Annotated in this window: 69 protein-coding genes, 3 pseudogenes and 1 riboswitch (1 of these 73 running past the window's edge); of the genes and pseudogenes, 60 read left to right on the forward strand and 12 right to left on the reverse strand. The window is 66.8% G+C overall.

Annotated features, from left to right (window positions below; translation table 11 throughout):
* The 9 genes and pseudogenes from RIV14_RS03075 to RIV14_RS03115 form a co-directional block, all read left to right on the forward strand.
* Positions 1 to 246: the 3' portion of a YggT family protein gene (locus tag RIV14_RS03075; protein ID WP_075372743.1), read on the forward strand. Its footprint begins 51 nt before the window's first position; 246 of the gene's 297 nt are visible here — the last part of the coding sequence; its start codon lies off the left edge, out of view; the stop codon is at positions 244 to 246.
* 165 nt (positions 247 to 411) lie between these two features.
* Positions 412 to 1,020 carry a DivIVA domain-containing protein gene (locus RIV14_RS03080; protein WP_075372742.1) on the forward strand — a complete coding sequence of 203 codons (609 nt, stop codon included), beginning with the start codon at positions 412 to 414 and terminating at the stop codon, positions 1,018 to 1,020.
* 244 nt (positions 1,021 to 1,264) lie between these two features.
* Positions 1,265 to 2,059, forward strand: a complete 795-nt coding sequence (gene lspA, locus RIV14_RS03085; RefSeq protein ID WP_075372741.1) for a signal peptidase II — start codon at positions 1,265 to 1,267, stop codon at positions 2,057 to 2,059.
* Positions 2,056 to 2,976, forward strand: a complete 921-nt coding sequence (locus RIV14_RS03090) for an RluA family pseudouridine synthase (RefSeq protein WP_075372740.1) — start codon at positions 2,056 to 2,058, stop codon at positions 2,974 to 2,976. The genes lspA and RIV14_RS03090 overlap by 4 nt, the downstream gene beginning before the upstream one ends.
* A 57-nt stretch (positions 2,977 to 3,033) precedes the next feature.
* A complete protein-coding gene (locus tag RIV14_RS03095; protein ID WP_075372807.1) occupies positions 3,034 to 3,636 on the forward strand; it encodes a GNAT family N-acetyltransferase in 603 nt (200 codons plus the stop codon).
* Between the two features lie 66 nt (positions 3,637 to 3,702).
* Entirely contained in the window at positions 3,703 to 4,671 is a 969-nt protein-coding gene (locus RIV14_RS03100) for a ketopantoate reductase family protein (protein WP_075372739.1), read from the forward strand.
* 177 nt (positions 4,672 to 4,848) lie between these two features.
* The gene (dnaE, locus tag RIV14_RS03105) at positions 4,849 to 8,442 is read left to right on the forward strand and encodes a DNA polymerase III subunit alpha (RefSeq protein ID WP_075372738.1); all 3,594 of its coding nucleotides are present in this window, start codon (positions 4,849 to 4,851) and stop codon (positions 8,440 to 8,442) included.
* 65 nt (positions 8,443 to 8,507) lie between these two features.
* A pseudogene (locus RIV14_RS03110) lies at positions 8,508 to 8,720 on the forward strand (BCCT family transporter); the annotation flags it as partial.
* Between the two features lie 103 nt (positions 8,721 to 8,823).
* On the forward strand, positions 8,824 to 9,255 hold the full coding sequence (locus tag RIV14_RS03115; RefSeq protein WP_256699306.1) for a BCCT family transporter: 432 nt from the start codon (positions 8,824 to 8,826) through the stop codon (positions 9,253 to 9,255).
* Positions 9,256 to 9,283: 28 nt separating this feature from the next.
* Here RIV14_RS03115 and RIV14_RS03120 read toward each other — a convergent pair whose 3' ends face one another.
* Positions 9,284 to 9,550 (reverse strand): RNA-binding S4 domain-containing protein, encoded by a 267-nt coding sequence (locus tag RIV14_RS03120; RefSeq protein WP_075372736.1) that lies wholly within the window; start codon positions 9,548 to 9,550, stop codon positions 9,284 to 9,286.
* Between the two features lie 186 nt (positions 9,551 to 9,736).
* Between RIV14_RS03120 and RIV14_RS03125 the strand changes: the two genes are divergently transcribed.
* The 11 genes from RIV14_RS03125 (at position 9,737) to RIV14_RS03175 (ending at position 25,517) form a co-directional block, all read left to right on the forward strand.
* Positions 9,737 to 12,154, forward strand: a complete 2,418-nt coding sequence (locus RIV14_RS03125) for a right-handed parallel beta-helix repeat-containing protein (protein ID WP_075372735.1) — start codon at positions 9,737 to 9,739, stop codon at positions 12,152 to 12,154.
* A 75-nt stretch (positions 12,155 to 12,229) separates the two neighbouring features.
* Positions 12,230 to 12,598 carry a hypothetical protein gene (locus RIV14_RS03130; RefSeq protein WP_075372806.1) on the forward strand — a complete coding sequence of 123 codons (369 nt, stop codon included), beginning with the start codon at positions 12,230 to 12,232 and terminating at the stop codon, positions 12,596 to 12,598.
* Positions 12,599 to 12,662: 64 nt separating this feature from the next.
* Positions 12,663 to 12,747, forward strand: a riboswitch (SAM riboswitch).
* 4 nt (positions 12,748 to 12,751) lie between these two features.
* Positions 12,752 to 13,963, forward strand: a complete 1,212-nt coding sequence (locus RIV14_RS03135) for a methylenetetrahydrofolate reductase (RefSeq protein WP_075372734.1) — start codon at positions 12,752 to 12,754, stop codon at positions 13,961 to 13,963.
* Positions 13,960 to 16,353 (forward strand): 5-methyltetrahydropteroyltriglutamate--homocysteine S-methyltransferase, encoded by a 2,394-nt coding sequence (metE, locus tag RIV14_RS03140; RefSeq protein WP_081381853.1) that lies wholly within the window; start codon positions 13,960 to 13,962, stop codon positions 16,351 to 16,353. Before RIV14_RS03135 ends, metE begins: the two co-directional genes overlap by 4 nt.
* Positions 16,354 to 16,433: 80 nt before the next feature.
* Entirely contained in the window at positions 16,434 to 17,801 is a 1,368-nt protein-coding gene (gene hisD / locus RIV14_RS03145) for a histidinol dehydrogenase (protein WP_075372733.1), read from the forward strand.
* A 353-nt stretch (positions 17,802 to 18,154) separates the two neighbouring features.
* Positions 18,155 to 18,403: a hypothetical protein gene (locus tag RIV14_RS03150; protein WP_256694926.1), complete on the forward strand. Its 249-nt coding sequence runs from the start codon at positions 18,155 to 18,157 to the stop codon at positions 18,401 to 18,403.
* Positions 18,403 to 19,974, forward strand: a complete 1,572-nt coding sequence (locus tag RIV14_RS03155) for a glycosyltransferase family 2 protein (protein WP_075372731.1) — start codon at positions 18,403 to 18,405, stop codon at positions 19,972 to 19,974. The genes RIV14_RS03150 and RIV14_RS03155 overlap by 1 nt, the downstream gene beginning before the upstream one ends.
* On the forward strand, positions 19,971 to 20,690 hold the full coding sequence (locus tag RIV14_RS03160) for a hypothetical protein (RefSeq protein WP_081379470.1): 720 nt from the start codon (positions 19,971 to 19,973) through the stop codon (positions 20,688 to 20,690). Before RIV14_RS03155 ends, RIV14_RS03160 begins: the two co-directional genes overlap by 4 nt.
* 84 nt (positions 20,691 to 20,774) lie before the next feature.
* Positions 20,775 to 21,977, forward strand: coding sequence for a non-hydrolyzing UDP-N-acetylglucosamine 2-epimerase (gene wecB, locus RIV14_RS03165; RefSeq protein ID WP_075372730.1), 1,203 nt, complete (start codon positions 20,775 to 20,777; stop codon positions 21,975 to 21,977).
* Entirely contained in the window at positions 21,974 to 23,929 is a 1,956-nt protein-coding gene (locus RIV14_RS03170) for a DUF2334 domain-containing protein (protein WP_075372729.1), read from the forward strand. The genes wecB and RIV14_RS03170 overlap by 4 nt, the downstream gene beginning before the upstream one ends.
* A gap of 94 nt (positions 23,930 to 24,023) precedes the next feature.
* A complete protein-coding gene (locus tag RIV14_RS03175) occupies positions 24,024 to 25,517 on the forward strand; it encodes a Tat pathway signal sequence (RefSeq protein WP_075372728.1) in 1,494 nt (497 codons plus the stop codon).
* A gap of 65 nt (positions 25,518 to 25,582) precedes the next feature.
* On the opposite strand, the gene RIV14_RS03180 is transcribed toward RIV14_RS03175, so the two are convergent.
* Positions 25,583 to 27,889, reverse strand: a complete 2,307-nt coding sequence (locus RIV14_RS03180) for a RecQ family ATP-dependent DNA helicase (protein ID WP_075372727.1) — start codon at positions 27,887 to 27,889, stop codon at positions 25,583 to 25,585.
* A gap of 328 nt (positions 27,890 to 28,217) precedes the next feature.
* Here RIV14_RS03180 and RIV14_RS03185 point away from each other — a divergent pair, with 328 nt between their 5' ends.
* The 5 genes from RIV14_RS03185 to RIV14_RS03205 all read left to right on the forward strand — a co-directional run bounded on the left by RIV14_RS03185 (position 28,218) and on the right by RIV14_RS03205 (position 34,314).
* Entirely contained in the window at positions 28,218 to 29,168 is a 951-nt protein-coding gene (locus tag RIV14_RS03185) for a MarR family winged helix-turn-helix transcriptional regulator (RefSeq protein WP_075372726.1), read from the forward strand.
* A gap of 42 nt (positions 29,169 to 29,210) precedes the next feature.
* Complete coding sequence (locus RIV14_RS03190; protein ID WP_075372725.1) at positions 29,211 to 31,124, forward strand: cation:proton antiporter; 1,914 nt, start codon at positions 29,211 to 29,213, stop codon at positions 31,122 to 31,124.
* 422 nt (positions 31,125 to 31,546) lie between these two features.
* Complete coding sequence (locus RIV14_RS03195) at positions 31,547 to 32,689, forward strand: histidinol-phosphate transaminase (RefSeq protein WP_075372724.1); 1,143 nt, start codon at positions 31,547 to 31,549, stop codon at positions 32,687 to 32,689.
* Positions 32,690 to 32,800: 111 nt separating this feature from the next.
* Positions 32,801 to 33,400, forward strand: a complete 600-nt coding sequence (gene hisB / locus RIV14_RS03200; protein WP_070662245.1) for an imidazoleglycerol-phosphate dehydratase HisB — start codon at positions 32,801 to 32,803, stop codon at positions 33,398 to 33,400.
* Positions 33,400 to 34,314, forward strand: coding sequence for a hypothetical protein (locus RIV14_RS03205; protein ID WP_178387880.1), 915 nt, complete (start codon positions 33,400 to 33,402; stop codon positions 34,312 to 34,314). The genes hisB and RIV14_RS03205 overlap by 1 nt, the downstream gene beginning before the upstream one ends.
* A gap of 46 nt (positions 34,315 to 34,360) precedes the next feature.
* Here RIV14_RS03205 and RIV14_RS03210 read toward each other — a convergent pair whose 3' ends face one another.
* Positions 34,361 to 35,956: a serine/threonine-protein kinase gene (locus tag RIV14_RS03210; protein ID WP_075372722.1), complete on the reverse strand. Its 1,596-nt coding sequence runs from the start codon at positions 35,954 to 35,956 to the stop codon at positions 34,361 to 34,363.
* A gap of 428 nt (positions 35,957 to 36,384) precedes the next feature.
* Here RIV14_RS03210 and hisH point away from each other — a divergent pair, with 428 nt between their 5' ends.
* The 3 genes from hisH (at position 36,385) to RIV14_RS03225 (ending at position 38,805) form a co-directional block, all read left to right on the forward strand.
* On the forward strand, positions 36,385 to 37,023 hold the full coding sequence (hisH, locus tag RIV14_RS03215) for an imidazole glycerol phosphate synthase subunit HisH (RefSeq protein ID WP_070662254.1): 639 nt from the start codon (positions 36,385 to 36,387) through the stop codon (positions 37,021 to 37,023).
* Between the two features lie 40 nt (positions 37,024 to 37,063).
* Entirely contained in the window at positions 37,064 to 37,816 is a 753-nt protein-coding gene (gene priA, locus RIV14_RS03220) for a bifunctional 1-(5-phosphoribosyl)-5-((5-phosphoribosylamino)methylideneamino)imidazole-4-carboxamide isomerase/phosphoribosylanthranilate isomerase PriA (protein WP_075372721.1), read from the forward strand.
* An 86-nt stretch (positions 37,817 to 37,902) separates the two neighbouring features.
* Positions 37,903 to 38,805 (forward strand): SseB family protein, encoded by a 903-nt coding sequence (locus RIV14_RS03225; protein ID WP_178387879.1) that lies wholly within the window; start codon positions 37,903 to 37,905, stop codon positions 38,803 to 38,805.
* A 22-nt stretch (positions 38,806 to 38,827) separates the two neighbouring features.
* Here RIV14_RS03225 and RIV14_RS03230 read toward each other — a convergent pair whose 3' ends face one another.
* Positions 38,828 to 39,145 carry a hypothetical protein gene (locus tag RIV14_RS03230; protein ID WP_075372720.1) on the reverse strand — a complete coding sequence of 106 codons (318 nt, stop codon included), beginning with the start codon at positions 39,143 to 39,145 and terminating at the stop codon, positions 38,828 to 38,830.
* A gap of 66 nt (positions 39,146 to 39,211) precedes the next feature.
* Here RIV14_RS03230 and RIV14_RS03235 point away from each other — a divergent pair, with 66 nt between their 5' ends.
* The 9 genes and pseudogenes from RIV14_RS03235 to RIV14_RS13710 all read left to right on the forward strand — a co-directional run.
* Positions 39,212 to 40,000, forward strand: coding sequence for an ABC transporter ATP-binding protein (locus RIV14_RS03235; protein WP_143224219.1), 789 nt, complete (start codon positions 39,212 to 39,214; stop codon positions 39,998 to 40,000).
* Entirely contained in the window at positions 39,997 to 41,607 is a 1,611-nt protein-coding gene (locus RIV14_RS03240; protein ID WP_075372718.1) for a DUF6297 family protein, read from the forward strand. The genes RIV14_RS03235 and RIV14_RS03240 overlap by 4 nt, the downstream gene beginning before the upstream one ends.
* A 363-nt stretch (positions 41,608 to 41,970) precedes the next feature.
* Entirely contained in the window at positions 41,971 to 42,570 is a 600-nt protein-coding gene (gene infC / locus RIV14_RS03245; protein ID WP_428978859.1) for a translation initiation factor IF-3, read from the forward strand.
* A 123-nt stretch (positions 42,571 to 42,693) separates the two neighbouring features.
* Complete coding sequence (rpmI, locus tag RIV14_RS03250; RefSeq protein ID WP_075372716.1) at positions 42,694 to 42,888, forward strand: 50S ribosomal protein L35; 195 nt, start codon at positions 42,694 to 42,696, stop codon at positions 42,886 to 42,888.
* A 27-nt stretch (positions 42,889 to 42,915) separates the two neighbouring features.
* Positions 42,916 to 43,296, forward strand: a complete 381-nt coding sequence (gene rplT, locus RIV14_RS03255) for a 50S ribosomal protein L20 (protein WP_003780489.1) — start codon at positions 42,916 to 42,918, stop codon at positions 43,294 to 43,296.
* Between the two features lie 1,347 nt (positions 43,297 to 44,643).
* A complete protein-coding gene (locus RIV14_RS03260) occupies positions 44,644 to 46,911 on the forward strand; it encodes a hypothetical protein (RefSeq protein ID WP_143224218.1) in 2,268 nt (755 codons plus the stop codon).
* 55 nt (positions 46,912 to 46,966) lie between these two features.
* Positions 46,967 to 47,119, forward strand: coding sequence for a transposase (locus RIV14_RS03265; RefSeq protein WP_075372715.1), 153 nt, complete (start codon positions 46,967 to 46,969; stop codon positions 47,117 to 47,119).
* Positions 47,120 to 47,627: 508 nt separating this feature from the next.
* A pseudogene (locus RIV14_RS03270) lies at positions 47,628 to 48,615 on the forward strand (IS481 family transposase).
* A 5-nt stretch (positions 48,616 to 48,620) separates the two neighbouring features.
* A pseudogene (locus tag RIV14_RS13710) lies at positions 48,621 to 48,946 on the forward strand (IS1634 family transposase); the annotation flags it as partial.
* A 904-nt stretch (positions 48,947 to 49,850) separates the two neighbouring features.
* Here RIV14_RS13710 and RIV14_RS03280 read toward each other — a convergent pair.
* On the reverse strand, positions 49,851 to 52,208 hold the full coding sequence (locus tag RIV14_RS03280; RefSeq protein WP_143224217.1) for a hypothetical protein: 2,358 nt from the start codon (positions 52,206 to 52,208) through the stop codon (positions 49,851 to 49,853).
* A gap of 132 nt (positions 52,209 to 52,340) precedes the next feature.
* On the opposite strand from RIV14_RS03280, the gene RIV14_RS03285 reads away from it, so the two are divergent.
* Positions 52,341 to 53,273, forward strand: a complete 933-nt coding sequence (locus RIV14_RS03285; protein WP_075372714.1) for a TrmH family RNA methyltransferase — start codon at positions 52,341 to 52,343, stop codon at positions 53,271 to 53,273.
* A 1-nt stretch (position 53,274) separates the two neighbouring features.
* Here RIV14_RS03285 and RIV14_RS03290 read toward each other — a convergent pair whose 3' ends face one another.
* Together RIV14_RS03290 and RIV14_RS03295 are read right to left on the reverse strand one after the other, a co-directional pair.
* The gene (locus RIV14_RS03290) at positions 53,275 to 54,555 is read right to left on the reverse strand and encodes a glycosyltransferase (protein WP_075372713.1); all 1,281 of its coding nucleotides are present in this window, start codon (positions 54,553 to 54,555) and stop codon (positions 53,275 to 53,277) included.
* Between the two features lie 209 nt (positions 54,556 to 54,764).
* On the reverse strand, positions 54,765 to 55,415 hold the full coding sequence (locus RIV14_RS03295) for a TetR/AcrR family transcriptional regulator (protein ID WP_143224216.1): 651 nt from the start codon (positions 55,413 to 55,415) through the stop codon (positions 54,765 to 54,767).
* A gap of 264 nt (positions 55,416 to 55,679) precedes the next feature.
* On the opposite strand from RIV14_RS03295, the gene RIV14_RS03300 reads away from it, so the two are divergent.
* The 7 genes from RIV14_RS03300 to RIV14_RS03330 all read left to right on the forward strand — a co-directional run bounded on the left by RIV14_RS03300 (position 55,680) and on the right by RIV14_RS03330 (position 61,061).
* Positions 55,680 to 56,465 (forward strand): amino acid ABC transporter ATP-binding protein, encoded by a 786-nt coding sequence (locus tag RIV14_RS03300; protein WP_075372711.1) that lies wholly within the window; start codon positions 55,680 to 55,682, stop codon positions 56,463 to 56,465.
* A gap of 89 nt (positions 56,466 to 56,554) precedes the next feature.
* Positions 56,555 to 57,535, forward strand: coding sequence for a glutamate ABC transporter substrate-binding protein (locus tag RIV14_RS03305; protein ID WP_075372710.1), 981 nt, complete (start codon positions 56,555 to 56,557; stop codon positions 57,533 to 57,535).
* A 125-nt stretch (positions 57,536 to 57,660) separates the two neighbouring features.
* Positions 57,661 to 58,317, forward strand: a complete 657-nt coding sequence (locus RIV14_RS03310; protein WP_075372709.1) for an amino acid ABC transporter permease — start codon at positions 57,661 to 57,663, stop codon at positions 58,315 to 58,317.
* The gene (locus RIV14_RS03315) at positions 58,314 to 59,189 is read left to right on the forward strand and encodes an amino acid ABC transporter permease (RefSeq protein ID WP_075372708.1); all 876 of its coding nucleotides are present in this window, start codon (positions 58,314 to 58,316) and stop codon (positions 59,187 to 59,189) included. Before RIV14_RS03310 ends, RIV14_RS03315 begins: the two co-directional genes overlap by 4 nt.
* Positions 59,190 to 59,223: 34 nt before the next feature.
* Complete coding sequence (locus tag RIV14_RS03320; RefSeq protein WP_218638393.1) at positions 59,224 to 59,358, forward strand: WYL domain-containing protein; 135 nt, start codon at positions 59,224 to 59,226, stop codon at positions 59,356 to 59,358.
* 63 nt (positions 59,359 to 59,421) lie between these two features.
* Complete coding sequence (locus RIV14_RS03325) at positions 59,422 to 60,024, forward strand: TetR/AcrR family transcriptional regulator (RefSeq protein WP_075372707.1); 603 nt, start codon at positions 59,422 to 59,424, stop codon at positions 60,022 to 60,024.
* An 80-nt stretch (positions 60,025 to 60,104) separates the two neighbouring features.
* On the forward strand, positions 60,105 to 61,061 hold the full coding sequence (locus RIV14_RS03330) for a zinc-binding dehydrogenase (protein WP_075372802.1): 957 nt from the start codon (positions 60,105 to 60,107) through the stop codon (positions 61,059 to 61,061).
* Positions 61,062 to 61,082: 21 nt separating this feature from the next.
* Here RIV14_RS03330 and RIV14_RS03335 read toward each other — a convergent pair whose 3' ends face one another.
* A complete protein-coding gene (locus RIV14_RS03335; protein ID WP_075372706.1) occupies positions 61,083 to 61,541 on the reverse strand; it encodes a MarR family winged helix-turn-helix transcriptional regulator in 459 nt (152 codons plus the stop codon).
* A 47-nt stretch (positions 61,542 to 61,588) separates the two neighbouring features.
* Here RIV14_RS03335 and RIV14_RS03340 point away from each other — a divergent pair, with 47 nt between their 5' ends.
* Positions 61,589 to 61,948, forward strand: coding sequence for a hypothetical protein (locus tag RIV14_RS03340; RefSeq protein WP_178387877.1), 360 nt, complete (start codon positions 61,589 to 61,591; stop codon positions 61,946 to 61,948).
* Positions 61,949 to 61,990: 42 nt separating this feature from the next.
* Here the strand turns inward: RIV14_RS03340 and RIV14_RS03345 are convergent, their stop codons facing one another.
* The 3 genes from RIV14_RS03345 to RIV14_RS03355 form a co-directional block, all read right to left on the reverse strand.
* Positions 61,991 to 63,661: an ABC transporter permease gene (locus tag RIV14_RS03345; RefSeq protein WP_075372705.1), complete on the reverse strand. Its 1,671-nt coding sequence runs from the start codon at positions 63,659 to 63,661 to the stop codon at positions 61,991 to 61,993.
* Positions 63,661 to 64,542, reverse strand: a complete 882-nt coding sequence (locus RIV14_RS03350; RefSeq protein ID WP_428978861.1) for an ABC transporter ATP-binding protein — start codon at positions 64,540 to 64,542, stop codon at positions 63,661 to 63,663. Before RIV14_RS03350 ends, RIV14_RS03345 begins: the two co-directional genes overlap by 1 nt.
* A gap of 131 nt (positions 64,543 to 64,673) precedes the next feature.
* Complete coding sequence (locus RIV14_RS03355) at positions 64,674 to 65,537, reverse strand: MerR family transcriptional regulator (protein ID WP_075372704.1); 864 nt, start codon at positions 65,535 to 65,537, stop codon at positions 64,674 to 64,676.
* A gap of 200 nt (positions 65,538 to 65,737) precedes the next feature.
* On the opposite strand from RIV14_RS03355, the gene pheS reads away from it, so the two are divergent.
* From pheS to RIV14_RS03400, 9 genes are all read left to right on the forward strand, one after another.
* Entirely contained in the window at positions 65,738 to 66,823 is a 1,086-nt protein-coding gene (gene pheS, locus RIV14_RS03360) for a phenylalanine--tRNA ligase subunit alpha (protein ID WP_075372703.1), read from the forward strand.
* Between the two features lies 1 nt (position 66,824).
* Positions 66,825 to 69,482 (forward strand): phenylalanine--tRNA ligase subunit beta, encoded by a 2,658-nt coding sequence (gene pheT, locus RIV14_RS03365; protein ID WP_075372702.1) that lies wholly within the window; start codon positions 66,825 to 66,827, stop codon positions 69,480 to 69,482.
* Between the two features lie 126 nt (positions 69,483 to 69,608).
* Entirely contained in the window at positions 69,609 to 70,127 is a 519-nt protein-coding gene (locus RIV14_RS03370; protein ID WP_070660810.1) for a flavodoxin domain-containing protein, read from the forward strand.
* A gap of 87 nt (positions 70,128 to 70,214) precedes the next feature.
* Complete coding sequence (gene argC, locus RIV14_RS03375) at positions 70,215 to 71,321, forward strand: N-acetyl-gamma-glutamyl-phosphate reductase (protein ID WP_075372701.1); 1,107 nt, start codon at positions 70,215 to 70,217, stop codon at positions 71,319 to 71,321.
* Entirely contained in the window at positions 71,318 to 72,514 is a 1,197-nt protein-coding gene (gene argJ, locus RIV14_RS03380; RefSeq protein WP_075372700.1) for a bifunctional glutamate N-acetyltransferase/amino-acid acetyltransferase ArgJ, read from the forward strand. The genes argC and argJ overlap by 4 nt, the downstream gene beginning before the upstream one ends.
* Positions 72,511 to 73,437 carry an acetylglutamate kinase gene (gene argB / locus RIV14_RS03385; protein ID WP_070660819.1) on the forward strand — a complete coding sequence of 309 codons (927 nt, stop codon included), beginning with the start codon at positions 72,511 to 72,513 and terminating at the stop codon, positions 73,435 to 73,437. Before argJ ends, argB begins: the two co-directional genes overlap by 4 nt.
* Complete coding sequence (locus tag RIV14_RS03390) at positions 73,434 to 74,708, forward strand: acetylornithine transaminase (protein WP_075372699.1); 1,275 nt, start codon at positions 73,434 to 73,436, stop codon at positions 74,706 to 74,708. Before argB ends, RIV14_RS03390 begins: the two co-directional genes overlap by 4 nt.
* On the forward strand, positions 74,705 to 75,292 hold the full coding sequence (locus RIV14_RS03395) for an arginine repressor (RefSeq protein WP_075372698.1): 588 nt from the start codon (positions 74,705 to 74,707) through the stop codon (positions 75,290 to 75,292). The genes RIV14_RS03390 and RIV14_RS03395 overlap by 4 nt, the downstream gene beginning before the upstream one ends.
* A gap of 81 nt (positions 75,293 to 75,373) precedes the next feature.
* Entirely contained in the window at positions 75,374 to 76,597 is a 1,224-nt protein-coding gene (locus tag RIV14_RS03400; protein ID WP_075372697.1) for an argininosuccinate synthase, read from the forward strand.
* A gap of 41 nt (positions 76,598 to 76,638) precedes the next feature.
* Here the strand turns inward: RIV14_RS03400 and RIV14_RS03405 are convergent, their stop codons facing one another.
* Positions 76,639 to 77,511: a formate/nitrite transporter family protein gene (locus RIV14_RS03405; protein ID WP_075372696.1), complete on the reverse strand. Its 873-nt coding sequence runs from the start codon at positions 77,509 to 77,511 to the stop codon at positions 76,639 to 76,641.
* A gap of 166 nt (positions 77,512 to 77,677) precedes the next feature.
* On the opposite strand from RIV14_RS03405, the gene argH reads away from it, so the two are divergent.
* From argH to tyrS, 5 genes are all read left to right on the forward strand, one after another.
* Positions 77,678 to 79,264, forward strand: coding sequence for an argininosuccinate lyase (gene argH, locus RIV14_RS03410; RefSeq protein WP_178387876.1), 1,587 nt, complete (start codon positions 77,678 to 77,680; stop codon positions 79,262 to 79,264).
* A gap of 32 nt (positions 79,265 to 79,296) precedes the next feature.
* Positions 79,297 to 79,959: a DNA-3-methyladenine glycosylase gene (locus RIV14_RS03415; RefSeq protein WP_178387875.1), complete on the forward strand. Its 663-nt coding sequence runs from the start codon at positions 79,297 to 79,299 to the stop codon at positions 79,957 to 79,959.
* A 134-nt stretch (positions 79,960 to 80,093) separates the two neighbouring features.
* Positions 80,094 to 80,519, forward strand: coding sequence for an SRPBCC family protein (locus tag RIV14_RS03420; protein ID WP_075372693.1), 426 nt, complete (start codon positions 80,094 to 80,096; stop codon positions 80,517 to 80,519).
* A complete protein-coding gene (locus tag RIV14_RS03425; RefSeq protein ID WP_075372692.1) occupies positions 80,516 to 81,076 on the forward strand; it encodes a MarR family winged helix-turn-helix transcriptional regulator in 561 nt (186 codons plus the stop codon). Before RIV14_RS03420 ends, RIV14_RS03425 begins: the two co-directional genes overlap by 4 nt.
* 220 nt (positions 81,077 to 81,296) lie before the next feature.
* On the forward strand, positions 81,297 to 82,571 hold the full coding sequence (gene tyrS / locus RIV14_RS03430) for a tyrosine--tRNA ligase (RefSeq protein ID WP_075372691.1): 1,275 nt from the start codon (positions 81,297 to 81,299) through the stop codon (positions 82,569 to 82,571).
* The last annotated feature ends 359 nt before the right edge of the window (positions 82,572 to 82,930 follow it).

The raw sequence follows: 82,930 nt of genomic DNA on the forward strand, positions 1-82,930 counted from the left end.
TACTTCCTCATCCTCCTGGTCAGGGTCGTGCTCGACTGGATTCAGGTCTTCGCCCGCCAGTGGCGCCCCCGGGGGGTCGTCCTGGTGCTGGCCAACCTTGTCTACGCTCTGACGGATCCGCCTCTGCGAGTGATCCGTCAGAGGGTTCCCATGGCACGCCTGGGAGGGGTCGGTATCGACCTGAGCTTCCTGGTCCTGGTCTTCGGGATCTGGATGATCCAGTGGTTGCTCGGACTTCTCATCTGAACAGGTGTGAAGTTGTGAGCGAACCGCTAGAGTGCTGTTCTCACGTCAGCGTGAGATAGCGCGCTTGATGTGGCCTGAACCTCGAGTTCAGGTACTCTGTCCGCATGAGTGACCGGATGCCCGGTGCTCGTGACCTTATCCGTAACGACACCGAGGTGACGACCCATGACGCTGCTGACAGCAGACGACGTCCTCAACAAGAAGTTCCAGGCGACCAAGTTCCGTGAGGGCTACGAGCAGGACGAGGTCGACGAGTTCCTCGACGAGGTAGTCGAGGCGATGCGTCAGCTGGAGGCCGAGAACGCCGACCTCAAGGCCAAGCTCGAGGCCGCTAACCGCCGAGTGGCCCAGCTCGGCGAGGGAGCTGCCCTGCCCTCTGCCCCCGCTTCCCCCGTATCTCCGGTCCAGGCAGAGCCTGCCATGTCCATGCCGGCCGTCTCCGCCGGCGAGTCCGGCGGCCAGGGCCCGGCTGCTGCCTCCGGAATGCTCGAGCTGGCCCAGCGCCTTCACGATGAGCACGTCGCCAACGGCAAGGCCGAGGGCGAGCGCATCGTCACCGAGGCCCGCTCCACCGGTGAGCAGATCGTGCGCGAGGCTGAGGACCAGCGCAACCGCACCCTCGCCCAGCTGGAGAAGGAGCGTGCCAACCTCGAGCACAAGATCGACGAGCTGCGGCGCTTCGAGTCCGACTACCGCACTCGCCTCAAGAGCTACCTGCAGAACCTGCTGGCCAACGTCGAGGACGGCGGCGAGAGCTCCATCTCCAGCCTGTGATCCTTCAGGGGTCGTGATCCTCCAGGCCGTGATCGTCCCCGGCTCATTCCCGTGAACGTCTCCGGGACTGACCAACGGAGTTCCATCATGATGCTCCCCGTCCGATCAGGATGGTCCAGCTCCTCCAGTCGTCAATGACACGGCCTCCTACGAAGGGCGGCGACCCGTGCGGGTCGCCGCCCTTCGCTGGGTACACAGCCCATTCATCACCCGTTCTCCTCTGAGTGCAATGCGAGAAAGCCCCATGCCTGACCATGTCGATCCCGCCTCCTGTGTGGAGGAGGCCGCTGGCAACGTCGGTGACGCCGTCAACTCCGACAACGTTGTCCCACTGTCCACAGACAATCCCTTCAGCGCCATGGAGAAGGCCGTGACGACGCAGGCGGTGAGCGGGAGGCGATCCGAACGCCTCCCGGTGATCGTGCTGTGGCTGGTGGCGGTCATCGTCATCGTCGTGGACCAGGTTTCCAAGCAGTGGGCGCTCTCCGTGCTGTCCGACGGTCGGCACACGGCGCTGCTCGGCCGCGCGCTGGGGCTGGTCCTGGTGCGCAACCCGGGCGCCGCGTTCTCCTTCGCCACCGGGCAGACGTGGATTTTCGCACTCATTGCCTCGTTCGTCGTGGCCGTCATCATTCGTGTCTCCCGGAACCTGGCGTCCCGCTCCTGGGCGGTGGCCCTCGGCCTGGTCCTTGGTGGGGCGGTCGGCAACCTCATCGACCGCCTCCTGCGGGAGCCCGGATTCCTACGCGGTCACGTCATCGACTTCATCGACTACGGCGGCTACTTCGTGGGCAATGTCGCCGACATCGCGATCGTGCTGGCCGCCGTGGGCATCATCATCCTGTCCCTGGGAGGCTGGGAGATCGACGGCACACGGGCCGGCGCCCCGGACAACCTGGAGGCGGAAGTCACCGGCGGATCGACCTCCTCAGCCCGCCGAGGAGCCCGAGCCCGCCGGAAGGACCGTGCCGAGGCGTCCTCCGAGCCGGCGGGGTCCTCCGGGGCTTCAGAGCGGGCGGCCTCCGCGGAGCCGCAATGAGCGTGCGCCTACTGCCCGTGCCCGACGGCTTCGACGGCGAACGCGTCGATGCCGCACTTGCCCGGATGACAGGCCTGTCCCGCAGCCGGGTCGGGGACCTGTGCGAGGCCGGAGGCGTGCGTCGCAGCGGCGAGGCGCTGGCCAAGTCCGCTCGTCTGCGCGCGGGCGAGCTCCTCGAAGTCGACCTGCCCGACCCGCGTCCCGCCGAACCGGTCGCCACTGCTGTGGAGGGGATGGAGCTGCTTTACGAGGACGAGGACATCGTCGTCGTCGACAAGCCCGCAGGTGTGGCCGCACACCCCTCTATGGGCTGGGACGGCCCCGACGTCCTCGGCGCCCTGAAAGCCATGCACGTGCGAGTGGCCACCTCCGGCGCCGCCGAGCGCCAGGGCATCGTCTCGCGCCTTGACGTGGGCACCTCGGGCGTCATGATCGTGGCCAAGGGGGAGCGGGCCTACTCGGTGCTCAAACGCACTTTCCGGGAGCACACGGTGGACAAGGTCTACCACGCCCTGGTGCAGGGCCACCTCGATCCCTCCAGCGGCACGATCGACGCCCCCATCGGCCGTCACCCCAGCCGGGAGTGGAAGATGGCCATCATCGAGGGCGGGCGCGAGTCCATCACCCACTACGACGTCATCGAGGCGATGCCCGGGGCCTGCCTGGCCGAGATCCACCTCGAGACCGGACGCACCCACCAGATCCGCGTCCACATGGCCGCCGTCGGCCACCCCTGCGTCGGAGACGCCACCTACGGCGCCGATCCGGCCATGAGCGCGCGCACCGGTCTGATCCGCCAGTGGCTCCACGCCCGCGAGCTCGGCATCGTCCACCCCATCACCGGTGAGCACATGGTCTTCACCTCCGACTACCCCGACGACCTCGTCCACGCCCTCGATGTCCTGCGCCTGCCGTGAACAGGCTCTCGGTGGAGGTGAATGAGGACAGTGACTGATCGCCTGCGTCGCTCGACCATGGCCCCGACGACGAGGCCGAGCGCTGACGAGGCGGTCTCGGAGACTTCCACCCTCGAGATCCGCCCGGCCACCGTCGTCCACGAACCCATTGGCTTCGCAACCGCCTGTGGCGATGAGACGGGCCCCGAGGCCGACCGGCTCCGCAGGTCCGTTGCCGACGTTCGTCTTGAGGTCTTCGTTGTTGAGCAGGCGGTTCCCCTCGCCCAGGAGATCGACGCCCGCGACGATGAGCCGACCACGATCCATCTCCTGGCCAGTGGAGTTGACGGAACACCCCTGGGCGCCGGACGGCTCCTGATGGAGCCCGAACACCCCGGTCGGGTCCATCTGGGCCGCTTGGCTGTACGGAGCATCGCGCGCGGTACGGGGCTTGGTGCCCGCATCGTCGCTGCCCTCGAGCAGACTGCACTGAGCCACTCCGGCCGGCCCCGCGTGGAGATGGTTCTCTCAGCTCAGGAGCAGGCCATGGGCTTCTACAAGCGCTGCGGATACTGGGTTCTGGACGGACACCGCTACCTCGACGCCGGTATCTGGCACCAGGACATGGCCCGCATCGTCAACAGCGTCAGCGTCGAGGACAGTTCCGGCCGTACCGCCTAGGACCGGTCACTGACATCTGGGCGTACGTGCTCGCGGGGACAACAGCAGGACTGACAGGAGACACTTGTGCGGATCGTCGTCATCGGCGCCGGGGGAATCGGAGGATGGCTCGGCGCCCGCCTGGCCGCGAGCGGCCAGCAGGTCGGGTTCCTCGTTCACGGCCGCACCCTGGCGGCCCTGCGCTCGGGCGGGCTGACGCTGCGCGACTGCTCCGGTAGCGAGCCCGGTACCGTGACCGCCCGCATCGAGACTGCGCTGGCCAGTGATGACCCGCAGGCTCTCACCGACGCCCTGGGAGGTCAGCCGGACCTGGTCCTGGTGACCACGAAGGTCGATGCGCTGGCCCAGCTGGCTCCTGCGCTCAGGCGCCTGACCGGCCCCGCCACCGGTGTCGTCTCCACCCAGAACGGGATCAGCGCGCCCGGACTGCTCGCCGACGCCGTCGGCAAGGAGCACGTCCTGCCCGGGGTCGCCCGCGTCTACTCCGCCATTGTCTCGCCGGGAGATGTCCGCACCATCGGCAGCGCCGGCTCCCTGGCCCTGGGGGAGTGGGACGGCTGCGCCACCGCCCGCAGCCGCGCCGCCCTCCAGGCCCTCGAAGCGGCCGGAATCCGAGCCTGGGTCCCAGGCTCCATCTGGGCCGAGCTGTGGCGCAAGGCCTCCTTCGTCGTCGTCCAGGGTTCCCTCGGCGCCTCCACGAACGCGCCCATCGGCGTGCTGCGCACGGACCTGCGGGACGCCTTCACCCAGGCCGTGAGCGAGGTCGTCGCCGTCGCCACGGCACTGGGGCACGACCTGGCCACCGACGACGCCCCCGACCCGGTCGCCGCAGCCCTGCGCATGGCCGACGCCCAGCCGGCCGGCGCCACCACCTCGATGCAGCGGGACATCGCCTCAGGCCTGCCCAGTGAGCTCGACGCCCAGCTCGGTGCGCTGTGCCGCGCCGGCGACGAGGCTGGCGTGCCCACCCCCGTGCTCGACCTCGCGCACAGCCTCCTGGCTCCGCGAGAGGCCGCTGCCCGGGCGCGCGCCTGAGCTCGAAGCACCTCTCGGAGGCGGCGGGGAGGACGCCGCCCCGCCGAGGATTTCTCCCCCGGCTTAGCCGCCACCTCGGCCGCGTCCCGTCATGTCCGGCGAAGGTCCCGCCTTCCGGCAGGAGGGTGCGCGAACCTTCCAGGAGACAGGGAGCCGGGCGGGCCTAGGATGAGGCCCATGGCGGAGATGAGCAGTCAGGAAGATGCAGCCCCCACGGACGACTTCGTCCACCTCCACGTCCACACCGACTACTCCATGCTGGACGGCGCCGGGAAGATCAAGGACTACGTGGCCGAGGCCAAGCGGCTGGGCCAGCCCGCCCTGGCGATCACCGACCACGGCTACATGTTCGGAGCCTACGAGTTCTACGCGGCCGCCAAGGCCGCCGGCATCAAGCCGATCATCGGGGTCGAGGCGTACATGACTCCGGGCACCTCCCGCTTCGACAAGACCCGTGTGTTCTGGGGCGATGAGTCCCAGAGGAGCGACGACGTCTCCGCCCGCGGCTCCTACACGCACATGACGCTGCTCTCACGCAACAACGAGGGTCTGCACAACCTCATGCGCATGGACTCCTTCGCCTCTCTGGAAGGCCAGTGGGGCAAGGCGCCGCGCATCGACCGCGAGCTGCTCTCGCGCTACTCGGGCGGCCTCATTGGCTCCACCGGCTGCCCCTCCTCGGAGGTCCAGACCCGCTTGCGCCTGGGCCAGTGGGACGAGGCCCTGCGCGCTGCCGGCGAGCTGCAGGACATCTTCGGCAAGGAGTTCTTCTACGTCGAGCTCATGGACCACGGCCTGGAGATCGAGCAGCGCGTCACCAAGGACCTGCTGCGCATCGCCCAGGAGCTCGGGGCCCCGCTGCTGGCCACCAACGACTCCCACTACGTGCGCCCCGAGGACCGCACCATCCAGGACGCGATGCTGTGCATCAACTCCGGCTCCGTGCTCTCCGATCCGGACCGCTTCAAGTTCGATGGCGACACCTACTACCTGCGCCCCGGCGCCGAGATGCGCCGCCTCTTCTCCGAGATGCCCCAGGCCTGCGACAACACCCTGCTCGTGGCCGAGCAGTGCGACGTGCACTTCCGCACCGTGGATGAGGGGGCCTCCTACATGCCGGCCTTCCCCGTCCCCGAGGGGGAGACCGACGAGTCCTGGTTCATCAAGGAGTGCTGGCGCGGCATGGAGCGCCGGTTCAACGGCGACATCCCCGAGGACTGCCGTAAGCAGGCCGAGTACGAGATCAGCGTCATCACCCAGATGGGCTTCCCCGGCTACTTCCTCGTCGTGGCCGACTACATCAACTGGGCCAAGTCCCACGGCATCCGGGTCGGGCCGGGGCGTGGATCGGGAGCAGGCTCCATGGTCGCCTACGCCATGGGCATCACCGAGCTCAACCCGCTGCGTCACGGACTCATCTTCGAGCGCTTCCTCAACCCCGAGCGCATCTCCATGCCCGATATCGACGTCGACTTCGACGAGCGCCGGCGCGACGAGGTCATCGAGTACGTGCGTGAGAAGTACGGCGCCGACCGCATCAGCCAGGTGGTCACCTACGGTGTCATCAAGGCCAAGCAGTCCCTGAAGGACTCCAGTCGCGTCATGGGCTACCCCTACGCCGTCGGTGACCGGCTCACCAAGGCCATGCCCCCTTCCGTCCAGGGCAAGGACATCTCCATCAAGGGCATCTTCAACCCCGACGACGAGCGCTACGGGGAGGCCGAGGAGTTCCGCAGGCTGCACGCCGAGGACCCCGACGCCCAGAAGATCGTCGAGCTGGCCAAGGGTCTGGAGGGCATGACCCGGCAGTGGGGCGTCCACGCCTGCGCCGTCATCATGTCCTCGGCCACCCTGACCGACATCATCCCCATGATGCAGCGCCTGCAGGACGGCGCCGTCATCACCCAGTTCGACTACCCCACCTGCGAGCACCTGGGCCTGCTCAAGATGGACTTCCTGGGACTGCGCAACCTCACGGTCATCTCTGACGCCCTGGAGAACATCGTCGCCAACGGCAAGCCGGCCCTGGACATCGACCACGTCGAGCTCGACGACCGCGCCACCTACGAGCTGCTCTCACGCGGTGAGACCCTGGGCGTCTTCCAGCTCGACGGCGGGGGGATGCGCACGCTGCTGCGGCTGATGAAGCCGGACAACTTCGAGGACATCTCCGCCGTCGGCGCCCTCTACCGGCCCGGCCCCATGGGGGCGGAGTCCCACACCAACTACGCGCTGCGCAAGAACGGCCTGCAGGAGGTCATCCCGATCCACCCCGAGCTCAAGGAGGCCCTCGACCCGATCCTGGGGACCACGCACGGTCTCATCGTGTACCAGGAGCAGGTCATGAAGATCGCCACCGACCTGGCGGGATTCTCCATGGGCAAGGCCGACGCGCTGCGTAAGGCCATGGGTAAGAAGAAGATGGACATCCTGGCCAAGATGTTCGTCGAGTTCGAGGCCGGAATGGTCCAGGCCGGCTTCTCCAAGGAGAGCGTCAAGACCCTGTGGGACGTCGTCGTCCCCTTCGCCAAGTACGCCTTCAACAAGGCCCACTCGGCCGCCTACGGCGTCGTGTCCTACTGGACGGCCTACCTCAAGGCGCACTACCCCACCGAGTACATGGCCGCCCTGCTCACCAGCCAGAAGGACAACAAGGACAAGCTGGCCGTCTACCTGGGGGAGTGCCGCCACATGGGCATCACCGTCCTGCCCCCGGACGTCAACGCCTCGCGGGCCCAGTTCTCCGCGGTCGGTGAGGACGTGCGCTTCGGGCTGTCCGCGGTGCGCAACGTCGGCATCAACGTCGTCGACGCGATCGTGGCCGCTAGGGAGGACAAGGGCGAGTTCACCTCCTTCGAGGACTTCCTCGACAAGGTTCCCGCGGTCGTGTGCAACAAGCGCACCATCGACTCGCTCATCAAGGCCGGAGCCTTCGACTCCCTGGGGCACACCCGGCGCTCCCTGCAGGCCTGCCACGAGGACTTCGTTGACGAGGTCATCGGTGTCAAGCGCAACGAGGCCGCCGGCCAGTTCGACCTGTTCGCCTCCCTCATGGGCGGCCCCGACGACGCCGACGACTCGCCCTTCGGTAGCGGCCCGGTCTTCTCCTCCGACGTTCCCAACCTTCCGGAGTGGGACAAGAAGGACAAGCTCGCCTACGAGCGCGACATGCTGGGGCTCTACGTCTCCGATCACCCCCTCATGGGACTGGAGGGGCTGCTGGGCAAGCTCGCGGACAAGGAGATCTCCGAGCTCCACGAGAACGATGAGCTGCCCGACGGCGCCATGGTCACCATCGCCGGGCTCATCACCTCGCTGACCCGCAAGACCACCAAGCAGGGCAACCTGTGGGCCATCGCCCAGGTCGAGGACCTGGCCGGAAGCATCGAGGTGCTCTTCTTCCCCCAGACCTATCAGACCGTCTCCACCATGCTGGCCCCCGACACGGTGGTCACGGTGCGTGGACGTCTCAACCGGCGTGACGGGCAGGTCGCCCTGTACGCCCAGGAGATGACGATCCCGGACATCTCCAGCGCCACCCACGAGGCGGTCCTCATCACTCTGCCCACCAACCGGTGCACCGCTCCGCTGGTGGAGCAGTTCAAGGACGTGCTCACCAAGCACCCGGGTGGATCCACGGTCCGTCTGACACTGACCAGCCCGGGGCGCGAGGTGCGTACCCAGCTGGATGCCTCGCTGCGGGTGGAGGCCTCGCCCGCCTTCTACTCCGACATCAAGGCCCTCCTCGGGCCGGGGTGTCTGCGCCACTAGCAGGCCGTTTCCGGGGGAGCGGGTCGCCCGCCCTGACGAGCCGGTCGAACAGTGCTGGTGCTGTCGTGGAAGCCTCCCGGTTCGGCACGACCCCCTTGGGCGGGGACGCCGAGGAGCCCGAGTACTCCACCGGATACTGGGTCTCCACGATGTTCGCCACGGGAATGGGCATTGGACTGATTTTTTACGGAGTCGGTGAACCGCTCTACTTCTACACGTTGTCCCCGCCGGACACCGTCGACCCTCAGACGGCCAGGGCCGTCAGCACCGCCCTGGGCTCGGCCATGTTCCACTGGACCATCTACCCGTGGGCGATGTACGCCCTGGTCGGATCGGCCTGCTCCCTGGGCCTGGCGGATCTCCTGGACACCCTTCGCAGGCATGTTCATCGCCCGCATCTCGCGCGGCCGTACCATCCGGCAGTCCGTCACCGGTGCCGACTTGGCCTCCATCGTCATGGGAAGGCTCTCGGAGAACGGCACGACCGATCCGAGCCGTTTCACGGTCGTCTTCTGGGGCGTGGCCACCGGTGGCGTGGCCTCAGCCATGCTGCTGCGGCACTCGTTGGCCAACCAGGTCCTGGTCGACTCGGTCACCACCGCGGTCACGACGGCCAACGAGCCCCACGAGGTCGAGACCATCGAGCTGCACACCAGGCTGTCATCGACTGCCGGCAACGACGATGGAGATGATGAGGGCGCCGAGGACGGTATCGACGAGACCACCAAGGACCTGAGGGGCGATGGCCGCGCCGTCGACGGTGCGGATGATGCGTCGGCAGGAGCCGACCGGAGTCAGGGGGACGAGGCCTGAGGACTGCTCCTGGTACTGGGGGCCGGGCTCATTGCTCGGTCCCCAGCTGCTCGACGGTGGCGCCCACCTGGCCTGCGGGGTGATCGACGACGACGACGTCGCCGTCGGTTAGGTGGTGCCCGCGACGCGTCTCCACGACGCCGTTGACAGTGACGTCTCCGGACTGGATGGCGATGCGCGCCTGTGCGCCGTCCTCCACCAGGCCCGCCAGCTTGAGGAACTGGCCGAGCCTGATGCTTCCGGACACTGAGATGAGCGGGTACCGGGATGCCCGCTGAGATGTTGCATGCGTCATAGGTTGATCCTCGCAGACGGGGCATGAGATGCGCACGTCGGAGCAGGTAGCACCCCGCAAGAGCGGCCGGCAGCGAGGTGAGTGAGAGAAGCATCTCTCAAAAGTATGCGGATATAACGGATGCCAAACAAAATTTATCACGGTAGGGTAACGGCGTTCTGATCACACTACGGAGACGGAGACACCATGAAGCGTCGAATCGTCGCCCAGATGGCGATACTCGCTCTATCGCTGTCGGCGCCTGTTCTGGCTGTGGCTCATGCGCCAGAAGCCGCTGCCGCTGACGGCAACATCATTCATGTCTCGGCCGAGGGTGGCTCGGACGCGGGAGACGGAACCGCTGCCAAGCCCCTTCAGACCATTGGAGCCGCCCTGAAGAAGGCCGGCGACGGAGACACCATCGAGCTGGCCAACGGCACCTACCGTGAGGGTGAGCTCGCTGTCGACAAGGGCGTGACCATCAAGGCGGCCGAGGGCGCCAAGCCGGTCCTCACCGGTGCGGAGGTCCCCACGAGCTGGAACGCCGGCGGCGACGGGAAGTGGTCCACGGGCAAGGACATGGTCCGCTTCTGCACGGTCTGCACCATTAACGCCGACCCCGCCAAGGAGGGGATCGCCGCACACCCCGAGCAGGTGTTCGTCGATGGCAAGCCCCTGACTCAGGTGCTCAGCCGCGCCGAGGTCACCGAGTCCACCTTCTTCGTCGATGACCCCGACCCGGTCACTCTGAAGAACCCGAACAACAACCAGGCCGGCTACAACGTCAAGCCGCACCGCGGCACCTCCTACGTCATCGGCGTCGACCCCAACCAGCACCAGGTCGAGGTGGTCCAGCACTCCCGCGCCCTGTCCTTCAACACCGACAACATCACCCTGTCGGGACTGACGGTGGAGAAGTACTCCGCGGTGCAGCGCTGGGACTACAACGACCCTGAGATCGGCACCATCTCCGGTGGTGGAACGGTTGTGGCCGCTCACGGTGCTCCTCGCATCGAGAACTCCACCTTCCGCTACTCCTCGACCGCCGGTGCGCTGCAGGTCATCGACTCGACCAACGCGGTCGTGTCGAACAACCTGTTCGAGAACAACGGCTCCAACGCCTTCGGCATCAATGACTCCAGCGGAGCCAAGGTGGAGAACAACCTGTGGAGGAACAACAACACCTCCGGCTTCATCACGAAGGACTGCGGCGCCTACTGCACCCTGGCCGACACCAAGATCACTCACGCCAAGAACATCCGCTTCGCCAACAACACCGTGGACTACTCGGCCACCGGCACGGACATCTCCGACCCCGCTGCCTATGACCAGAACCGTGCCGCAGGTGTCTGGTTCGACGAGGGCGTGATGGACTCCGAGATCGTTGGCAACTACTTCGTCAACGTCCCGGTGGCGATCTTCAACGAGGTCTCCTCCAACAACCTCATCGCCTCCAACATCGTGGCCGGGGCCGGCATCGGCATCCACGTCTCTGGGTCCAACGACACCCGCGTGTGGAACAACACCGTCTCCCACGCGCTCACCAGCCTGTGGATCCAGGAGGACACCCGTTCCGACGGCTGCAACGCCCGTAACGCCCAGGGCGTGTGCACCCAGGTGCAGAAGTGGAGCGCCGAGCACGGACTGAGCTGGGACACCACCAACACCCAGGTGATGAACAACATCTTCTCCTCCGAGCAGACCACCCCCATGCCCGGGGACCCGTGGCGCTACTCGGCCATGGTCCAGGTCCTGGGTGGGGCCAACGAGGACGGTTCCGGCGCGGTATACGCCAATGAGATGGTCTCCAGCATCGACTACGACGTCTACTACCGCCAGGAGAACCCCCAGACCCTGTCGACCACGGTCCTGTGGAACTGGGGCGCCGACCGTATGAACCAGTCGGTCAACGCCGAGAAGCTCGCCGACTTCACGGCCAGCTCGAGCGTCAAGGCCGCGGGTAAGGAGTCCAACGGTCTGGACCTGCACGGCTCCCCGGAGAACAACCCGTTCTTCGTCAAGGAGTCGGCCAACCCGATGGACAAGACCTCGGACTTCCACCTCAAGGAGGGAAGCCCCGCCTCCGGTAACGGCCACGCCCTGCCCGAGGACATCGCCAAGACCCTCGGCGTCAACGCCAACGTTGCCGTGGACCGCGGTGCGCTCGTCAACGTCGCCTGGGGTGGCGGAGCCGTTCCCGGTGCCGGGGACGCCCCCGCTGACAACGCCAACAACGGCGGTAAGGCCGCTAACAACGGCGACAAGGCTGCCAACAACGGTGGCAACGCCAACAACGGCGGCAAGGGCGGCAACACCAACAAGGGCGGCAAGGCCGACAACAACGGCTCCACCGTTGCCGACGGGGCCTCTGACGCCAGCGGCAAGAACACACAGGGCGCCAGCCCCTCTGACTCCAAGGCGGGGGCCGGCCAGAAGAACTCCAGCATCGCCAAGCCCGGCAGCAACGCTCAGGGCGGTCAGGGCCAGGCCGCTGCGGCTGCTGCGGCTACTGGCGATGGCCATCTTCCCCTCACCGGTGCCAGCATGACCGGCATCGTCCTGGCAGTGGCCGCCATCGCCCTGGGCGGCGGTTTCATCCTGGTGCGCCGTCGCATGGCCGACTGACCAGTTCCGGCCTCGGGGTGGAGGCGCAGCGAGGACGAGCTTGTGACGAGCCCGGACAACCCGGATCATTACACCGTGACTGAGTCGCTCGCCATCACCGTCGGTGACTACTTCCCAGTGGGGGACAGGATGCGCCGACTCACCCCGAGGCTGGCTGAGGCCACCAACGCAGCACGCTCCGTTCTGATAGAGGTCGCTCAGCACCGTGAGGTCATCACCTACGGCGAGCTCAGTGACTCGATCGGACGGGGCGTGCTGCCGCGTCATATGGGGCCGTTGCTCTCCATGATCGGTCACGACTGCGCTGCTCGCGGCGAACCGAGTCTGGCCTCCCTGGTGGTCTCAGCGGCCACGGGAGAGGTTGGCACCAGGGACGCGAGCTGGGCCCCGCCGCAGCGCCTTGCCTGCTGGGCGGTCTGGGATGAGAACCAGGCCAACGGCTGAGCGGAGCAGTTCTCGCTATATGGGACGACGGCGAGGTCGTAGAACCGTCGTGGTTTGATACGCTCGACCATCCAGAGCGGCCGAGAGACCTGGTTCCATGACGCCGCAGCAACCCGGTACGCGGGTGCTTCAGCCAGGACCGATGGAGACGATGTGCACGATAACGAGCCCACCGGGCCCACCGCCGCGGCAGGTGGCCGCGCAGGGGGCCTGAGCAGCGCCGAGACCGGAACCGCCCGGCGACTGCCCACCGTCAGCCTGGAGCTGTTCCCCCCTCGACCGGGTAAGGCCGCCTCGGCCACCTGGGGCCGCATTGACAGGCTTCTGGCCACCGGGCCCGACTTCGTCTCGGTGACCTACCGACCGACCTTCGTCACAGACCCCGCTGACGGGATCAGCAGCGGCGGGCATGAAGGGAGCGCACGTGAGTCGGAGGCGGGCCGGTGCGAGGCTGCGCCCCGCGTGCGCGCGGTCCAGGAGCAGACCAACCCCTCCGAGTGCGTGCTCGCCCACGTGCTGGAGTCCAGCACCATCCCCCTCATGGCGCACCTGACCTGCATCGGCTACCGCAAGCAGGAGGCCGTCGACATCGTCACCCGCTTCCTTCGGATGGGAGTGCGGCGCTTCCTCGCTCTGCGCGGTGACCCGCCGGCCGGCACCCGGGCCGACGACGTCGCCGGGGAGCTGCGCCACGCCGACGACCTCGTCCGGGTCATCCGGGAGGTCGAGGCCGACTTCTTCGGTGACGGCAGACGCCACGTCACGATCGCCGTGGCCGCCTACCCGGCCACCAGCGATCACATCGAGGCCATCGAGGTCCTGGCCGCCAAGCAGGCCGCCGGGGCTGACATGGCGATCACCCAGGTGTTCTACGACGCGGCCGACTACGTGGCGCTGACCAACGCCGCCTCCTATGCGGGAGTGAGCATCCCGATCCTTCCCGGGGTGATCCCGCTGACCGACCTGCGTCGGCTCACCCGCCTTGAGGCGCTCACCGGGGTGCGCGTGCCCGCCGGCCTGCGTTCCACACTGGGATCAGCCAGCGGCGCCACCCTCGTGGAACGCGGCATCGGCGCGACGCTCGACCTGGCCACCGCGCTGCTGCGCGCCGGGGCCCCCGGACTGCACCTGTACACCTTTAACCGCACTCGCCCGGCCCTCGACGTCATCAGCCACCTGCGTCTGGGGGGCATCCTGGCCGGAGCCGCGCCCGACCGGGAGGTGCGCGATGCCGTCGACCGCGGATACCTTCAGGCCACACCCGGCCGAGGCCCCTCCTTCCTGCGCCGCGGCTCTCCCGGTGCAGCACTGTCTTCCCGCCACCCCGTCCAGCCCCACACCACCATCACCAAGGAGAATGCATGAGCGCCACCCCTGAGTCGGTCGCCCCCGCCTCACCGGCTGAGATCGCCGTGACCGAGTCACAGGTCCCCTCCACCCCCCTGCCGGGGGCCACCATCCTGGGATACCCCCGCATCGGAAGGGACCGTGAGCTCAAACGCGCCGTGGAGTCCTTCTGGAAAGGGAACCTGAGTGTCGATGAGCTCAGGCACGCCGCCGCCGAGCTGCGCGGGGCGACCCGCTCGCGCCTGAGGGACCTGGGGCTGACTCAGCCCGCCTCGGTACCGGCGGACTTCACCCTCTACGACCAGGTTCTTCAGGTGACCGCCACCCTGGGGGCCGCGCCCGCCCGCTTCCGCGACCTGCTGGACGCCGACGGCGCCCTTGACATCGAGGGCTACTTCACCCTGGCCCGCGGTGAAGGAGCCCGCCCGGCCATGGAGATGACCAAGTGGCTGGACTCCAACTACCACTACCTGGTCCCCGAGATCGACGCCTCCACCCCCATCGGCTACGTCGACACCGCCATCGCCGACCAGGTCCGCGAGGCCAAGGCCGCTGGGACCGAGGTGCGCCCCGTCGTCGTAGGACCGGTGAGCTACCTGCTCATGGCCAAGCCCTCCGACGAGGCGGCCGAGAACTTCCACCCCCTGGACCGTCTCAGCGACGTCCTGCACGCCTACGGCCACCTCCTCATGGACCTGCACCAGGCCGGTGCCACCTGGGTCCAGCTCGACGAGCCCGCCCTGGTCTCCGACTCCTGGAACGTGGAGCGCCAGCGAGTCCTTGACGCCGTGCGCGACGCCTACACCTGGCTGGGCGCCATCGTGGAGCGCCCCCAGATCCTGGTGGCCGGAACCTACGGCTCCCTGGGCGACGCCCTGCCCGTGCTCGGTCAGGCCCCGATCGAGGCCGTGGGCCTCGACCTCGTGGCGGGCGCCCTGCCCGAGGCCGGCGACCTGGCCGCCCTGGAGGGCAAGGCCGTCGTCGCCGGTGTCGTCTCAGGACGCAACATCTGGCGCACCGACCTGAACCGGGCAATGGACGTGCTCGAGCAGCTGCGCCAGCGCCTCCCCGAGGGCACCCCCATCACCGTGGCGACCTCCACCTCCTTGCAGCACGTGCCGCACGACGTCGAGCGCGAGACCGCCATCGATGCGGAGATCCGCTCCTGGCTCGCCTTCGCCGACCAGAAGGTCGGTGAGGTCATCACCTTGGCCAAGGGCCTGGAGCAGGGCCGTGACGCCATTGCCGCAGAACTGGCCCAGGACGCCGACCTGCGCAAGCAGCGCGCCGCCCACCCGGGCGTGCACCGCGACGAGGTCCGCGCCGCCGTCGAGGCCGTCACGGACGCCGACCGCACCCGCGCCCCCTACGCCGAGCGCAAGGCGGCCCAGGACGAGCGCCTCGGCCTTCCCGAGCTTCCCACCACCACCATCGGCTCCTTCCCCCAGACCGCCGAGATCCGTAAGGCCCGGGCCGCCTGGCGCAAGGGGGAGATCGACGACGCCGCCTACGACGCCGCCATGCGCGCCGAGATCGCCAACGTCGTCGCCCTTCAGGAACGCCTCGGTCTGGACGTCCTGGTCCACGGCGAGGCCGAGCGCAACGACATGGTCCAGTACTTCGCCGAGCTGCTCGACGGCTTCGTGACCACGGAGCACGGCTGGGTCCAGTCCTACGGCTCGCGCTGCACCCGCCCCTCCATCCTGTGGGGCGATGTCGCCCGTCCAGAGCCCATGACGGTCGCCTGGTCGGCCTACGCCCAGTCCCTGACCGACAAGCCCCTCAAGGGCATGCTCACCGGCCCGGTGACCATCATGGCCTGGTCCTTCGTGCGCGACGACATCCCGCGCGCCCAGGTCGCCGACCAGCTGGGCCTGGCCCTGCGCGCGGAGGTGGCGGACCTTGAGGTCGCCGGCATCGGCGTCATCCAGGTCGACGAGCCCGCCATCCGCGAGACCCTGCCGCTGCGGCGCGCCGACCGCCCCGCCTACCTGGAGTGGTCGGTCGGCTCCTTCCGTCTGGCCACCGGAGGAGCGGCTCCCGCCACCCAGATCCATACCCACCTGTGCTACTCGGAGTTCGACGTCGTCATCGACGCGGTCGACCACCTCGACGCCGACGTGACCTCCATCGAGGCCTCCCGCTCGCGCATGGACATCCTGCCCGCGGTGGCCGAGCACGGCTTCGAGCGACAGCTCGGCCCGGGTGTGTGGGACATCCACTCCCCGCGCGTGCCCAGCCAGGCCGAGTGCACCGAGCTGCTCCAGCGGGCCGTCGCGGCCCTGGGCGCCGAGAAGGTCTGGGTCAACCCCGACTGCGGTCTCAAGACCCGGGCCTACGCCGAGACCGAGGCGAGCCTGACCAGCATGGTCGGCGCCGCCCGCGCCGTGCGCGAGATGAGTCTCTGACTCGACTGCAGGTGTGAGGCGGCCCGGGAGACAACGTGCTCTCCCGGGCCGCCTTGTGCATGGCCTGTAGGCTTACGGGCATGCTCACCCGCACCGATCTGCGCAGCACCCGACTCTCCGCACGCCAGCTGGCACAGACCCTGCCCCGGGCCACCCTTGACGTCACTGCCGCCCAGGCCGCAGTGGCTCCACTCATCGAGGACGTCCGATCCCGGGGAGCGGCCGCACTGCGTGATGCCGCCGAGCGCTTCGACGGCGTGCGACCCGTTCACCTGCGTGTGCCCGCTGCTGCCATCGCCCAGGCGCTCGACGGCCTGGACCCCGCGGTGCGCGAGGCCCTCGAGCTGTCCATCGCCCACAACCGGGCCGGGCACACCGCCCAGGTGCCCGCCGAGCGCACCACGGAGGTGGTCCCCGGCGGCACCGTCACCCAGCGCTGGATCCCCGTTGAAAGGGTCGGGCTCTACGTTCCCGGAGGGCTGGCCGTCTACCCCTCCAGCGTGGTGATGAACGCGGTGGCCGCCCAGGTCGCCGGCGTCGAGCAGATCGCCCTGGCCAGCCCGCCTCAGGCCGAGTTCGCCGGTCTGCCCCACCCCACGATCCTGGCGGCGTGCGCGCTGCTGGGGATCACCGAGGTCTACGCCGTCGGCGGCGCCCAGGCCATCGCGATGCTCGCCTACGGTGCCGACGCCCAGGACGACACCGACCGCGCGGATGCCGGGGGAGAAGTCCTGTGCCGGGGTGTGGACGTCATCACCGGTCCCGGCAACATCTACGTGGCGGCCGCCAAGCGAGCCGTCATGGGGAGGGTTGGCATCGACGCTGAGGCGGGTCCTACCGAGATCGCCGTCCTGGCAGACGCCGGGGCCGACCCCGAGTACGTGGCCGCCGACCTGCTCTCCCAGGCGGAGCACGATCCCAATGCCGGCAGTGTCCTCATCACCGACTCCCCGGAGCTGGCCGACGCCGTCGATGCGGCACTCGAGTGCAGACTCAGCGAGACCCGGCACCGGGAGCGGGCAACGACCGCATTGAGCGGACCGCAGTCGGGAACCGTCCTGGTGCGCGACCTCGCGCAGGCCATCGAGGTCGCCGACGCCTACGCAGCCGAGCACCTGGAGATCCACACCTTCGATGCCCCTCAGGTCGCGCGCCGGATCCGCAACGCCGGCGCCATCTTCATCGGGCCCTACAGCCCTGTGCCCCTGGGCGACTACCTGGCCGGCTCCAACCACGTCCTTCCCACCGGTGGGACTGCCCGGTTCGCTGCCGGACTGAACGTGATGGCCTTCCTCAAACCGGTGCAGCTCATCGAGTACAGTGCGAGCGCCCTGGAGGCCATGACACCGGCACTGGAGGTCCTGGCGAGCTGTGAGGATCTGCCCGCCCACGGTGAGGCGGCCCGTGCCCGCCAGACAGTGAAAAAGGCTGCTGAACACGCATTGTGAGAACGAACTGTGATCTACTCGTGACCATCTCCTGATGCGTCAGACGGGTGGGGACGGTGCAGGCCTGGATTCATTGACGATTCAAGTGGCGGAATCCCGCCACTTTCAGTCCTTGTGAGCCATCTCCAAGAGGACGCTTATTGCATGGTCGAATGACACAGTGTTGCAAAGCGTTACTCTATTGTTATATTTGGTGGTGACGCACGGTGCGCCGTGCCCGACGGGCTGAGTTCCCACATCCCGTCATCCCCGGGCGCGTCGCACCGAGGCGTTGGTACCGGCTGGAACTGCTCGCGAATGCGGTGATGACAGTCGGTATCGGCCCTACCCCTTGGATCCAGATGGATGGCCTCATGCACTACTCCCCATTCGCCGCCGGAACCGGACTGTTCGTCGTGTGGTATGTCGCCCCGGCAGGTTCCCCTCCCGCTCTCGTCGCTCGTTTCCTCATTGACTGCGCCGGGCTGGTGTTCGTCGCCATCCTGGCCTTCTTCCTGCTGACCAATCTCTATGGCGCGGTCCGCGCCCTGCTCCCGCGCCCCCGGCGCACCGCCGGACGCCACGTCCAGCAGCGCAGCGGCCTGATGAGTCTGCGAGCGTGATGAGGACCCAGGCCCCGCTTCCGTCTATGAGCTTCGATTCCTCAAGCCCCCTGGGAATCCTCGACCGCATCGGTTGGTGGGGTGCCCTGGGGATGATCGCAGTCGCTCTTGCCTACACCTTCTTCATGCTCATCGCCTCGCGCGGTGCCCCACGGCACGGCGGGCCCTCGCACCCCGATGCCCCGCTGCTCATCGTCATCCTCATGCCCTGCCTCAACGAGGCGGAGGTCATCGGTGCCAGTGTCAGACGGCTCACCTCGATCCCGGACCCGGGTCTGCGCATCATGGTCATCGACGACGGCTCCGACGACGACACCGCCCAGGTGGCCGCCCAGGCCGGCGACGAGCGTGTCGAGGTGGTTCGCCGTCGTCCTCCCCACGCCCGCCTGGGTAAGGGGGAGGCTCTTAACGACGCACTATCGATCGTGCGCTCCCGATGCACCACGGTGTCCTCCTCGCGGGTCGTCGTGGGAGTCATGGACGCCGACGGCAGGCTCGACCCCCACGCCATCGGGGAGGTGCGCAAGGCCTTCGCCCCGCAGGAGGTCGGCGCCGTCCAGATGGGGGTGCGTATCAACAACCGCTTCGGCTCTCTGCTCGCCCGCATGCAGGACATGGAGTTCGTGATCTTCACCGAGGTCTTCCAGCGAGGTCGGCGCCGAGTCCGCAGTGTCGGCATGGGCGGCAACGCCCAGTTCGTCCGCCTCAGCGCGCTCGACGCCCTGGGACCCCGGCCCTGGACCCGGTCGCTGACCGAGGACTTCGACCTGGGGATCCGGCTCAACGCCACCAGCTGGACCAACGAGTTCTGGCCCGCGGCCTCCGTTCACCAGCAGGGCGTGACCAGCATGCGCCGTCTCATGCGTCAGCGTACCCGCTGGTTCCAGGGAAACCTCCAGGCACTGCACCTGCTGCGCTCCGTGGCCCGCGAACAGCGCGGCCTGGGGCGGGCCGACACGCTCTGGCAGGTACTTACGCCCTACCTGCTCCTGACTGGCTCCCTGCTGACCCTGTCCTTCCTCATCACCATGGTGACCGCCGGTGTGGCCGCGGTCCTGAGGTGGGAGCAGTCATGGGCGTGGCTCGTGGGGGCCTATGTCATCGCCTTCGGCCCGGCGCTCATCTACGCCTGGATCTACTGGCGCATCGAGCGCAGCGAGGGTCTGAACCTGCTCAAGTCCGTGGGTTACGCGCACCTGTTCGTCCTCTATGGTCTCCTTCCCAGCCTCTACGGCTGGCGAGCAGTCGCCCGGGAGCTGACCGGACGCACCGGGTGGGCCAAGACCGCGCGGGAGGCTGAACCGGCTCAAGGAGCGCAGGGTGCGCCCAGCGGGCCGGTGGCCGGCTCCCATGGATCAGCAGCCGTGGGCTCACCGCTACCGGGCAAGCAGCGGCCGCCCAGCGAGCCGGCGAGGGTGGAGCCACTGGCGGCCCCTCAGAGCGCAGGTCCGGGTAGTGCTGTCCCGGCTGTCCCGGCCGTCCCTGCCCGCCCCTTGCTGAACCCCACTGCTGTGATCGTGCGGCGTCCCCGTCCTACAGCCAGTCGCCTGACCAATGAGGAGATGAGATGACAGTTGCCAACGCGCCTCAGCATGCAGGAGCCATCGACGGTTCTCGTCGCGGCAGGATCCTGCGTCGCGCCCTCCTGACGGTCTGCGTCCTGGCACTGGTTCTAGGAGTCACCGTGTACTGCCACGCCCGAGAGACAGGGACTGAGACGCCGGACTGCTCCCAGTGGGAGATCATCTTCGATGGTTATGGCGAGGCCTCGTGCTCCGAGGGCCTGCTGCGCCTCAAGCCGACATCGGCCAACTCCCATGACACGACCCACGCCGGTCTGGCCACCTCCACCACGGTCGAGATCGAGGCGGGAGGCGTCCAGACCATCCACACCACGATGACCACCGTCAAGCAGCTGCGAGAGGACGGCGAGCCCAATGCCTGGGAGGTCGCCTGGCTCCTGTGGAACTACACCGACAACAACCACTTCTACGCTCTGGCCCTCAAGCCCAACGGCTGGGAGGTCTCCAAACAGGACACCGCCTACCCGGGATACCAGCGATTCCTGTCATCGGGCAACACACCCGTCTACCCACCCGGGGAGAGCCACGACGTCACCGTCACCATTGACACGACCAAGTCGTCGGAAGTCACCTTCACCATCATCGTGGACGGGCAGGAGCTCGGAACCGTCACCGACAAGCAGTCCCCCTACCGCTCCGGAACCGTGGCGGCCTACTGCGAGGACTCCGACGTCACCTTCACCCCGATCACCGAGGACAAGTAAGGCCTGCCCTTGACGACAGCGCCGGACTCAACCACCACTGAGGCCCACCTCGTCCCACTCCCGACACACGACCAGGAGAACCCCATGACAACCGACTCCACGCAAACGGGTGGCCCCCTGAGAGTCATGCTCGTTTACGGCACCCGCCCAGAGGCGATCAAGCTCGCCCCCCTGGTGGCCGCCATGCGCGACGACGAGCGTTTCAATCCGATCGTCGTCGTCACCGGGCAGCACCGTGAGATGCTCGACCAGGTGCACGAGTTCTTCGGAATCGTGCCCGACGACGACCTCGACATCCACTCGCCGGGACAGACCCTCACCCAGATCACCAACCGCTGTCTGCAAGGGGTGGGGCGGGCGATCGAGGCCCACCAGCCCGACACCGTCATCGTCCAGGGGGACACCACCTCCGCCTTCGCCGCCGCGCTGTCGGCCTTCTACCACGAGGTGCCAGTCCTCCACGTCGAGGCCGGCCTGCGCACCGGGGACATCTCCTCACCCTTCCCCGAGGAGGCCAACCGGCGGCTCATCAGCCAGGTGACCACGCTGCACCTGTGCCCCACCACCACCAGCCGGGACAACCTGCTGCGCGAGAACACCGACCCGCAGACCGTCAGCGTCACCGGCAACACGGTCATCGACGCGCTCCTGGTCGCCGTCGACCGCCGGATCCCGCCACCGGATGAGGAGCTGGCCGCAGCACTGAAGGACGCCTCCCGGCGAGTCGTGCTCGTCACCGCCCACCGCCGTGAGTCCTGGGGCGAGCCGATGCGGGCCATCGGCCGCGCCGTCGCGCGCCTGGCCGACAGGCATCCCGAGGTGCTCTTCGTGCTGCCGGTCCACCGCAACCCCAAGGTTCGCGAGGACCTCCTGCCTCAGATCGAGGGCCACGCCAACGTCATCTGGTGCGATCCGCTGGAGTACGGCGCCTTCTGCGCACTCATCGACCGCTGCGACGTCGTGCTCACCGACTCCGGCGGCGTCCAGGAGGAGGCCCCCGCGCTGTCCAAGCCCGTCCTGGTCATGCGGGACAACACCGAGCGTCCCGAGGCCGTCGCCTTCGGGGTCGCCGAGCTGGTCGGAACCGACGAGGAGCGCATCGTTGAGAGGGTCTCCACCCTGCTGACCGACGAGACGGCCTACACAGCCATGGCCCAGGCCGCCAACCCCTACGGCGACGGACACGCGTGCAAGCGCATCCTGGCCGCCACCGCAGCCCTGTTCGGCCGCGGTGTCCCCCTTCCCGAGTTCGAACCTGTTCCCACCTCATCGAAGGAGCGTTCATGATCCTCCCGACCCTTGTGTCTGCACGACGACGCCGCTGCGCACTGGCCGCCATCGCGGTGTGCCTGGGCAGCTCCATCGCCGCAGTGGGCCCTGCTCAGGCCGCCCCCACCGCTGGCGCGCAGCCTCCCGTGGCGGTCCAGGCCGCCGCGGCAAAGCCCGCCGGCGGGGCCCAGGCCAACGACGCCGACCCGGCCAAGAAACCGCTTCCGGCTCCGCCCGAGCCGGCCGCTGCGGCCAAGAAGGAGCTCCCCCTCAAGGGCAACAAGCAGGCAGACGTGGACCTCAACAAGCCCGCGCCCGCCGCGGGACAGGTCAAGATCCGTGACCTGAAGCAGAACGCGCCCGAGGTCCCTGCCGGCGCGGTGACCTTCTCCAACCAGGAGGCGGGGCCGGCATCGACCCTGGTCCTGTTCGACACCACCGGTGACTACGCCAAGCTGGGGGAGTACTACGCCCTGAGCATGGGCACCCTGGCCAGCCACTCCGGGACCGTGACGACCCTCCCGGTCAAGGACTACGTCGCCGGCCTGGCCGGTCGCTTCACCAACGTGGTCTACATCGGCTCCACCTACGACGAGCCCCTGCCGCGGGCCTTCATCGACGACACCCTGACCGGCAACATCCCGGTCATGTGGTCCGGCTTCAACATCTGGCAGCTGGCCAAGACCGACGCCGACCGCGCCGCCTTCACCCAGCGCTACGGCTGGGACGCCGCCACCTCCTACATCGACTCCACCGACCGGGTCACCAAGATCAGCTACAACGGCGCCTCCCTGAAGCGCAACGAGCTCAACACCGGTGGCATCATCGCCCCACACATCACCCGCGAGAAGGACGTCAAGGTCCTCGGGCGCGCCGAGTGCTCCAAGCCCGGCGGAGCGGCCACCGCCTGCGCCTCCATCGCCCAGTCCGGCACCAGCTCCTTCCCCTGGGCGGTCAGCTCCTCGGGAATGACCTTCATCGGTGAGATCCCCCTGACCTACCTGGGTGAGCAGGACCGCTACATCGCAGCCGCCGACATCCTCCTGGACTTCCTCCAGCCCGGTGCCCAGCAGTTCCGTCAGGCCGCTGTGCGCCTGGAGGACGTGACCCCGGACAGCGACCCCGAGGAGCTGCAGGCGATCGTCGACTACTTCTACAGCCAGAACGTGCCCTTCCAGATGGCCGTGGTGCCCAAGTACATCGACCCCAAGGGCACTGAGAACGACGGGAAGCCCAAGGAGCTCACTCTTGAGGACGCCCCGGAGCTGGTGGCCGTCATCCAGGACGCGGTGAACAAGGGCGGAACGATCGTTCAGCACGGCACCACTCACCAGTTCGGGACCCTGGACAACCCCTACAACGCCGTCTCCGCCGACGACTTCGAGTTCATCCGCTCGTGGTGCTCGGCCACCAACGACACCAAGGCCCCGGCCATCGACTGCCAGGACAAGTCCTTCGTCCAGATCGGGGGCGCCCTGCCCGGTACCTCCCAGGAATGGGCCTCCGAGCGCGTGGATCAGGGACGCCAGATCTTCGGGGATGTCGACCTGCCGACTCCGGAGATCTTCGAGACCCCGCACTACTCGGCCACCCGTGAGGCCTACTACGGAATCGGCGAGCACTACCCGGTGCGCTACGAGCGCGAGCTCCTCTACGCTGGCACCCTGACCAACACCCAGGCCGGTCCGTTCGACTACTACGGGCAGTTCTTCCCCTACGCGGTCAACGACCCCTACGGGGCCCACGTCCTGCCCGAGAACCTGGGCAACTTCGAGCCCAACGAGATCAACCAGCACCCGCCGCGCTTGGCTCAGGAGATCATCGACGCCGCCAAGCTCAACCTGGTCAACACTCACGCCACCGCCAGCTTCTTCTTCCACCCCTACTACCCGCTGGCCGAGCTGAAGAAGATCGTCGCCGGCATCAAGGCCGAGGGGTACACCTTCGTGCCGGCCTCGGAGCTGAGATGACCACGACGCCGACTGTGAGATTCAGCGGTCTCGGAATCACGGACATGAGACCGTTCGGTCGAAATGTCTCTCACAAGACTGGAATACTGCTTCCATGACATTCGAGACCAACCGCAGAAGGATGCTGGCGCTCCTGGGCACTGGAATTCTGGGAGCGTCAGTGTCCTCCTGCGGGCACGCGAACGTGACCCCGCCGGCCATGGGGGACGGGGCCACCACCCACCTGAGCCTTCACATCAGTGATGCTCAGGGCAACGCCCTCAACCTCGAGGCGCTGCGACGCATTCAGTCCAACGGCAAGGGCGAGGTCGGCTATGACGACGCGCTGCTGGATGCCAAGACCCTGGAGGTCATCGCCGTCGGCCCGCTCTACCAGGACGAGGGTGGTGTCATCGGCATCGATGTGCCCACCGGGCGTGAGTGCACTCTGACCATGTCGTGGCCGACCAGCCACGGGTACTCGGCACTCATGGCGGATCTGCCGGCTTCCGGCGAGCACGATCTCCTGGAGCTGGCGGCCCGAACCCTCCACGAGAGGCAGCCCGAGCGCCTCCAGCAGGCTACCGCGAAGGGCTTCAAGGGTGCTGACGAGGCGGGAAAGCTGCGCGCCTCCGCCCAGCAGTCCCTGGACGCCTGCTCCAAGGCCCAGTCCTGGACGGAGCGGGGCCGCCTGGCGAACTCCGCCCTGGAATCGGCCGCAGGGGCCCAGCTCTCCCTGGACCGGGCGCTGGCCGCTCAGGCGCCGCAGGACGCCGTCATCGGAGTGACCTTCACTCGGGTGCCCACGTCCGCGGAGGTTACCGCCGCGCTGGCCCCCAGCGGCCCCGGAGGCGGCAAGCGGAAGGTATCGGCCCGTCTCGTGATCGGTGACCCCAATGACGCCGAGGAGATGGCCGGCTGGCGTAGCACGGTGGAGGCCCTGCACGCGCAGGGCGGTCAGGCCCTGGCCCAGATCTGCGACTCCCACGACATGGTCTCCCTGACCGACTCCGCCTGGGACACGCGGGTCGACACCCTCATCAAGGCGCTTCCCAACGTCGACGCCTGGGAGGTTGGTAACGAGATCGGTGGGGACTGGTTGGGCGCCGGGCCGGTGGCCAAGGCCCAGCGAGCAGCTAAGGCTGTGCGTGAGCGCACCAGCGCCACGACGGTGCTGACCCTGTACTACCAGCTCGGGCAGGCGGACCCGGCGTACTCCCTGTTCAGCTATGCCGCCAAGGAGATCCCCGCATCGATCAGGGAGCTGGTTGACGTCGTGGGACTGTCCGTCTACCCCCAGCTCCATCCGCTGGGTACAGCAGCTGACCGGGTCCTGAGCACCTTGGAGGTCGCCTTCGCTTCCTCCCGGCTTGCCGTGACCGAGCTCGGGTACGGGGGCGAGGACCTCAACACCGGCCCCTGGTGGTTCGGCTCGGCCTCCGACCCCGCGGTGGCCCGCACCGCCGTCGCCGAGCATGTCACCGGCGCGGCACTGGGGCGATCCGATGCCTGGGGAGCCCCCTTCTGGTGGTACTACCTCGAGGACCAGGTCGGAACCCCTGGGGGTCAGGTGGCTCCGGCACTGGCCGCCGTCTCCACTGGTTTCTAGGGCACTGGGCTTGTAGGACACCGGGGCCGGTGGGCGATGCCTGTTCAGGCAGCGCCCACCTGCCCCTACCTCTGCGCCAGGACGAAGGGGTGGACCGCCGCTGCCCCCGCCTCACGTAGGAGGAAGGCCGACAGCGTGAGCGTCCAGCCGGAGTCGCTCCAGTCGTCCACGAGGACCACGACGCGCTCGCGCAGCTCTTCGAGGGCCTGAGTCGGCCACTCCTGGAGCGTCAGGCTTCGGGCCACCTGTGCCAGGCGAAATGCAGAGCCCACATCGTGCTGCGGCAGATCCTGACCGGCCAGACCCACGACGCCCAGGGCCTGCGCGCCCAGCCGTGTGGCCACGGCGTGCCCCAGCTGGCGGACCATGCCGGGGCGGGTGCGGGAGTCCACGACGACGACGGCCGGTGGCCGGCTCGGGCGGCTCACCCCGGCGGCGTCCTGCTCATTGCGGATGATCTCAGCGAGCCGGTCCACCGCCTCAAGCACCTGAGGCCTGATCACCACCGGGACCTCGCCGTCGGCGGCGGAGGACACCAGCTCGCGCAGCGCCACCGAGGTCCCCAACCCATCCAGCCTGCCCACCGCCAGCCCGGTCGCAGCCTGACGGTCGGCTCCGATGCGGCCCTTGAAGTGGCCCAGGCCCAGTCGATCCATCCCGGTAGGCCACTGGCGGCGTGCCCGCAGCTCGACCCCTGCGCGCCCCAGCGCCGCTCGGGCGGCACCGACCTGCTCCTGGTCGGGGGCGTCAGGCAGGTCCAGGCCCCCGCACAGGTCGCAGGCTCCGCAGCGCCATCCCGGCTCAAGCTGGGGGTCATCGAGCACCGACCTGAGGAAGGCCATCCGGCAGGGGGATGAGCCCTGCCCGGGGGCAGGAGCGGCCCCGAGACGCTCATAGGTGAGCATCGCCTCCTGCTCGGCCCGGCGCGCGGCCTCGACTCGCGCATAACGCTCGGCGTCGTAGCACCAGGGCCGGCCAGTGGACTCCCAACCGCCACGAACCCGGCGCACGGCGCCGTCAACATCAAGGACCTTGAGCGTGGACTCCAGCCGGCTGCGTCGCAACGAGGTCACCGTCTCCAGCACCGCTGTGGACGCCGCCCCACCGCCCGCGGCCCTGCGCTCCTCCAGGGCGTCCAGGACCACGCGAACCTGCTCCTCGGGCGGGAAGCCTTGCGAGCCGAACCACTCCCAGATGGCCCGGTCCTCCAGGCCGGGCAACAGGACCACCTCAGCCCGCTGCACACCACGACCGGCGCGACCCACCTGCTGGTAGTAGCTCACCGGTGAGGACGGAGCCCCCACGTGCACCACGAAGGCCAGGTCCGGCTTGTCGAAGCCCATCCCCAAAGCGGAGGTGGCCACCAGCGCCCTGACCCGGTTTGCCTTGAGGTCCTCCTCCAGGCGCTCGCGCTCGGCGGCGTCGGTCTGCCCCGTGTAGGCGGCCACCTCCGCACCTGCCACACGCAGGTACTCGGCGACCTCCTGCGCCGCCGAGACCGTCAGGCAGTAGACGATGCCGCTGCCGTGAGCACGGCGGATGTAGGCAGCCAGCCAGGCCAGGCGGGAGGCGGCATCCGGCAGCATCCTGACCCCCAGGTGGAGAGAGTCGCGCTCCAGGGACCCCCGCAGCACCAGGACCTGCTCGCCGCCTGCCCCGCCTTCCTCCAGGGACGCCCCCAGCTGTTCAGCGACGTCGGCGCTGACCCGGTGATTCGCGGTCGCCGTCGTCGCCAGAACCGGGGTGCGCGGCGGCAGGCCGGCCAGCAGGGTGCCGATGCGCCGGTAGTCGGGGCGAAAGTCATGGCCCCAGTCCGAGATGCAGTGGGCCTCGTCAATGACCACCAGTGCGGCGCTGGCAGCCAGATGGGGGAGCACCTCATCGCGGAAGACCGGGTTGTTGAGACGCTCCGGGGAGACCAGCAGGACATCGACCTCACCGGCGGCCACCTGGGCCTGAATCTCATCCCACTGGGTGACGTTGGCCGAGTTCATGGTCACGGCCCGGATCCCGGCGCGGCCTGCGGCGGCGACCTGGTCGCGCATGAGGGCCAGCAGCGGAGAGATGATGACGCTGGCCCCGGTGCCGGAGCGCGCACCGGGGGAGGGCGGCGGGACGCCCGGACGCCAGGCTCCCCAGCCCTCTCGCAGCAGGACCGTCGCCACGAAGTACACCGCCGACTTGCCCCACCCGGTGCGCTGGACCACCAGCGCGCGGCGGCGTGCGATGACAAGCGCCTCGATCGCCCGCCACTGGTCCTCACGCAGGTGCGCGTCGCTGCGACCAACGAGCTCGCGCAGGACGGCCTCGGCGCGCTCGCGAACAGGGCCGCCCATCCCTGGGGATCCCGATGTCATGGTCGTCTGAGACATGCTGCAACGCTAACGCCGGCCGCTGACTTCCACTGCCGACTACCGGGTTCCACTGACGTCCATCGACGTGTCTGCGCGGCTGCGGCTGTCGACACAGGTTCCGGGACCGGTGCGGCCAGACACCGTTTGAAGAGTGACTCACAACATACAGGTACCTGCCACAACTCCTTGACCAAAATCGGAAGGTGCCTGTAGTTTTGATGTCGTCAAGATACAACAGGCACCTTCTGAAGTGCGGTGCCGCACTGTCCGCGACGGCCGCGCGAACCGGTGTCGACGGGAACGCCAGCAGATCCGCACGGGTGCCTTCACGAGTCAGGAGAAGCTCATGAATCCCAAGAGCATCAGGAACACCGAGCCGAGCACCACCTCACACGACACTCAACACGGCGCCTATCAAGGCGCTGAGACGGAGACCGATATGACGAACAGCTCCCACCCCCATGTTTCCAAGGCCGCTGACGGTGCAGCCTTGTCGCAGCACCCGCAGCGGGCCTCCCTTCACGAACGATTCCGGCGCTTGCAGCACCTCATGCGCCGCAACCGCATGACGGCGCATCGCGACGGCCCCTTCGCCGACATCACGCGCGGCCGCGGCCGGGTTCTGGCCGCCCTGCGCATGCAGAGCCCGATCCCCACCCGAGACCTGGCCTTCCTCCTCGATATCCGCCAGCAGTCCCTCAACGAGCTTCTCAAGAAGCTCCAGACCGATGGCCTCATCGAGCGCAGGCCCAGTCAGGAGGATCGTCGGGTCATGGTCGTCCACCTCACCGAGGCCGGTCGCAGTACGCCACTGAGCGGGCCCAGAGCCGACTACCTCGAGTCTCTGACCGATGAGGAGGTCTCCACCTTGGCTCGGCTTCTCGACAAGATCATCGACTCCCTGGAGACTCAGCTCGGGCCGGATGAGGACGGTGAGTGCGGGCCGCGCTTCGCCGGCGCCCGTCGTCGCATGGGCGAGGAGCGCTTCGAGGCCATGATGCGCATGCGCGAGCACGGTTTCGGCCCCTTCGGCCCCGGTCCCGCATTCGCTCCGGGTTACGGCCCCGCCTTCGGCCCGGAGGTCGACGACGTCGACCCATCAGCGGACTGTGGCAGGCGACGTAGGCGGGCGGGCCACGGTGGGCCGCGCCGCGGGGGACGTCCCCGTCAAGGCGGCGACGCTCTTCTTGGAGAGGATTATCCCGAGCGTGGGGACCGTAGGTTCAGAGCCGGTCGTGCACGGCGCACCCCTGGGGCAGGCATGGACTTCCCCGGCTTCACCGACCACGACTGCTGAAGCCCCAGCATCATCGCCGATGCACTTGGATACCCTTGGCCCATGGACCTCCTCATCATCGCCGTGCTGGGCATTCTGGCCATTGCGGCGGCCTCTCAGCTCAGCGACCGCATCGGGGTCGCCCCGGCGCTGATCCTCCTGGCGGGTGGGACAGCGGTGGGCTTCCTGCCCTTCATCCCGGCGATCGAGCTGGACCCCCAGGTGGTCCTGGAAGGAGTCCTTCCCCCGCTGCTGTTCTCCACGGCGGTGAGCATCTCCACCATCAACTTCCGCCGCGAGCTCGTCCCGGTGGCGGTGCTGGCCATCCTGCTGGTGCCCCTGTCCGCCGCGGTGATCGGCGCGGTCCTCACCCTCCTGGTCCCGGGGCTCTCTCTGGCCTGGGCCATCGCCATGGGAGCGATCCTCAGCCCCACCGACGCCGTGGCCATCTCCATCGCCCGCCGGCTGGGAGTCTCCCAACGCATCATCACCGTCCTGGAAGGGGAAGGACTGCTCAACGACGCCACCGCACTGGTGGTCCTGTCCTCCGCCGTCTCCGCGGCAACATCCGGCGGCGTCAGTGTCGGAGGCGTACTGGGCGGCTTCGCCCTGGCGGTCCTCGTGGCCCTGGGGGCGGGCTGGCTCGTCGGCGAGGCGAGTCTGCGGGTGCGCTCCCACATCACCGACCCCACCGTGGACACGGTCGTGTCCTTCACCGTGCCCTTCCTCGCGGCGATCCCGGCCGAGCACATGCACGGCTCGGGCCTCGTGGCAGCCGTTGTCGCCGGGCTTATCACCGGCCACCGCGGCCCCCGGATGCTGCCACCCGCCCACCGGGTAGCCTCACGGACCAACTGGCACACCGTCGAGCTCACCCTGGAAGGACTCATCTTCCTGGTCATGGGGCTGGAGTTCTTCGGCATCGTGGAGAAGGTCGGCGCCTCAGCTCTCGGTGTTGTCCGGGCCATCGCGGTCGCTGTCATCGCTGGGGCGCTGACCGTCGTCATCCGGGCGCTCGTGGTGACACCTATGCTCAAGCTCCTCAGCCACCGGACCGCGCGCTGGGCGATCCACTGGCAGGAGAACGCGGAGGCCATCCACCAGTTCCAGAATCGATGCTCGGCCATCGTGCGTGGAGAGGCCGAGATGCCCCCGGTTCCCTGGGACCGGCGCCCCTTCGCGCAGGTCCAGCGCAAGCTCCGCCAAGCGACCAACCACGAGAGCATCGCCCGGCGCGCACGCAGCCTCTCCAGCCGGGTCAGACGCCGAGGCGCCGACCTGGACTACTTCGCAGCCGAGCCCCTGGGCACACGCGAGGGCGCCGTCATCGTCTGGGCGGGAATGCGCGGCGCCATCACCCTGGCAGCCGCCCAGACCCTGCCGATCACAGCGCCTCACTACTCCTTCCTCCTCCTGGTGGCCATGCTCGTGGCCGCCGGATCACTGACGATCCAAGGACTTTCGCTGCCCGCACTGGTCCGCGTCGTCAGACCCGCCATGGCCGGCCCCGCCGACGAGGAGGAGAAGGCCGCCGTCATCTCGCTGCTGGTCAACGCCGCCCGCGACGTCGCCTCCGTCGGTACTCACGGCGCCGCACCCACCGGTGCCGCAGGCCCCGACGCCTCGGGCGCTCAAACGACGACGAGCACTCCCGGGCTGGACAAGGTCTCACCGACTGCCCCCGACCCCGAGAACAACGAGAGCCTCAGCCCCACCACTGAGCAGCACGGCCTCGTACGCAGGCAGGGCAACGACGTCGTCGTCTCGCCAGCAGCCGTCGCCAAGGCCTGGGCCGACCCCACCTGGCGCCACGACGACCTCGCCCCCATGCGAGAACGAGCCCTGGACATAATCCGAGCCCAGCGCGAAGCCCTTCTCGACGCCGGCGACGAGGGCCTCTACTCGGCCGACTCCCTGGAGCACGCCCTGAACCGCCTCGACTTTCAGGAGATCATGCTCACCAGCGAGCCGCACTGACAACGCCCTCAAGCAGGACGCTGCGACCGCCGCCCTCAGTGCCGAGAGCACTGTGCTGTCCCCTCATTTCTGAGACATGTGAGTGTCGTGGCTTCTGAGGCACTCGCTCGGGCGGGAACCCGGGGCAGGCAGTGGTCCTGGAGACGAGGGTGGCCGCGTAGGCCGGCGTCGTGTTCGTACCTTATGCCTCGCGTTCGGGGGTTCAGGGTACGAACTCGCGACCTACCCTACGAACGCGAGGCGCTCACCCAAGGGTGAGCCCGGAGGCCGGGGCTGAGCTGGTCAGGCGTGGTGCGTAGCACGGTCCTCCGGCAAGCCGCCCAACCGGTGTCTCAGAAGTCATGAGACAGCACATCGGTGCCGCGCGCACCGCCGGACGGGCGGCCCAACCGCTGGAGCGGACTGAGCCGTAGACTCCAGGCGTGAACGCGAACCTGCCCCTGAGACCGGACCTGGAGGGCGAGACCCCCTACGGGGCCCCCGAGATCGACGTCCCCGTGCGGCTGAACGTCAACGAGAACCCCTACCCGCCCTCGGCCACGGTCATCGAGTCGATCGCCACCGCCGTGGCTCAGGCCGCCCAGGGGCTCAACCGCTACCCGGAGCGGGACTTCCCCCGGCTGCGGGCCGCGCTCGCGGACTATCTCGAGGCCGAGTCCGGTGCGCATCTGACCCCTGAACAGATCTGGGCGGCCAACGGCTCCAACGAGGTCATGCTCCATGTGCTCCAGGCCTTCGGAGGCCCCGGGCGCACCTGCCTGACCTTCACCCCCACCTACTCGATGTACCCCGAGTACGCCCGCGACACCCTGACCGACTACGCGACGCGACCGCGCCGCAAGGACTTCACCCTCGACGTCGACGCCGCGGTGAGCGCGATCAACGAGCTTCGGCCGGCCGTCGTCGTCCTGGCCAGCCCCAACAACCCGACCGGAACCGCCCTGCCGCTGGAGGACATCAAGCGGATCCTGGAGGCGGCCCGCGGCCACGGTCCCATACTCGGAGCCGAGATCGGCTCGCCCGCCCGGGCCAGCGACTGCGTCGTCATCATCGACGAGGCCTACGCCGAGTTCCGCCGTCCAGGCGTGCCCAGCGCCCTGGAGCTGGTGGGGCCGGCCCACCCGCACCTGGCCGTCACCCGCACCATGTCCAAAGCCTTCGGTGCCGCCGGCCTGCGCCTGGGCTACCTGGCCGCCGACCGCGCCCTGGTAGACGCCCTGCGCGTCGTGCGCCTGCCGTATCACCTCTCCGCCGTCACCCAGGCCGCGGCCCTGGCCGCCCTGTCCCACCGCGACGAGCTCATGGCTCAGGTGGCCTCCCTGCGCGATGAGCGCGATGCCTTCGTCGAGTGGCTGCGAGCCCAGGGACTGGTCGCGCACGAATCAGACGCCAACTTCGTCCTGTTCGGCCCGTTCCCCGACCGCGAGGCCGTCTGGCAGGCCCTGCTCGACGCCGGGGTCCTCATCCGCGTCGTCGGCCCCGAGGGCTTCCTGCGGGCCAGTATCGGCACGCCCGACGAGATGGCACGCCTGCGCACCGCCCTGACCGCAGCCGTCGGCGGATGACAAGGATGCCGGCAGCGATCAGCGCCTAGGACCGGTAGGGTTGCTATCGATTAAGTCACCTATGAACCACTGTGCTGAAAAAGCACGACACCCGATGCTGAGGAAGCACCTATGAGCCGTACCGCGCGCATTGAGCGAGCCACGAGTGAGTCAAGCGTCGTCGTCGAGATCAACCTCGATGGCACGGGCCAGACCGACATCTCCACCACCGTCCCCTTCTACGACCACATGCTCACCGCTCTGGGGCGCCACTCGCTCATCGATCTGACAGTGCGCGCCACCGGTGACACCGAGATCGACGTGCACCACACCGTGGAGGACACCGCCATCTGCATCGGTGAGGCCCTGCGCGTGGCGCTGGGGGACAAGCGCGGTATCCGCCGCTTCGGTGAGGCCAGCGTCCCCCTGGACGAGGCCCTGGCCCATGCCGTCGTCGATATCTCCGGGCGCCCCTACCTGGTGCACGAGGGGGAGACCGAGGCCTTCGTCCACCACCTCATCGGCGGCCACTTCACCGGTTCCATGGTGCGTCACGTGCTGGAGGCCATCGCCTACCACGCCGGCATCTGCCTGCACGTGCGGGTCCTGTCCGGGCGCGATCCCCACCACATCGCCGAGGCCGAGTTCAAGGCGCTGGCGCGCGCCCTGCGCGCCGCCGTGGAGGACGACCCCCGCGTCGAGACCATCCCATCCACGAAGGGAAGCCTGTGATGGACCAGACCCCCCGGCCCGACGAGAGCCATGACGACCACCAGGACCACCAGCGCGACCTGGATGCCGAGTTCGCCGCCCTCATGGGCGACGTGGAGATCCCCGACGACCTCTCGGCCGAAGACCTGGGGGCTGTGCAGGAGGCCGACAGCGAACCGGGCCGGCGGACCCTGGCGGGGGATGACTCCGTATCGGCCGGCTCCGCGGGGCAGAGCGGACCAGCAGACGTCAGGCCCGGCGACGTCCCCCACAACACCTACCATCCCCTGAACGGGAGACAGGGCGGAGCGGAGGACACCGAGGGCCCGTCCCGGCTCACCGATGCCCAGGAGGCGCAGATCGCCGCCGCGGCCGACTCCCTGAGCTCCTACGTGCCCGGTCAGTCCGAGGACCAGGCTCCCCGGGCGGTCAAGGTCGCCGTCGTCATGACGCCGCTGAACCGGGCCGACGGCTTGGCCGGAATGTGCTCCCTGCTGGACCTCGACTGCACCGTGGTGCCCTCCTCCAGCGGGGCCTTCGCGGTCAAGCAGTTCGTCTCCGCCCACTCGGACTGGGACGTGGCTGAGCTGCTCGGCGGCTCCGACTCCGAGCCCGCAGAGGCCGCGGAGCTGGCCGCCCAGCTCTCCCGCCTGTCACGGGCCGGGGCGGTCCTCATGACCGCCGACCTGGCCACCGACGTCGGTATCGAGTCCGGCCTGTCCGGGACGATCACCGCCCGCCACTTCACCAACGGTCAGCCCGGCGAGGAGGCGTCGGCGGGGCTCCTGCTGTCCTCCATGGACCAGGTCGTCGAGGACATCCTCCTGGGAGTCATCAACGCCGACGACGTCCCCGGAGCGGTGAAGTCCTCCGAGATCCAGGCGCCCCGGGCAATGCGCTGGTTCGGACGCGGCCTGCGCCGTCCCCCGCAGTGACGTCACCGGCGCGCGCCGCCCGCTGCTGGCCGGCGGGCAGCGACTCCTAGCCGGCGTAGGAGCTCGTCCGCTGCCCGCCCTTGTCGGAGGCGATGCAGGAGAAACCCCGCTTCCCGGCGTTCCAACCGGCCTCCCCCGGTCCCAGCACCGACGTGCTCGGATCGGCGGCCCCGTACTGCTGGGCGGCCTGCGCGGTACAGGTGGCCTGCACGTTGGGATCGGCCGCCAGGTCGTCATCACTGGAGCCCGAGGTGCTCTCCGCCAGGGTCCCCACCCGGTAGACCTCCCAGGAGTGGGGCTCGTTGCAGCTGACCTTCCTGGCCGTGGTCTGGCCCGAGATCGAGGTGGTGCCCGCCAGGCAGGTACCCACCAGGTGCGGTGGGGTCGAGGCGTTGTCCTGACCCGACGACGCGGGCTGGGACGCGGGCTGGGACGCGGCTCCTGATGCTCTGGTGGCACTGGCGGCGGGAGCCAGACGGGCACCCGCCACCCACCCTGCGCCCAGACCGACGACCAGGCCGACAACCGCGCCGATCGCCGCGGAGCGCACAGTGATCCGCCGACGTTCTCGGCCGGAGAGTCTCAGAGACTGACTCCGCTGAGCTGACACCGGGGCGTTCAGCAGAGCCTTCTCAGAGCGCTCCGGCCCGCCTGAGACGATCGAGGGGGCTGAGGCGGCGGCCCCCGAGGAGCTGGCGGGGCGGACCGGGAAGACGGAGTCCGATGCCGCCCGCTGCGATGCACCGCTGGGAGCGTAGGAGTCGGGTGAGCCCGCCTCTTCACTGCGCTGAGGCGGCGCCAGTCCGGCCTCAACCAGCCGCAATGAGGTCACCGGTCCGCCGACGGCCAGGTTTCCCGTCCCCAGATACTCACGGATCTGCCCCAGGGCCCCCGTGAGCTCCGTGCCGTTGCGGTAGCGGTGCTTGGGATCCGGAGCCATCGCCTTGCCCAGGAGCGGCAGCAGGACCTCAGGAACGTTCGGGTCAGTGAGGTCCAGGGGGTCGTCGAGGGACCGGACGATCTCCGGCAGGCTGCGCTGCACACCGTCGGGGCCACGTCGGGGACCCCGGCCCGTCAGCAGGGCGAAGAGCACCGCACCCATGGACCACACGTCCCCCTCGGTGCCGGGGCTGGCCAGCATGAAGGCCTCCGGCGCGGCGAAGTCGGGGGTGAGACACTCCAGGGTCACGGTGGGGTCCTGACCCTCGCGCTGGACAGCGGCGATACCGAAGTCCGACAGCCGGGGAGAGCCGTAGGAGTCCAGAAGGATGTTGGCGGGCTTGACGTCCCGGTGCATGACGCCGGCCGCATGGGCGGCCCCCAGGGCCGAGGCCGCGGCCTCCACCAGGGCCACAGCGTCAGAGGCGGGGGTCGGGCCGCGCGAGACGAGGTCGTAGAGGCTGCCGCCCGCACACAGCTCCATGACCAGGTAGGGGCGCAGATCGGGCAGCTTGCCCGTGTCCACCAGGGAGACCACGTGAGGATGCCCCGAGATCCTCGAGGCCGCCTGCACCTCACGCATGAACCGCCGCTCATTGCGGGGATCATCCAAGGGGCGGGAGTCCACCTTGACGGCGACCGGACGCTCCAGGGAGTCCTGCACGCCGGCATAGACCGTGGCGAAGCCGCCACGCCCCAGCACCGAGGTGATCCTCACTCCGGGAATGGAGAACGGCGCAGCGTTGCGCGACCCGCTGGAACCGACCGAACCTGTCCCCGCCGCTGCGGGGGAGTGGTCCGAGGAGGCCTGCGAAAGCGGTGGAGGAGGGGATGCCGGCCAAGGCGGAGGCGGGGCCTGGCCGGAGGGGAACTGCATGCTCACAGACGAATACTCGCCCATCTTGGGGGGAATCGTGAAAGGAAGCCGACGACCCTGATTCAGATCACGCATTGCGCCCGCGCCTTCGCGCCATGCCCGCGCGAGGCCGCGACCAGCTCGACGCGCCATCCGGACCGCTGCGCCGACGCTGTTGAGCCAACGCTGCCGGTTCCGGTTCTGCGCACGTCACAGGGCGTTTCAGAGTGTGGAGGATACTCAGAATGATCTGCAGGGACGGTAGGGTGTGTCACATGCGAGCGCCCCGTGTCACCGTCCTGTCCTACGGATCCGGCAATGTCCGCTCAGCGGTGCGCGCTCTGGAACGCGTCGGCGCGCAGGTGACCCTCACCAGCGACCCGCACGAGGTCACCGAGGCCGACGGGCTCGTGGTCCCCGGGGTGGGTGCCTTCGGTGCGGTCATGGAGCAGCTGCGGGCGGTCGACGCACCTCGCCTCATCGAGCGGCGCCTGGCCGGGGGACGGCCGGTCCTGGGAATCTGCGTGGGTATGCAGGTCATGTTCGAGCGCTCCGACGAGCACGGGACCGCTGAGGAGGGGCTGGGACAGTGGCCCGGCACCGTGTCCCGCCTGAGAGCCGACGTCGTTCCGCACATGGGGTGGAGCCTGGTCCGTCCTCCCGCGGGCTCCGTCCTGTTCGACGGCGTTGCCGACGAGCGCTTCTACTTCGTCCACTCCTATGCGGCCACCCAGGACCCTGCCGAGCTGCTCGGCCCCGGCCCCACCCGTCTGCCGCAGGTTACCTGGGCCACTCACGGCCACGACTTCATCGCCGCCGTCGAGAACGGCTCCCTGTGCGCCACGCAGTTCCACCCCGAGAAGTCCGGTGACGCAGGGGCTCAGCTGCTGCGCAACTGGTTGACGACCCTCTGACCTCACTCGAGCCACCCCACGACCTCTGCAGGAGACACGCATGCTCACTCTACTTCCCGCCGTCGACGTCGCCGATGGCAAGGCCGTCCGCCTCCTTCAGGGAGAGGTCGGCTCAGAGACGGACTACGGCAGCCCCGTCGACGCCGCCCGGGACTGGGTGCGCGCCGGGGCCGAGTGGATCCACCTGGTGGACCTCGACGCTGCCTTCGGGCGCGGCTCCAACCATGAGCTGCTCGCGCGCATCGTCGGCGAGGTCGGCATCAAGGTGGAGCTCTCCGGAGGCATCCGTGATGACGCCTCACTGGCCCGCGCCCTGTCCGCCGGAGCCGCCCGGGTCAACCTGGGGACGGCGGCTCTGGAGAACCCCGAGTGGACCGAACGGGTCATCGCCGAGCACGGGGAGAAGATCGCCGTCGGCCTCGACGTGCGCGGCTCCACCTTAGCGGCCCGCGGCTGGACCAAGGAGGGCGGAGACCTGTGGGAGACCCTCGAGCGGCTCAATGCCGCAGGATGCGCGCGCTACGTCGTCACTGACGTCACCCGGGACGGCACGCTGAGCGGCCCCAACACCGCCCTGCTCACCGACGTCTGCCAGCGCACCGCGGCGCCGGTGGTCGCCTCCGGCGGTATCGCACATCTCGACGACCTGGTCGCGCTGCGCCGTCTAGTGCCGCTGGGACTGGAGGGCGCGATTGTCGGCAAAGCGCTCTACAACGGCAACTTCACCCTTCAGGATGCCCTGGCCGTGGCCGGTGACGAGGAGAGGTGCGAGCCCTCGCAGGCTCGTTCCTGACTACTCTGGGCCCTTGGCGCCCCGGTTTCCCGCATCGCAGGCATGGTCACCGACGTCAGGGACAGTGGGATGTCAGAGGCGCTACCGTGAGGGCCGTGAGCCAGTCAGCGCAGAACCAGCAGGCAGTTCCTGGACCAGTCCCCGGGCCGGTCGGTGACTCGGTGGCCGAGCCTCCGCAGGTCTCCCAGGTGGCTGCCGCCATGGCCGCGCGGGCCAAGCTGGAGCGTCTTCTGGCTACGCCGGCCCCCTTCGCCGACGACGACGGCTCGATCAGTCCGCAGGTGCGCATGGCGCTGGAGGCCGTGGACCTGCCGCGTCATCAGTACCTCGATGAGCTGTGGGCGGCCCTCGTCGGTGGCCGGCTGATCGTTCCCGTGGCTGCTCACGCCCTTCCCGGACGCCTGGGGGGCAGCCAGGCGCAGTCCGTGACCCTGCCCCAGGGCCCGTCGGGCGATGGTGCACCGCAGGTTCCGGCCCATGAGGTGCACACCGCCGACGCCTGTCAGGACGCAGCGACCCTGGCGGTGAGCCTGCCCGACGGGCACATCGCCCTGCCGGTGTTCACCAGCGCCGAGGCCATGAACCGGTGGCGCAGTGACGTGCGCCCCGTGCCCGTCTCGCCCCAGCGAGCCGCCCAGGTCGCCTGCCTGTCCACCGACCAGCTGTGGGTGCTCGACCCCGGAAGCCGGGACCTGCGACTGCCACGCCCCGCCGTCGTGGCCCTGGCCGGGGGAGAGGCATGGGTGCCCTCATGGCGCAACGAGCCGGTTCAGGCCGAGGTGCGCGCCCAGCTCCAGGAGGTCGACGGCGTCACCGGCGTGGCCTTCGGACCCGGTGAGGGAGCCGAGCTGCGGGTCTTCATCCGCATTGACGCCGCAGGTGGTCGCGCCGCTGTGGCCCGGAGCCTGGAGGGCTGCCAGCACGTCATGGTCAACCCGGCCTGGGGCGACCTCATCGACACCGTGGAGCTGTGCCCGCTTCCCGCCTAATCGGGGCGGTTGGGAGCCGATCTCAGGAGCGGCCCAGGATCAGGGCCTCCCACTGCCTGACCTGTCCGTAGTGGTCCTCCAACGGCCCGGCCACCTGGTCGAAGCGGGCAACGACGTCGCGCAGATCCTGGCCGTCCTGGGATCGTCCGTCATTCTGGGCGATCCGGGCACCGGCCTCAGCGATCGCACGGACCTGGGCGAGATCCCGGGTCGAGACCATCACCCGGCCGGGGCCCGGGTCCCTCGTGGTGCTCCAGTCGGTCCCTGCCTCACGGGAGACGGCGGAATCGCCGTCTGACGCGCCATTCGGGTCCGGCGTCCTCACGCTGTTCCAATCCATGACTGCGGAGCGTAAGGCATCCGATTCGACCAGGCCACCGAAAATAAGTGTGCTGGAATAGTACCGATGAGCGCGATGTCGACCACCTCAGCCCCATCTGGGTCGGACCCTGGTCTGCCGCCTGGAAACGGACATGATTTCACCGGTGGCACCCAGCCCCCGGCCGCGAGCCGTGAGCCGCTGGTGAGCGCCCGCGACCTCAGTGTCGGATACGGTGACCAGCCGGTCTGCGCCCCGGCGACCTTCGACCTGCTTCCCGGCCAGGTGCTGGCGCTGGTCGGGGTCAACGGGGCCGGCAAGTCGACGATCCTGCGCACCTGCTGCGGGCTGCTGCGCCCGCTGGCGGGGCAGGTTCACGTACTCGGACACGTCCCGGATCCCCGCTCAGGCGCCCAGCGTGCCGCCCTCGCCACGGATCTGGGGCAGGAGTCTTTCTTCCCCACCCTGACCGTCGCCGAGCACCTGCGGATGGTCTGCTTCGGGCACGGCGTCGTCGAGGCCGACGAACGGGTCAGTGACCTGCTGGAGGACCTCGAGCTGCGACGGCTCGCGGGGCACCTGCCAGAGGAGCTCTCCTCGGGACAACGGCGCCGACTGGCACTGGCATCGGTCCTGGTCCGGCCCCGCAGGCTGCTGGTCCTCGACGAGCCCGAGCAGCGCCTGGACCGGGTGACCCGCCTGCTCCTGGCCGACATGCTCGTCGAGGAGCGTGAGGCCGGTGGGGGAGTGCTCATGGTCTCCCACGACCCGGAGATCGTTGAGGAAGCAGCCACTGACGTGCTCCTCGTCGGACGCGACACCCGGATGCTCGGCGTGGATGACGGCGTGCGCGCCATTGAGGAGGGGCTGAGGTGACGCCGCTGGGGGCACGGGAGGAGCAGCCCCTGTCCACAGCCCCGGACAAGACGGCGTTTCCCGACGGGGCCGCGCTGCGCAACTGGGTGAGGCGCTGCACCCGACGGCACCGCCGCGGTGTCTGGGCACTCGTGGGGGACGTCTACTCCGCGCTCCTGACGCTCATCATCGCCGTGACGATCCTGGCCCCATATCTGCGTCGGCTGGTCGTGGATCGGCCCGCCTCGGCGGCCGGGACCGACGTGCTCGGCGGCTTCGCGGTGTCGGGCCTCGATCTCGGGTGGCGGTTCCTGGCCCTGATCGTGCTGCTGGCGGCGGTCGGTGTCGGTTCACTCGGCCGGCTCGGCCCACTCTTCCTGCGCCCCCACGAGGCCGCCTGGTGGCTGCCCATGCCCGGGCAGCGGGGAGGTCTCCTGGTGCCGGTGGCCCGCGTCGAGTACCTCATCGCAGCCACCGCGGGAGCCACGGTGGGCGTGCTCCCAGCGCTTGCGGCCGGAGGCGGCTGGGTCGCCGCCACGGCGTGGCCGGCCCTGATGTCGGCCGGGACCTGCCTGGTGCTCACCGAGCTCATCAAGGCCCAGATCCTTAACCGCGGTGTCGAGCCGCTGCGCCGTCGTCTCGTCCTGACGGGGGCCGCAGCATGCCTGGCCGGTGTGGCGCTTCCCTTCCCGCGCTCCCCGCTCGGGAACACGGCGGTCGCCCTCCTGGCCTGGGTGCTGGCCGCCCTGGCCGTCATGGAATGGAGACGGGCCAGAGGCAGCCTGGGGCAGGTGCATGATGCCGCACTCCTGGCCGTCGTCGCGCGGTCCTTCGGCGCGCACGTCTCACTGCTGTCGCTGGATACCAGGGCCCTGGGGCGGTTGCTCTCCCCGGAACCCGCCCGGCCCGTGAAACCTTCACCGCTGTGGGCGGCGCGGATCGGGAGCCGGCTGCCCCGCCCCCTTGGGGTGCTGGTAGGAGTGGCTCAGGTGGACTGGCTCCTGCTGCGTCGCCAGCGCCGGCGCCTGCTTCAGATGGGGGTCGGGCTGGCCGTTGCGGTGCTGCCGCTCCTGTCCGGGGCCGTCGGTGACCCTCTGTGCGCCGTCGGCTATCTCATCGGAGGCTGGATCGCGACGCTGGCTGTTGCCGAGCCGGCACGTCAGGCCTGGTCCGACGGCGGTCCTGACGCCTCCTGGCCGGTAGCGCCCCGGGTGGTGCGTGCAGGCCACCTGCTCGTGCCGGCCGTCCTCATGAGCACGTGGTCCTTGCTGAGCCTGGTCCCGGCCATGGCGGTCCTCGGGGCTGCGGCCGCCTGGAAGGGGCTCGCCATCGTGGTCGCCCTGGCCCTGGTGAGCGGCTGGGCCTGGGCCGGGGCGGCACTGCGCTCCGGGTATCGGGAGATGCCCGACTTCGCCGCCGGACTCGTCACCTCGCCCGTGGGCTCCTTACCGCCGGGACTGGTGCAGATGCTGACTCAAGGGCCCGACGCCGCCGTCGTTGGAGCACTGACCACGGCGCTCGTCGCCAGTGGTATCGCGGCGCCGACGACGACGCTGCTCGGGATCCAGGCCGCCGCCGGCATTATCGCCGTCGTGTGGGGAGTCTGTACGAACCGCTGGGTCTCCTGACGGCCTGCCTCTCCTCAGAATCCGTTTCATACGTGGGAGGACTCACGCCAATATGGCGAGGATGCAGTGGGAGAGCGAGCTCTTGTCCTGGTAGTATTCCTCACTGACCACCCGGGGTTCGCCCCGGTGCGCAAGCGGAGCGATCCCACCTGGGTTCCTTTCGGGAATCGGGTTCATGCGAGGGTGACAAGCCCTTCGCGGTCCCTGCTCGGCCACGGCCGTGCGGAGAACGCGCTCATCACGAGGCCTCCGACCTGCGCGGCAGGAACGGGGGCCTTTCCTCGTTCCGCAACCATCCGTGACTCAGAGTGAGGAACCGACATCAGCGAGCCCCGTATCAACGAACGGATCCGCGTTCCCGAAGTGCGTCTCGTCGGCCCCAGCGGCGAGCAGGTCGGCGTTGTCCGCGTGGAGGACGCCCTGCGTCTGGCTGAGGAGGCCGATCTCGACCTGGTCGAGGTGGCACCCGACGCCCGCCCCCCGGTGTGCAAGCTCATGGACTACGGCAAGTTCAAGTACGAGTCGGCCATGAAGGCGCGCGACGCGCGACGCAACCAGGCAAACACCCAGCTCAAGGAGATCCAGTTCCGCCCCAAGATCGATGAGCACGACTACGCCACCAAGCGCGGCCACGTCGAGCGATTCCTCAAGGGCGGGGACAAGGTCAAGTGCATCGTCCGCTTCCGCGGCCGCGAGCAGTCCCGGCCCGAGCTCGGGATCAGGCTCCTGCAGGGCCTGGCCGAGGAGATGGCCGAGCTGGGCACCATCGAGTCCCACCCCCGTCAGGACGGCCGCAACATGGTCATGGTCCTGGCCCCGGTCCGTAAGAAGGCCGAGGTCAAGTCCGACCAGCGCCGCCGCCGCGAGGAGGCCCGCGCCGCCCGCCGTGCCGAGAAGCACGCGGGCCGAGCACCCAAGGGCGCCAAGGCCTTGGACGGGAAGCCTGCCGGCGAGAACGCCTGAGTGCACCCGAGGGCGCACTCGACACTCACCTGACACCACCGACCCACCCCCTCGCCACCGTGAGCGGGGTCCGCAGTCCCGGCGACCACTGGTCTGCCAGGGACCGAGAAGAGGAAATTACCCATGCCGAAGAACAAGACGCACTCCGGTGCCAAGAAGCGCTTCCGGATCACCGGCAGCGGCAAGCTCATGCGCGAGCAGGCCAACAAGCGCCACCTGCTGGAGGTCAAGTCCTCCCGCCGCAAGCGCAAGCTGTCCCAGGACCAGCCGGTCGCCCCGGCCGACGTCCGCCAGGTCAAGAAGCTGCTCGGTCGCTGACCGCCCAACCCACCAAGGAGTCTCACCATGGCACGTGTGAAGCGGGCTGTTAACGCCCAGAAGAAGCGTCGTTCTGTTCTCGAGAAGGCCTCGGGCTACCGCGGCCAGCGCTCGCGCCTCTACCGCAAGGCCAAGGAGCAGGTCACCCACTCCGGCGTCTACGCGTTCCGCGACCGTCGCGCCCGCAAGGGCGACTTCCGTCGCCTGTGGATCCAGCGCATCAACGCTGCCGCCCGCGCCGAGGGCCTGACCTACAACCGTTTCATCCAGGGTCTTGGCCTGGCCGGCGTGGAGATCGACCGCCGCATGCTCGCCGAGCTGGCCGTCAACGAGCCCGAGGGCTTCAAAGCCCTTGTCGAGGTGGCCCGCAAGGCCCTCCCCGAGGATGTCAACGCCCCCAAGGCCTGACATACGTCAGTGGGCTGATGGCCTGCTGAACAGAATCTAACGATGGTGGTGCCGTCACCCTGATCAGGGTGACGGCACCACCATTGATATTTTTTAACTGTTGTGTGTCACGAGGTGCTGGGGCAATGGAGCCTGGGCTGTCAGGATGGGTGGCGCTGAATCATCCTTCCAACCGGAGAAAGCCCAAGTCGATGGTGTTCTTAGGTCCGGAATCACTACCGATGAGGCGGTTCGGATTAGGGAGTGGGATACGGAGGTTCGAGAGCTGCGAAGCGCCAATGCGATCCTGAAGATTGCGTCGACTTGTCCATCGTGCCGGAGTGTGAGCGTCCGTCCCGCTGATCTGCGAGTACATCGGGACCAACAAGGAGGAGTTCGAGGGCCTGCCCGGTCTGCGCAACGCTCAATGAAGCTGGTGTACAGATCGCCCCCCCCGAGTTCCTGAGTTACGCCCGACGTAGCCGGCTCTCCAATGTCACGAGCCTGCGCGATAAGGTCCTCAAGAAAGAGATCCGATGAGTCCATGAACACCAGTTACTCGGTTCTGGGGGCTGCAAGATGCACGTGATGTGGGGCCGACCTGAGACCGCGAGCGTCAGGGTGCCGGTCATGTGGCCCGGTGCACTGCCCGTGCGACTCATGGGAGATCTGGGTTTGCGCGGCGTCAGAGGCGCCAAGTTACCTAGAACGACCTGCTCGGCATGTGAGAACCGGTGCTCGGCCGACCTGGAGGTCCTAGCGCATCACTTGCAACCGCGGCGTGCAGTACAGGTCAATCCGCTACGGGGCCGTGCTCTCCGACTGCGAGGCGGTCGCCTCGGTGGGGTCGAAGGGGAAACTCCTTTCGGGTTTGCTCTGGTCGAGGCGCTCAACTCGCTGTACAAGGCCGAGTTAATCCGTAACCAGGGGCCCCCGGCGGGACATCGCTGCTGTCGAGCTCGCCACCGCCGAGTGGGTCCACCGGACGGGCACAATCAGGCCACACTCAGCTATCGGCATGTGTAGCCCTGTCGAGCACGAAGCTGCCTGGGTCTCCGACGTCAGCCAGAACAGCCAGGAACAATCATAACCGGCAATCGCTGGCACCGGATAGACCATCGACTGCAAAACTCCACGGTTTGATGGCAGATGCCCGCGGCTGCTTGGCCACCATATATGGGCTCCGACGGCACGCTTGCTCTGAAAACGACATGCAGAACACGCGCGATTCGTCAAAACTAAAGTCTCCCGACCAACGCGTTTCGCCCGATATGTGTTCAAACGATCATAGTAAGTGAGCAGAACTTTGTGCGTTCCTACAAACACAACACTATCTCACCTCAATTGATCTTGTGCTAAAATACAATCATGACACATTCTCCGGCAATTCTAGACGTTTTTGTGGTTTGGCATCCCGACGACAAAGGGGGAAAAGAGGTATTTGAACGTTTATTAAGGCACTATCACTCAAGTGCGTTTTCTGGACTTTCAGGCGGCAGTGTAGAAGTATATTCTCGATGTGACCAATGGAACGATATCGAAAAGTCTCCCAGGCCGCTATCTTCGAACGACCCCGGAGCGCCCTCTCCAGCCATGTTCAATGTAATTGTACCAGTAATTGGTTCGGGGCTTAATGAGGCTGTCAGAAATGACAAATCTTGGCAAAAGTACATCTCCAAGATAATTGAGGTGTCAAACTGTTCAGCGAATAAACATACGGAGGATCACGGCCCTAGGTTCTACGTTTGCCCAGTAGTACTAAACGATTTTCATCCGCGCGCTGGGTTACTAAACGAGTTAAGGCGTCAGCAGTTTATTCCGTATCACTACTCCTATGGCGGTTCAACAATGAGCGCCGCCTCAACCTCGTCAAATACAAACGCAGACACCGATAATTTCACATTTGAACTAGAAGTGAGTCAAGCAATCACGCAGTGCATTGACGAACGATGGAATATAGATAACCCTTTAAAGATATTCATTAGTCATACAAGACAAAAGTCCATTGAGGAAGAGAAGAACTCTTCGGCATCGATAGCGCGACGAGTTCAGGAGTACCTAGTTGATAACACGAGGATATTTCAGTTTTTCGATTCTCATGCAATACAAACCAGACAAGAATGGAAGAGCGTGCTCAAGGAAGAGGCGTCAAGTTGCGCCGTTTTGATGATCCGGACAGATGAATATGCTAATCGAAGATGGACTCAACGAGAAGTGTTACTAGCCAAGAAAGCAGGCAGTCCGATCGTTTGCCTTTCTGCACTTACGTATGGTGAGGAATCTGGCTGCTACCTTCTTGACAACGTTCCCACCGTAGCTTTCCATGAAAAGCACTCGAATCAATCCATTTTTAATGCCTTAGTCCGATTAGTTGATGAAGTACTAAAATCGGCAGTATGGTCCAAAGCAAAGGAACTATACTTAAAATGTGGCTTCGACTGGGCTCCTGTTAGGTCGCCAGAACCTGCTACCGTGTCTGCCTGGCTCATTAAACACAGGCAGGCTGATCCCAACGACCGAAAACTTTGGATAGTTCACCCAGATCCTCCCATCACGGATATTGAGTGGTCAACAATTAGAGACATCTGCAACCTGGCGGGATACAATAACTCTACGCTCAAGATTCTAACCCCCAGAGAATTTAGTTCTTATGGAGGGGTGCTTAGATTTGGGCATAATCCAAAATTTTCTGTTGACAGTAACGTACTTGCTGGTATTCAAATGGGTGTCTCATCGTCCATCGTGGAAGACGACAATGTTGGGGCGCTTACTCGTTTCGGACTGAATAGTCAGCACGTTGTGTATGCACTAACGGAACTGTTTCAACTTATCTTCATACATGGTGGTTCCATTATCTACGGCGGGCGCATTTTTCCAGATAAGGATAATCCTGGGGACCTAATTTCTCACATGGTAAAGGAAGCTGATCGCTATAAAGCGGAAATTGAACATCAGCAAAGAATGAATGAAGTGGGGATGCTGACAGAAAATCACATTGTTGGCCACCCTGACGAAATTATGCAAGGGCAAGTATTCGTCAACTATATGCCATGGGGTTCTTTTGCTCAGACTTCTGAGCATACGATTCGCGAACAGTTGGACTCCATCAGAACTGATGGGTCTGTATATGTGATAACAAGTGATGGGAGAAAGTTAGATATTGGTCAGGCGTTCGACCTGCTCCATTCGAGCACTGACGTGCCATCCAAAAACTCTCCCGAAATGCTAACTTCTTTGCGTACGAATATTGTCAACGATTCCGATATGCGAATACTGGTTGGCGGCTTGATCTCTGCGCCAGATAGCCCCAAGGTTAGTGGAACACTCGAAGAGGCATGCCTAACTGTAGAGTCACATAAACCTCTCTACATCGCGGGCGGCTATGGTGGGGTAGGTGCTCTGCTCGCACGAGAGCTCGGCATTGTTGCCGACAGTTGCTTCCCTCCGATTCCAAGGTTAGACAAGCTGTCCAAGCAAGATCGGGATATAATCGGTCGTATAAAACGTGCTTGGCGGCCAACGTTGGATGGCCTATCTAAATACGCGCGCCGACGCATGGCGTTAACTCATAGGCCTTCCGAGATGGTATCACTGATGCTAACTGGAATTACGGCTATTTGTCGCAGTAAAGAATGAACCTGTTCGCAGCGTGACTGGAGTTGCACAGTTTTGGGTTGGTTGGAGCTAGTGGGTGAGCCCGTACCTGCGTAAGATCAAGTACGCCTCGGGGGCCACGGCCGCGCAGGCCGTGGCCAAGGCGAACGGTGTGCGCCGGATCGTTGAGCACCTGGGGTCAGTTCATGACGAGGCTGCATTGGCTGCGCTGATGCACCTGGGCACCTGAAGTTTCTGGCGGGCCAGCAACTCCTGGACCTGGGGTCGGAACTCGAAGGTGGCGGCCATGCGCTCAGTCATGAGCCGGGTGCTGGTGGCGTGTAGTGCGAAGGCCGGCGATCATCTCGCGCAGGTTGGGCCTGATGATCGAGGCCATCAAGACGGTCTACGTCCTTCTTGGGCAGGGTGAGGAAGTCGGTGGTGAGGGAGCCTTTGAGCAGGGGTTCTTGCGCGCTTGATCGAGCCGACCTCCCAGGCCGACGTCTCCAGAGTCCTGTCTGGAATCGGCCAGCCAGCCCTGGCCCACCGAAACGCCCTGCGAGCCTGCCTGATGGGCACAGGAGCGGGGCTATCGGGAGGCGATCTCTCAGGCCCTGTTCGATCACGTTACCGTCGGTGGGGTACTAGTTGTTGTGGGTCATGAGGTTGTAGTCATGGGGTGTTGGGGGCAGCGGGGCCTGGGCTGTCAGGATGGGTGGTGCTGAATCATCCTTCCGACAGGAGAAAGCCTCGCTGCCATGACCCACCGTAACGCTCCTTTGACGCCTCAGGGCTGCTACCGGCTCGTGATGCGTGTCCAGGCCGGTCGCCCCATCGCCCACGTAGCCGCCGAGGCCGGCCTTGCCCGTGCCACGGGTGTCGAAGTGGGTTGCTCGTTACCGCCAAGGAGGAATCTCAGAGCTTGAGGACCGTTCCAGCGTCCCGTTCCACTGCCCCGCCCGCACCAGTGCCGAGACGGTGGATCTCATCGAGCACTGGCGCTGTACTCACAAGTGGTCCGCCCGTCGTATCAGCCACGAGCTGGCTGTGCGCGGGACAGTGGTGTCGGTGCGTACCGTGACCCGATGGCTGGACAGAGCCGGTCTGAACCGACGGCGCGACACCAGGCCCCACCGGACAGACCAAACGGGTCAGCAAACCGATCCGGGCTCGTTTCCCGGGCCATATGATCCACCTGGACGTCAAGAAGGTCGGACGCATCCCACCCGGGGGAGGCTGGCGGGCTCATGGGCGCGTCTGCCCCCGAGGTGAAGGCATCCAAGCGGGGCAAGGGCACCAGGGTTGGCTACACCTACCTGCACACCGCCATCGACGGCTTCTCACGTCTGGCCTACACCGAGGCCCTGGACGGTTGAGAAGGCCTCCACCACGATCGACTTCTTCGCCGCCCACGGCATCACCAGGCTCGTGCGGGTCGTTACCGACAACGGGGCGAACTACCGCGCCCGGACCTTCACCGCGACCATCACCTCCCTGGCCTCACGCCACCAGAGGATCCGCCCCTATACCCCACGTCACAACGGCAAGGTCGAGCGCTACAACCGCATCCTGGCCGAGGAGTGCCTCTACGCGCACCCCTACTCCTCAGAGCAGCAGCGCCGTGACGCCGTTGCGGTGTGGAACCACCACTACAACTACCATCGACCCCACACCACCTGCGGCAACCAGCCTCCTGCCACCCGCGTCCCAGCACACGTCACCAACGTCATGACCTCATACAACTAATACACTTAGCCCTGTGCCTGTATGACGTTGCCAGATTGTAATTCGAGGCCGAGCGTGAGGATGATCTGAGGTGGGTTCGTTACGCCAAAGAGAGGAGGGACGAGCCTCAGATCATCGTTGAGCTTCTGGTCGACCGTCATGAGCTCCCCTTGCAAGTCGGCTGCTGGGAGGGCAACCGGGCCGAGATTCTCACAATCGCTCCCGTGGTGGAGGCCTTCCAGGCCACTCACGGTATTGAGGAACTCGTGGTGGTCGCTGACGCGGGATGCCATCAGCATCGAACCTGAGCGTGTCGGATGGGGCGAGGCTGCGGTTCATCGTCGGTGCCCGACAAATCTGCTTTGCTGCCAGCAAGCTTGACCAATGCCGCGGCCGTATCCAACGAGTAGTCATGGGCTAGCGTGCCTGAGCGGATGACGTGCTCAACCAAGCCAGAATCACCCTACGCACCGGGCCCAACCTGCTCACCGCCACTCAGGCCATGCGTTTTGAGGCCCTGTTTACCGACGACTGCCGCGCCAGAATTACGGCCACATGGGGCGTCGACCAGCGCCCCATCCAGGCCTACCGTACCCAGGATTCAGGCTTGAAAGGTGCCTCTGATGCAACGCCATATCGACTCCCTGAAACAGACCATCCTAGACAGACTGGAAGAGATCCAGACACTATCCAAGGCTCTGATCTGCCACAGCCACGACGTGCCGGCCTATATCGACTGCCCCTTGTACCTCCAACGCGCCCGCGCCAGGCCATCAACCGGCGTCTGGAGCACCTACGCAGCATCGTCCTGGGAATCCGCAACCTCATGAACTACACGATCCGCATCCTCGTCCATGCCGGACGTCTCAAAGATCACCCGGAAAATACCACCTAAACCAGATGATATTCCTTACATGTTACTCCCCAAACGCGAAAATCCGACATGCAGGTAAGGGTGACCATGAATGGGGATCCAGGCATCCTGGTTGGAACCCAGTGAGGTAAAATATTGCTCCTTGATGAACAGCGGGGGGGCGCACTTCAAAATTACGCCTGCAACTCTTAAGTATGATCTGATGCTCTTTGAAGGTATAGGATCTGAGAAATATCCAGCGTGCTTCAAGTCGGTGCTCGGGTGCACTATACTGATAACGACCTGGCGCCGCTCCGACCAACGCAACGTGCCTAAACGCCTCAGACAAAGCTTGGGGCGACCCATCGGTCCCTTCAAACCCTCAAAGCGGATCAAGATGCTATCAGAATTCCTTACGTAAAGATGATAGCCCCTTTAGTAAAAGCTCTGCAACCTCATAAGGTCGTTGAGTTATGGCTAGCCGACGAATATCATGTTCTGATAGTCCTGTTAACTTGGGGTTGTATAGATCTCGAATTTCGTCGAGAACGTTCTTGAAGTTGTTGTAGATGTGTCGAGCGAAAAGAGAGTTGTTGGCATATGTTGAGGTTCCGTTAATGATGTCGGAAAGTAAGGCGCCCGCTCCTCCGAAGCCGCCGGCGACGTACAGCGGTTTTCCGGCTCTAAGAGTGTAGAGGGACTCTTCTATAATTCCTGGCATTGCGCCCCGATATCCGTCAGGATTGGTCTCCGAAATAGGCAGCATCTTACCCGATATGGCAAGGCGTGCATCACATAACTTCGGAAGAGAGCTACGTAGTTCGGTTAGGTGGTGGGTGTCGTTCTCATTGGGCTTGGCGTTCGGTATATCTGTTGAATGTGCGTCGTGACCGCATGCAAGCATGTTAAATGCAATCACTTCTCCATATGAGGCAATGCTCCCAGAATATGGTGCATCTCGATTAAGTGGTTCGCGAGCCGGAGTTGCGAGATTCGGTGGAGTCAAATTGACGACTACAGTAGGTGAATAAGGGGCGGCGGAGTTCGGTAGCCTTGGCGTCTGTCGTTTTAGTCTAGTTAGCGTGAGCGTTCGTTCCGCAGCGTTAAGTAAACTGAGAGCGATATCTGGTGAACATACTCCTGGCTGGCTAGCATAAGTGATTCTACCGCCAACTAGTAGTAGCGACTTTGTGATTTTGTCGATAGCTGACCCTATGTGCAAGGGCCTCAAGCCAAATGAATGCAAGTCTTCGGCATAACTAGCCGAAATGCTGAGAGTTACTCCGCCTACGCCCACTTCAGAGATAGAGTCTGATCTCGCACCTTTGCCTGTGATAGAGGTTGCATCAAGGAATAGGCTGTGGGGCGTAGTGAAGTGGATTCTACTTCGATCCAAACCTGCAAGTGAGCATAACTCGGTCATCATGTCTTGCTCGGCGGGCAATAGTGGTGGATCCGGATGAAAAACCCAAATGTGTTTATCGGTTGAGTGGGAAAACGGCAACGAACCTATTATCGTTGGAATTAATGCCGGTTCCGGAGACTGAGGTACGTGAGTAAAATAGTGTACTTTTTCTCCGTGTAACTCGCTGTTCCGGTTGATGTGTTGCCATATCGTGTCTATGGGGGAGTTCTTTTCTGAAGCGAACAGGTGATTCCAAATATGCTGCTTCAAGCAAATGTCCACAAGCAGATTGAGGGCCTCTATTATTGCGTGAGACTGAAGGTCATTCACCATTCTGGTGTCGCAATGTTCTTCGTTGGATGGGTATGTTACCCTCGGGACGTTGTCAAAGATGATGGACCCTTGCGACTGTGTCTTAGTACAGGCATCAAGGCATACAACTGGAGTATTGAATCTTTTTGCTTCGAGAATCTCCCATTGTGTCCATTCTCGGTTGCTATAGTTCTCGGTGCGAATCATGAGTACCGCCCCGCTTTGAACTTGTTCTCGAATCTTTTGATCCCAAGGGTCGCCTGATTGTAGGTCATGGATAAAGTGTCCGAGTTTGGTCTTATCGGCCCATGCCTTCACCTTCGCTACGACGCCATGCGGATAAATGTCATTCAGATCACTGTCGGGGATGTCGGCTCGCGAATGACTAACAAATATCCGCAGCTTTTCTTGCTCGCCATCATCTGATAAGAGGTTTTGTATAACCGCTTGACCTATATCTCTCATAAGAGCACCCTCGCAGGCGGCAGGCCGATTTTCGTGGGCGTAACTATTTGTTCCGACGCACCCTTGTGATACTCCCTGTCGATTAAGTAACTTGGTGATCACGGGGGAGTTTGAGTAGTCGGGCAAATTGGTGGGAAGAATGGGTAGTACGAGTGTATGGGAGTTGTTTTTGTCTGAGTGGTCTTGTAACTTTACTGCGTCGGTCAGGTACTTATGCCATTCACTTTCGGTTTGCAAAGAAGACCGTACTAGATGCTCGCCAATGAAAAAGAGTATCACCGAATATTCTGCAGCATTATCGGTGCATCTTTGGCTGATGTTGCCGATCGTGCCGTCGCTTGTGAAGATTGGGGGTATTGTGTCGGCGAAGTCGTTGTTTGTGTCACGTGCGCATGATCTCCCATATACTTCGATTGCATTTTCTGGTAGGCCAGAAAATGGCGTGGAGTGATAGTGGTTAAATAGTGTGTCGCATATAAGGGCCCCTTCTTCATCTTTGGGGTGCCAGACGACGAAGATGTCGAGAGTGGGAGGTGCGGACACGAACGGTGGTGGCAGTTCAAGTGTGCTTGATTTCATGCTGTGCGTGGTCTCGGAAGGAAGCAGTTGCTTTGGAGGCAGTGTAGCCGTCACGGTTGTCGATGGAAGTGATGCAGTGTCGTATTGGGGCTTGTCGTTACGATGCCGGGCTTGCTCGCGTAGGCTGACGGCATGAGCCCTACCGACTCCGCCGTCCCCGATGAGTTCCTCGACGACTCCGCCGAGCGTCCTCAGGCCCGCGGTCCGCGGCGGCGCACCGTCAGCGAGGGGCCGGCCGCCGGCCGCGAGGTGCTCAGCAATCCGGCCTCGGCCCGCATCTCCCGAGTGGCGGGCCTGTCCCGCCGCAACGCGCGGGCCAAGCACCGACGCTTTCTCGTCGAAGGCCCCCAGGGCGTGCGCGAGGCCGTCCGGCACGCCCCCGGCCGCGTGCTCGACGTCTACCTCACCGAGGCGGCCCTCGAGCGCCACAGCGAGATCTGGGACGAGGCCGTGGCCGCCGGGCTCTACGTGCACGTCACCACCCAGCAGGTCATGGACGCCATGAGCCCCGACACGCAGGGACTCCTGGCCGTCGTGGCCACCGAGGAGGCCACCGGCTCCGAGGCGCTGACCGCCGCCCTGGAAGGGGCCAGGCTCGTCGCCGTCCTCACCCAGGCCCAGGACCCCGGAAACGCCGGCACCATCATCCGGGCCGCCGACGCCGCCGGCGCCGACGCCGTCGTCCTCGTGCGCGGCAGCGTGGACCCCACCGCACCGAAGGTCGTACGCTCCACCGCCGGAAGCCTCTTCCACCTGCCCGTGGTCACCGGCGTGGCCCTCGACGACGCCGTCACCGCCCTCCACAACGCCGGACTCACCGTCCTCGCCGCCGACGGACGCGGGGACTTCGACCTCTTCGAGGCCGAGTCCCTCCTGGAGGCCCCCAGCGCCTGGCTGCTCGGCAACGAGGCCCACGGACTGCCCTCAGAGGCGCTGAGCCGAGCCGACGCCGTCGTCTCCATCCCCATCTACGGCAAGGCGGAGTCCCTCAACGTCGCCGCGGCCGCGGCCGTCTGCCTCTACGCCAGCGCCCGGGCACAGGCCCAGAACTCCGGCCGCAGCTGACTCACAGCAGCTCGCAGATCGCTTCGGCAGCCCGGCCCGGTCCATCCAGCCCCTCCATGAGCCCGGCCATCCGTCGGGCGCGCGAACGCATGCCGTCGTCGGCCAGGGCCTGGCGCACCAGCTCCGCCCAGTCGGTCCTGCGGGCCTCCCTGCGCGACACGAGCCTGGCCGAGCCGAAGGCCACACAACGCTGAATGTTGAATCGCTGCTCGAGCTGCAACGGGATCCCGATGAAGGGCCATCCCTGGGCGCAGCTGGTCTGCACCGTTCCCTCCCCGCCGTGAGTGATGGCCAGGTCGACGGCGCCGCTCAGCTCGTGGGCCGGGAGCCAGTCAGTGACGTGGACATTGCGCGGAAGAGTCTCCAGGTCCTCCTCGCGAAGGTGGGTGCGCACCGGAGCCAGCACCTGGCAGTCCGCCCGGCCCAGGCCTGCCAGCACGCCAAGGACGAGGTCACGGTTCCCCGATGAGCCCATGGTGAAGTACACCAGGGGCTGGGGGCCGGCGGCCAGGTCGGTCAGGAACTCGGGGAGCTCCCCGGGCAGACGGGCGTAGACCGGCCCCGCCACCCGGTGCCCCTCCGGCATTCTCAGCCACCCAGGCAGCAGATGCGGGGCAGTGGCGATGAGATTGAGGTCGGCAGTGAGCCCGTTGAACATCCCCTGGGGCAGTGAGACACCGTTGGCCCTGGCTACAGAATGGAAGGAACGAGGCAGGGGGACCCGAGTGCCAAGGACATGGAGCGCGTGAGCGGCCACGTTGTCGATCAAGCACTCCTCCGGGCAGGTGCGGGGCAGGAAGCCGGTGGCCCCGGTGGTGCGCGCTGCCTCCAGGTGCGCCAGAGAGTAGGCGAAGGGCCGTACGAAAACCAGCGGCACGCACTCCGCCCTTGCAGAAATAAACTGGCTGGGAGTTACTCCGATGACAACGGCGTCCGGACGCAGGGAGCGCAGCAGTACGCGCTCACTTGTCACCCGCTGGGCCAGCATCTTCGCTGTGAACGGGTGATGCAGGCTGCGGCCCTGGTCGAAGTTCAGAGCCAGCCGTCCCTCCTCCTCACTGAGGTAGGGGGTCAGCAGACGGAACTCGAAGCCCGCGGCCTTGATGTACTCGGTGTTGCGTCGCGAGAAGCCGGCAAAGACGCACTCAACGTGCGAAGGCATCCGGCGGGCCACCTCGATCGCCCGGGTCACCTCGGCGAAGTTGAATGTCTCCGGAGCGAAGAGGACACGCGACGTCCTGCGGCGTACAGCCACCACATCTCCAGTGGTGCCTTGAGGCATGAGCGGCTCTCCTTCTGAGAGCGAGGGGTGCCACAGTGCGGGGAGCCCTCATCGTCGTTCTATTGTACGTCTTGTACAACCGGGGGAGAGGTTAGCACGTTCGCGCCTATGCGAACGCCTTTTTTACGACAGGTTCAAAATGCTGGAAAAAAGGGTGTGCGCGGCCCCGGGGGAGCGCTGAGTCTCAGTGCGGCTCGACGCTCACCCCCTCAGCGGTCGCTCACCGATTCGTGGGCGGTGGCCGGTGTCGAAGTCTGCTCGGAGATGTGCTCGGCGCCCTTCCGAGCCTGAGACACCAGGCTTCGCAGCGTCTGGGCGGACATGTTCGTGATGGTCTCCTGACTGATCTCGGGGTGATCCAGCCAGGCCAGGCACAGGGTGATCATCGTGCTGATCCACACCTCGGCGGCGAACATGGCGCGCTCGTCGGGCTCGGCGATGCCCATGAGCATGAGGACGAGGCGTTCGTAACGCTCGAAGCTGGTGGCCAGCGCGGCCGCGATCTCAGGGTCCTGGTCAAGGCCTCCGGTGTGAAGCGCTCGAAGGCTGTCGGGCCTGGCCTTCACGTAACCCGCGAAGGTGGAGATCGCCCCTTCCAGGGTCAGTGCCGTCTGCTGCTCGACCAGGTCGTGAAGGTGAAGGATCTCGTACTCCACGATGGCTCGGGCGAAGGCCATCTTGGAGGGGAAGTAGTGATAGAAAAGCGTGCGTGAGACGCCGGCCCGCTTGATGATCTCGTTGACGTGAGTGCGGTCGAGCGTCCCTTCCGCGAACAGCTCGACGCCGACTCTCACCAGCTCCTCCCGACGCTGCTCGGGCTGGAGGCGGCGGCGCGGATCGGTGGTATTCGCGGGACTCATGCAGATGAGACTACGACCGCACGGTCGGCATACGCGGTTAGGCGCTCTGCATGGCGTGTGAGCATCGTCCCAGGTTCCGGGGCGTTGTGAGACGGTTGACGCTCCGGTTGGAGACGGTGCTACTCTTCCTGACGAGAGGTCGGAACTCTCATATGTGCAGTCCGACACGAGCCAAGGAGGAATGCAGTGCGCATGCGGATGTGTTGCTGTTGCTGTCGATGAGACAGATGACGCTCCCCATACCCATGTTGAGACGAGGTACTCGTGACCGCATCCGCACCCTCTCCTGACCAGACCGCCGCAGACCAGAACGATGACGTCCTGGTGCGGATCAGCAACGTTACGAAGTACTACGGCCGTTTCAAGGCTCTCGACGACGTCTCCCTCGACATCCACCGTGGCGAGGTCGTGGCGGTCATCGGCGCCTCCGGATCGGGCAAGTCGACCCTGTGCCGCACCGTCAACCGCCTCGAGCCGATTCAGGAAGGGCGGATCGAGATCGACGGGATCCCGCTGCCTCAGGAGGGCCGGGCCTTGGCCCAGCTGCGCGCCGAGGTGGGAATGGTCTTCCAGTCCTTCAACCTCTTCCCGCACCGCACGGTCCTGGACAACATCACCCTGGCGCCCATCAAGGTACGCGGCATTCCCCGGGGGCGGGCTGAGGAGCGTGCCCGCGAGCTGCTGGCCCGAGTCGGCCTGGAGGACCAGGCCGCAAAGCGCCCCTCCCAGCTCTCCGGAGGCCAGCAGCAGCGCGTCGCCATCGCCCGCGCGCTGGCCATGGATCCCAAGCTCATGCTCTTCGATGAGCCCACCAGCGCCCTGGACCCCGAGATGATTAACGAGGTCCTCGACGTCATCAAGGACCTGGCGGCCTCGGGCATGACCATGCTCGTCGTCACCCACGAGATGGGCTTCGCCCGCTCGGTCGCCGACCGGGTCGTCTTCATGGACGGCGGCCAGATCGTCGAGTCCGGCCGGCCCGCCGAGTTCTTCTCCTCCCCGCGCACCGAGCGTGCCCGCGACTTCCTCTCCAAGGTGCTCAGCCACTGAGCCCCGAACCGCATCCTCTCCCGAGTGCGGCGACCACCGCAGGCCCAGCGCCTGGGACGGCCCCTCCCCGTCCGAACGAAAGGAACACCATGACCACCCTCTCCCGCCGCGGACTGCTGGCCACGACCGGTGCCCTCTCCCTGGTAGGCGTCCTGGCCGCCTGCGCCGACACGGGCGCTGACGGTAAGGCCATTACCTCGTCGGCGGCCTCCGACGCCGACTACGACAAGGCCATCAACTTCGGTCCGGTGGCCGCCGCCGACGTCGTGGCCGCCTCCCCCTGGGCTGCCGCCGTGAAGCAGGCGGGCAAGCTCGTCACCGGCGGGACCAAGACCTCTGAGGTCTTCTCCTGGGAGGACTCCAAGACGAAGAAGATCTCCGGCTTCGATGCGGCCATCGCCCAGGCACTGGCCCGCTACATCATCGGCGGAGACGACGCCCGCTCCCTCCTGGAGGTCCAGCAGGTCACCTCCGAGACGCGCGAGACTGTCCTGACCAACGGCACGGTCAAGGCCGTCATCGCCACCTACACGATCACCCCGGAGCGCGCCAAGAAGATCGACTTCGCAGGCCCCTACTACGCCTCCAGCCAGGCCATCCTGGTCAAGGCCGATAACCAGGACATCACCGGTGTCGACACTCTCACCGGGGACGTCGCGGTCCAGTCCAACTCCTCGTCGGCCTCAGCGCTGAAGAAGTACGCTCCCAAGGCCAATGCCAAGCCCTTCGACACCCAGGCCAAGTGCGTCGCCGCCGTCGAGAGCGGGCAGGTCAAGGCCTACGTCGTGGACCAGTCCCTACTCAAGAGCGAGGTTCTGTCCAATGACAAGGTCAAGATCGTCGGCGAGACCTTCGCCGAGGACCCCTACGGCATCGGGCTTCCCAAGGACTCCGGGGCGCAGGCCTTCGTCAACACCTTCCTCAAGACGATCGAGGATGACGGTACCTGGAAGAGGATCTGGGAGGCGACGATCGGCAAGTCCCTCGGTGGTAGCGCCCCTCAGCCTCCGACCATCGGCTCGGTACCCGGGTCCTCGGCCGGCGGTGACGCGACCGCGCAGAGCTCCTGACCGAGTTCAGCGCCTGTCAGGTCTGCCGCGTCCTCGGCCCGAGCGGATTCGCTTGAGGGTCGACGGCGCGGCGGCCGACAGCATTCCTCTCATGGTGACGACCGGCATCTTTTAAGGAGGCGACTGTGAGTGCCATCACCGATAATCTCCCTGCTATCGGCTGGGGGCTGCTGGTCACGCTGGTGATCTCCGTCCTGTCCTACCTGGGCGGGCTTCTCCTGGGATCGCTTATGGCCATCTTCCGGGTCGGTCCCATCCCTCCGCTGCGTGCACTGGGCGCGGCTTGGGTGACAGTGGCCTGCAATATCCCCAATCTGTGCCTCATGGTGCTTGTTGGGCTGGCGCTGCCTCATGTCGGTATCACCATCCCACTTTTCTGGTCGGTGATCGTGGCGCTGATCTTCTCCTCATCCGGATTCGTGTGTGAGACGGTCCGCAGCGGGATCAACTCGGTGCCCAAGGGACAGATCGAGGCCGCCCGCGCACTGGGAATGCCCTTCGGTCTCATCATTCGCGGCATCGTCCTGCCCCAGGCTCTGGCCCGCACGATCCAGCCGCTGGTCAACATCTTCATCGCCTGCCTCATTGGCTCCTCGCTCGCCGCGGCTATCGGCGTCGTCGAGCTGACGGCCGTCACGCAGCGAATCAACCAGGATCGAGCTGCAGGGGTCATCACTTTCCTCACCTCTGGTCTTACCTACCTGGCCATTGCCTTCGCTGCCACGAAGGTCGGCGGGCTGCTTGAGAGGCGTCTTGAGTTCTTGGGGAGGGGGCGAGCATGAGCTCAGACATCTTGCCGGTGACAGAGCCCCGTCCACGCCGTCAGAGGGGCCAGGGCTCCGGGGCGACGGATGCGGCGCTGCTCTTCGATGAGCCGGGGCCGCGGGGGCGCATCATGATCGCCATCGGATCGGTCGTCGCCGTTATTGTAATCGCGGTGCTGGCAGCTGCGGTCCTTTACCGACTGGACCTCGCCGGACAGCTCGACTATCCCAAGTGGCGCTACTTCCTGGGCCAGTCGGTTGTCAGTCAGCTCCTGGAGGCGGCCGGAACCACGCTGAGGCTGGGAGCCGTTGCCGCCGTGCTCACCTTCCCCCTGGGAATAGCTCTGGGGTGGCTCCGCCTGCTGGACAACCGCCCCATCAGGTGGCTGGTCGGCTTGTGGATCGATGCCATGCGGGCGGTGCCGATGCTGCTGCTCGTCTACTTCTTCCTCCTGGTGGTTCCCCGCTTCGCGACGGTCTCGGACTTCTGGAAGCTGGCACTGCCCATCGTCATGTGCACCTCGGCGACGACGGCGGAGGTCTTCCGCTCCGGTGTCCGGGCGCTGGACCGGGGCCAGACGGAGGCCGCTTGGGCGCTGGGGATGAGTCCATCGCTCACGATGCGCCTCATCCTGGCGCCGCAGGCCCTGCGCCTCATGCTCCCAACCCTCATCACGCAGATGGTCACCATCATCAAGGGGACGACACTGGCGTACGTGCTCGCCTACCCCGAGCTCATGTATCGCGGTTCCACCATGATCGGCCAGGCGAAGATCGATGCCCATTTGTCGGTCTTCTTCCAGACCTACGTCATCATCGCCGTGCTCTACATCATCGTGAACTGGTCCCTGGGTGCACTGGCCCGATACATCGAGTCACGCACCCGCTGAGGGCGGACCGGCGCCGTCAGCCTCTCCTCAAGGGATGGAGCCGGTCAGCTGTTGGAGCCTTCTCCGGCTCGGCCCGGACGCTCGTGTCACCGGCCCCGACTCCCTGCGTCAGGACCTCGTCAGCTACTTGGAGCGCACGCTTGAGCGGTACCAGGACGGCAGCGCCTGATGACCTAACGTTGAGGCAGGGAGGGGCAGGCTACCCATCCTCGTGAATCGAAGGAGGCGCTCCATGTCCAAGGCCGTGCAGGAGGACAGTCCTGTTCCGCGGCGTCGAGCCGACACCGATGCCAAAGTGTCCGCGGCGGTTCTTGAGCAACTGGGCTCTCGCGGCTATCAGGGAGTGACGATCGAGGGCGTTGCCAGGCAATCCGGTGTGGCTAAGACGACGATCTACCGGCGTTGGCAGTCGAAGGCGGAGATGGTGTTCGACCTGGTCATTCATCGTGGCGGTACTGAAGGGCTCACCGACTCCGGGTCCCTCTCCGGAGACATTGAGGCACTTGCTGGGCGAGTGGTTGAGCTCATCGCCGACGAACCGGGCAGAAGCGCGCTCCCCGGTCTGCTGGCCGATATGGCCGGCGATCCCGACCTCACCTCAAGACTGCAGCAGAGCGTTGTCGCGGCCGTGCGCGCCGACATCCTGGCGATGATCGATCGCGCGGTATCCCGGGGTGAAGTGGAGGGAAGCATCGACGTCGACGATCTGTACGCTGCACTGCTCGGCGTCCCGTATGTGCATGTGCATCTCCTTGGCCATGTGCAACCCGACTCTCTGCGCACGGAGCTGTCAGAGGTCCTCCTGACGCTACTGGGAGCTGTTCAGAGAAGCTGAACCATGGACACGGGATTACCCGGGCTGTCTTCCTCATGTTGCGCTACGCTACGTAGCGTAGCGAAGCATGAGGAGGAATGATGAACATGCAGGACACGATGTGGGCGGTGCAGTTCCGCTCCTACGGCTCTCCGGAGGTGCTTGAGGTGGGAACGGCCACGATGCCGAGTCCGGGACCCAAGGACGTCGTTGTCGAGGTTGCCGCGTTCAGCATCAATGCCGTCGACCTTCAGACGAGACGAGGAAAGATGCGTCTGTTCGACGGAATGGGGTTTCCGAAGGGAACGGGTGTGGACTTCGCCGGACTCGTGCATGAAGTCGGCGGCCGAGTCGGGGGAGTAAGGGTGGGGGATCGAGTCTGGGGATGCCTGGGGATGAAACCTCCAGGGCGGGCGGCTGCAGGGGCGCAGTACGTGCGAGTCCGGGCCGATCGGGTCGCCTTTGCACCCAGTGCGGTCCCACTTACTGAAGCCGCGGCCCTTCCGCTTGCGGGCCTGACTGCTGTGCAGGCCCTTCGTCCGCTCAAGGTCCGCCCGGGAGATCGTGTGCTTGTGGTGGGCGGAAACGGCGGTGTCGGATCCACAGTGGTTCAGGTCGCCCGCATCATGGGAGCGGATGTGGATGCCGTGGTCGGTGTCCGTGGTGGTGTGGCTGCTGGTGCTGGCGCGCAGCAGGTGTTCGACTACCACGATCTGGAACCCTCGGACATACCTGATCGCTACGACGTCGTTGTCGACACCGCAGGTACCGACGCGTCTGCGTATCGGGGGCTCCTCAGGCCCGGAGGGCGTATGGCGGCCATTGCCCCCGGAGCCTTCTGGGACATTCTGAAGTCCGTGCTCTCGCCGGGACCGGTCATTCGCATGGTGTCAGGAAAGTCGAGTGCCGAGGATCTGGCCTGGCTTGCTACGAAGGTCAACATCGGCGAGCTTAAGCCGCTCCTCGCCGCGACCTATCCACTCGATCGAATTGCGGAGGCTCATCGCGACGCTGAGAACCTGTCGGCTGCAGGAAAACGCGTCGTCCTCGCGCAGTGAGGTCAGCGAGTGGGCTCGGTGTTACGTCCTGTCCGTGCCCGCTGTCGCGGAGGACTGAAGGAGGAGAGGTAGGAGTCTGTCCAGGTCCTGCTGGTCGCCGGGGGAAAGGCACTTGCGCAGGTCGGCGTCGAGTTTCTTGGCGGCATCGGTAGCGAGCCGCAGTAACTGGCGCCCCTCGTCGGTGATCTCGACGACCTGTACCCGACGGTCGGTTCGACTGCGCGTCCTGCGCACAGCGCCGATGCTGGCGAGCTGGTCGACCAGTGACACCACCAGGCTCGGGGCGACACCGAGCTGTGCGGCGATCTCTCGTTGAGAACTTGCTTGGTCGGCGTCGACGACGGCGAGCAGTCCCACTTGTTTGTGGGACAGGCCGACGTGCTCGATGCGTCTCGAGAAGGACTGGGTGATCTGGCTGCCTGCGATGCCGAGCTGGAAGCATGTTGAGGACAGGATTGCGTGGCCATCTTCTCCGGTCATGAGAGAAACGGTACAGTACGGAATGATTCAGATGTGAACGATAAGGGGTGGTCCTCATGCCGTGGTGGCTCGCGCTGCTGAACTCGGCGCTGGGAATCATGTCAGCAGGCTTCGGTGTCGTCGCGGTGGTCCACCCGCAGACGCTCGACCCTTCCTGGGACGGCGAGTCCGGGGAGCGTTTCTATCCGGCTATGTACGCGGCCCGGAGCGTCCCGCTCGGAGTGCTGGTCGCTGCCGTCGTCTGGTTGGCTCCTGCTCGGCCGCTGACCTTGCTCGTCCTGGTCGCAGCGGCGGCCGCCCAGCTTGGAGACGCGCTGATCGGTGTCGTGCACCGTGTTCCGGGGATGGTGGTGTTTCCTCTTGCCGTTGCCCTCGTCCACCTGGCCAGCGCGGTATGTCTGCTCTGAGAGCAAAGCGAGATGGCGAGGTGGGAGAGGGCGGTCTCGTCGTCAGGCGGGCAGGTCGCGGCGGGTGTAGGCGACCAGGCCGATCATGATGCCGATGAGGCCAACCACGGTCTGGACGGCCAGAGGCTCCCAGTCGGGGGTTCCGACGACGTCGAGATGATGGCCGAGCACGCTGAGGTCCTTGGCCCAGTCCTTGAGCTCGACGAGTCCACCGAAGAACTGGGCGAAAGCGCTCCAGGTGACAACCACCCAGGACAGTCCGGTCAGTCTCGGCGCCAGGCCCACCAGGGCCGCTGCGATCCCGATGGCCGCCACCATGCCGGGCAGCTGGCTCACCGTGAACACGAAGGAACGCGCCACGGCGTGGTCATCGGTGAGCTGAGTCGCCGTCGTCGCCGCAAGGACCGTCGCCGAGACCAGCAGCAGGACGACCGCCTCGATGAGCGCGCACAGAACCTGGCAGAGGAGCACACGGCCACGACTGACCCCGGCGGCGAGCTCGACCTCCACCAGTCCCGCGCGCTCCAGGCCCGCCAGCCAGTTCATCCGTCGCACCGCCGCCACAGCCACGAGCAGCACTGTCACCACCGTCATGAGGGACACGAACTGCTCCACCGGGGACCCCACGGCCATCTTGCCGACATAGGACGCCGTCGGAGAACCGGGCGCCAGCAGATCCTTGATGCTGCCAGAGACGGATCCATACAGGAGCGCCAGACCTGTCGAGGCCAGAGCCCAGCCGACGAGACCGTGCCACGACAGGCGCCCGAGCAGATCCACATGACCCCGCACCGGCCACCGGCGCCGAGACGAGCTGCGGTCGGGCAGGTAGCCGCCCAGGTACTCACGGCGCGCGGCGAGTACCACGGCGCCGAGCACCACAGCGATGGCCACGGCACAGCACGCTGCGAGCACCGTGAACCGGTCATCGGTGTACGGGCGCACGAGGTCGCGCCAGCCCAGGGGAGTCAGCCACCTGAGCCAGTCCGAGCCGGTGCCGTCCGAGATCTGGTCGGCGCTCACCCGCAGCACGAAGGCGAGCGCGAGCATCACCATGGACAGGCCCCTGGCCTGGCCCGCCTGATGACCCAGCTGGCAGGCCACCGCCGCGATAGCCGAGAACGTCCAGCCGGTCACGCAGACCGTCCCGGCCAGTGTCCAGGCCCCTAAGACCGTCAGCTCCTCGATGCTCCTGGTCTGCCAGGTCAGAATGCCTCCGATCCCCGCAGACAGGGTGCCGACCACCACCCACACCAGGGCCACCGGCACGAGAAAAGGAACCGACCTGCCCACGCCCGTGGCGCGCAGAACCTCGACGAGCCCCTCGTCCTCATCGGCCCGCAGTACCCGGCACGTCAGCATAATCGCCATGAGCGCGGTGCACACGAGCAGGAAGGTCCCTGTCTGCCACTGCAGGAGCTGACCGAGCCGGCCGGGCCAGGGGACATAGCCGTAAAGGAGACGCGTTCCCGGAGACTTGCGCATCTGCTCGATGAGCACCGTCCGGGTCTCCAACGAGGGGTAGAAGCGCCCGTAGCTGGGTGCGGTGACACCGGCTAACAGCCACAGGGGCACCAGCCAGGCCGAGATCTGAAACCGGAATCGTCGAAGCAGAACCCTCAGGTAGGTGTCCCAGCCGGCCAGGGCGCCGGTTGCGCCGGAGCTGCTGGCCGGTGCTGTCTTGCCTGCTGCTGTGCTCGATGCGGCGTTCATCAGGCCTCCTCGTAGTGACGCAGGAAGAGATCCTCCAGACTGGTCGGCTCGCAGGTGACGTCCTGGATCCGGTGCTCGCCCGCGAGGTTCAGCACCGTCGGCACCTGCTCCGCCGCCACCTCAAGGGTCAGGCGGCCACCGTCCTCGACGACGTCGAGCCCCAGGGCTTCCAACGCCTGCCTGACGGGGCCGAGCTCGTCGGCCGCAGCACCCAGCTCGATGCGGGTGCGCGACAACCGCCGCAGGGTCCCCAGGTCACCGTGCTCGACGACCCGGCCGTTCTTGATGATCGTCACCGCACTGCACAGGCGTTGGACCTCGGCCAGGATGTGGCTGGAGAGCAGAACCGTGCGGCCCTCGCCGCAGGCTCTGGCGACCTCCTCGGTGAAGACCCGCTCCATGAGCGGATCCAGGCCACTGGTGGGCTCATCGAGCACCAGCAGGCTCGTCGGTGCGGCCAGGGCGGCCACCAGAGCCACCTTCTGCCGATTCCCCTTGGAGTAGGTCCGTACCCGTTTGCTGGGATCCAGGTCGAAGCGCTCCATGAGCTCAGCCTCCCGCTCGGCATCGCGCGAGCCGCGCAGCCCGGCCAGGGCGTCGAGCACCTGCCCGCCGGTCAGGGCCGGCCACAGCGCCACGTCACCGGGAACATAGGAGACCTGCCGGTTGATGAGCGCGGCCTGCTTCCACGGCTCGCGGCCCAGCACGCTCACGCTGCCGCCGTCGGGCCGGTAGAGCCCCAGCAGGACACGGATCGTGGTGGACTTACCCGCCCCATTGGGACCGAGGAAACCGTGGACGCTGCCCGCCTCCACCGTCAGATCCAGGCCGTCAAGCGCCCTGAAGCGCCCGAAGTGCTTGACCAGACCGCGCACCCGCACCGGCGCCTCGCAGCCGGCGCCCAGATCACGGACCGCGGTGGGAGAGGAGTCCCTGATGGGCTCATCCTTATCCGAGCGGGACGTTGCTGCTGACGTACTTGTTGCCTTCTCCACTTCGGCTCTCTTGGCATTCACAGCACTGGCTCCTCTCCCGCCGAGCGGCGGATCGTTGCGGCGAAGTCCGGATCGGCGAGCATGAGCTCCATGAGCTCAGCCACGAAGGCCTGCTGAGCCGGATACGGATAGCTGGAAGTGGTCAGGACATGGGTCAGTCGCCACATAGCGCGCCCCAGAGCGCCCGAGGGAAGGTCCGCCAGGACGGCCAGGGCATGCTCCTTGTGGCGGCACGCCAGTGTCCAGCTGTTGTGCGCGAGCCGGTGCGCCTCAGCGCGACCCTCGGCCTCGCTCAGCGTGGCCAGGCGGGTGAAGTCCATGATCTGCTGAGCGGACAGCTCTCGATCATCGTCATCCAGCGCCTCGATGAAGGGGACCACGCTGTCGGGCACCATGCCCAGCGAGGCGAGCACCACCATCATCTGGCGCTCGGCCCCCAGCACTCGCACACTGCCGCCCAGGCGAGCGATCCGGGCCTCGATGTCGTCGTAGAAACGAGTCAGAGCGCTGGGAGCGGGGGACAGGCCCTCACCGCGCTCCACCCGGGCGATGAGCTCATCGACCCGGGAGGCCTGCTCGGCCAGGCTGCGTTGCTGCGCCTCAATCGTGCCCCGCGTGGCCCGCAGATCGCGCAGCACTGCCTCACGACGAGAGTCCTGATCGGTGCCGATCGTGTCCGAGGCGAGCATCTCCGCCACCTGAGTCAACGACAGTCCTCCGTCGGCCAGCCACCGGATACGCAGCAGACGGGCCACGTGCTCGACGCCGTACTCGCGCCGCCCCCGCACCGTGGGCGGAATCTCCAACAGACCCAGGTGGTGGTAGTAGCGCACCGCCCTCGGCGTGGTACCGGCGATCCGAGCGAGCTCCTTGACGTGCATGAATCCATCTCAACAGGTGACGTAACGTCACCGTCAAGTCCCAGGTGGCAGCAACCCGACCGGAGCGCATGACAGCGCATGACCAAGCGGGGGGTGACCCCCACGCCACCGCGGTGACGGGACGATTCACACCCACGCGACGACGCGGACTACCCTTAAGGGCGGACAACCCCGGAGACACCTGGTGGAAGGCACCGCATATGACTGACGCTCCCGGCGCGCTCTCGCCCCTGGACGAGGCCAGCATCAACGCCGCCGTCGAGGAGGCCCTGGCCGCCTTCACCGCAGCCGGCACCCTCGCCGAACTCAAGGAGGCCCGCCTGGCCCACACCGGCGACGCCTCACCACTGACCCTGGCCAACCGGCTCATCGGCACCCTGGACAAGGCGGACAAGCCCACCGCCGGCAGGCTCCTGGGGGGCGCTCGCGGGCGCATCGCCAAGGCTCTGACCGCCAGGCAGGAGACGCTCGAGGCCGCCGCCGAGGAAGAGATGCTGCGCACCGAGGCGGTTGACGTCACCATCCCCACCTCGCGGACGCAGGCGGGTGCCCGCCACCCCCTCGACATCCTCATTGACGAGGTCTGCGACTTCTTCACCTCCATGGGCTGGTCCATCGCCGAGGGCCCGGAGGTCGAGCACGAGTGGTTCGACTTCGACGCCCTCAACTTCGACGCCGACCACCCGGCCCGCCAGATGCAGGACACCTTCTACGTCGACGGCGCCAGCGTCGGGGCCGCCGAGGGGCAGACCGCCAACCTCGTGCTGCGCACCCACACCTCCCCGGTCCAGGCCCGCGTCATGCTCGATCAGCGGCCCCCGATCTACGTGGCCTGCCCCGGCAAGGTCTTCCGCTCCGACGAGCTCGACGCCACCCACACCCCCGTCTTCCACCAGGTCGAGGGCCTGGCCGTGGACAAGGGCCTGACGATGGCGCACCTCAAGGGCGTCCTGGACCACTTCGCCAAGGCCATGTTCGGCCCCGAGGCGCGCACCCGCCTGCGCCCCTCCTTCTTCCCCTTCACCGAGCCCAGCGCCGAGATGGACCTGTGGTTCCCGCAGAAGAAGGGCGGCGCCGGCTGGATCGAGTGGGGAGGCTGCGGCATGGTCAACCCCAACGTGCTCACCGCCTGCGGCATCGACCCCGAGGTCTACACGGGCTTCGCCTTCGGCATGGGGCTGGAGCGCACCCTCATGCTGCGCCACGGAATCGCCGACATGCATGACATCGTCGAGGGCGACATCCGCTTCTCCCAGCAGTTCGGCACCACCGGAAAGGGAAACTGACATGCCCTACGTCCCCATCGAATGGCTGCGCGAGCACGTCGACGTCCCCACCGGCCTGAGCGCCGAGCAGCTCGCCGCCGACCTCGTGCGCGTGGGCCTGGAGGAGGAACGCATCGTTCCCCCGGCCGTCACCGGGCCCCTCGTCGTCGGCAAGGTCCTCACCCGTGAGGCCAAGGAGCAGTCCAACGGCAAGGTCATCAACTACTGCCGCGTCGACGTCGGCCCCGAGCACAACGACGCCCCCGGCACCGGCAAGGAGCCCTCCGACCTGCCCAGCCGCGGCATCGTCTGCGGCGCCCACAACTTCGACGTCGGGGACTACGTCGTGGTCTGCCTGCCCGGCGCCATCCTGCCCGGCGACTTCCGCATCGCCGCGCGCAAGACCTACGGCCACGTCTCCGACGGCATGATCTGCTCGGCCCGCGAGCTGGGTATCGGGGAGGACCACTCCGGCATCATCGTGCTCCAGCAGTGGCTGTCTGAGCACGGCCACGAGGGCGAGGAGCCGCCCGCACCCGGGACCGACGCCATCGGCATCCTCGGCCTGGGGGAGGAGGTCCTGGAGATCAACGTGACCCCGGACCGCGGCTACTGCTTCTCCATGCGCGGTGTGGCCCGCGAGTACTCCCACTCCACCGGTGCCCGCTTCACCGACCCCGCCGACGCCACCAACACGGGGCTGTACCCCAACGGCGTGGCCCCCGTCGGGGAGGGCGGCTTCGACGTCGTCGTCCCCGAGGACCCCCGCCCCATCCACGGGCGCCCCGGATGCGACCGCTACGTCGCCCGCCTCGTGCGCGGCATCGACCCGAGTGCCCCGTCGCCCACCTGGATGCAGGAGCGCCTCACAGCCGCAGGCATGCGGCCCATCTCCCTGGCCGTTGACGTCACCAACTACGTCATGCTCGACCTGGGCCAGCCGCTGCACGCCTTCGACGCCGGAAAGCTCACCGCCCCCATCGTCGTGCGCCGTGCTCAAGAGAGTGAGCGCCTCACCTTCCTCGACGAGGTCACCCGCACCCTCGACCCCGAGGACCTGGTCATCGCCGACTCCCCGGAGGGTGAGGGCTCCCGGGCCCTGGTCCTGGCCGGCGTCTTCGGCGGGGCCCTGAGCGAAGTCGATGCCGATACCCGCGACGTCCTCATCGAGGCCGCCCACTTCGACCCGGTCAGTGTGGCCCGCTCCTCCCGACGCCACAAGCTGCCCACCGAGTCCTCCAAACGCAACGAGCGCGGCGTGGACACCGAGCTGGCGCCCATCGCCGCCCAGCGGGCCGTTGACCTGCTCGTGGAGTACGGCGGCGGCACCGCCGAGCCTGTGGCCACCGACATCAACCGCACCCGAGCCCCCGAGCCCATCACCATGCGCGCCGACGCCGCCGAGCGCCTCACCGGCGTCGCCTACGGAACCGAGCGCGTCACCGAGCTGCTCACCACCATCGGATGCACCGTGGAGCACAGCGGCTCCGCCGACGACGGCACCGTCCTGCTGACCGTCACCCCGCCGACCTGGCGCCCGGACCTGGTGGGCCCCGCCCACCTGGCCGAGGAGATCGCCCGCCTCGACGGATACGACGCCATCCCGGTCATCGTGCCCACGGCCCCCGCCGGCACGGGACTGAGCGCCGACCAGAGGGCCCGCCGTGACATCGTGCGCGCCCTGGCCGACGCCGGACTCACCCAGGTCCTGTCCTACCCCTTCATCGGGGACGTCCACGACCTGCTCGAGATCCCTACCGACGACGCTCGCCGCCAGAGGGTCCGCCTGGCCAACCCCCTGGCTGAGGACGCCCCCTACCTGCGCACCAGCGTGCTCGACTCCCTGATCGACGTCGCCCGGCGCAACGTCTCCCGTGGCCTGACTGACGTCGCCGTCTTCGAGGTCGGCTCCGTCACCCACCCGGCCGGAACCGTTCCCGCCCCGATCCCCGGAACCTCCAAGCGCCCCAGCCAGTCCGAGGAGGCCGCCCTTGAGGCGGGCATTCCCGCTCAGCCCACCCACGTCGGTGCCGTCATGACCGGTGAGCACGAGCGTTCCGGGGTTCTCGGGGCGGGCCGCCCCTGGGACTGGGCCGACGCCGTCGAGGTGGTTCGCACCGTGGCCGCGGCGCTCGGGGTGCAGGTCGAGGTCTGCGCCCCTGAGCACCCCTACGCTCCCTGGCACCCCGGCCGCACCGCGGAGATCCGCCTGCCCGGCCGACGTCGAAGCAAAGAGATCGAGCCCGGCAGGCTCGTCGCCCATGCCGGAGAGCTCCACCCGCGGGTGGTGCGCGCGCTCGGACTTCCCGAGCGTGCCTGCGCCGTCGAGATCGACCTCGACCCGCTGCTGGAGGCCGCCCGCAGCGCCGGGGCGCTCCAGGTCAAGGCTGTCTCCACCTTCCCTGCCGCCAAGGAGGACATCGCCCTCGTCGTCGACGAGACCACTACCGCCGCCGAGGTCGAGGCCCTGGTCAGACAGGCCGCAGGGGATCTGGCTGAGGAGGTTCGCCTCTTCGACGTCTTCCGCGGCCCCCAGCTCGGCGAGGGCAAGAAGTCGTTGGCTTTCTCCCTGGTGCTGCGGGCCCCCGACCGCACGCTGACAGCCGAGGAGACCGCCGCTGTGCGCAAGCGCGTGGTCAAGCGGGCCGCCAAGCTTCTGGGGGCCGAGCTGCGCAGCTGAACCACGCAGATCTACCAGCGCTGACGGCCATATGTGATGCACATCATGGCCGTCAGCGCTTTTTCAGTGCTTTCGTCGAGTAGGGGATCCCAGACAGTGGGTGTGGTCTCAGTAATACTAGGCGGCATGAAGATCCTACTGACCTCTTCCTCCAAGCACGGGTCCACCGATGAGGTGGCCGCGGTGATTGCCGAGCGGCTCCAGGCCGCCCAGATCGATGTGGAGACCAAGCGCCCTGAGGATGTCGACAGCGTCGAGGAGTATGACGCCTTCATCCTGGGCAGTGCGGTCTACATGACCAAGTGGACGCCGGAGGCCGTCGACTTCACCAAGCGTTTCCATGACGTCCTCAGGGCCAAGCCCGTGTGGGCCTTCTCCGTGGGGCTCTCCGGCCTGCCCAAGGGCAAGGTCTCCGACCCCATGCGCATCGGCCCGGTGCTCCTGGCCATCGACCCGAAGGATCACATGACTTTCGCGGGCCGCTTCGACCCCTCCAAGCTCAGCCTGCGGGAGCGCTCCATCGCCAAGCTCGGGGGAGCGAGTGAGGGCGACTACCGAGACTGGGACGAGGTGCGCCAGTGGGCCGACGCCATCGCCACCTCCCTCCATGACGACACGCTCACCGGTCGCCGCGATCGCTCCTAGTCCTCGCCCCTGAGGGTGGAGGGAGGAGATGAATCACAGCAGCGGGCGATGAATGCATTTCTATGCATGTGGATGTATGGTTGCTGCATGACTTGGTCAGTTGCTGTTGCTGGAGCCACCGGATATGCCGGCGGCGAGGTTCTGCGCCTGCTCACAGCCCACCCGGAGGTGGAGATCGGCGCACTCACCGCGGCCTCGTCCGCGGGCAGTCGGATCGGAGACCACCACCCGCACCTGCTGTCCCTGGCGGACCGCATCGTCCAACCCACTGAGGCGGAGATCCTCGCCGAGCACGACGTCGTCGTCCTGGCCCTGCCGCACGGAGCCTCAGGAGCCGTCACGGCGGCGCTCGAGGAGCTCACCTCGGGCGGCGGCGCGCCGCTTCTCATCGACTGCGGGGCGGACCACCGACTGACCAGCCAGCAGGCGTGGGAGACCTTCTACGGATCGGACTACGCCGGTGCCTGGACCTACGGCATGCCCGAGCTCCTGCACCACGGCGAGACGCGCGCCCGCGCTCAGCGTGAAGAGCTGGCAGCCACCAGGCGCATCGCCGTCCCCGGCTGCAACGTCACCGCTGTCACCCTGGCGGTCCAGCCCGGCATCGCCGCCGGACTCCTCGATTCCTCCCGGCTCACCGCGGTGCTGGCCGTCGGTTACTCCGGCGCAGGCAAGACCCTCAAGCCTCACCTCACCGCGGCCGAGGCGCTGGGCTCGGCTCAGCCCTACGCCGTCGGAGGCACCCATCGGCACATTCCCGAGATCCTCCAGAACCTGGAGGTGGCCGGCGCCCCCGCGGGCTGCGTGCACCTGTCCTTCACCCCGGTCCTGGTCCCCATGAGCCGCGGCATCCTCGCCACCGTCACCGCACCCATGACTACGGCCCTGCGCGAGGCCCCCGAACCCGAAGCCGTCCTGCGGGCGGCTTGGAACGACGCCTACGGGGCCACCGGCAGCGGTGAGAGCCTCATCCAGCTGCTGCCCGAGGGGACCTGGCCCACCACCGGCACCGTCCTGGGAAGCGGAACCGCCACCGTTCAGGCCGCTATCGACCGTGGCGCGGACGCCGTCGTGGCCATGTGCGCCATCGACAACCTCGGTAAGGGCACCGCCAGTGCCGCCCTTCAGTCCCTCAACCTTGCTCTCGGGCTGAAGGAGACCACCGCCATCACCGCCCAAGGAGTCGCACCGTGAGCGTAACCGCAGCTCAGGGATTCCGTGCCGCCGGCGTGCGCGCCGGCCTCAAGGCCTCCGGCAAGCCCGACCTCGCCCTCGTCGTCAATGACGGACCGCTGGACACCGCGGCCGGGGTGTTCACCACCAACCGGGTCGTCGCCGCCCCCGTCGTCTGGTCACGCCGGCTCCTGGCCGGTCAGGAAGGCGGGCAGCCGGGCCACGCCCGCGCCGTCGTCCTCAACTCCGGCAGCGCCAACGCCTGCACCGGAGCGCAGGGCATGCACGACACCGAAGCCACCGCCACCCGCACCGCAGGTCTGCTGGGCGCCGAACCGGGCCAGATCCTGGTCTGCTCCACCGGCGTCATCGGGGAGCGCATCGACATGCCCGTCCTCCTGGAGGGCATCGACGTCGCCGCCCTCGCCCTGGCCGACACGCCCCAGGCCGGGACCGACGCCGCCACCGCCATCATGACCACCGACACCGTCTCCAAGGAGGACACCCTCACGGTCGGTACCGGGGCACAGAGCTGGACCATCGGCGGCATGATCAAGGGAGTAGGGATGCTGGCCCCCGGCATGGCCACCATGCTCGCCGTCATCACCACTGACGCCGTTCTCACCCCTCAGCAGGCGCAGGACGCCCTGGCGTCCGCCACAACGCGAACCGTCAACCGGATCAACTCCGACGGCTGCATGTCCACCAATGACACGGTCCTCCTGCTGGCCTCCGGAGCCTCCGGCACCACCCCCTCCCGGGCCGAGCTCGACGAGGCGCTCACCGAGGTGATGAGCCGGCTCGGCCGGCGCCTCGTGGCCGACGCCGAGGGCGCCACCCACGACATCGCCATCACCGTCTCCGGAGCCGTCAGCGAGGAGGCCGCCGAGGCCGCGGCCCGCACCGTCAGCTCCTCCAACCTCCTCAAGTGCGCCGTCGCCGGGGCCGATCCCAACTGGGGGCGCATCCTCTCCCAGCTGGGGACCGTGCCTGAGGACGTCTGCCCCTTCAACCCCGATGAGGTCGACGTCGCCATCAACGGCATCACGATCTTCAGCCACGGCGCCCCCCAGCCCAACCGGGACGCGGTGGACATGAGCCCACGCGAGACCCGCATCGACATCGACCTGTCGGCGGGCCCGGCCGAGGCCACCGTGTGGACCAACGACCTCACTCACGGATACGTCACCATCAACGCGGACTACACGACATGAAACGGACCCCTCTCGACCCACAGACCAAGGCATCCGTCCTGCTGGAGGCCGTGCCGTGGCTGCGCACCTACAAGGGCGCCACCATGGTCATCAAGTACGGCGGCAACGCCATGGTCAACGATGAGCTCAAGCGCGCCTTCGCCCAGGACATTCTCTTCCTCCACCAGGTCGGGGTGCGCCCCGTCGTCGTTCACGGCGGCGGGCCCCAGATCAACGCGATGCTCAAGCGGCTGGGCATCGCCTCGGAGTTCCGCGGAGGCCTGCGCGTCACCACCCCCGAGGTCATGGATGTGGTCCGAATGGTCCTCACCGGCTCCGTGCAGAGAGAGCTCGTCTCCCTGCTCAACATCGACGGCTCAGCCGCCGTCGGCATCAGCGGTGAGGACGGCGGACTCCTGCGAGCCCGGCAGCGCCTGGCCACGGTGGACGGGAACAAGGTCGACGTCGGCCTAGTCGGTGACGTTGTCGACGTCAGCCCGCAGCCCATCATCGACCTGCTCGACCAGGGCCGCATCCCGGTCATCTCCTCGGTCGCCCCGCTGACGACGGACTCCGAGACCGTCCTCAACGTCAACGCCGACACGGCCGCCGCCGCGATCGCCGTGGCCCTCAAGGCCCGCACCCTGCTCATGCTCACCGACGTCGAGGGGCTCTATGCCGCCTGGCCCGACCGCAGCACGCTGGTGCCCTTCATCAGCGCCGCCGCGCTGGAGGAGCTCCTGCCCACGCTCGAGGCCGGGATGATCCCCAAGATGGAGGCCTGCCTGAGGGCCGTCTACGGGGGAGTCGCGCAGGCGCACGTCGTTGACGGACGTCAGGCCCACAGCATGCTGCTCGAGATCGTCACCGACCAGGGCGTCGGCACCGTCATTCACCCCGGAGACGCCCCGGTCCCACCACTGAACGGAGGCAAAAGCCTATGACCCCCTCCTCACACGCTCAGGCACCCGTCGCAGAGGTGAACGGGGCCGGCACCGGCAACGCCGGTTGGCTGACCCGCTACACCGACGCCGTCATGAACACCTTCGGCACCCCCAGCCGGGTCCTGGTGCGGGGGCGGGGCGCCCACGTCTGGGACGCCGACGGCCAGGAGTACATCGACCTGCTGGCGGGCATCGCCGTCAACTGCCTGGGGCACGCGCATCCCGCGATCGTTCAGGCAGTCACCGAGCAGCTCTCCGAGCTGGGGCACGTCTCGAACTTCTTCACCACCCCCGCCCAGGTCAGTCTCGCCGAGGAACTCGTCCGGCTCACCTTCCCCGACTGCCCCGCTCACGACTCCCGCGTCTTCCTGGCCAACTCCGGTACCGAGGCCAACGAGGCCGCCTTCAAGATCGCTCGCCGCCACGGCGGTAGCCGGCGCCCCCGGGTCCTGGCCCTCCAGAATGCCTTCCACGGCAGGACCATGGGTGCCCTTGCCCTGACCTACAAGGCCGCCTACCGTGAGCCCTTCGAGCCCCTGCCCGGCGGGGTCGAGTTCATCCCCGCCGGAGACGTCGAGGCACTGCGCACCGCACTGGGGCCGGACGTGGCGGCACTCATCGTCGAACCCATTCAGGGCGAGGCCGGGGTGCGTGAGCTTCCCGCCGGATACCTGGAGGCGGCCCGCGAGCTGACTGAGGCCGCCGGCGCGCTGCTCATCATTGACGAGGTCCAGACCGGAATGGGACGCACCGGCGCCTGGATGGCCCATCACCTGCTGGCACCGGGCGTCGTCCCCGACGTCGTCACCCTGGCCAAGGGACTGGGCGGAGGCATCCCCATCGGTGCGGTGGTCACAACCGGGAAGGCCGCGGCTCTCCTCGAGCCGGGGCAGCACGGCACCACCTTCGGCGGCAACCCCGTGGCCTGCGCAGCAGCGCTCGCCGTTATCGAGACCATCCGCAGCCAGGCCTTGCTCAACCGGGTTCAGCAGCTCGGCTCGGTCTGGTCCCGAGAGCTGGCGGCCGTTGACGGAGTCGACCAGGTGCGCGGCCGGGGCCTGCTGCTCGGTGTCGGGATGGAAGACGGGCTCCCGCCCGCTGCTGAGCTCACCGCCGCCCTGGCGACCCGCGGCTTCATCGTCAACGCGCCGCGCCCCGACACGATCCGCCTGGCTCCCCCCTTCATCCTCTCCGATGACGACGCCAGGGCCTTCACCACCACACTGTCTAAGGTCCTTGCTCGGGCCCTGTCAGAGAAAGCCGGTTCATGAGTGCCGCCGTCGAGGCCTCTCAACGTGACCAGACGGCAACGGCCCCACTGGTTCCCGGGACCAAGACCGCCAGGCACGCCAGTATCGTCCAGATCCTGTCACGTGAACGCATCCGCTCCCAGGCCCAGCTGCGCAAGTCCCTGGCTCAGCGCGGCATCAGTACCACCCAGGCCACGCTCTCACGGGATCTGGTGGAGCTGCGGGCCACGAAGATCCGCGCCCCGGGCGGAGAGCTCATCTACTCCATGCCTGAGGCCGGTGCCCCCGGCCAGGTCCATGCCGGAACCCTCTCCGAGACGGAGGAGACCGACGACTCCCTGCGTGCCCACATCACCCCCCGCCTGTCCCGCTGGTGCGCCGAGCTGCTCGTCACCGCCGAGTGGGCCGGCCCCCAGGTGGTCCTGCGAACTCCCGCCGGCGCCGCCCAGCTGCTCGCCGGGGCCGTCGACGACGCCATGATGCCCGGCGTCATGGGGTGTATCGCCGGCGACGACACCGTCCTGGTCATCACCCGCGGCGCCCAGGTTGCAGCCGATGTGGCCAGGCACCTGCTCGCTCTGGCCGATCCCTCGGCCCGAGCCTGACCTTTTTCCCCACCACCCTTGACATTCCCAGTCACCTCAACGCCGCTTCGTCGGCGCCATCACGAAGAGAAGAGTGATCCCATGAGCATCCACAAGGACCGTGTCGTCCTGGCCTACTCCGGAGGCCTGGACACATCCGTCGCTATCGGCTGGATCGGCGAGGCCACCGGCCGAGAGGTTGTGGCTGTCGCCGTCGACGTCGGTCAGGGCGGCGAGGACCTTGAGGTGATCCGTCAGCGAGCCCTCGACTGCGGCGCCGTCGAGGCCTACGTCACCGACGCGCGAGACGAGTTCGCTAACGACTACTGCATGCCGGCTCTCAAGGCCAACGCCCTCTACGAGGGAGCCTATCCGCTCGTCTCGGCCCTCTCCCGCCCCGTCATCGCTCGCCACCTGGTCAAGGCCGCCCGCGAGTTCGGCGCGCACACCGTGGCGCACGGCTGCACCGGTAAGGGCAACGACCAGGTCCGCTTCGAGGTCTCCATCACCTCCATGGCCCCCGACATGGACTGCATCTCCCCGGTGCGCGATCTGGCACTGACCCGTGACGTGGCCATCGACTACGCCGAGAAGCACAACCTGCCGATCGAGACCACCAAGCACAACCCCTTCTCCATCGACCAGAACGTCTGGGGGCGTGCCATCGAGACCGGGTTCCTCGAGGACCTGTGGAATGCCCCCACTAAGGACGTCTACATCTACACCGATGACCCCGCTTACCCGCCCCTGCCCGACGAGGTGATCCTCACTTTCAAGGAGGGCATTCCCGTAGCCATCGACGGTCGCGAGGTCAGCCCCCTGGAAGCCATTCAGGAGCTCAACCGCAGAGCTGGCGCCCAGGGCGTGGGACGTATCGACATGGTCGAGGACCGGCTCGTGGGGATCAAGTCCCGCGAGATCTACGAGGCCCCCGGCGCCGTGGCCCTGATCGAGGCCCACCGGGCGCTCGAGGCCGTCACCCTGGAACGCATGCAGCGCCGCTATAAGCGGAGCATGGAGCAGACCTGGGCCGAGCTCGTCTACGAGGCCCAGTGGTACTCCCCGCTCAAGCGCTCCATGGACGCCTTCATCGAGGACACGCAGCGCTACGTCAGTGGTGACATTCGAATGGTCCTGCACAGCGGCCGGGCGACAGTCAACGGGCGCCGCTCCGAGACGAGCCTGTACGACTTCAACCTGGCCACCTACGAGAGCGGAGACACCTTCGACCAGTCCTCCTCGCGAGGATTCATCGAGATCTACGGGATGCAGTCCAAGCTCGCTGCCGCCCGCGACGTGCGCGCCGGCAACGGTCGAGGGTTCTGACCGAGCCGCGCCGCCAGCCCCGCCACCTCCGAAGCACTCGGCTACTCGGCCGCCTGTGCCTCGTGGTGGTGGGGCTGGCGGCGTAGCCAGCGGGAGTCGTCGTTGGCGTAGGCGTAGTAGCCGCCGATCAGCAGCCCACCGCCCACGAAGTTGCCCAGCAGCGCCACGGCCACGTTCCCCAGCGCTGGCAGGACATCGATCCCGTGCGTCAGCCCCACGACGGTGAACAGGACGGTGTTGGCCACCGAGTGCTCGAAGCCGAGGAAGGCGAAGACGAATACTGCAATGATCATGGAGAAGATCTTGGACCAGTCCTCGTGGATGAAGCCGTTGTAGATGAGGAGCATCGCCAGGTTGATCATGAAGTTGCACAGGATCGCCCGCACGAACAGGTCAGCGACCCCGGAGGCCGATGACAGGTAATGGAGCTTGGCCTCCACCGAGTGCACGGCCTGCTCGCCAGTGGCTCCGTCCACGAGGGTGGAGAAGCGGTACATGACGGCGAAGACGAGACCGCCCATGAAATTGCCTGCCAGGCACATGGCCAGCACCCTCAGGGTCCTCCACGCTGAGATGCGCTTGTAGTAGTAGCCGATGACCACCACCATCATGTTGCTGGTGAGCAGCTCGGACTTCGTGTAGTAGATGAAGACGAGGGCGGGTCCGAAGGCCAGGGCCCCGAGCATCTTTCCGACCCCCGCGAGCGAGGCGTCCCCGAGGCGCAGGCCGTCGAAGACGCCGACAATGGCGTAGTTGACGATGTAGAAGACCGCCACGATCATGCCGGCCATGGCGGCGCGCATGAGGTAGCGGTGGGCGATCGCCCCGGTCATCCTGGTCTTGGTCTCGAGGGCCTCGAGTACGGTAGAGATGAACTGCTTGCCTGGGAAAAGTGCGTCTTGTTCGGCGGGCATTGGCTTATCATGACATTGCCCGTCAACCGCGATACAGGCCTTTCCTCCTTCTCGTTGGTTGGCACCGCCCGCCTGGCTTCCTCTCCTTCACCTTCCTCACGAATGCCCGGGAACAACCCACGACAGGGCCTTTCCTGACTGGACGTTGAGGAACCTGCGCGGGCAGATGGGTCATGATGGTGTCATGAGCCAGTTCTCCAGCCAGCCCGATAAGCCATCCGCTGCCCAGTCCGTCGCCTCAGAACCTCAGCAGGACGCGGCCCCCGCCGGCGTCAGCCTGTGGGGTGGACGCTTCTCAGGAGGACCCGCCGACGCGTTGGCTGCCCTGTCGGTGAGCACCCACTTCGACTGGCGCCTGGCCCGTTACGACATCGCCGGCTCCCGGGCCCACGCCCGCGCCCTGGCGCAGGCCGGCCTGCTGGACGAGGAGCAGCTGTCCGGCATGCTGGGAGCCCTGGACCGTCTCGAGGCCGACGTCGTCGCCGGCATCTTCGTCCCGGAGGCCACCGACGAGGACGTCCACACCGCCCTGGAGCGCGGCCTCATCGAGCGCGCCGGTGATGACCTGGGGGGCCGTCTGCGCGCTGGACGCAGCCGCAACGACCAGATCGCCACCCTCATCCGCATGTACCTGCGCGACCAGGCCCGCCACGTGGCCGGACTCGTCCTCGACGTCGTCGACGCCCTCATCGACCAGGCCGCCCAGGCCTCCGACGCCATCATGCCCGGACGCACCCACATGCAGCACGCCCAGCCGGTGCTCGTCGCCCACCAGCTGCTGGCCCACGCCTGGCCCCTCATGCGTGACGTCGAGCGCCTTGAGGACTGGGACTCCCGCGCCGCCGTGAGCCCCTACGGATCCGGTGCGCTGGCGGGCAACACACTCGGTATGGACCCCGATGCCGTGGCCGCCGACCTCGGATTCGAGGCCGCCGTGGAGAACTCCATCGACGGTACCGCCGCCCGCGACGTCGTTGCCGAGCTGAGCTTCGTCCTGGCGATGGTGGCGGTGAACGTCTCGCGCCTGAGCGAGGAGATCATCATCTGGAACACCAAGGAGTTCGACTTCGTCACCCTGGACGACTCCTACTCCACGGGCTCGTCCATCATGCCGCAGAAGAAGAACCCGGATGTGGCCGAGCTCGCCCGCGGCAAGGCCGGACGCCTCATCGGTGACCTGACCGGGCTGCTCGCCACCCTCAAGGCCCTGCCCCTGGCCTACAACCGGGACCTGCAGGAGGACAAGGAACCGGTCTTCGACGCCGTCGACACCCTGGCCATTCTCCTGCCAGCCGTCAGCGGCATGGTGAGCACGATGACCCTCCACTACGAGCGCATGGCCGAGCTCGCCCCCCAGGGATTCTCCCTGGCTACCGACATCGCGGAGTGGCTGGTCAAGAACGGTGTGCCCTTCCGCAGCGCCCACGAGATCTCCGGAGCCTGCGTGCGCGAGTGCGAGAAGCGCGGCGTCGAGCTGTGGGACCTGACCGACGCCGACTTCGCCGCCATTGATGGGCGGCTCACCCCGGGCGTGCGGGAGGTCCTGTCGGCCGAGGGCTCGGTGGCCGCTCGCACCGGGCACGGCGGCACCGCACCGGTGCGGGTGGTGGAACAGCTCGCCCGCGCCATCGCCCGCAGCGCCGAGCTGCGAGTCTTCGCCTGGGAGGGCTCCCTGCTGGACGGCCCCGCGGGGCCCCAGTGGCCCGAGCCAAGTGAGGCCGATGTGGAGCGGGACGAGGAGCAGCAGGACTGAGCCGGGGCGGCAGGACGATGTCAGGTGGTGGCATGGGGGAGACGGTGACCGAGCTGAGCTCCGAGGTCGCCTCGCTGCTCAGGTGCGACAGTCTGGAGGTGGCTCCGGCGCTGTTGGGCGCCGTCATCGCCGTGAGCGACTCGCACGGGCGCGTCGCGATCCGCTTGACCGAGGTGGAGGCCTACCGCGGCGAGAAGGACCCGGGCTCCCACGCCTTCCGGGGGCGCACGGCGCGCAACGCCTCCATGTTCGAGGCCGGCGGGCGTATCTATGTCTACTTCACCTACGGCATGCACCACTGCCTCAACATTGTCACCGGACCGGAGGGAGTCTCACGCGCGGTGCTGCTGCGCGGGGGAGAGGTCGTGGAGGGAATCGAACAGGCTCGAGCGCGTCGCCCCGCAGCCCGCACCGACCGCGACCTGGCCCGTGGCCCGGCGCGGCTGTGCGCCGCACTGGGACTGGACCGTTCCGACGACGGCGCACTGCTGGGCGGGCCGGGATCACGCATCAGCCTGACGTTGCCGGAGCCGCAGCGGGCACCGGATGCCGGGCGCATCCGCCGCGGGCCCCGAACCGGGGTGGCTGGCCCCGGGGGAGACGGAGATGCCTTCCCATGGCGCTTCTGGCTGGATGGAGAGCCCACTGTCTCGACGTACCGGCCTGCCGTTACCAGGAGACGCTCACAGGACTGAACGTCACTGAGCCTCACGTCGTCGGGCACCCACTTGCAAGCACTCTTCCCATCCGCTAATAATGGGTGCACAGATTATCGTTACGAAGACTATTCGTAGCACTGAACCGCTGAGCGCGGAGGAAGGAGACGGCCATGTGGTCGACTGAGTGCCAACGGACAATGGATCTCCCGGCGGAGGTCCTGTGGGAGACCTGGATCAAGGTGCTCTCCGGTCAGATCGAGCTCCCGCAGGGAGATCGCTACGAGCCGCGTGAGCCCGTGGGGCCCGGCGCCTCGATCACGATGACACCGGAGGGGCAGGACAGTATCGAGATCACGGTGATCCGCTGGGAACCCCCTCATGTCCAGGCGGACCGGGTCTCTTACGGGGGAATGGAGCTGACCTTCACCCACTCCTTCATGCCCGCGCAGACGCAAGGGAAGAGTGTGGTGACCACCCGCCTCGACATCGACGGTCCCGGTGCCGACGATGTAGGCCCGACGATCGGCCCAGGAATCGCCGAGGACTTTCCGCAGGCCATCGACTCGCTCGTCGAGGCTGCTAGGGTCGATATGTGAAGACAAGGTTCCAGGGTCCTGGGGCGAGTCCCGGCTTCCTCATGTGGAGGGCCGCGTTGGCCTGGCAGCGAGACATTGCTGCTGCCCTGGAGCCAGTTGGACTGACGCACTCCCAGTTCGTTCTCCTGGCTTGCACCCAGTGGCTCGAGGAGCACGGGGACGGGGCCAGTCAGGTGATGGTTGCGAGCCAGGCGGGAATGGACGTGAAGACGGCCAGTCAGGTGCTGCGCCGGCTGGAGCGGGCCGGTCTGGTGTCGCGGCAGCCGGATCCCAAGGACGCCCGTGCCCGGATCGTGACCATGACAGCGGCAGGCAGAGATGTCGGGGCCCGGGCAACGCGTTTGGTGGAGGATGCCGACGAGGCGTACTTCGCCGCCGTGCCCCACCTGCGTGAGGCGCTGCTGCGCGAAGCCGGCGTCGTGGCGCGCGGATCAGCAACGCAGCCCAACGAGGAGACCAAGGCGTCCATCGACCGGACTGTGAGCCCCAAGATCTCGGATGACTCAGCCGGTCCGCCCCAGGCGGCTGCTCCGTCAGGTTCCCGCAGTGGCCGGTAACTGCTGGAACCACAACGTCGCTTTTCACCGGCGCATCGTGCGGGACGCGGCTCGTGAAGGCTCCCCGATCCGGTTCATGGCTCCGCGGCTTGGTCTCTTCGTGGAGGCCGAGCCGGAGCATGGCAGACTATCTGTGCCGGAGGTATCAGCCGGACCCGAGCGTGACGCGCCGGGAACACGCGTGCGGTAAGCACGACAACCCACGGAAGGGGACTGGACAGTGACGGACATCCTGGACGAACTGCAGTGGCGCGGGCTCATCGCCCAGCACACCGACATTGACGCGCTGCGAGCGGCGCTCAGCGACGGGGCCGTCACCTTCTATTGCGGGTTCGACCCCACCGCGCCGAGCCTTCACCACGGGCACCTCGCAGCCGTCAAGGTCATGCGCCATCTTCAGCTCGCCGGGCACCACCCCCTGGCGCTGGTGGGTGGGGCGACCGGGCTCATCGGCGACCCGCGCGCCAAGGGGGAGCGCACCCTCAACACCAAGGACGTCGTCGCCGGCTGGGCAGTCAGCCTGCAGGAGCAGCTCGAGAACCTTCTCGACTTCAGCGGGGACAACCCGGCGCGGATCGTCAACAACCTGGACTGGACCCAGGCGATGAGCGCCATCGACTTCCTGCGGGACCTGGGCAAGCACTTCCGCATGGGCACCATGCTCTCCAAGGACATCGTCGCCCGGCGCCTGGCCAGCGAGGAGGGCATCTCCTACACCGAGTTCAGCTACCAGATCCTCCAGGCCAACGACTACCTCGAGCTCTACCGACGCTACGGCTGCACCCTGGAGGTCGGCGGCAACGACCAGTGGGGCAACCTCGTGGGCGGGATGGACCTCATCCACAAGGTCGAGGGCACCTCGGTCCACGTCATGACCAACCCCCTCATCACCAAGGCCGACGGCACCAAGTTCGGCAAGTCCGAGGGCGGGGCGATCTGGCTCAACCCCGAGATGCTTAGCCCCTACGCCTTCTACCAGTTCTGGCTCCAGGTCGACGACGCCGACGTCGTGCGCTTCCTCAAGGTCTTCACCTTCCTGGAGCGCGAGGAGATTGAGCGCCTGGAGGCGGCGACGGCCGAGAACCCGAAAGCACGTGAGGCGCAGCGGGTTCTGGCACACGAGGTCTGCACGTGGGTCCACGGAGCCGAAGCGACCGCCCAGGCGCAGGCGGCGACCTCCGCACTGTGGGGGCGAGGAGAGCTCGCCGACATCGACGAGGCGACGATCCTGGCGGCCACGTCCGATCTCGCCTCCAGTGACGTGACAGCCGGACAGACCACAATCGTGGACCTGCTCGTGAGCACGGGGCTGGAGCGAGGGCGCAACGCCGCCCGCAAGACCATTGCCGGGGGTGGGGCCTACATCAACAACGTCAAGGTGGCCGACGAGACCGTGGTCATCGGTCCCGAGCACCTGCTCGCCGGGGGAGTGGTCCTGGTGCGTAAGGGACGGCGGAACCTGGCCGTCGGACGCGCGGTTCAGGCTTCCTCATAAGGGGGAAGCCGCACCTTACGAACACGGTTGTTGAGCGGTGACAGTGCCTTGTGGGCACCGTCACCGCTCGACAGTTTGACGGGTTGGTGGTCGGTGCGTAATGTTCTCTCCGGCCCGAAACGGGGAGGATGAATTTCCTCAGACCGACCGGGAACTGAGAACTGAAGAGAGCCGAATGAGAGACGAGGGTCACCAGCCATTCGTTTGACTCAGAAAATCCGGCTCGCTAAAGTTTCTCAGGCGCTTCCGGGAGCGAAGCGGAAGACAGAATGTCTTGTGACGAGTTCTCGGTGGGTGTGTTGTTTGAGAACTCGATAGTGTGTCATGTTTTTTATGCCATTGCCCTGGGGGCTGCGCAT

This window comes from Actinomyces acetigenes (genome assembly GCF_031296635.1).
Classification (GTDB): Bacteria; Actinomycetota; Actinomycetes; order Actinomycetales; family Actinomycetaceae; genus Actinomyces; species Actinomyces acetigenes.

What these genes read in the sequence shown, in the direction of transcription:
- RIV14_RS03185 (WP_075372726.1), top strand. Translation starts at nt 28,218, where the DNA reads ATGAATCCCAAGAGCATCAGGAACACCGAGCCGAGCACCACCTCACAC.
- RIV14_RS03090 (WP_075372740.1), top strand. Translation starts at nt 2,056, where the DNA reads ATGAGCGTGCGCCTACTGCCCGTGCCCGACGGCTTCGACGGCGAACGC.
- RIV14_RS03285 (WP_075372714.1), top strand. Translation starts at nt 52,341, where the DNA reads ATGAGCCCTACCGACTCCGCCGTCCCCGATGAGTTCCTCGACGACTCC.
- RIV14_RS03080 (WP_075372742.1), top strand. Translation starts at nt 412, where the DNA reads ATGACGCTGCTGACAGCAGACGACGTCCTCAACAAGAAGTTCCAGGCG.
- argC (WP_075372701.1), top strand. Translation starts at nt 70,215, where the DNA reads ATGACTTGGTCAGTTGCTGTTGCTGGAGCCACCGGATATGCCGGCGGC.
- RIV14_RS03290 (WP_075372713.1), bottom strand. Translation starts at nt 54,555, where the DNA reads ATGCCTCAAGGCACCACTGGAGATGTGGTGGCTGTACGCCGCAGGACG.
- RIV14_RS03390 (WP_075372699.1), top strand. Translation starts at nt 73,434, where the DNA reads ATGACCCCCTCCTCACACGCTCAGGCACCCGTCGCAGAGGTGAACGGG.
- dnaE (WP_075372738.1), top strand. Translation starts at nt 4,849, where the DNA reads ATGGCGGAGATGAGCAGTCAGGAAGATGCAGCCCCCACGGACGACTTC.
- argH (WP_178387876.1), top strand. Translation starts at nt 77,678, where the DNA reads ATGGGTCATGATGGTGTCATGAGCCAGTTCTCCAGCCAGCCCGATAAG.
- hisH (WP_070662254.1), top strand. Translation starts at nt 36,385, where the DNA reads ATGCGAGCGCCCCGTGTCACCGTCCTGTCCTACGGATCCGGCAATGTC.
- RIV14_RS03175 (WP_075372728.1), top strand. Translation starts at nt 24,024, where the DNA reads ATGACATTCGAGACCAACCGCAGAAGGATGCTGGCGCTCCTGGGCACT.
- metE (WP_081381853.1), top strand. Translation starts at nt 13,960, where the DNA reads ATGAGCGCCACCCCTGAGTCGGTCGCCCCCGCCTCACCGGCTGAGATC.
- RIV14_RS03125 (WP_075372735.1), top strand. Translation starts at nt 9,737, where the DNA reads ATGAAGCGTCGAATCGTCGCCCAGATGGCGATACTCGCTCTATCGCTG.
- lspA (WP_075372741.1), top strand. Translation starts at nt 1,265, where the DNA reads ATGCCTGACCATGTCGATCCCGCCTCCTGTGTGGAGGAGGCCGCTGGC.
- RIV14_RS03190 (WP_075372725.1), top strand. Translation starts at nt 29,211, where the DNA reads ATGGACCTCCTCATCATCGCCGTGCTGGGCATTCTGGCCATTGCGGCG.
- RIV14_RS03155 (WP_075372731.1), top strand. Translation starts at nt 18,403, where the DNA reads ATGAGGACCCAGGCCCCGCTTCCGTCTATGAGCTTCGATTCCTCAAGC.
- argB (WP_070660819.1), top strand. Translation starts at nt 72,511, where the DNA reads ATGAAACGGACCCCTCTCGACCCACAGACCAAGGCATCCGTCCTGCTG.
- RIV14_RS03405 (WP_075372696.1), bottom strand. Translation starts at nt 77,511, where the DNA reads ATGCCCGCCGAACAAGACGCACTTTTCCCAGGCAAGCAGTTCATCTCT.
- RIV14_RS03295 (WP_143224216.1), bottom strand. Translation starts at nt 55,415, where the DNA reads ATGAGTCCCGCGAATACCACCGATCCGCGCCGCCGCCTCCAGCCCGAG.
- RIV14_RS03345 (WP_075372705.1), bottom strand. Translation starts at nt 63,661, where the DNA reads ATGAACGCCGCATCGAGCACAGCAGCAGGCAAGACAGCACCGGCCAGC.
- RIV14_RS03120 (WP_075372736.1), bottom strand. Translation starts at nt 9,550, where the DNA reads ATGACGCATGCAACATCTCAGCGGGCATCCCGGTACCCGCTCATCTCA.
- pheS (WP_075372703.1), top strand. Translation starts at nt 65,738, where the DNA reads ATGACTGACGCTCCCGGCGCGCTCTCGCCCCTGGACGAGGCCAGCATC.
- rplT (WP_003780489.1), top strand. Translation starts at nt 42,916, where the DNA reads ATGGCACGTGTGAAGCGGGCTGTTAACGCCCAGAAGAAGCGTCGTTCT.
- RIV14_RS03230 (WP_075372720.1), bottom strand. Translation starts at nt 39,145, where the DNA reads ATGGATTGGAACAGCGTGAGGACGCCGGACCCGAATGGCGCGTCAGAC.
- wecB (WP_075372730.1), top strand. Translation starts at nt 20,775, where the DNA reads ATGACAACCGACTCCACGCAAACGGGTGGCCCCCTGAGAGTCATGCTC.
- pheT (WP_075372702.1), top strand. Translation starts at nt 66,825, where the DNA reads ATGCCCTACGTCCCCATCGAATGGCTGCGCGAGCACGTCGACGTCCCC.
- RIV14_RS03400 (WP_075372697.1), top strand. Translation starts at nt 75,374, where the DNA reads ATGAGCATCCACAAGGACCGTGTCGTCCTGGCCTACTCCGGAGGCCTG.
- RIV14_RS03095 (WP_075372807.1), top strand. Translation starts at nt 3,034, where the DNA reads ATGGCCCCGACGACGAGGCCGAGCGCTGACGAGGCGGTCTCGGAGACT.
- RIV14_RS03235 (WP_143224219.1), top strand. Translation starts at nt 39,212, where the DNA reads ATGAGCGCGATGTCGACCACCTCAGCCCCATCTGGGTCGGACCCTGGT.
- RIV14_RS03205 (WP_178387880.1), top strand. Translation starts at nt 33,400, where the DNA reads ATGGACCAGACCCCCCGGCCCGACGAGAGCCATGACGACCACCAGGAC.
- RIV14_RS03330 (WP_075372802.1), top strand. Translation starts at nt 60,105, where the DNA reads ATGAACATGCAGGACACGATGTGGGCGGTGCAGTTCCGCTCCTACGGC.
- RIV14_RS03335 (WP_075372706.1), bottom strand. Translation starts at nt 61,541, where the DNA reads ATGACCGGAGAAGATGGCCACGCAATCCTGTCCTCAACATGCTTCCAG.
- RIV14_RS03115 (WP_256699306.1), top strand. Translation starts at nt 8,824, where the DNA reads ATGTTCATCGCCCGCATCTCGCGCGGCCGTACCATCCGGCAGTCCGTC.
- hisD (WP_075372733.1), top strand. Translation starts at nt 16,434, where the DNA reads ATGCTCACCCGCACCGATCTGCGCAGCACCCGACTCTCCGCACGCCAG.
- RIV14_RS03170 (WP_075372729.1), top strand. Translation starts at nt 21,974, where the DNA reads ATGATCCTCCCGACCCTTGTGTCTGCACGACGACGCCGCTGCGCACTG.
- RIV14_RS03160 (WP_081379470.1), top strand. Translation starts at nt 19,971, where the DNA reads ATGACAGTTGCCAACGCGCCTCAGCATGCAGGAGCCATCGACGGTTCT.
- RIV14_RS03415 (WP_178387875.1), top strand. Translation starts at nt 79,297, where the DNA reads ATGGGGGAGACGGTGACCGAGCTGAGCTCCGAGGTCGCCTCGCTGCTC.
- RIV14_RS03305 (WP_075372710.1), top strand. Translation starts at nt 56,555, where the DNA reads ATGACCACCCTCTCCCGCCGCGGACTGCTGGCCACGACCGGTGCCCTC.
- hisB (WP_070662245.1), top strand. Translation starts at nt 32,801, where the DNA reads ATGAGCCGTACCGCGCGCATTGAGCGAGCCACGAGTGAGTCAAGCGTC.
- RIV14_RS03315 (WP_075372708.1), top strand. Translation starts at nt 58,314, where the DNA reads ATGAGCTCAGACATCTTGCCGGTGACAGAGCCCCGTCCACGCCGTCAG.
- RIV14_RS03180 (WP_075372727.1), bottom strand. Translation starts at nt 27,889, where the DNA reads ATGTCTCAGACGACCATGACATCGGGATCCCCAGGGATGGGCGGCCCT.
- RIV14_RS03150 (WP_256694926.1), top strand. Translation starts at nt 18,155, where the DNA reads ATGCACTACTCCCCATTCGCCGCCGGAACCGGACTGTTCGTCGTGTGG.
- RIV14_RS03355 (WP_075372704.1), bottom strand. Translation starts at nt 65,537, where the DNA reads ATGCACGTCAAGGAGCTCGCTCGGATCGCCGGTACCACGCCGAGGGCG.
- RIV14_RS03320 (WP_218638393.1), top strand. Translation starts at nt 59,224, where the DNA reads ATGGAGCCGGTCAGCTGTTGGAGCCTTCTCCGGCTCGGCCCGGACGCT.
- rpmI (WP_075372716.1), top strand. Translation starts at nt 42,694, where the DNA reads ATGCCGAAGAACAAGACGCACTCCGGTGCCAAGAAGCGCTTCCGGATC.
- RIV14_RS03280 (WP_143224217.1), bottom strand. Translation starts at nt 52,208, where the DNA reads ATGAAATCAAGCACACTTGAACTGCCACCACCGTTCGTGTCCGCACCT.
- RIV14_RS03325 (WP_075372707.1), top strand. Translation starts at nt 59,422, where the DNA reads ATGTCCAAGGCCGTGCAGGAGGACAGTCCTGTTCCGCGGCGTCGAGCC.
- RIV14_RS03370 (WP_070660810.1), top strand. Translation starts at nt 69,609, where the DNA reads ATGAAGATCCTACTGACCTCTTCCTCCAAGCACGGGTCCACCGATGAG.
- RIV14_RS03395 (WP_075372698.1), top strand. Translation starts at nt 74,705, where the DNA reads ATGAGTGCCGCCGTCGAGGCCTCTCAACGTGACCAGACGGCAACGGCC.
- priA (WP_075372721.1), top strand. Translation starts at nt 37,064, where the DNA reads ATGCTCACTCTACTTCCCGCCGTCGACGTCGCCGATGGCAAGGCCGTC.
- RIV14_RS03260 (WP_143224218.1), top strand. Translation starts at nt 44,644, where the DNA reads ATGACACATTCTCCGGCAATTCTAGACGTTTTTGTGGTTTGGCATCCC.
- RIV14_RS03420 (WP_075372693.1), top strand. Translation starts at nt 80,094, where the DNA reads ATGTGGTCGACTGAGTGCCAACGGACAATGGATCTCCCGGCGGAGGTC.